This window comes from Thermosporothrix sp. COM3 (assembly GCF_059696735.1).
Genome location: NZ_AP019376.1, coordinates 2,768,239 through 2,883,581, shown reverse-complemented (window position 1 = coordinate 2,883,581; position 115,343 = coordinate 2,768,239). Strand labels below are relative to the sequence as shown.

Genomic DNA, 115,343 nt, shown 5'->3' with positions numbered 1-115,343 from the left:
TGATTCTTACATCCCTGGCTTAATCCCCCTCGCTGAGGAATTAATCCCCCTCGTTGAGGAAATAGAAAAAGTGACATGACCCGAATAGTACTCTTGGGTCTCCGGATTAGCACCCTTCGCTGAGGAATTTACACCCCTCGCTGAGGAATTTCTGATTCTCACTTCCCTGACTTAATCCCCTTCGCTGAGGAATTAATCCCCCTCGTTGAGGAAATAGAAAAAGTGACATGACCCGAATAGTACTCTTGGGTCTCCGGATTAGCACCCTTCGCTGAGGAATTAATCCCCCTCGTTGAGGAAATAAGCCCCTTTTCTGATGCAGTTAGCACCCTTCGTTGAGGAAATAAGCCCCTTTTCTGATGCAGTTAGCACCCTTCGTTGAGGAAATAAGCCCCTTTTCTGATGCAGTTAGCACCCTTCGCTGAGGAATTTACACCCCTCGTTGAGGAAAATGGCTTTTTTTTGCTGAGAAAATAGCACCCTTCGCTGAGGAAATTTCGGATGAGCCGGCTTCCCGGGCCATTTCTACCACAGAGGAGCCAAAAGGGGTGATCGCCTCCCATATACATCGAAATAATTCGATTGAAATCGAGCTTCAGAGGCTGTACAGTGTAGTTGTGACACGGCGAACTGGTAAAAAAAGTGCCCGCCGAAGATGGGCGGGCAGCGCAGTCTGTATACAAACACACACGCAGTCTGTATACAAACTCTGTGTACACAATCTGTGTAACACAAATCAGTCTGTAATCAGTATACAGACTGCGCTCTCCAAAGTCAATAAATATCGGTCTATGAAAAGCAGGAGGGAAAACATGGAAGGGTTCCTGGGGTTGCAGGAGAGTCAGGAATATACAGAGTTACTGAATTATAGTCCGAATATAGAGCGCGTCCATGAATCGGTATTGCAGGTGGTCCTTTACATTTTTTCGGCATCGGATAAGCGAGCGGTAAATGGGCTACAGTTTCTGGCGCATCTGCTCCATCTGGCCACGATTAAGCAGATGAGCTTGTTTTCTGACGAGTTGGAGGATGTTGCGGTTATCCGCGTTCCGAGCATCAGAGCGCTGTGTTACAGTGGAAAATACGACTGGAAATGGTGCTACGACACCACCTGTAAATATTTCTCGCTTTTGTCTCTGGCAGGTGTGCTGTATCGCCCCACCTCTCAGAAGAGAGGGGAAGGCACTACGCTGTACTTTCCGCTTGGCGCGTACAGGCCCCCAGAACATATCAACGTCGAGGTACTTGAGAACAGCCGCCCGAAGCTGAAAAAGAGTGGCGCTCTCAAGCGCATGACGAACGCTGAAAGCGTGTTTGAGCCCGGGCAGCTCAGTAGCGATCAGGCCGAGATTCGACGGAGCATGAAGAAAGTGGTCCAACTGCTCAAGCGCGAAGCCCCGGAGTCTGCTCAGAAGCTCGCGCAGGCAATCGCGAACATTCTGACCGATCATACCGCACGTGTTGTCAAGAAGCTAGCCGGTGAACCAGTGGGGCGAACAGAAGATGCCGCTTCCGAGGCAAATGCACAATCGGATCAGCCACCAATTGTTGAGACGACCATAGCCGAGCCGTGCACAGCAAAGCAAGCCGCACTCCCTGCGCCTGTCAGGCCTACTGATACCGTAGCTGCTGCCGTGCCGACAACCGAGCAAGCGGACGCTGTAGCTGCCATCGCTCCGACGATCAAGCAAGCTGACACTGTAGCGGCTTCCATGCAAACAATCGAGCAAGCGGATGCTGTAGCAGCCATCGCTCCGACAACTGAGCAGGCTACCGAGACGAAAACGCCGTCCCAATGGCAGGAGGATTTCCCTTTCAGCATACCCGAGATTGAGGAACTCACCATCACGCTCACACCGGAAGAAGAGGTCACGTTGAGCAAGGCCCTTTCGCTCTACTTCAATAATGACGAATCGAAGATCGGACACTATCGGAAGCTGCTTCAGGAGGACGCGCAGGCGCTACACCTCGCTATTGTAGATTGCCTGATCCGCAGTCACTTCCCAGACTCAGGACATCAGCGGGAACCGCTCGGCGGAGGATGGGTAACGCGCCAGTACAAGCGCTATCACGAGAAAGTCGGTGCTCTCCGAGAAATCGAGGCATGGGCTGACTGGCTGCTTGAGCGCGAAACAGGGCCGGCATTAATCCATGAATATATGCTGCTGGATGACATTCTCAAGCAGGTCGGACAGTGGCAGGATTCGCAGGGAATGACAGTCCGCAAGCGTCCGATGCCCGAAGAAGTGGTGATAGATCACTCCTACCTGCGCAACTTCTGGCATCAGAACGGGGCCCAGGGACTCCTGCTCTATGGTCATCTCTTTGTCGATGTCGAGGGCGATATTCTGCCAGCCGAAGAGTATGAGCAGCTTCGTCTGAACGCTCTGGAGACCTTTGTCACCGGGGAAAAATCTGAAGAGCTCTCGGAAAGCATGTGTTATGAACTCCAAACCTATGTGGACTGGGTTCAGCAATATGCCTACACGCTTGAAGAAAAAGCGGAACTGATGCAAAGGATCCCCCGCGAGGTATTCGACTGGATCGGTACACTCAGGCAGCAACTGAGCAATCAGCACTACAAGGTTCGGCTCCTCATCGCGCCTATGGACCGCCGTCACATACTTGAGGTACTGGATCTGGAAGACATGCGCCGATCCTGGATACTCCGTTCTGCTGAGGACGTCGCAACCTTTATCGGACAGCGAGAGTGGGAACAAGCTATCACCGAGGAAGAAGAGACCGAAGAGGCTGAAGAAGGACACGAGGGGTAGGAGGTATGCAGCTTCCAGCGCCTCGTAAGGGGTCGCGTATGGTTCCAGGCCGGATTTCAGGCGTCACCCGGCTTGCCATTCAGACCATATCGTGATGTTCCTGCTCTCAGGGGTGAGCAGGTCTCTTGCGAGCGTTAACGGCTCAAAACGCCCGATTTTGGGGCTGTAGTCCTGCGCTTTCTGGCGTGTAGATATCCTCCCTTATACTGCCTGGAGAACGCGTTTCTGCGCCAGCCTTGCCCGGCTAACACACGATCCAGATCTTGCAGTATGCCTTCTGATCGCATCTCTCGTCGCTGAATTGGCTCTCGATCGAGCTGCCACTTCTGGATCTGCTTGATATGTCAGGCCTCGTAGAATGCGTTAAACGTGAGCCTGCACAAGGGCTCGGCGATAGCAAGAACTATCGAAGGGAAAGAGCCCTGCAACCGACAAGCCAGGCGGATCCCCTTTCGCGCCACACCGATAGATTGCGCTTTCTGACTCCATCAGATAATAGTCACAACACGGCTCTCCCTGTTTCTCCATATCCATCTGAGAAAGTAGTAGACTTGATACTGAAGCCGCTTCCCATGCTGCTTCATCTGCTTATGAAGATGGTAGACCCGATGCTCAACCCGCTTCCCACGCTGCTTCACACCTTCCTTCCAATCTCTCATGTTCGGAGGCTCGATAGAGTATCTGTTCTCGCTCCATTGAACTATAATCTGCCTGTGAAGATAGTAGACCCGATGCTCAACCCGCTTCCCACGCTGCTTCACACCTTCCTTCCAATCTCTCATGTTCGGAGGCTCGATAGAGTATCTGTTCTCGCTCCATTGAACTATAATCTGCCTGTGAAGATAGTAGACCCGATGCTCAACCCGCTTCCCACGCTGCTTCACACCTTCCTTCCAATCTCCCAATGATCGGAGGCTCGATAGAGTATCTGTTCTCGCTCCATTGAGCTATAATCTGCCTGTGAAGATAGTAGACCCGATGCTGAAGCCGCCTCTCATGCTGTTTGAGCCACGTCCAGCTTATAGAAAGGGATATCTTCTTGCCTGAAGGGTATACTATTCTCTCTCCATTTCGTATACCTCTCCTTACGCCAGATAGATGAGACAGAGCAGGGCTATGAGGATGGGTCTACCTTCTGGATGAAGAATAGTATACTCTTCAAGTGAGGCCGGCGAGGCAACAGAGAAACAGGTATGCTATTTCTCACCAATTAGCATACCCTTTCTGGATAGGAGGGAGTGTGTGAGTGTTAAGGTATACTATACCGAACAAATTCGTATACTCTTACTCTGGCTGACGAGCAGGGATAGTTGAGAAAGGGTATGCTATCTCGATAATATGGCATACCTTTAACGTGTCTTATAGAAGACATCAGAGAATGGGTATACTTTCTCCGATACAGTTCGTATACCCTTACTCCTCGTAGTATGAAGCGATCTCTGTTGCTACAGGGGGGTAGCCCGTATGGGTCTACCATTTTTCGTAGACCCTGATTCGCTTCTGTTTTAATGAGATTCATAACATAAGTGCAGCTTTCGGGTAGCAATAATAAATAGCTCATATTATTATTGCTTTTATACTTGAGATATATTGATAAGATATGGAGATCTATTCTGCTATTCTGATGCACAGAAGTATTCATTCCATATTTATGGCATTGATCCACCAGTAGAGCAGCAGACTTGTATAGGCTCTTCGCCTTCTGGATAGGTTTCTCTGGTGTATTAGAGATAAAGATCTCCTGTCATGTGTGGCCTTTTCGTCGGGCTTCCCTGGCTCGGAGGGATAGAGGTCTACCAGTAGACACGGGCCTCTTACTCGCACCCAATGATTTGCTTCGGCTCCCGGAGGGATGTCGCCTGCCAGCAGATACGACTATATACAAAGAGCCTTTCCTTCTAAGCAAGCAGTCATGGAAACGTGTGAGGTTTCGGTCTACCAATATGAGAGGCATCTAAACTGGCTGCTCTGGCTCGCGCAGGCTTTGAGTCTACCAATATGAGAATGGGATGTCACCTGCTGGCCAGACTTCCCGGGCTTATGGGGATCTATTTGTGCATATGGGCCTGCAATCTGACTGGAAGCAAGCGAGAAGTGAAGATTGCGCTTCCTTGCTTCCAGCCATTTTCAGAGGAAGATAGTAGACCCGAACTGGAGCCGAAATCGAAGGAGAACCAGGCTATAGAGCATCCCTCTGCAAGATAGTAGACCTGATCTCAGCGTTTTCGTGAGCGAGAGACAAGCGGAAATTCATTGGTAGACCCTTATCCCGCTCCCTGTACGTCTGCTCTCGGTGAGGTCTACCTTTTGGAGCGATCATCCGCTGTAATATCGAGCAGGACCTCAAGGCCGATAAGAAGCTGCTTTAGCCGCTTTGTCGTTTGCTCAGGAACCTCTACAGGCAGAAAGCAGCCTTTGAGGGATTAGCGATCATGCAAACGAGGATTGTTCCTCTCTGTTGACCTTTAAAGGAGAGGGCTACATCCGCCTGTAGAGCTCACTTGTCCAGGCAGCCAGGCCAGGGAATCTAAGGGAGCCACAAGGAAAAGACCGAACCCCTGGCCCGTTGGGTCTACCATTCCGCAGCGAACCGGCAGACCCGCGCAACGCCTTCAGTGAATTCAGTAATTATCACTAATAAACGTTTCCCTAAAAGTTACTGAAGAGGATATAGTGAAACTCACTGAAGGCGTTTAGCAAGCTTCCAAACGAAGCAGATTTTTTCCTCTTTGGGAAGATCTTTCTCTAAATCGCCAAAAGCTCCCTCTGGAAACCCCTTCAAAATGGCCAAAAAAACGGCCTTTCTTCCCTTGCCCTATCCCTTGAATCCTTGAAACGCCAAAAAAGCCAAATAGAGGCCGTAGAAAGCATTTCCCGGTTAGCCGGGATGAAGCAGAGAGAAATGCAGTTCGGATCTACCTTCATGGTTCTACCTGCTTGCTCGCGTGAAAGAGCTCTACACGCAGCCCGGCATGCTGCCTTAAGCGATAGGGTCTACCTTTTTTCTGCCCTCCGCTTTCGGATATACTGGCCCCTGATTTCGGGTCTACCATTTTGACGCAATATTCTGATAGAACCGAGTTGATGGCCGAATAGTTGACAACCCAACACTTTTCGAGTATTTATAGTATAAAACTTTCTTAATAATAAGGAACAGTGTGCAGTTTTTCTGTCGCTCTTCTATACTTGATGCGATAGCAGTGAATCGATGCCGAAAAACGTCGAGGTGGTGAAATGAAGCGCTGCCCTCTTTGTTCTAACAGACGTTTTTCTTGAAAGGAGGGGCGTATGAAGCGAGTAGTGCAGTTTGATTTTGAGCTAGAGTTTACCGACGGCAGAAAAATACAGGGCCAGGGCTTTCGCCTGAATATCAGCGAGGACCGTATCAGCGATGAAGAGCTTGCTCGTCGCCTGGTCCAGAATAAGCATTTGTTGATGGTTGAACAGGTGCATATTCGCAATAAGCTTGTTTTTGAAGCTGAACGGAACAGTGCTTCTCAGGCGGTTTCAGCCAGAGGGAGAAAGCTGATCGATCTCAGCCATACCATCGAACATGGCACCGTGACGTATAAAGGACTGCCTGCACCCATTATTTGCGATTACATGAGTCGTGAGGAATCGCGGGCACACTACGCTCCCGGCACCGAATTCCAGATTGGAAAGATTGAAATGGTGGCGAATACCGGAACCTACATTGATTGCCCCTTTCATCGTTATGAGCATGGGAAAGACCTCTCTGAAGTCGCTCTGGAGCGGTTGGCAGACCTGGAAGGCATCGTCATTCGTGCTGACTATCGCAAGTCCCTGGCGATCGGTGTAGACTATTTCCGGGATAAAGATGTGAGCGGGCGTGCCGTGCTCGTGCATACTGGTTGGGATACTTACTGGAACACGGAACAGTACTTTGAAAATCATCCGTACCTCACGGCGGATGCCGCGACCTATCTTGTGGAAGCCGGGGCCTTGCTGGTTGGTATCGATTCTGTGAATATTGATGATACCAGCGGCGGTGAGCGGCCTGTTCATTCTACCTTGCTCAGGGCCGAAATCCTGATTGTTGAGCATATGTGTCATCTGGATCAGCTACCGGATGAGGGATTTACTTTCAGCGCGATTCCACCTAAGTTCAAGGGAGTTGGAACATTCCCGGTCAGGGCGCTGGCAATGCTCTACCCTGAGTAGAAGCAGGCATTATAGAGATCCTTGAGTCCTGACAGCGCTACTGGTATACTCTGTTCGGCAACTGGTTAATAGTTCTCTTTTGAGAACACGGGGGATTTTTGAGGATCTGGGAGTGCGTGTTGCTATCGCTTCCTACGCGGGGCCAATCCTTCCCTCGCGTTTCTGCGATCACAATGGCGTTGTTTTGCAGGATATACCCCCTTCTACTGCACCGCCAAAACTCACCGCACCATATCCCGGGATGTCGATTGTCAGCCAGGAATATACAGAAAAGGGGCCTACAGGAGCACCTCGCTTCGTGTTGTGGCTCTTTCGATGGCTCTACAGCTTCTCCGGGACGGATGTCAGCGGGAGCGAGAACCAGAAAGAGGCCCCTTTGCCTTCCTCGCTTTCCACACCAACCATGCCATGATGACGCTGGATAAGCGACTGACAGATGTAGAGACCCAGACCCAGGTCTCCGCCCAGTCTGCCCTGTGTTTTCAGATCCGTCGAGCGCTGGAAGCGGCTCCAGATCTTCTGCCTGGCTTCTTCGGAGAGGCCGGGGCCGTGGTCATGTACCCAGACACGCGCCTCATTGTCTGTGGCGGTAATCTCTATAGTCACAGGCTCCTCTGGCGGCGAATATTTCAGCGCGTTCGTAATATAATTGCTGAGTACCTGAGCAATACGGGCCGCATCTATATATACTGGTAGCGGCTTCCCGAGCAGTCGGAGTTCAAGCGGACGATCTGCAGCAGTGGAGCGCAGGTCTTCTACTGTGCTGCCTACCAGCTCATCCAGATTGACTGGTGCAAGCATCAATTCCAGTTTATCGATGGCAAGTCGAGAAGCATCAAGCAAATCTTCAATCAAACGATTCTGAACCCGGGTCTGCCTCAAGGACTGATCGAGTAGATGATCTGTACTGTGCAGAATAGCTGCAATATTGTCTGTGACTGGCTGCTGCGTACCAAAGCGTTGGAGACGACGGCGAGCCAGTTGCAGGCTTCCCGCGATGGCTGTCAGCGGCGTGCGAAGCTCATGACCGATAATACCAAGAAACACTTCTCGCTGCTTCTCAAGCTCTTTCTGTTTGGTAATATCCATTATCAGAGCAATATAATGCTGTGAACGATCCATATAAGCGGCTGCAACCAGGATCGGAACCCGATGACCTCGTTTATGATAGTATTCTTTTTCGTATGGCGGACAGACACCGGTCGCCCGACAGAGTGCATGCTTTTCCCGGTCCAGCGATCGATACTCAATGGGGGTCAGCGCGCGGAAATTGAGCTTGCCCGCTTGTAGCTCTTCGCGCGTCGCACCAATTAATGAGAGAAACGCATCATTTGCGTCAAGAATGTCATCTGCCTCTGTGCTGGAAGCGATACAGATAAGGTTTGCATCCGAGAGACGGCGTAGCATCTCGTCGCGCTCCCTGTAGAGCGACTCTATGTTCTTGAGTTCAGTGATGTCACGGTAATACAGCGCAAGATAGTTATCTTCTGGCAACACATAAACTTCAAACCATTGCTGTGTACGCTCGAAAAACATCTCGTAATTGACCGGCTGGCGCGTTTCCTGGGCCAGCCTCAGATACTGTTCCACCTCAGTGTGACGCAGCTCAGGGAGTGTCTCCCAGATACTTTTATGCAGGAGATTCTGCCTCAAGAGCCCGGTAATCTCCTCTGCACGCTTGCTTGCATACGTGCAGCGCCATTCGTTATCGATATGGATACAGCCATCTGCTACATGCTCTAAAATAGAGGTGACACGTCTGTTCGCCTGCTGTAAAGCAGCCTCCATCTGTTTTTGCGTGGTAATGTCAAGGGCGATGCCGACGGCATAGAGCGGTGTTCCCTGCTGGTCAGTAACGAGGCTGCCTCGGGAAGCGATCCAACGTTCTCCCTGAGCCTCGTCGAGCAGGCGATAGGTCGCCTGGTAGTCCTCTCCTGTCCTCAGTGTATGCTCGATTGCCTGTTCGACAGCGGGCCGATCATCAGGGTGAATAAAGGCAAAAAACTGTTCTTCGCTGAGATGCGTATGTGCAGGTACATGAAGTAGATGCGCCATTCTGCTATTGACAACGCCATCGCGGTGTAGATGGCCCTGTTCGTCTCTGCGAAACTCCCACCGCCAGACACCGATATCAATCGCCTTGCGGACACGCCGATAGTATTCCTCAAGCACCTGCTCTCGTTGCCGCTGTGAGGTAATATCGTGATGCGCTTCCAGCAAAAAGAGATGCTCATTTCCCGAGATGAGCGAGGAGCGACAGGCCACAATGATGTGCTCACCACTTTTTGTACGGTGGAAGAGTTCCGCTTCCCAGGTGCTGTGATCGCGAAAGAGACACTGTTCCTCGTCTTTGTCCGCGTGGATCAGTTGGCGGTGAAGGAGCTCCCGCACATCCTGCCCAAGCGCCTCTTCAGCCGTCCAGCCATAGAGCGCTTCTGCCTGTTTGCTCCAAAAAGAAAGGCGGTACTGCGCGTCACAGACAAGCACGGCGTCCTGAAGGGTCTCAAAAAGAGCAGCCTCGGCTTTTGCCTGCCCGCTTTGCTCAGTCGTGAAAAGTGAAAAGAACCCGCTTTGCTCTACCATAGACCATACCTTATTCAAAGGGGACAACAGCATGCTTGATTCTCTCATACAGATTTCTTGAGTGTCAAGTATACATTCTCTTATTTATAGATGAGCTATTGCGCAAAGCTTCTTTCTCGCCTGATTTTGTAGAGTATTTGTAGAGCGGCGAGAGCACGGCTTTCCGTTCAGTCTGCTTCTTTGAGGAACGCTTCGACAATCTCCACGCCTCGGAGTGAGGCCTGTTCCTGAAGGAAGCGCTGACGCATCCGCTCCAGGTTTGTACGATAGCTGCTGTTCTCTAGAAGAAGATCGACCTTCTGTGCAATCTCTTCACTGCTCTCTTTCCGAATATTGCCGCGCAGCCCCAGGCCATGATAGACCACGCGGGCGGCGTTCCCGGGCTGATCCGCCTGTCGGGGATAGATGAGCATCGGAACGCCAAGCAGAATGCATTCCTTCACCGAGTTGGCGCCGCCATGACTGATCATCAGATCGGCCCTCCGCAAGAGCTGTAATTGAGGCACAAACGGAGCAATGAACACATTCTCGGGAAGTGGCCCGGGAAGCTCGATAGTGCTGGATAGCACAAGCGTGTAGCTCTTGCGAAGGCGAAATGCATCGAGCACGCGGCGCAGAAAGTCGGCTTCCAGGCCGCCTCGCCACGGGGGCAGCGTGCCGATAGAGCAGTAAATCAGCTTGTTGCCGGGGGGCAGCGAGTCCCAGGGGAAGGCCGGTTCTTCCCGTTCGAGATGGACGCATGGGCCCAGATAGAAGACGTTTTGCCTGAGCGCTCGCTTGCGGGGGAAGTCAAAGGCCTCGCTGTTCAGCACGAGTTCAGGAATGCTCTTCAGAGAGAAATCGAGCGAGACGCCGCGTAGAGCCAGCTCCTGCCGTAAGGGGAAGCCGGTCGCATGGGCAAGGCGGCGAGCGAGGTCATAGGGTGATGTGCCGATCAGAATCGTACGAAGCCACATTTGAAGCCGATAGAGCAGGAATTTGGTGTGACAGTGAAGCCAGACAAGCTGAAGCAGGAACGGGGAGAAGGCCGAGCGATGGGGAATAAGGGATGAGGTGTAGGGTGGCACGGCGGGATCGCGGTCGAGCAGCGGCTTGGTGCTGAGCACCGTGGTCGGGATGTGGTAGGGATAGAAGGCGATGGCATCTATCAGGTAGAATGGATCGAATATCAGCAAGTCGGGTTTCAGGCGTGATACCAGTGCATCGGTGATGGAGCGAATACTGTGCAGATCGTGCAGGATACGGGCGCTCTCCTCGCGTAACATGCGGTACTGCCTGTATGCTTCCGGGAGCTGCTGCCTGAACGGAAGCCGGCCCGCACGGTTTGGCCGGGGAAGCTTGCTGATCCGCATCAGGCTATGGAGAAAGGGGGCCTCTTCAAACGCGAAACCCTGCTTTCGCACCTGTTGTCCGGTTTTTGGCGTGCCCAGGTAGATGACGGTGTGCCCGCGCTGGCAGAGATCATGGGCCAGCTTGAAGGTAGCGTGAATGTGCCCGGTGAACTCATCAATAAAGAAGAGGATCGTTGCCACAAGTTCCCTCCTGAGGCTTTAGCTGGCCTTATCTTTGATGGCCTTTTCCGACTCGCGCAGGAAGCGGTCCGCTGCTTCCGGGATGGATTGCATATGGAACTTGACCCCGTCGGCCATGCGTTGCAGTATTTGCTCAATCTCGCCCGCTGCCGGGGGATCGAGCAGGCTTTTCGGCGTTGAATGGGGTGGATTGGCAACCTGTCGGATATAGTCCAGCGCCTTGCGTTGCACCGCGTTCATGGTCGGGAAGAGCGCGTCTCGTGCCTGCTGCGTGCCCGGGAGCCCGCGGTCCATCCCGAGCACCCTGGCTGTTTCCGTGTCGTGGATCACAAAATTGAGAAAGCGTACCACATCCTCTGGATGCGCTGTTCTGGCCGCGCCGCTGAGCAGCATTGTCGCTTTAAAATACAGGCCGGGATGCTGCCCGAGCGGGGGAATGGCCAGAGCAAGCGTGTGCTTCGTTAGCTTTTGCAGCGACTCCAGGAAGTTGGTGCTGACGAAATCGATGGCGACCTGTCCGGCAATCAGCGCGGATTGGCCGGGATCATAGGCACGCGAGAAGGCCAGTTGTGCATCTGCTGAGATACAGCCACCTGAGCGCCGGAGCTCTTCCCAGTAGCTCCACCAATCAATCAGGTCTTGCGCTTCGAGATTCAGCGAGCCCGTTTCTGTAAACATCTCTTTGCCGCGCTGTCGGATGAACATCTCAAAGATAGGGATGGAGCCGCTCGGGTCGTTCGTGCCGAAGACCTTGCCCTTGAGCGCCCGGGTGAGCTGGCGGGTATATGTGGCGAAGCGATCCCAGGTAAGCGCGGCGGCTGGCGGCTCGATTCCAGCCTGCTCAAGCAGCGTGTGGTCGTAGATCAGCGAGACAAAGTGGCCGCCAAGCGGGACGCCATAGAGGCGCTGCTGAAAAAAGTTGCCGGTCAGCAGCCGCTGATCAAAGTCGGTAAGAGAGAGTAGATTCGATGTATAGTTCGATATATCGAGGAGAATACCTTTTTGGATGTATAGAGCAAGATAGCGTGTATCCATCTGGATAAGGTCGGGAACGCTGCCGCCTGCGATGCGTGTTGCCAGCTTATCCCAATAACCTTGCCAGGCCATCGCTTGAGCGCTAATGCTGATTGTGGGATATTTCCGGGTGAACAGCGTGATCGCCTGATTGGTGCGGCGCATGCGCTCGATCCCGCCCCAGTAGGTCAGTTGAAGCGGAGCCCCTTTCCCGCTGGCCTGTGGCTCGCCGCAACCGCCAAGCAGGACAAGCGTAAGAAGTCCCGCCTGAAGCGCTTCTCTTCTTGAAATATGTCCTGTCATCGGTCACCTTTCTTTTTCTCTACTGCTTCTCTTCTATTTCAGTATACCATTTCTTTTGCTCGAATACAGAGGGTACTCGCCCTTTTTCAGGGTACGGTCTGCTTCCAAATGGCTCTGTTTCTCCTGAAATGGTGCTTTTGCTAATAAACAAATACGATAGCTGCTATGAGCATAAAATTGCAAGTTTCTATTTTATATGATATTACTATATTTGTTGTATCGAAAAGGGGTGAATTGTAGAACGTTCCTGGCCTCATTTTTGATTGAGAAGGAGAAAAGCCATGCGCGAGGGCGAAAAAGAGGAGCGCACGCAACCTTTTTCGAGCCCCGAATTCGCGCCTGTGAAGCTTGGCGGCGGGATTTCGCCACAGCTTATCGCAGGACGAAAAGCAGGGAAAGCAGAAAAGGTACATCTCGTTATCAGAAGATTACTCAGACAACGTGCTATACAGGAAGGAAAAGCATTTCTCGATCTGGGAACTGATTCTTTCTACCCGTTCTTTCAACAGTATAGCGCGACACAACAGGCGCTACAGGCTCTGGGTGACTATGCGTATACTGCCCGCTGGTATCCCTCATCGTTTGGTCTGCTTCAGCTTCGGGAGGAGGCGCAGCGCTTCCTGCGCACCCGTTTTAACGTCCATATCGACATGGAAAAGGAGTTGATGATTACAGCAGGGGCATCCCAGGCCTTTGATGCGCTTTCACGCACCTTTCAGGGAGAGTGCTTCCTGTTACCCGATCTGGCAATTAGCACCATTCATACGATCGCGATTGCCAATGGGGCCAGGCCGCTCCGTATCCCGCTTCATCCCGTTTCAGGACTGGTGAACCTTCAAGAGGCTGCTCGTTTGCTGGAGCGAGAGGGCCGGCCGACAATTCGCTTTCTCTACCTGAATTACCCGCATAACCCGACTGGCGTGTGTGCCACTCGGGCTTTTTTTGAAGAAGTGGTTGCGTTCGCAAAACAATTTCAGGTGCTCGTCGTGCATGACATGGATAGCTGGTATCAGGCGCATATTTCTGGCATTTCCTTGCCGAATATTCTTGAGATAGATGGGGCAAAAGAGGTGGCGATCACGCTTCTCTCATTCAGCAAGGAGTTTGGCCTACCGGGCCTGCGCATCGCACTGGTGGCGGGCAACGCCGAGGTGATCAATGCGTTACGTATCCACAATTCTGAATACAGCGTGATGTTGCCTGAGCCCTGCCAGTATGCGGCTCTCGCGGCGCTACAGGCCTTCCGCGAGGACGAGGAATGACGGGCACTCAGTCGCTCGATTACGGAGACTCTCCATTTCAGTCTTGAGGCCTGGAAAGCGCTTGGTTGGCCCGAAGCGTCGATTTATCCTCCGGCAAGCGGGTATAAGTATCTGCTGGCAGTGCCGCCCGGCTTTCAGGCGGTGGACGGGATCAGCGGCGCGGAACTGTTCGATTTCTATGTTGCCAGTCGTGCCTTTGTCAAGCTTTCCACCTCTCGGGCCTTTAATGAAGAGAATGCAAAATTTCTGCGTATTATTTTGATGCAGGATATGGAAACTATGCAGGAGGTCTTTCGGCGACTGCATGAGATCAATGTGCACTATGCTATGCCTATGCCTGCCGGTCTGCTCGACGAGTACCATCAGACTCTTGATGGTATCGACCTTGCTCATCTCTAGCTTGATCGCTTTCTTATCTCTCAATGCTGAAAGGATAACAGCCAGTTATGGAAACAGCGCTTCCTGAAAGCTTGCTTGATCTCTTTCAACGTCCGATACTCGGTCACCTGGCTACAGTGATGCCCGATGGCAGGCCGCAGGCCACACCTGTCTGGGTTGATTATGATGGCACGTACATTCTCATTAATACCACCGAACAGCGGCAGAAAGCGAAGAACATGCGTGCTCGTCCACGCGTGGCGCTTGAACTGGTCGATCCCGACGATGACTATCGCTGGCTTGCGATTCGCGGGCGCGTCGTTGAGGCGACCACTGAAGGAGCTGTAGAGCAGCTTGAGCGGCTCGTAGAGCGCTATCGGGGAACATCGCATTTCCCCCATACAGAGCCGGGAGAGGTCCGGGTTCTGTTTAAGATTGTGCCAGAACATGTGACTGCCTGGTATGGTGCGCATGAGCTTCCGGCGCGGCGGCAGAAGGCAATAGAGCGCTATCAGCGGCGGATGACCCGGCAATGATTGAAGAGCCGAATGAGCAGCGCTTACAGGAGATAGCTCACCTGTACGGCCTGACGCTGGATGAGGAAGACCTTGCGTTCTTCCGTCAGATGATTCGGCGCTCGCTGGCCACCTATCACCGGTTTGACGCGCTGACGCAATCACCGCCAGTTACCCCGGGGCCCAGGGCCTTTACGCGCCCTTCTGAGGCCGAGAATCCATACAATGCCTGGTACTGTACCTGCGCTGTGCGGCGAGCGAGCGAGGGACCACTGATCGGGAAACGGATCGCGCTGAAAGATACAATCGCTCTGGCCGGGGTGCCGATGATGGTCGGCGCGGCGCTCCTGGGCGACTATGTGCCGGATGAGGATGCGACCGTTGTGTCACGGGTGCTCGATGCCGGGGGCGAGATCTGCGGAAAGGCCGTCTGTGAGCAGTTCTGTTTCTCGGCAGGGAGCCATACGACCGATACGGGGGCGGTGCGAAATCCGCGTCAGCCTGCCTGTTCTGCTGGAGGCTCTTCCAGCGGGTGCGCGGCGCTCGTTGCGGCCGGGGCCTGTGATATGGCGCTTGGAGGCGATCAAGGGGGCTCAATTCGGGTGCCGAGCGCGTGGTGTGGCGTCTATGGCCTGAAGCCGACCTTTGGTCTGGTTCCCTATACAGGTGTTTTTCCGCTAGAGCCGACCCTGGATCATGTGGGACCTATGGCGGCTTCAGTGGCTGATGTTGCGCTGTTACTCGATGTGATCGCGGGCGCGGACGGGCTTGACCCCCGACAGTCAGGAGTCTCCTTTGCGCCCTGCCTGCCAGGTCTGACGGAGCCGATTGATGGCTTGCGTGTGGGGTTGCTGCGTGAAGGGTTTGGCTGGCCCGGGCTCTCGGAGGAGGCGGTTGATGTGTGCGTCGAACAGGCGGCGCTCAGCCTGCGGGAGGTTGGTGCCACAGTAGAGGCCGTCTCACTGCCTCTGCATCGCGATGGGGTGACGCTGCTTGCACCACTCTATTTTGAGGGTGGTTGGATGACTGTCTTTGTGCAGCGCGGGCGGGCGGCAACAAGCAAGGGATACACTCCGCTTGCACTGCTTGCCGCAATGGATCGGGGGCAGCGCGAGCGCATACACACCCTGTCGGATGTCGCGAAGCTGCATCTTTTGCTCGGACATTACCTGCATGAAGACTATCATGGTGCATACTACGCGAGGGCACAGAATGGTGTTCCGGCGCTCACCCGGGCCTACGATGCGCTTTTTCAGCAGGTCGATCTGCTGGTGCTGCCCACAACCCCGATGCGAGCATGCAGGCTGCCCGAGGCCGGAGCAACGCGAGAAGAGCGCTTTACACAGGTCAATTCCGTGACGGTCAATACCTGTCCGTTTAATGCGACCGGCCACCCGGCGCTCAGCGTGCCCTGTGGCGTAATTGATGGATTGCCTGTGGGCATGATGCTGGTCGGGCGGCGCGGTGAGGATGCGTTAGTGTTGCGAGCAGCGGCGGCCTTTGAGCACCTCACTGAGCGATCACACGTTCGGGCTCAATTTTGACAATCAGCCGTGTTTCGCCCGGAACCCGTGAGGGATAGGTTGGCACGCCGAGATAGCGCTGTGAGAGCCGGTCTATATGCTCTTCAGCGCCATCGGCGGTGGCCTCGATGACGCGCCCCATGATCATCAGCTTGCGTGAGGCGTTGTCGGGGTCAACAATGTCGAGCGCCACCGAGGGCCGCTCACGCATATTTCGCTCCTTCTTTCGCCCCGCAGCCGTGTTAACAAGCAATAGAGAGCCGTCGTAATCGATCCAGACGGGGGTGATCTGTGGGCTTCCATCCTCCATAATGGTTGCTAGATGTGCGAGAATGGGCCTCTGAACAAGGTCGAGGTGGCTTTCCGGTATCATAACTACCATCCTTTCTTGCATCTAATGCTGTTCGTCCTGATAGAAAACCCAGTGACGTGAGGTCAGGAAGGCAATTCCGGTAAAGAGGGCGATAAGCAGCAGGAGAATCCAGGCCATCGCAGAGGCGTAGCCCATACGGAAGTTTCCAAAGCCCTCAAGGTAGATGTAGAGCGTGTAGAAGAGCGATGAGTCGAGCACGCCGCCGGTTCCTCCGCTCAGGATAAAGGCGGGTGTGAATGCCTGAAAGGCTGCTATCATCTGCAAGATCATATTGAAAAAGATTAACGGTGTGAGCATTGGCAGGGTGATGTGAAAGAAGGTCCTGAGCGGTCCCGCACCGTCAACGGCTGCCGCCTCATAGAGCTCACGCGGGATCTGTCGCAAGCCCGCCAGAAAGATAATCATGGGTGAGCCGAACTGCCAGAGTGCCAGCGCAACCAGCGTCAGCAGCGCCTGCCGTGGGTGTAAGATCCAGGTCCCGGCATGCTGTACGCCAAACAGGCTGGCGAGCTGCTCGGCAATGCTGCCCGGGCCAAACATCTGCCGCCACAGGATCGCGATGGCGACGCTGCCACCAAGCAAGGAGGGAATGTAGAAGATAGCGCGATACATGGCGAGTCCGCGCACCCCCTTGTTCAGCACCAGCGCCAGGAGCAGCGCAAAAACCAGCTTGAGCGGCACCGAGAGAAAAACATAGGAAAAGGTGACTTGAAGGGCCGTCAGAAAGCGGGGATCCCCTGGCAGGGTGAGGTAATTCTGTAGTCCGATCCACTGCGGCGCGGACAGCAGGTCGAAGCGCGTAAAGGAGAGATAGAGTGATGCAAGGATCGGGCCAATGGTCAGCAGGAAGAGCCCGAGCAGCCAGGGAAGCAGGAACAGATAGCCGCTGACGTTCTCTCTTTTTGCCGCTGCGCTCTTCTTCTGTGCCTGCCTGACAGCTTTCTCCTGGCTCTCAATGCTCTTTTGTTGTGAAATGGGTAATGTCATCCTCGTATTCCTGTCGTTGCAATACCACTTATCAAGAAGCGCTGGAAGAGGAAAAAGAAGGCGATAATCGGGATAAGCGAAAGCACCGACATCGCGAAGAGTGCCCCATATTCCGTATTGCCACTGTTATCAAGAAAAGCCCGAAGTGCTATAGAAACGGTATAGGTATTCTGGTCATTTAAGAAGATAAGCTGCGTGAAGAAATCGCTCCATGTCCAGATAAAGGTGAGAATGGCTGTGGTTGCCAGCGCGGGTAGAGAGAGAGGCAGGATGATGCGCCAGTAGAGTTGAAAAGCGTTACATCCATCAATACGGGCTGCGGAGTCCAGTTCACGCGGGATCGTGCGAATAAACTGAACCAGAAGAAAGATAAAGAAGGTATCGGTGGCCAGAAACTTCGGGACAATCAGTGGAAGAAATGTATTGATCCAACCAAGATGTAGAAAAAGGATATATTGCGGTACAACAAGCACATGATAGGGTAACATAACGGTAACCAGCATCAGCGCGAACCAGACGCGTTTGAGCCGAAAGCGAAGACGTGCAAACACGTATGCCGCCATTGAGCAGGCAAGCACGTTCCCTGCAACAGCCCCGATGCAGACAAACAGAGAGTTCCCGAGAAAGAGCCCAAAGGGATACTGGAGCGCGTTCCAGCCCGTCCGGTAGTTGTCCAGGGTAAGCGAGCGGGGAAGCAAGCTCATATCCTGGATAGAGGCCGCTGGCTTGAACGAAGAGGAGAACAGCCAGAGCAGCGGATAGAGCATAATAAACGAGCCGAGAATAAGCAGGATATGCCAGATAAAACGGGTGGATACCCTGTAGAGCGTTGTATGACGCACTTCTTCCTCCTTTCGACTGGAAGGGGTGCAGGGCTTTGTCGCTTGTAAGCAATGAAGCGAAGCTATGAACAATTATACGTGTTCAGCCAATTTTTCCCGGCTGTGCATCTCTGGTACGACTCGGGAATAGTGCCCATAGACACCAGTCTCTGCCAGAGTTCTCTTTAGTATACCGTATTTGATGAGCAAAAGATATGTCCATCCCAGTTAAGCAGTATGAACGCGCTTCTCGGCCTCTTGTATAGCTGAACTTGATTGCTGGCTTGCTCTGCCGATTAAGAGATAGAGAGAGGGCTGAGGTGTGGTGGTGTGCTTCGCGTTTCCTCTCCGGGTATGCCTCATTCATGTTATTGAAAGAATTCACACTTTTTTCTGTGCAATTGAACTGCTCAGTACAATATATAGTATTGCTCTTTTCATAAAGTACTGACAGAAAGGATTGTATGATTTTCGTTCGTACGTTGAAGAAGCCTGTGCTTGCCCTGCTGTGGAGCGGTCAGACGCTTTCAGCCTTCGGCAGTCAGTTTTCGGGCATGGCGCTCCTCTGGCTGACAACACAGAAGCTAGGCGGCGTGGCGGGCTTCATCTTCGGGATAACGACGCTTGTCGCTTTGCTGTTTGGCCCTCTTGGTGGGATTATTGCGGATCGTGTGGATAGGGGAAAACTGCTCATCTGGACTGATATTGCTCGTGCTCTCTTGCTTGGTATCCTTGTGATTATGACGGTGCTGACCGGCGTTCAGATAGGCTTGCTTGTTTGTGTGGTGCTGGCTATAGAGCTGCTTGGCACTATCTTTGATCCCGCGCTGACGGCAAGTCTGCCAATGCTGGCAGGAGACACCAGGACACTGTATGAAACAAACTGGGTCATGGAGACAACGAAGCGGCTCGCAAGGACGATTTGCCCGGCAATCTCCGGGGTGATCCTCGCGGTTCTTCCTTTCTTCGCCTTCTTCTCGCTCGATGCGCTGAGCTTTGTGGTATCAGCGGGCTCGCTGCTGTTGATCTGGAAGCGTCTGCTCTCGCCTCCGCAGGTGCATGAGGAGCAGCCGCCGAAAAAGCAGGCCTTCTTTCTCGACCTCTGGCGCGATATCGCAACCGGCTATACGCTTGCGCGAAAGAACACGGTCTTCTTCTGGTCACTGATCGTGCTTGGCATCACCAATATTGCATGGAGTGCGGCGTATATGATCGGGTTGCCGCTGTGGGTGCAGCATACGTTTCATGAGAACGCTGCGCTGTGGGGCATGATCGCCAGCGCGTATGGCCTGGGCAACATTTGCAGCGTCTTTCTGGGCGTGTTGAAGAAGCGTCTGCTGTTGTTGATGTACCTGGGAAAGATGCTTCAGGGTGCCAGTTTCCTGCTTCTTGTGCTGGCTGGAACGGGATATATGGCTGTAGGAAGTATGTTTCTTGGTGCAATTGGTGGCTCGCTGGCAGAACTGATTCTGGTGATGGTGCTACAAACTCAATTCCCCTCTGAACACCTCGGCAAACTCTACAGCCTGCAACGGACCATCAGCAATGTAGGGATCTCGCTTGGCAGCATGGGTGCAAGCCTGCTGTATGCGCACCTCTCGCCCGCCGCTGGCATTGCGCTGTGTGGCGTGGTCATTCTGCTGTGTGGCGGGTCCAGCCTCTTCTTGCTTGCTCCACGATTTCAGGAGCGGGAAATACAGGCGGCTAGCGTACTATAGCTGTCTGCCTGCTCCTCTGGGGAATTCAATTTATCTTTTGAAATTTTGCCCATTTTATGGTGGTATTGCTTGTGAGAATAAAGACATGCAAAAAGATAGATTGTATGTCCAGGTGTTTCTTGCTGTATTTCTAGAGAATGCCTGACAAAGAAAGGACGTGATGGCATGTTGACAGAAGCACAACGCTCACAGTACCAGGAGCAGGGATATCTCATTCTGCCTCATCTCTTTACTCGCGAGGAGATGGAAGCGGCGAGCGCTGAATGTGAGCGCTTTCAGGCGATGGTGGCCGATTGGGAGGAGAGTTCTGGCGACTTCAACCTTGAAGCGCCTGGAGGCGGCTTTTTCGGGATGCAGGGTGGTGTGAAGAGCTATAAGGGTGTACTGCGAAAAGTCCATAACGTGATTGCGCATTCTGCTCTTTTTAAAAGCTTTTCCGAAGATCCCCGTATTACCGAGCTGATGCAAGCGATCATTGGCCCGCGTTTGCAGGTGACGACTACGGTGCTCTGGTTCAAGCCGTCACGCGTTGGATCGGCCAAGCCGTGGCATCAGGAACTTGCCTATTTTACGGAGCGTGGCCTGATAGAAACAAGTATCTGGATCGCGATTGATCCTGCAACAAAAGAGAATGGATGTATGCAGTTTATCCCCGGTTCACATAAGCTCGGGTTGATTCCTCATGACGGAGATGAGTTACAGCTTGATGAGCAACGCGTTGATGTCTCGAAGGCCATCTACTGCGAGCTTGAGCCTGGTTCGGCGGTGATGTTCCATAGCCTGATTCTCCATAAGACCGCCGAGAACCTGTCAGATAAGCCCCGCCGCTCATGTACATTCCAGTATAACCGTCCTGCCTGATTTCTCGCTTCAAGACGTGTTGTGAGAGAAGCGCACGCGTTGTTCGCATTGAGAAAGGAACCGGAGAGCTATGGTACAGCGGATCGCTCCTGATGATCCACGGCTTACCTATGAGGGAAGCATCTCGTTGCTGAAGACACCGCAATGGGTCGCCCCGTGGCGTATCCCCTATCAGGAAGCGCCTCTTTTCTTCCCCAACGGCTATGGAAAGACCGGCATCCCTTCGGGTGTGGGGCGGGCGGCGATGCCTTCAGGAGTACGCATCGTCTTAAAGAGTGATACGACGCTGCTTGCGGGCACCTTTGAAGCCGACCCGCCACCCTCGACGCTCCGCGAACCGGCGGAAATTCCCCGGCTTGATCTCTCTATCAATGGGACATTGTGGGAGACAATCGAGCAGGGGGATACCGGTTCCTTTCAATTTCTCAACCTGCCAGCCGGAGAAAAGACGCTGGCGCTCTGGCTGCCACACTACAATCAATTTCGGCTCTGCTCGCTTCAGATCAGCGACGGGGCCACGCTGGAACCTGTTCACGATACGCGGCCACGCTGGCTGATCTTTGGCGATTCGACCACTCAGGGGCGCGGTGCTGCCTCTCCATCGCAGATCTGGCCTGCGCTGTTTGCTCGAAGCTGCGGCTTTCATCTGGTCTCGCTTGCGATGGGTGATGGCTGCCATTTGCAGGTGATGTTTGCTCGCCTGATGCGCGATCTGGATGCGGACCTGCTGACGATCTGTGTGGGAGGCAACATCTACGAGCGGGGGAGCCTGAATGCCTATTCCTTCCGCTCGGCGCTGATCGGCTTTATTCAGATTGTGCGAGAAAAGCATCCAGAAACGCCTTTTGTGGTTATATCCCCTATTTATACCCCCTCGTTGGAACAGCGCCCCGGTCCCGGCGGGCTCTCATTCCAGGGCATCCGGGAGGAGATTCAGACGGCGCTGGCGATCCTGCGCGAGGCTGGCGATCGGCATGTGTACTACCTGGATGGGCGCGCGCTGTTCGGGCCCGAGCATGTTCACCTGTTTTTGCCGGAGAAGGGTGACCTGTTGCACCCCGGCGCTGAGGGCTATCGTGCCTGCGCCTTGAATTTCGAGGAATGGTATTGCACGCATATTGCTCCTTTCTACGCCTTTCCCTCTCGAAAAGTATAATGCTGGCTGGAAAGGAGCCTCTGTATGTGTGGATTGGTTGGCATCTACTCGCGTGCCTGCTCACCCGAACAGAAACAGATTCTACTTGCTCGGATGCTTGCGGCTATCGAGCATCGCGGCCCTGATGGCGTGGCGATGTATAGCGATGAGGAGGCAGGCATTGCGCTCTGTCGCCTGGCAATTGTGGATAGGGCCTGTGCGAGCCCGCTGCACTGGAACGAGGACGACACCTGTGTGCTGGCGCTCAATGGCGAGATCTACAATCACCGGGAGCTCCGTAAGCAGTTGAGCAAGCATCGTTTCCGCTCGCAGACGGATGCGGAAGTGCTCTTGCATGCGTTTGAGGAGTGGGGTATACAAAGCGTTCAGACGCTTGATGGAGATTTCGCCTTTGTGTTCTGGGATCGGCTGGCGAAGCGTGGCGTGCTGGTTCGCGATCGAAGCGGGGTCAAGCCGCTCTATTACGCACGCATCGGGGACGGGCTGGTGTTTGCCTCAGAGCTGAAGGCGCTTCTGGCGGGCTTTCCGGAGCTTGCGCAGCTCTCCTTGCAGGCGCTTGCTCGCTATCTGACGCACCGCTTTGTGCCGGGCCCGCGGACGATCTTTCAGAAGATCATGAAGCTACAGCCCGGTTGTTATCTCACCTTTTCGGCTGTAGATGAGCCTGAGCAGCGGCGTTACTGGGATTATCCTCGAGAAGAGGTGATAGCCTATGACGAAGAAGCGCAGATTGTCAGGGGACGCGCCCTGTTAGAGGCGGCGGTGACTGCTCGCTTGGCTGATGAGGTGACATATGGCGTGCTGCTCAGTGGTGGACTGGATTCGAGCCTGTTGACTGCGATGGCTGCCCGAGCCAGTCAGGATCCCTTGCAGACGTTCTCGGTTGTCTTTTTTGGGAATGCGTTGCTTGAGGAGAGCGTCTCGGAGCACCGCTATAGCCGGCTGGTTGCCCGAACAACGGGCACACGGCACGCAGAATTACCGGTTGACGCGGAGCTCTTTATGCATGCCTGTACGAAAGCGCTATATCAGCTTGAGGAGCCGATTGCGGACCCGCCTGCTGTGTTGTTGCACCTGCTCTGTGATTGGATCAAGCAGGCAGGGGTGACGGTTCTGTTATCGGGTGAGGGCGCCGACGAACTCTTTGCGGGCTATCCAGTCTATGCGCAGCCGCGTCCCGGTTATATGGGGATGGGCGTGCTGTTCACCGAGGAAGAGAAGGCGCAGCTTCTCTCATTCGAGGCACTCCCGGAGCCGCTTCAATTGCCTGCGACCGTGCGTTCGTGGGATTGGCTGCATCAGATGCTCTATGTCGATTGTACCTGCTGGTTGGTGGACGATCTGCTTCTGAAGGCGGATAAGATGGGCATGCTATCCGCTGTTGAGATTCGCGTCCCGTTTCTGGATCATCGTGTTGCTGAATATGCCTTTTCGCTGCCTCCACAGGCCAAACGGAACGGTTCGATGAACAAGTATCTGCTACGCAAGATCGCCGAGCCCTATTTGCCCGAGACCATCATTCACCAGCACAAGCGTGGCTTCCCTTTGCCGCTTGGTATCTGGTTGAAGGGGGAACTGCGCTCGTGGGTTGAGGCGCTGCTGCTGGACGGGCTGAGGCGGCGCGGATACTTTGAGCCTGTGGCGCTTGAGCGTCTGCTACAGGGCTATTTCGAGGAAGAGATCCCTCACGATGCGTACCGCCCTCACCATATGATCTGGGCGCTTGTGACGCTGGAACTGTTTCTTCAATCGCTGCAATCGGGCAATGTGCAGACAAAGCCTCAGTCATGAGGATCGAGAGGAAATGAGCATGCTTACACCGCTATTTGAGCTGCTTCGTTGTAGCTGGCCGCGTCCAGGCGAACAGCCGGAGTGGGATGCGCCACTGATGCCGACGCTTCCACAGCCAGACTGGCAAGAGATACAAGACGAGATTGCCTATGTGATCGACTGGAACCGCTTCTTTGCGGGCTCGCTGCGCTACTGGGGCTCCTATCCTCATCGGGGAGAGATGCGCGGTTTTCATGTTGTTTTTCAGCTTCGGCTTTGTGTGAGTGGAACCCTGCATGTGAAGGCATCTCATGCGTGTACGATCAGGCGCGATGGGGCCGTACTGGCTACGGGCGCTTCCTGTACGCTTGAGGTGCGGCCCGGGGACTGTCTGGAAGTCGCGGACTGGCAGCGCTCTGGCCGCTGGCAGTGGAGTGCAGCACTGCAGGTGGGGCAGGATGATACATGGATCGACGAAGCGCGGAGACGGGTTGAGCGGCGTCTGCAACAGCCCAATGGCCCGACGTTGAAGATGTATTTTGATGGCAGGACGCCGCTTCGGACGGCGCTGGCACTCTATAGCATGGTGCTGAATGGCTATCAGCCAGCGCAGGTGCTTGTCTTTGGAGAGTATCAATGGAGCGAGCAGAGTCGCAGGCGCTTCGCCGAACTGTTCCCCTTTGCCCGGATCGTGCCGACCGATGAGGTGCTTGAGCATGTTCGTCTGCTTGCCGGGACGCGGCTTGTAGAGCTGGCTTTGCGTCACTGGTTCGTGATGAAGGGCTGTATCGGGCCACTCTATCCGCCTGCTGACTACTGTTTTATGGATGACGATATCTTTGTGCTACAGCCGGTTCAGGACGCGCTTACGGCGTTTCAACGTCATCAGTTGGTCTACATTCCCGATCAGGACCATAGCGCGGAATATGAGGCATTCTGGGGGCGTCCCGCACATGGGACGGGGGAGATGAACACAGGGCTGTACTGGTTGCGACGTCGGCGGGAGGCGCGCGCGCTTGCGGAGACAATGGTACAGGTTGCGCCACGGATCGCGGAGATGGGAATTCCGATTCGCTATATCTGGGATCAGGGGCTGATCGCAACGCATTGCGTGCAGGGGAAGGCGTATCAGCTTCCCTCAACGCGCTACTTTTATCCCTATCTGGATGGCCTGCCGGGCGGCATCATGGGATATGACTATGCGCTGAATCCGTGTGGGTTTACCTGTGTGCACTATGGGGCAATGGATAAGCCATCGGACCGCGTGGCGAGCCTGCTTGCGCGTGATGTGCTGCACCTCGATCGACCGGACTAAAAAAAGAGCCCGCGATTCCAGCCTGTGAGGCCGGGCGGGCTCTTTCATAGCGTTTCTAATTCGTGGTTTCTGCTTCTAAGGCTTTCTCGGCACGGAGCTCGGTTTCGTAGCTGTAAAGCATATAGCCAAATGAACCTACGAAAATAAGCAGGAGCAAGAAGAGAAGAATAAAGGTGAACATATGCACTTCCTTTCCGTGGGAGAACAAAACAACATCCTATTTTGAACATACAACATTTTTTACATTACATAACGATGATACATATTGACGCTATAAAAGGCCGAAAAAGCATAGATATCTGTTTTTCGTTCGCCTGTCGCACTATGGCCACCGATCCGAACGAAGACAGCGGATCACGCATTCAGAAAATGCTACATACTTGCTCTCGGTTGCTTCAGGGTTGAAGAACCGACTCATACATAAAGAGCGTCTACAGAGGAGACAAACAACAAGATGAGTAGATGGTCATGTGCTCTGAGGAGGGAACGGGTATCTCCCTCAGAAGACATGCCGAGGGCTGTGCATACATGTAGCATATGTCGAGAGAACGTACATGCACAGCTTTCGTGAGAACCCTACTAGCAGTATACAGCATTTTTCATTTTTAATCAATACGCAGTTGTTTTCAGGAGTGGCGAAGCTAAGAGAGATATGATACAATGGCAACATGAAGAATCCCCCCTGTCCTTCTTGTCAGCAGGAACAGTATGTCATCAAGAGTGGCCTCAATCACACCCGGTCACAACGCTATCGCTGTCAGCATTGCCAGCACTATTTCACGCTGGATCGTAAGCCTCATGGCTATGGCGATTCTCTGCGCAAACAGGCTCTCCAACTGTATCTGGAAGGCACCAGTTTTCGTGCCATTGGCCGCCTTTTGGGGATTCATCATCAAACCGTGAGCAACTGGATCAGCCAAGCTGCTCAGGCTCTCCCTCGCGCAGACGCTCCTGCTGGCCCCATCGAGACGCTCGAACTCGATGAACTGTATACCTATCTTCAGCAGAAAAAAAAGATGTCTACGTGATCTTGGCGGTCGAGCGTGGCAGTGGCTTGATTGTAGGCCACCTGGTCAGCCAGACTCGCAGTCTCGCCTGTTTGCAAAGCTTCATCGATTCGCTCCCTCCTGCTCACCGCTACGCCAGTGATGGACACGCCGCCTATCAAGAAGCGATTTGGCCTGAAGGCGGCCAACACGTCCTTTCGGTAGGGAAGGAAGAGACGTTCACCGTCGAAAGCGTGAATGCGAACCTGCGTACCTATCTGAAGCGACTTGCCCGCCGCAGTCGGTGTTTTAGCCGCTCGCTGCGCGCCTTACGTGAGGCCGTGCGGCTCTTTGTCTATTACTATAACCACCGGCAACACATCTATCTCACCCATCCTTCCTATCGGGGACGTTTACCTCTCCTGAATTAGCCACTCCCTTGTTTTCTCGCTGTGAGCAAGCAAACGCTACCCCGTCTATACAGGGTAGCGCTGAATCACCGTTCTCTGTTTCGTTCGGAAATGGTGGTGATTGGAGAAAAGAAACTGATAAAAGGTCAATTACCTCCTCCTTCAGGGGGAGGCTTGTGCCTGGACTTCACCGCAGTTCAGCCTTCTTCACAGAGGGCTGCTTTGGCTTCCTTGTCCGACACATCAGGGACAAGTGACACCTGCCCCGTTCTCGTCCGGCAGGACCGGGCGAGAAGCGTTCTCCATTCGCCACGTATAACAGTTCACGGCGCAATCGGCCTTTGCTGTATACTACTTCATATTGACACTCCCCAGGCCTGACGGCCGGGGATTCTTCCTTCATCCAGCCTGCTTGCGCGGCGCCGCAGTGCGACGACGCGTAGCGGCAGGCTGTCCAGAAGCGTTCGACGAGACACCCTCGTCGGTTCCCGTCTGCCCGACGGTACCCTGTAGAGCCTTCTGCAAGATATTCAAGGCGGCATTGTGATCTCGGTCGAGGAGCAGACCACAGCCAGGACACAGATGGGTACGCACACTCAAGCTCTTCTTGACCCGCTGCCCACAACGAGAACAGTCCTGGGTTGTAAAGGCCGGTTCCACCCCGATCACCGGAACACGATGCAGCGTGCCGTAGTATCTCACCCACCAGAGGAAGCGACCCCACGCCGCGTCAGCGATACTCTTGGCCAGATGACGGTTCTTGACGAGATGGCGGATCTGCAAGGCTTCGTAGGCAATCACGTCGTGAGACGAGACAAGCGCGTTCGCCTGCTTTCTGGCGACATCCTCGCGCTGCCGTTGCACCTTGAGATACGCTTTGCTGAGGGCTTGACGGGCTTTGCGCCGATTGGCGGAGCGCTTCTGCGTCTTCGAGAGCCGACGATGTAGCCGCTTGAGCCGCCGTTCCGCCTTGCAGAGATACTGAGGAGGAGCCACGGTGTTGCCTTCGGAGTCAGTGAAGAAGGCACGCAGCCCCAGATCAATGCCCACCTGCTTGCCAGAGGGCTGATGCTCGACGCGTCGAGTGGCCGCCACCGCGAATTGGCAAGAATACCCATCAGCCCGCCGGAGCAGTCGTACCCGCTTGATCTGTGAGAGGGGAAAGGCCATGATATCACGCGAGCCGATGAGGCGCAGCCGACCAATGCCACAGCCATCTGTGAACCGAATGTGTACCCCATCAGGATCCAGCTTCCAGCCCGTCTGCTTGTCCTCGACACTGCGACAATCGTGCTGGAACTGAGGAGAGCCCTTCTTTCCTGGTTTCTTCTTCTTGCAATGCTCATAGAAGCGGGAGATGGCAGCCCACGCCCGATCAGCGGCAGCTTGCCGGGCCTGCGAGTTGAGGGAGAGCGCAAAGGGAAATTGTTTGGCGAGCACAGCGCAATACCGCTGCAGGTCATTCCTGGAGACGCCGCGTGCATCCATCCAGAGGCGCAGGCACGTGTTGCGAATGAACTGGGTGGTGCGGATGGCTTCCTCGATGGCGGCGAATTGCGCCTTCGACCCATCGAGCTTGTATTCGTAGATCAGCATCCCTTGCTCCTTGTTCGTCCTCACTATCTTCGCGTATTCTCGCACAACGATTGCCTTCTGTCAAGCGAAGGGGAACGTTCTGCCTCTGATGGCTTCCTGCGCCATCCATCCCCTTGGCTGAAGCCAGGGGCCTTCTGCCGCTTTTTGGTAACATCATCGGAAGAGCTTGTCAAGCATTCTGATGTAAATACCATTTTTGAAGGGAAGACTTTGCTGTTCTCTCTTTGGCACGCTTCTGGAGCTGTTGCAGCAGGCCCATTCCTCTCCCTCTGAAGACGGGAGCTTTCGGGGCCGTCTCCTTGATGTCGCTATTGTAGCAGCGAAAGTCTGAAGCTGCATAAAGAATATAGAAAGATTTTGCTTCCATCGACGAAAAAAACAATAGTGCTTAATGGGCAAGAGTGAGCGAAAGCAGCGCATGAAACAGGCGAACAGGAAAAGCGCGATCCTCCCGAAGAGAAAGAAGCCGCCCGGAACACCCGAGCGACTTCTAACAAAGCAACAATTGCATTTTCCGGATGGGAGGTAATACCAGATGAAGTATAGCAGATGTGAGCGTATTTATATATTAAAATCTTGTTAAGATATTGCTTGACCGGAAAATTGGCTTATCTGACGAAACAGGAGCAGGTGTGAGATCGCATAAACAGGGTGTTCCCTGCCTCGTGGCTTGCTGGATGCGGTATCAATCCGGAGCATGCTGCTGCACGAAACAGGGACAATGCCTTACTTGTTTTTCTGGCGTTCAAGCAGAAATACGGGAATGACACGCGTCGTTTTCTGCTGATATTCTGCATAGGGCGCAAAAATGCTTGCCGCGTGGGCATAGGCCTTGCCGCGCTCCTCACCTGTCAGCAGACGTGCTTTTGCAGGAAATGTTTCGGCGCCGGTTTCAACGGTGACATCGGGATGGGCCAGCAGGTTGTAGTACCAGTGCGGGTTGCTCGGGGCTCCGCCTTTGGAGGCAACAGCAAGATAGTTTTCCCCATATGGAACGGACATCAGCGGGTAGGTGCGAGGCTGACCGGTTTTCGCGCCCTTTGTGTTGAGCAGGATGAGGTCGCCGCCCTCCGGGCCTTTCACCTTGCCATGCTTTGCGCGAAACTCCTCGATCACACGGTTGTTAAATTCGTTCCAGGATGTACTGCTCATACGATTTCACCTTTACCTTTTGTGGAGGATGACTCTCTTCTGAATAGAATCAGGAAGAAATTTTCTCTCCTTTTATAATAACAAGCGAGGAAAGACTTTTATTCCTGGAGACGGCCCGTGCGGGCTTGTTTCAGCCAGCACAGGCCGTGATGACCGGTGAGTTGCTATCGCCTCTTTTCGAGATTTGCTGTCCGCTATGCCTTCAAGATTGCCACACCTCGCGGAGCCAGTTGAAGCTGCTCAACTGGCTCTGCTGGCGGCTCTCCGGGTGCAAGAAGCTGGACGTATAGCGGTGCTGGCAACGAGATAGAGACGGGCTCTTCCGTATGGTTGAGCACAAAGAAGAGGGGCCCATTCTTCCCTGCACGGCAGGTGACCTCGACACCAGCGGGCACGGGAAGCGGAGCGCTTATACCGAGTTCGGCAAGCAACTGTGTGAAGAAGCTGGAAAGCGCGCGCTTCTCGGGACGAGTCGCGATATAAATGGCGCGTCCGCGCCAAATTCGATGCTCGGTGATGGCCGGGTGACCTGCGTAGAAGTCGCTTCCGAAGCGGGCGAGCGCAGTCGCTCCCTCCAGGTGCACAATGTCGCACCACGTTGAGCAGTCGTACACGCCCTCGGGAAGCAGCCCCCCTGGTTCCGCGATGAGCTGGTTGCGCATGTCGGGTTCCAGCGGGTCGCATTCCTCAACCCAGATTCCAAGCGTGCGGCGCAAGGGGCCCGGGTAGCCGCCCAACCAGGCCCGAGTATCCTCGTCAACGATGCTGCTGAAGTAGCCCGTGATAAAGGTGCCGCCCTGCTCAACGTAGCGCTCTATTGCCTCAGCCTGCCGCTTGCTGACCATGTTCAGGAGCGGCGCGATGACCAGATCATAGCCGCTGAACTCGTGATCTGGCGAGATAACGTCAACGGCAATGTTCTGTTCCCAGAGCGCCTGATAGTGGTGAAGCACCTCTTCGAGATAGTTGAGCGCCTGGCTGAGGCTTGGCCGGTATTCGAGATTCCACCAGTTGGGCCAGCTAAACAGGAGCGCAACCCGCGCCGGGACACGGGTTCCGAGCGTTTGTTTTTCGAGCGTGGCAAGCTGCTTGCCGATCTCAGCGACATCGCGGAAGACGCGTGTATGCTCATGGCCCGCGTGACTGACAATTGCGCCGTGGAACATCTCGGCCGCGCCCTGTGACTGTCTCCACTGGAAATACATCACGGCGTCCGAGCCGTGCGCAACCGCCTGATAGCTATGCAGCCGCAGCATGCCAGGGCGCTTGAGCGAGTTATAGGCCATCCATTGCGCCTGGCTTGGCGTCTGCTCCATCAGCAACCACGGTTGGCCATGCTTGAGCCCTCGCATCAGATCATGCCAGAAGGCCAGATGAGCCGGTGGCGTTGTGCGTGTCGGGTAGGAGTCCCAGGCGATGATATCCATATGCGGAGCCCAGGAGAAGTAGTCCAGCGGCTGAAAGAAGCCCATCAGGTTGGTGGTGACGGGGATCTCTGGCGTTAACTCGCGCAGCACCTCGGCCTCGTTCAGGTAGCATTCCAGGTTCATGTCAGATGTAAAGCGCCGCCAGTCCAGCGAGAGCCCTTGAAAGCTCGTCTCTCCCCGCTTGTTCGGAGGGTTAATCTGTTCCCAATTGGTGTAGGTGTGACCCCAGAAGCGTGTGTTCCAGTGCCGGTTCAGCGCGTCGAGCGTCTGATAGCGTGCTTGCAGCCAGCTTCGGAAACGAGCGCGGCACCGCTCACAATAGCAGGGAGAGCCGTAATATTCGTTGCTCACATGCCAGATGGCAAGGGCTGGATGCCTGCCATAACGTAGCGCCAGTTGCCGTGCCAGATTTCGTGCCAGCCGTCGAAAGTCGGGGCTGGTCGGGCAATAGTTTTGCCGGTTGCCGTGTTCATGTCGGAGCCCCTGCTCGTCGACAGGGAGCGCATCCGGATACGCCTGAGAGAGCCAGGCAGGCTGTGCCGCGGTGCCTGTGCCCAGACAGACGAAGATCTGATGTTGAGCTAGCAGATCCATGATGGAATCAAGCCAGTCAAACGTGAATGTCTGCTCGTCTGGCTGTAGCGAGCCCCAACTGAAGACGCCAACCGTTGCGATATTGACCCCGGCAAGCTGCATCAGGCGCAGATCTTCCGACCAGACCTCAGGGTCCCATTGCTCGGGATTATAATCTGCTCCATAGCAGATGGCCTGCACGCGCTCTAGAAGCGTTTGGACGCGGCGGGATTCCTCGGTATGCAAACGGGTCTGTCCTTTCTCTCTACATCCATGTTACCAGTATTGAACCATCAGCCTGCCTGTTCCAGCGAGGCCCGGTTGTGCTTCCCTGCACAATGTTCTGGCCGTTCACCGTGACAGCTTCGACTGGCGTTGTTCCCTCCAGTGGAAGCAGGCGGAGCGCCCCTTCACGTTTGGCTCCTGTCACCTGAATATGGAGCTCTTTGCCCGCCCGTGTGGCTGAAAGAGCGGTGATACCATCGGTGTCATGCAACGCATATGAGCCGCTCTCAAACAGGTAGGCGTTGAAGGTCACATTGGTGAATGGCTCATCGGTGGTAAAGGCTTGCGGCTCGATGGTCGGGAGAAGCGAGTTCGCTCGCACGTAGAGCGGCATCGTTTCCAGGGGCGCTTGTACCGTGATGAAGCGTGAACCGGTCAGCACGTTTCCTGTCCAGTAATCAACCCAGTTGCCCGCGGGAAGATAGACGGTGCGCTCTCCGCTCTCGTTGAAGATAGGAGCGACAAGCAGCGCCTCACCGAACATATATTGTAAGTCCAGCGTGTGGGTTGCCGGGTCTTCGGGATATTCCAGTACCATCGGGCGCAGCAAGGGCAGGCCGGTTTCAGCAGCGATGCAGGCGTAGCTATAGATATAGGGCAACAGCCGATAGCGTAGCCGAGCGTACTCACGGAAAACGTGCAGCGCGGTTTCGCCATAATCCCAGGGAAGGCGCGTCGTGTTGCCGTGAGCCCGCGTCATGGGCGAGAGCAGGCCAAATTGTGACCAGCGCGTGTAGAGTTCGTTTGTTGGCTGGATGGTGAAGCCGCCTACATCGTGGCTCCAGAAGGCATGCCCGCACATCGCCATACTCAGGCCGCCGCGCAGCGTAGAGGCCATTGCCGGGAAGGTGCAGTTCGCGTCGCCGCCCCATTGTGCCGCGTGGCGCTGTCCTCCGGCATAGGATGCCCGCGCCCAGACCAGCCCCGTATGACCGGTCTCTTCGGCAGTAACCTCGGCGACTGCATCGTTGTAGAGCAGCGCATACAGGTTATGCAGCTCTTCCCCATGAATGCCGCTGTGCGCGACCGCATCGGCGGGAATGCCTTCACCAAAGTCAGTCTTAAAGACATCGACACCAAGACGCAGATGTTCGCGCAGAAGCTCCTTGAACCAGGCAATCGCTGCCGGGTTGGTAACGTCAAGGATGCCAACGGGCGGGTGAAAGCCTCCCCAGATATCGACAACGTAGGTTTCGCCTGCGGGATTCTTCAGGAAATAGCCCTTCTCGCTGGCCTCATGGAAGCGCTGGCTCTCGATCCCGATGTAGGGATTGATCCAGAGGCAGACCTTGAAATGGAGCGCTTTCAATTGTGCCAGCATGCCCGCAGGATCGGGGAACATTTCAGTATCCCAGAGCAGTTCAGACCAGCGTCCGAAGCGCTGCCAGTAGCAGTCAAGATGCAGCACATCACAGGGTATCTGCTGTTCACGAATCATACGCGCTCTACTCAGCACCGCCTCGGCGCTATCTCGTTGAAAGCCCGAAGACATCCAGACGCCAAGCGACCATTTCGGAGGCAGGATCGGAAAGCTGACGAGCTCACAATAGCGGGTGACGATCGTCTTAAGATCGGGACCGGTAATCACATAGTAATCCAGCTCATCGCCCGGGTTGGTGATGCTGAACGACGCGGTGTTGCTGGCGACCATATCGAAAGCAACCGCACGGGCGCTATCAACGAAGATCCCATACTTGCGCGAACTGACGAAGAAGGGTACGTTTTTATAGGCCCGCTCGCTCCAGACGCCGCCGCAATCCATGTTCCATGTCTGGATACGCTGCCCACGTTTGTCGAAATCGGTGAATTTCTCACCCAGGCCATAGAAATGCTCGTCAGGTTCCGCGGTAAAGCTATCGTGGAAGGCGACACGCTTGCCCTCGACCGTGCTGAAGCCGAACGGCAGAACTGTCAGTTTCATCCGCACATTGGTGCGCTCGCTGTAGTTTTGTGAGAGCAGCAGGCGATCGTCCGCATCATAGAAGGCCATATGGAAGGGGTCAAGCGAGAGTTCAACCCGCAGCTCATCGGTGCGGAGGCTTATACCTGTGCTATGAGATACTCTCTTGACCGGGACGGGTGAGAGCTCGCGTGCGAATTTGACCGTATCACTCTGGCTGTCGCACGCCTGAAGGCGCACCCGGACGATGCCCGACGCGACAAAGGTGAGTGTTATATCAACCTCGACGTTGCTGGTGGTGATGCCGCGCAGGGTGATGCCATGCTCATACTGCTGGCGTGGTTTGGCCTGCCGCACATATTCGGGATCAGCCGGGTCGCCGGGCTGGCGCACGGGCAACGCCGGGGCGGGCGTGTAGAAATAATTATAGGGCAGGAGGGGGGCATTTTCCGCCATTGACTCTGGTTCTCCTTATCTAGGATTTGATCGCGCCTGCGACGCCATTGATAAAATAGCTTTGCAGCAGCACGAAAATGAAAATGATCGGTGCCAGCGTAATCACGGAACCGGCACACAGGTAGGTCCACTGCGTTGAGTTCTGGCCGACAAAGGCGAACATCCCGACCGCCAGTGTGCGCAGCTCTGGCACGCCGAGCGTAAAAACCAGCGGCACGAAGAAACTGTTCCAGGTGCCGATGAAGGTAAAAAGGGCAACAGTAGCGATCATCGGCCCTGACAACGGAAGCATCACCCGCCAGAAAAGCTGGTGAAAGCTGGCTCCATCCACGCGTGCAGCATCTTCCAGTTCACGTTGCATGGAGGAGAAATATCCCATAAAGAGAAAGGTGTTAAAAACCATTCCCCCCGCGGTTTGCACCAGGATAACCGACCAGAGCGTGTCAAGCAAGCCCAGGCGCTGCACAATGTCGAAAACCGGGATAATGGTATAGCCATGCGGGAGAAACATGGTCAGCGCCACCAGACCGAGAAACAGCTTTTTCCCGGGAAATTCCTTGCGAGCCAGCACATAGCCTGCCATTGCGGTAAAGATCACGGTCAGGATGACGGTGAAGACCGTGACGAAAATGGTGTTGAAGAAATACTGGCTGAATGACGCTTCATTCCATGCGTTCACGTAGTTGGTCCATTCAAATTCCCGGGGAAAGATGCTCAGCCCTTCGTCAAAGAAGCCGTCCACGCTCTTGAACGAGCTTCCCAATGTCCACAGAAAGGGGTACATCCAGAGGATGCCACCAACGAAGAGCACCAGATGTGTGAGCAAACGCCCGAATTTGAGCCGGATACGTGGCCTTCGAGTGTGTAGAGATACTGCCATTTGTCTCCCCTTTCCTTTACTGCGTGTTGGCACGCCGACGAGCGATCTGACGGAAGGCGATGACCTGAAGGATCGAGAGGCCGAGCAGGATGATCCCATAGAAGAAGGAGGCAGCCGACGCAAAGCCAATATCTGGATCGACATATGTGGCTGAATAGCCGCCGAAAGCCTGATGATAGATGTAGGTGTTCACAACCTCACTGGCAAAGTATGGACCTCCCGCGGTCAACACCTGAACCAGATCAAAGACCTGCAAGCTTCCCAGAACCGCAAGAATCACGATAACCAGACCGACGCCGCGTAGCATGGGGATAGTGATAAAGAAGAAGCGGGCAAAAGCTCCGGCTCCGTCGATGCGCGCTGCCTCATAGAGCTCTGTCGGGATTGTTTGCAGGCCTGCCAGAAAATACACCAGATTGTACCCGAGGGTGTTCCAGATGCCGACGATAATCACGATCCAGAGGGCAAAGCGTGGGTCCGCCAGCCAGTCGATATGCTCATGAGACAGATGCAAAAACTGTAAAAGGTTGCTGATCGCATCTCCAAAATTGGAAAGGATCAGGCGAATGACGATGCCAACAACTGCCGCCGAGGTGACCACCGGGATGAAGTAAACGACCCGGTAGAAGGTGGCAAAGCGCAGCTTCGGATTGTTGAGCACGAGCGCCAGTGCCAGCGCCAGCGCCAGTTGCACCGGCACCAGAACGGCCATATAGATAAAGGTGTGAAGGAAGGATTGCCAGAAAATCGAATCCTGCATCACCCGTTGAAAGTTCTCCAGGCCGACAAAGTCGCTCGGGTCGCCAATGCCATTCCAGTTGTAGAGCGTATAGCCCAGAGAGGCAAAAAGCGGATAAACGATAAAGACAATCAGCAGGATTGCCATAGGGGCCAGATAGATATAGGACCAGCCCTGCGCGAGGATTTGTCGCCAGAGTGGTTGCTGTTTGCGCTCGGTTTTTCGGGCGGCTGGCTTCGGGTTGGCTTGAGCGGGTGGGCTCTGCATCCCTGACATACTGGACATGCACACGATCTCCCTTCGATGGATTGGTGAAAAGCAGCGCTATCCAGAGGAGGGCATGAGACGACCTCTGGACAGCATGACGGGCGTTATGAAGCCGGTTTGGTGATATAATCTTTTCCTGCCGCCGGGTCCCAATCCGGGAAGGCATAATCGGCAGCGCCCACCTTGTGACCTTTCTGCTGTGCCTGCTTGATCCCATCATCGAGAGATTTCTGCATGCGGGCTGCCAGCTCAGAGAGCGCGGCTTTGACGTCGCCGATCTGGCCGGTGTAGATTCCGGTCATAACATCGCTGATATCGGGCTTTACCGAGTTCTGGATAACTTGAGAGACTGCCGGGTTGCGTACCTCTGGAATTGGCGCTAGCAGCGAGAGTTTGGCGGTAGCGACATATTGAGCGAACTGCTTATCCTTGACGTTTGCGGGATCGTTATTTTCGGGATAGACCGAGAGATCCTCACCCATCTCAACCCATCGCTTCCCTGCTTCCTTGCTGTAGAGCCAATCCATCCAGGCCCAGGCTTCGTCAGCGTGTTTTGTTTTTGCCGACATGCCCCAGAGCGTTCCGCCGATACCATGATAGAAGTAGCCCTTAGGCTTTTCATCGGGCGTGGGCAGCGTCATCAAACTGAAGTCAGTGAATTTGTGCTGTTTCCATTCGGGCTGATTCCAGACGCCGCCAACGGTCATCCCGAACTTGCCGCGCTCGAACAGGGCGCGTGCCTGCTCGTCTGAAATGCTCATCGAGTTGGGATAGAAATAGTTTTTCTTCTTCCATTCAAGCAGAAGCTCGATAAAATCTGTGTAGGCGCGATCGGTGCCGAAGGTATATTTCCCGGTTCGGAGATCTTTGTCATACGCGCCGCCCACAGCGCCCGCTCCGCGCACAAACATTTCAAGCCACCAGGGGAGAATAAAGGCCTGCCCATTGCCAAACCCGAAGGGGAAGACGTCATTGTCGCCTTTCTTCTTGATCGCATCGGCGGCGCGCGAAATATCATCCCACGTTTGCGGAATCTTGACTGAGCCATCGGGATTGGTGATGCCCGCGGCCTTAAATACAGCATTATTGATGTAGAACTGAATCCAGGGAGCACTTCCAACAAGGGGGGCAGAATAAAGCTTCCCGTTGAAAATGTTGTTGCCCTCAAAAAAGGAGCCTTGCGGAAACTTTGAGCGCCATTCCTCCGTAGCCCACTTATCAAGCGGCATCAGCCAGCCTCTGGCAACCTGATCGTTGATTTTGGGAGTTGATGCGAGCATGAAGACATCAGGTTGTTTGTTACTTTTGATGGCAAGATCGAACAGGTTCGGGTACTGGTCAGTGACATTGGTGGTTTTCTTGATTTTGATGCTGGGGTGTTTCTGCTGGAACAGCTTAATTTCGTTATCCACCCACGGGGCCTGGGTGACCCAGTAATCCCAGAAGTTGAGCGTGACTGTGGAGGAGGAGGATGAGGGACCGCCACAGGCGACAAGAGCGCTGCCAAGCGTGGTCGCAGCAGCAGACATGAGAAAATACCGACGGTTTATGCGTGATCCTTGCATAACGTCATAACTCCTTTGTTGAAATAGAACACATACCAGAGTGTGTCAATGAGTGCCAATATATCAGAAGCAAAATAAGGCCATCTGCACGACTGGACATATTGTCGTACAGGCGTAAACTCTATTGCTTCAAGCGACAGATGCGCTCAGGTATGTCGGAGTGTTATCAATGCCTGCAAAATACCAGCTCGTCTGATGCGCTGTCGTTCAGCTTCGAACGAGCAGGCCATGAGAGATGGGTCATTGGGAACGTTCCTGGGATCGCTCCCAAGAAGAAGCGTACCATAGGAGTGGTAGATGTGTCAAGAGGGAAGCTTGCTGTTTTTCAGCTTCTAGCTGCCTGGCTTGTCCATGAAGGAGCGAGCGTATTTCCTTGCGCGAGCGGCAAAAGTTCCTTGACATGGTCCAATAGAATTCTGTATGCTAATTGAGAACGCTTCCAGGCAGAACACACAACGGGAGAACAGGAATGGCGCAATTAACCATTGAAGATATTGCCCGGCTGGCAGGTGTATCGCGCTCCACTGTATCGAGGGTGCTTAATAATCATCCGAACGTACGATCCGGGGTACGCGAGCATGTGCTGAACATTATTAATGAGAACGGATATACTCCACAGGCGGCGGCTCGGCATCTGGTAACGCAACGAACGCGTATTATTGGTGTGGTTTTTCCGCGTAGCGACTCTTTTATGCTGGCGAACCCAATTTTTGCATCGATCGGGCAGGGTATCGGACAGGTGTGCGCTCAACGAGGATATATGGCGATGCTCTCTCTGAGCTTGCGCGATATGGATCAGCAGATGATGCTGAATATGTTGCGGAGCCGTCATTTTGATGGGATTGTGTTGATAACCAGCGCGCAACACGATCATATCCCCGGCTTTTTAAAACAGGCAGAAATTCCTTACACCCGTATCGGCTATGATCCCTCACAGGATGACCCATATTATGTGGCGATCGATGAGGTTGAGGGGGCTTATAAAGCGGTGAAACACCTGATCTCGCTTGGTCACCGGCGCATCGCCATGATTACCGGTCCTTCATGGGAAAGCGTGTCTCCTGCTCGTCATCGTGGCTATCAAAATGCGCTGGCAGAGGCTGGAATCCCCTATGATCCTGAGCTGGTTCGTGAGGGTGATTGGTTGCACACCAGTGGCTACGATGCGACGCTTCAGTTCCTCTGTATGAAAGAGGTGCCAACTGCTCTCTTCTGTTCAAGCGATATGATGGCTGCCGGAGCGCTTCAGGCCTTATATGAGCAGGGAATAAAGGTGCCACAGGAGATGGCTGTTGTGGGTTTTGATGATGTCCCGCAAACGCGCATTATCATTCCACCATTGACAACCATTCGTCAGCCGACCGTTGAAATGGGGCGTATCGCGACTGAAATGCTGATCGATCAGCTTGAGGGGAAGAAATGCGAGCAGTCTCATGTTATTTTGCCAACCACACTGGTCGTACGTCAATCATGTGGCGCATTGCTTCAACAGCGACGCAAAGCACATGAGAGCTAAAAAGTGGCATATGCCTCGCGTCTCCTGGCAGATCTTCATGCAAAAAGGGGATATATTTTCGAGCCGTTCTAGAAAAATGTGGTATTATCTAGAAAGGCAGGAATGGCAGATAGAAGAATATCCCCTATTCTTCCTATACTGTCTCCTTTGACCTTCTTATTTCGACAAAACAAGTATGAAGAGGTTCTTGTATTTCCCCTGACACAGCGGGATAGGTGAAGACGTTGGTTGTGTGGACAGTCAAAACACGTGAAGCCAGTTATGATTTTAGCGAAGAACAGTCACCGTCATTTGGCTGGCGCTCCCTTATTGCCTGATTGAGGAGGGTGACTGTCAGCAGGGATAGGAGCCAACAGGAAGCATGAGTCAGGGAAAAGAAAAGGAGGAAGTATCATGGAGATCACATTTCTTGGAGGGGCATCGGAAGTCGGAGCATCATGTCACCTGTTGCGGATTGCGGGACGAACCTTATTGATTGATGGAGGAATGCGTCCGGCGGCGCGGGAAGGGCAATCACGCCTGCCTGATCTCTCACTCCTTGACCGACACCCACCCGAAGCGATCCTGATCACGCACGCCCATATTGACCATACTGGTGCAATGCCGTTGATTGCCTCCCTGTTTCCGCATCTGCCAATTTACGCGACCGAGGCGACGAAAGTGTTGACTGAGATTCTGCTGCGTGACTCGGTGCGCATTATGGAGATGGAGGGACTGAAACCGGATGGGGAAACGCCACTCTACACTGCTGATCAGGTGGATGCTTTTTTAGGGCGGATCACGCCTGTTGGGTTGGATCAGTCGATTCAGCCGCTTGCTGATGCACCGGATCTGCTGGTAACGTTCCTGCGGGCCGGGCATATTCTGGGAGCGGCCATGCTCTATATTACGTCACCGGAGGGAACGGTGCTGCATACCGGGGATATCAGCGTCACCGATCAGCGCACAATCAAGGGGCTTGATTTGACGTCATTGCCGCAGGCTGATGTGATGATTTGTGAAGGAACCTATGGCAATCGGTCGCATACCAACCGGAAAGAAGAAGAGCGCAAACTGGCCGAGACGGTACAGGCGACGCTTGAGCAGGGAGGACGCGTCTTGTGTCCTGCTTTCGCGGTTGGGCGAGCGCAAGAGATCGTCCTGATTTTGAAATCGTATCGGGCCAGCGGGCATGTCTCGCCTGTGCCGATCTTTCTGGATGGAATGGTGCGCAGTGTCTGTCAGGCATATCAAAGTCAGGTGCATGACTTGCATCCCTCATTACAGCGCTATTTGACGAATGCGCGGCGTCCGCTCTTTACAGATCCAGATCTGCACCTGTATGCGGTGCGAGCGCATCAGCGACAGGCGTTGATTGCCTCAAAGAAGCCTGCCATTGTCATCAGTAGCTCGGGGATGCTCTCCGGGGGGGCGTCACCGCTCTATGCGGCAGAAGTGGCTACCCGTGAGAAGGACTGCCTGCTCTTTACGGGATATCAGGATGAGGAAGCGCCGGGAGCGGCATTTCTGGCGGCAAAACGGGGTGATACAGTGAAGATGGGGGACAAGTGGGTACAACTGGCGTGCCGGGTTGAGCGCTACAATCTCTCGGGTCATGCGGATGCGGAACAAATTGTGCATACTGTGACAAAGGTTCGTCCGCGCACGCTGATCCTGGTGCATGGCGCTCCTGAGGCGTTGGAAGCGCTGGCGAATCGTTTTTCGCGCATCGAGATTGAGATTCCGGTACCGGGCGAAACCCTGTTGCTGACGCCGACACGCGTCGAGCTGCCTCCTCTGATTGAGCCACCAGTGCTTTCAGAGAAGAGTGACGTGGTTCCTCTGCCCGTGACGGTGGACCTACCTGATCCAACAGTTCGGGATCTGTGGGAACGAGCGCGGATGCAAGGCCCACAGCGGCCCTGGACCGTCGTTGAGCTCGGGAAAGCCTATTACGGTGCGTCCTATATGCCGACCTTGCGTTCACGTGTTGAAGTGGCGCTTAAGGGAGCTGCACCTTATTTCAAGCTGCGGACGATGGGGGCACAGATGATTTATCTGCCGCGTCCACAGGAGGAGGTGGAGGAGTTGCAACCGCTAACCACGCTCACACCAGGGGAACTGGTGATTGTGCAGGGAGGCAAAGGAACGCCTCATCTGGGCCTTGTTCTGGCTGTGCCGAGCAATGGACAAGTGGCACTGGTATCGGAGCAGTGGAAAGCCGGTGAGAAGCCGCTACAGATGGTACAATTGGTGCCGGGCATCGAGCGAAAGCAGTGGTTGGTGCTGGAACACAGTGAGATCAAGCAGCGGTTACAGCAGTGGCACAAAGTGATTGAGCGGGCGTGGGTGGATCTCTTCGTGCTCTGGACGAGACGGCAGGGGCAACCGTTGACGTATGAGCAGCTCTGCCAGCAGACGGCAGATGAGACAGAGCTGCTGGCCTATGGGATCGAGTTGCTGGCGAAAGGGGCACAGCTCTTCAAACGACAAGGGGGGCGCTGGTACCCGATTGAGGAAGAGGTCGTGCGAAAGAATGTTGGCTTTGTCCAGCACCTGGAGTTGTTGCAAGCCGGAGCGGGGGCTGCGGTCTGGCTCAATGGGGAGCGCTGGACACTGACAGGGCAGAGCAACTGGAAACTCTTCGAGATTCGCAATCATGACGGAGAGGTGCGTCATGTTCGTGCCAATCTCCTCTCATTGTATCCTTCGGTTGAGGCTTCCTGATTTCTGCCTGGAAGCCTCGTCAGACCGTGGTGAAGCTTGAAGAGAAATGCGTGCTCTCCGGGCGCACAATCTCCTGTTTATTGAGGGAAAGCGCCTCTACTGTTCATATGATACGGAGGGGGCACGAAGAATGGAGGGTATGGAGAGTGAGGAGAGTACTAAGAGTACAGATAGTATGGAGGATATGAATTGTCTGGATAGTGAGGAGTGAATAGGTGATAGAAAAGCAAAAAGGGCAGGGAGAGTAGAACACTATGGAAAGTACGAGAGTATAGAGAGCAAGGAGGCTTGCATCAGGATAGTAAGGAACTGAGGATAGTAAGGAACTGAGGATAGCATTGTCTCACGCGGCTGGCAGGTTGCGAGAGTTGGCAGGGCAGAAGAGACACTTGTTCCACAGATACATGTTTCACAAATACGGGGAATGTGTTAGTTATCAATCAAAAGGGAGAGAGCTGAAGTGGTCGGGGAGAGAAAATGCTTCTGCTAGCTCATCGCTGCCTGTCTGTCTGGCTTTTAGAATAGAGTTTTTTTGGCGCGTACGCGCCATTTTGGACGCTCTTTCTTGGCTCTATCCTGCCAGGAGTTGACCTTATTCGTATCTTCTTCTCATTTCACGCAGGTCACGGTTCTGGTCCTTGCAAGAGAACGTCACGAAAATGTCTTTAACAAGAGAACGTCACGAAAACGTCTTTAAATAGAGGCGCGCAAGTTGTCATAAAAGAGTGTCGCTTGCGCTTGTCTCCTGTGCCTCCTGTGCCTTTTTTTGTGAGAGTGGGTCAGGTAGAGGGTAGCTCTGTCCCTTTTAGAATAGTCTGGGTGATAAGGTGTGCCATTTCTTCCGCTGAAATTTTGGCTTCTTCCTGGCTCCATTGGACTGCCGGGCCGAAAATAGCCCAACTGATGATTCTCGCTCTTGTTTCCAGAGGCGCATAGATGCGTTCTGAATGTGCAGCTTTGAGCCAGGCTACAAGCAGTGATGTGAGTTCCTCATGAGCTGTACGTTCTAGCAGCGGAAGGAGGACAGTGGATGTCTGATATTCATGCTGGTATTTCTGCTCAAAGGTTTGGAGAACGGTCAGCGCTACCAAATGGAGCGATTGATAGTCCCATTGAGGAATAGCTGGAAACGTATCTGTTAGTACCTGACGAAATTGCTCACGTGTAACGGCTTCGACCAGCATATACTTATCGGGAAAATGAAGGTAGAAGGTGCCTCGATTGACATTCGCTCGTTCTGCAATCTCCTGAATAGTTGTCGCAAGAAAACATCTTTCTGCATCCCGTATGGTTTTTGAAGTAAGTTTCTCTCGCACAATTTCCAGGTAAGCACGCTGTAATGTCTGGCGTGTTCGTTGGACACGGCGATCATGATGGCTTTTCTGGCTGACCATACTTTTTACTCCTGTAGGTGTTTCTCAACAATTCCATTGCTATGTTCAATATTCAACAGAAGCACGGGTTTTGCTTATTGTCTGGCGCTCCATTGGACTCTACTATTATAAGCAGCAGATTTTCAAACCTGCAAAGAATGCATCTGTTTCTAGCTCTGGAAAAGGAGAATAAGGAAATGTTGTCAGGTACATCGGATATTGCGAAGCGCTATACCACCGCTCTGGAAGCCATCAATGAGATTGCCTGTACCTACTTTTTTGCTGGTAGATTTAAGGATGCGGTACAGACACTTCGTCTATCCCTGGAATTGACGGAGGCTCAGGAAGTAACGCCTCAGAGCCGCCTCATACTTTTGTTACTGTATGGTAAGGTCTTGCTTGTTGAGCACCTGATTCGGAGGAACAATCCTGAATTGATGTTTTCGGTTATCCGACAGGCGAAGGCGCTGGCCGAAAAGATACAGGTTCCTGAATACGTCGCCGATGCTGTGAGCTTACTTGGAGAGGCATGTTGCAATGCGACAACCATGAGTATCCTGGAGAGCGGGAATATGCCATTCGGACGGCAGGACAAATATCATGATGCGCTTGCATATCAGCAAGAAGCATTAAAGCTCCGAGAAACACTGCACGATAGCAAGGGATGTAGCGAATCACATTTTCTTCTCGGATTGATTTATCAGTTCTGGCAACAGAATGAGCTAGCACGAGAGCATTTTATGACAGCAATCCAGATAGCTGAGGACAACGGACTTGTTTTAGAACAGGCTGAACCGAATCGTCATCTGATGTTTGATGCCAGACTCCAGGGTGATCTGGACCAAGCCTTGCTATATGGGGAACGTGCGCTGTTCTTTCGCGAGGCAGGTGGTTTCAAACCTTATCAACCATTAGATCATTTAGCTCTCAGAGACGTCTACAGGCAAAAAGGTGATGCTGAGAAGGCACAGTTCCATGAGCGGCAGGCAATGATTCTCGCTGAAGAAATGGGTGTTGCCGAGCATATGACATTTGTTTCCGCTTCGTCCGAACGTCTGTAACCGCGAAGGAGAAGCCGGATCTAAAAAGGGAGAAGGTTTCAGGAGATATACCGAAGGCTTCTCCTTTTTTAGCGGCGCTGCCCGGATAGTTCGTTGTATCTCCTGCCGTGAAGAAAGGAAAAAAGTTTTAAATGCAACTACTCTGGTATATGAAAGGAACAAGAAAATTAATATTATTTTAACGGCTTCTCCTGCTTTATCTGTTATACTGTTTCTATCTTTTGGGAAAAGAGGGCATACAAAGCCTTCTGCATAACAGCTTGAGGCCGCTTGGATTTCTTCTGAGCGGCCTTTTTCTGCTCTACACTGTTGTTTTTAGCTCCCATTGCTATTCAGTGCGTATAGCATGTCTGCTTTTGTGAAAGGGAATTGTTCGCTGAGAGGATATTGCCAGAGAATGAAGGCACATACATGTTCTAATTGTGCTGGCTCATAAACTGGTCTATCTGTTTGCTGTACAACAGCCAGAAAAGCCAGTGCAAACGTGTAAAGTGCTCGGAGTGGCGTTACTTCATCAGAGGACAATTGTTGGAGAATGGTAATAGTGATTTGTTCCGCATGCTGTAACTGAGTGAACGTTTCCTGCTGTTTGTTTTGTTCGTTCATATTCTCACTATCCTTCCATCATAAACCTCCCTGCTTCGCTGTTCCTCTTCTGCTAACACGTTTGGGTGACCGTTCTCGGGACACTGAAATGTAATAGTAGAGAAGGCCAACTTTCTCTTTTTCGGAGAATACAGGCCGTTTTTCTGGCAAAAGAAAAAGAGAAGAAGCCAGAGGGCTCTTCTCTTCTCAAAGGGGAACAGTCTATTTTACGGCAACTTTTGCAGCAAGCCTTCGGCTCGGTCTGCTATTTCCTGAAGCAGAAAATGAATCTCCTCGGAAATGGTGCTTCCCTGTTCCACGCGTTTGAGAATGCGCTGCTCTATGGTTTTGAGCTGTCGACTGATAGTACGTAATCTGCTTTGATCCAGCTGATCTTCACTTTTATTTCGCGATTCTGCAACAATAGAGATCTCACTACCAGAAGAAGAGTGAGAGGCATAAGCTCTACTTTCGATAGAGGCATGTTCAGTAAGGTCCTCTTCTTCTATATCTTCGAACTCCGGCTCTGAAGAGAGGTTATGCAGGGTATATACTTCGGATGTAGCGGTTTGGGTCGCAGATTCGGTTGACACCACTGTTTTCAATTGCTTTTCCTGTTCCAGTGTCTCAATGTAGGCGCGAACCTGAGAACCGCTAATTTCGCCAGCAAGTAAGCTTGCAATTACCTGAGCTCGAATCTCTTTGTCCTCGACCTTCCGCAGCTCCCGTGCAGCTCGTACGGTATCATGGCGGGCCTCGACAAGTGACTGAATATCTGGATCATCTTCTGTGAGTGCAACCAGATCGCGTAATGTGCCGCGCGAGATCTGATAGGCTGCGGCGGCTTCTTCCTGTGTCATGCCAGATTCGAGAAGCCCTTTAAGCAGGTAGCCTTCCTCAAGCGGAGTTAGGTCTTCTCGATAGCGGTTTTCACCAATCAATAGCCAGCGCATATCCCAATCGCTGAGATCCTTCAACAGGATCGGGTACCCTGTAAAGGTACCGACATGTTTTGCCGCTTCTATGCGCCTGTGGCCGTATGCGATCTGGATCCGTTCCGGGTTTGTGGGATTCCGACGACCGATCAACAGCGTGGTAATACCGTGTGCTCGCATATCGTTGCGCAGTTCTTCAAGCTTGTCTTCATCCATTTTCCGCCTTTTTTGAAAGGGGTTAGGGTCTATGAGCTCGAAGGGGACCAGAGGAACAGCACTGACATCTGTAATGGATGCAGCTTCTTGCTGAATTTTTTCCAGCTTCTCTTTTTCTGCGGAGGAAATAGCAAAGTCTTCTGTGCGTTTCTTCCTTCCAACCTCTCGCCCTGCCAAAAAACTTGGAGCTTTATGTCTTGCCATGTTTACCTACTCCTTTCCAACCTTCTTCTCACGGCGTTCTTTTTTCAATTGCTCGTCTTCATCGATTTTGCGTACGATCTCAGCAACATCTTCCCGCGCTGGACCTCCGATAATTTCCAGCATCTCGTGAAGGAGTCTCCAATAAGATCGGGCTATTGTGCTATCAGGCTTATTAAGCACGATGAGAGAGCGCATACTTAAAGCGGAGGCTACCTGCGCGCTTTGTTTAATTTCCGTATTGAAGACGCGTACTCCCTGTTCCCACTGCCGGATATCCTGGGACATTTCCTGATGAACGTTCCAGTTGCTATGTACCTTATTGAGTTGAATGCCAGCGATCTGGAGATTCTCATTTGCCCGCTCCTGCGCTTGCTCAATGACACCGAGAAGACCGAGCATGCCTTCCATTGGTAGTGTTTCTGGGGTCAGTGGAATACAGACATAATCGGCGGCATTTAATGCGTTTTTGGTCAGGACGCCAATTGAGGGAGGACAATCGATGAAAACATAGTCATAAGCAGGCAGAAGGGGCGCTAATGCATGACGCAGTTGCTCACCCCAATACTCGTGCTTCCCTTTCAGGGTATAATCTGCATCTGATGCCTCAGCGGTAATCGGAATAATATCAGGCCCGCGGCGCGCTTTTTCGATGCGCTCCTGCAAGAGTTCCTGGGCTCTCTTTTCGATTTGGGTCTGAAGCTCCTGGAAGCTAGAGAGCGTATATTTTTCTGCACTGGTCTCCCGTATAGCTTTGTCTAGCTGTTCCTGATCTTCAATAGTGTTGGTGAGCGTTTCCAGGGCTTCCCATTGCTCTATGGATACTTGCCCTTGAGCGATCTCCCGAATCGCCTGGACCCGTTGTTCCAGGGATGGAGTGCGGGGATCAAAGATCTGCGCTTCCCCTTCTGCGTCGTAGTACGTAGGAAGCACGATTTTCTCAATGGGACGCTTTTCTCGCAACTCCTTTGAGGAATACTTCAGAAGAATGTCATAGATTCCCTCATCAAGCGAATCCCGTAGATATCCCCACACCATACCGAGATGGCCTTGTGGGTCGCAATCTACGCCCACAACTTCGTAGCCTAGCATCGATAGCATCGCAAGGAGGGTAGCGGTAAAAACGGTTTTTCCCACCCCTCCTTTTTCGTTGGCTTCCGCAATGATGATGGCTTTTTTGTCTGCTGTTCTGATCTGCTTCATGGACCTAAGAAGAATAAGAGGATTAAAGAACGGATCTTCTCTTATTCGGACTCCTTTCTCTTCATGTTTTCAACCTCTTCGCTGCTCATCGCTTTGGAAGAGATATCACCGAAGGTTACCGCATGGGATGATGACAATGTTGAAGTCCCGGCTCTGATTGATGTATGTGAGGCAGCTCTTTCACCCAAGCAGCCTGGTGTCGACCTTATTTTAAGGGTAAGACGCTTCCCGCTGAAATGCTTCTGGACTATTACAATGGTGTGCACCGTCTGGGCTTTTGTTGATCCTCTTCTCGTGGGTTCTCTATAAGTATCAAGGGAGATAACCACAATGTCAAGAGGGGCAATGATGATTTAGGACATGCCAGTCCTTATTTTGAGTATGTCGCGCGTCATTTTCTTCCTACTGCTCTCCAAAAAAAGCGCGCAAATCGTAGGGTACTTGTGGTGGTAACATGCTCTCTGTGGGACATTGTTTGCGGAGAATACATCGTCTATCTCCTTCGAGTTTGGCGCGTACGCGCCAAAGTATTACGCTTATAAATAGATATTAGAAGTACGAAGATATAAATATGCGATGTACACAGGTAAATTCAGGGTGAATCTGGTTTGGACTGGTCTCCATTTCACGCATGTTGTCAGGCCATACCTCTTACAATTCCTTGATTTTTTGAGCTGATTCTTCGTTCCCTGAAGGGAGATAGATGCGTGGGTAATAGGGTGAGAAGCTTGTGAAAGATAGCGGAGAGATGATAAGTAGGGAAGAGAAATTGATAAGAAGATGATAAGTAAGTAATGGTGAGATGATGGAGAGACAATGATATGTTGTATGATGTCCACTTGTCAGAAAGCGCCTGCTGGCTGAACGTTTGGGATACTTGTGATATTAAGCACTATTATCTATTGGGAATGTTTGATAGCCAGGGGTGTGGTTTCGAAGAGGGTGGTTAAACAAGACGAGCCATATCTTGATAGACATTGGTTTAGTATTGAGAAGGTATGCAAACAAGCAGAGCAAGTGCTTGATAGCCAGGGGGTTGGTACCTGGGGTCGGAGAAGGTAAGCGAAAAAATGGCGCGTACGCGCCATTTCTGTAACTCTCTGGATAGCTGGTATCTATAGCTAGTATCTATATCTGCTATTTTATGTAGCGATGTTGACAAATGGGTCGGGTCATCTCTGAAAACCCTAATAGGCTGATTCTCTCGGATAGAGATATTTGGTCGCTGAGATACGTGCCCGGGGATTCTGCTTGAACCAATCTGGATCAGGGTAGCCATAAAACACGTTCTTTTCGGGCGGCCACTTCCAAATGTCATAAAGCCGCTTGATTGCGGGGAGAGAACGAAAGTAGTTCCAGTGCCTGTGAATTTGCTCATCAATAGGAGCCAGCTGTTGATCAAGCAAATCATAGAGATCGTCATCCTTGTAAGATGTGATACCCCGATTCCCCCGGATCGTGCGGTAGCGGCTACTGAAATCGACAAGCTGTAGCTCGGTGATACTGAGCTGAACACTCCCTAACCCCATAGGTTTTCCATAACCAAGCTTGTGACGCATATCCGGCTGCAACTGAATCGCATACAGAAGCGCCGCGAATTCGTCTGCTGTCAAATTGGCAAAGTCAATCCGGGCACCGAAATCTGTACCCGTATCTAGCGGTTCAATATATCGATTACGATATCGTGTCTCTTGTGACTTCCCTGATTTGGATAAGACGGGAATCAGGCGATTCTCAGTCAGCAGTTCCTGATTATGGAAGTAAAACTTTCTGCCTGCGATGTAGCGTTCCTGTTCATCCAGGTAGAATGCTTTATGCCGCGGCTTCGGTACGTCCAGCACAATGGTGTAGATGGGATCATGGAACTCAGGCATGTCGTCATATGCCAGGGCGTCCCCGATATTGACTTTACCCATAAACACAGCCGATTCTCTCTTCTTGCTATGCATCATCCCGAAGAGACGGCATGCAATGCAGAGCGATCTGTTGTGATTGCATGCCTCAAAGCCAGCAGGAAGTGTATTACGGCTGTGTTCCCGGGGGGGACTGAACTTCGTCATACAACCATTACAGACTGTTTCAACAACTGTCCGTAGCAAGCCTTTGATTGATGTGCCCGGGATAATATATTCATCCCACTTGTTCTGTATATGCTGTTGGGGCTCTCGTGGGTCTTGAGATGCTTGATGGGGAATGGATGTGCCAATAAAAATTGGCGTTTCAGCCTTGATATAAAGATAGAGATATCCTGTATACAGCTTAGTCCCCAGGCGCTTATCTGGCACAAGCACATTGTGCCAGACAGGTGTACAGCGCACGGGAGGATGCTGGATATCAAGAGGCACAAAATCAAATGGATTCATTGTCTGACACGCTCCTGACCTTTATCTCTGCTTCTGGAATGGTACGAGGCTACGAAAGCGATAGGCATAATTGTGACCGGTAGCGGGGTCTACATACTCGCATACAACCAGTTGCACGCGTTCTGCCTCTTTCGTCGCAGGCAATTGCGGATAGCGCAGCAGGCGGGGAATACGAATTTCAGCGAAATCTCCCGGGTGCGCGTTGATTCGCTTTTGCTGCTCATCAGTGAGCCTTTTCCCGAGGAGAATATAGGTTCTGTTATAAGCCACTGGTAATGTTCGTTGAGAGGGGTCCTGCAATGCCGGTTTGTATGCTCTATCGCCTGTATAGACACACCGAACTATATCGTCTTGCTGCTCCCACCGAATCTCTCCCTGAGCATGGAAAATGCGACCCGAGGTATAGGAAGAGAAGTCGAAATCAGGGTCGAAAATGGCAAAGTAGAGCATATCCTGTCTCTCTTCAGGCGTAATGACTCGGTGCGGGTGGGTTTCCATGAGCATCAGCACTGTCTCATCAGGTGGAAGCGGACAGCCCTGAAGGAAGGTGTTGAGAGCTTCCTTCTGGACTGTTCCGGCAAGCAAGATTTCCGTCCCCTCTACTTCCGACGTTGTTTGCATTATCTCTGACTCCTTTGTGCGGATGCTCCCTCTTCTGTAGGGAATGACCATTCCTGCATGCGAGCGATAAAGGCTTCAATGCACTGCTCTTTAAGGCTCTTGAGCGCCTTGCCTTTGAAAACGCGATTGTTGCGCACCCCGTGTTTCTCATGGGTTACTGGCACTTCCAGACGAAGCAGATCATTCTTCTCTGCTCCATAGATGGCCGCCTGCTCATTAAGCCAGTGTCCCAGACCCCATAGTTCATTATCGGGCTCTGATGCTGTACTTCTCCGAATGGTAGAGAGGACTACCCCTCCCGGATGAAGCTTGTCTGGCTCGTTATAGATGCTGGCCTTGATTTTGCCCAGACCGCGAGAGCGCCCGGATCCGATGCGGATAAGCTGATCTTCCAGGTCCTGAATAATCACGAAGAGCATACCCAGTTGCCAGATCTCGAAATTTCGGAGGTGGATATCAGAGAGGAAAATCTGTCCATATGCAACCACGTCCATATCAAACTTCGCGTTCCCGCTGACGCCGCCGGTTAGCCTGTCTATGGCAATGCCGTCACGGCGTTCAATCTCTGTCTCCAGCCCTGTGTTCTCTTCGCTTAGATAGGCATCGCCAATTGCAATCCGACTGCTGAAGGCTGTTGAGCCAAAAAGACGACAGGTAGGGCATGAACGCGCATATACTTCGTGTGACGGCTGCTTATCATCGAGCCGACTACCACAGGAGATGCGGTAGAGTTGCTCGCCATTTTTGCCCTGGTTCTCTGTTTTCTGATCACCTGGTCGTGAAAGAGGGTTACAGGCGACCTGCGGATGAATGCTATTCGCGACCTTTTCGATATGGCTGCGAAAAATACCCTTGAGCGAACTTCCCGGGATATACACTTCTTTTTTCCCGTGACGATATGTGATAACTGGAGACATATCTGCGCCGATCACCGTGGCATAGCCTGTTTTAATCAGTAGTGGTCCTTCGGTCTTAATTTCCAGTCGCAGGCGTGCTTCATTGACGAGTGCTTTTAACATCTGCTCATTCCCCCTTCTCGCTTGTGAGTTTAAACAATGACTTGATATGTGCTGCAAGGAAGGCATCCGCATCCGCAACCTGTGTAAGCCCTTCGTCTCGGTGCAGGAGGTAGTGCTGTAAACGACGCATTTTTTCTTTCTGGTCAGCAATATCTAGTTCGAGATAGCGAATCTCAAGGTTTTCAAGGATACAGGCTCCCAGACCACGTGAGCGTAGGCCACCAATGCCGCCAAAGCCGCTGGTAAATTCACCCAGTCCAATGCTGATCAGTTGAAGATCCTGGAATGTGGCGTTCTCTATCACGATTTCAAGCTTGAAAGAGGTGGTAGCCGGAACGACTTCAAAATCATACTTTGCGTTCCTTTTCGCGGTGTCACGATCACGCTCGATCGCGACACCATCACGAATCTGGGGAGGGCCGCTCCAATCATCTTCGGCCAGGTAAAGGTCATTGATGATAATGCGGGCAGCAGCGAAGGGAGAACCGAAAAGCTGGCAGGTGTGGCAGAGATCCTTGCGCTTTTGCTGCATATAGGCTTCCTGATCCCTTCGATTCTTGTCCCGTCGCTCGTTGCGGATATGATTTTGTTGCGCTGTGGGGCAGGTTTCCCCTTCTACGTCGTCAACGGGGAGCCCGCAGGTATGCAATCCGAGCTCTGCTGGCAGAGAGGCGACCAGCTTTTCGGTTGTACTGCGCAACGCGCCTTTGAAGCTGGAACCCGGGATGAATGGCAGGCCGTCCGGTGTCAGAACGACAGGGCTGTCTGAGTTGCTAAGCGTCTCTCTTCCCCCGCCAATATGCAGGCCTGTGCGCATGGTGAGTTGCCCACGAAAAACATAACGATTGCGTAATTGAAAGGCCTGTTGCTGATTGTTTTGCTGCGTCATCTGCGCTTGCCTCCACGTTGGTACATACTCTGTTGGTTCTCTTCTTGCTTCTTCTTGCACTCTATCTGGTACGCCATATAGCCGTTTTCTGCCAGCAGGTGCTGAATGAATTCCTGCGCGATCAGCTTTTTCAACTCTTCTTGCTCTTCCGGAGATAGTTTCCCTTCAGGTGCAATGCTTGATATGCTGTCTACCGTGAGCCGCTGAAGTTTGATTTGCAGCTTTCTGTAAAATCCGGGAACATGAGCCTCCTGCTTCTTCCAGGTCGTGCGGGCTTGCTGATGTTGTAAAAATTTCAGAAGCTCGCTATAGGGGTTGCCAAGCGCGATATTGAGCAGGCCGTTCATTTGCGAACCTGAGAGACTGTTTGCTTCACCAATGCTATGCATAAAGTTGACAGCGTCTCTGTACAGAACATCATCGCTCAGGAGATAGAGACGCTCTAGCAGCTTCTCTGTGATCATGCGCTGTTCTTTCTTCCTAAATCGCTGATAGAATACTCGTACTGAATGACCATCTGTCTCACAAACTGCCGAATGAGATGGAGGCGGATCTGTTGCCTGTCGCGTCTATCCTGTTCAGTATTGCCTGTGATGCCGACCTCACGGCAAATTTCATCAATAGGCCCGGTCAGTCCATCCTCAAGGAATGCCTTCAGCTTTTCGCCGTATTGTAGCTCTGTAACCCAACCGCTTTGCTTACGGGCTATTTGTTTCTTGATGTAATCCAGCACATCTGTTGATTTTCGTGTTGTTTCTGCGATATTTTCGAGCCCTTTCATTTGTGAGCGATGTCGTTCGCGATTTGCCTGCGAGGTTTGTCCGCTCTGAAGAAAAGCCGAGGCAGCAAGCGTTCCCAGTTCTTTTGACTTTTCATAGAGCTTTTCTGCCTGTATATTGACATGCAGAATAATCTTCATCCGTTTGTTCACGTGTGCCTCCTCTAAACACTAGCAATCAGCCTCTAGATGAAATGGATCGGAGATGCAAACGCGTCCGAAGCCCTCGTTACGGCGTTTCCCGATACCCGTTTGTTCCAGTGTTGCAAGTGCCTGTATCAGCTCTTCATCCAGCGGTGCAGAGCTGGCAAACAGGAATACTGATCCCATCTCGATTGCATATTCGGTGGTGCGTGGCGTTCCCCAGACCTCATACCAGCCGGTGATGCGCTGTACGCCTGTGCTTTGATAGATACACTGAAACTGATGTGCAGGGAGTCCAGTTCGTTCGGCCAGCGCCTGGGGAGTGATTGTTTTCAGATAGCACAAAAATGGATCGCAGAGTATGGCCGGTGAATGCAGCGTGATCGCGAAATAAAAAGGCGCTCTTTGCTGTATGCCCGCCTCCTGTGTGCGTTTCTGAAAGGCCTCATTAAAGAGGGTCAGTTTCCGCTTAAATGGCTCTGGCTCCCAGGTTGGTGCTTCTTCAGCCTGAATAGAAACCGCACCCAGACCTCGCGTACGCCCGGTTCCGAGCCGAATAACGTCTTCGGTGCTTGCTTCATTGAGAAACTGCTTGAAGCTGCGTTCAAGCTCAGCAGGAATCCATAGCTCTCCCCAGAACTGCATAGTTTCGTCAATCACTTCGCGGTTGTATAAGACGCCTTCCTGCACTGTTCCCCATTCACGATTGATGCCGGTATGGGTTTGGAGCCGCGTCTTGACCTCTGCCTGCTTCCGCTGTCCAGCCTGGTTCCGTCGATAGAAGCCGCTGAAGTGATCCATCGGGTGATTACATCCTTTGCCTGTCTTTTCGTTGATATATGGACAGGTGACATGGCTTCTCAAAGGGGTGAGCAGCTCCGGAATGCTGGATGCTTCATTGTTCAACATGGCGAAAATGCCCCAATCCAGCAGGCTATCACGGACGCCATGATATTCTTCAACCTTTTCCTCATCCTCAAGCAGAGGGAAGCCGGAAAAGCGTTTGCAGCTTTGTGCGGTTTTCGGCACCGGCATAATCGGCGATTGGTATGTTTGGAAACGAGGGTGCTGGAAGCTGGCCGGATAAAGATACGGGAATGAAATACTCTCCCGAAGGAAAAGGGCCGCAAATTCTTCCTCTTGCTCCGGTCGCAACATGCGATGACTGGCCGCAAGCGCTCCTGACAGCGTCATCCCTGGAACATAATGCGTCGTTTTGACTCCCTGGGGAGCGTGGTCAGAGCGAATTGCCAGCGGCGAGAGTGCTGTAACCCGAAGATGGAGCCGCTTCATTGGTGCCCTCCTGTCCCTGGATACGTTTGCAGCACATCGAGATTTTCAAGCCATGCTTCCCAGGATTCTCGATAGTACGAGCGCTTTTCCAGGATCACCCTGTTTATTTCACAGCAGCATTGTCCTTTTCCCACCGATTTATTGGCTCCCAGTTGATCGAGAAGCCGCAGACCGGCCAGCAGGAGCAGTAGCGAATAGGTCGGAGTTGGCTGCCCGGGCTGTGCCAGTTGCTCTACAGGCGTGCAGTTGAGCAGACCCTTGATCTTTCCTTCAAAGGTGAGACTGCGGTTCCCAAACTCACTGGTATAGAGGGCCCCGTTCACGGCAGTTCGTGTAATGCGGTTTATTCTCACCTGGGTTAAGATGCTTCTTTGCATACCTCGTCGTACCTGTTTCTTGATTTCATCTACCTCGCTAATGGCCTGCATATCGTCTGTATCGGCGAGAATGGCGTTTGCAAAATGCAATGTCCCGGGATAGAGGGACGTGCCAAATATCCGACCGACAGGTGTGGGAGGGCTGCCGAACTGCTCCAATGCTGCATAGGCGTTATGGGGACTGGCAAGCGGGATATCTGGCAGGTAGAGGCGGCTGAGCTTCTCGCAGCATTCCCGAAGCGCGCCTTTCAATGTGGAGGCAGGCACATACAGATCTCCCTTCCCATTGCGGCTGATCGTACGGTCGATCAGGCTCCCGGAGATACCTGTTCCGAGATGAAATGGGGCAGTGAAGCGAAGGGTATATTCGATGCAAATGAGCATTACCTGATAGTCCCTTTCTAGAAGGCGACAAAGTCATACAATTCGATGAAATCAAGCAGCGGCGTCTGATAAATGGAATGCTTGTCTTTATTTGAGCGCCTGATACTGAACCAGGGAAAGGAAATCTCAACCTGCTTGCGAGGCAATTTGTACAACTCATTGATTTTCTGAACCATGTTCATGATAAAGGTGCGCTCGTTCTCCTGCCAGTTGCGCATGGTTGCCAGCGTTTCAAGCACTGTTATGGTATTATTCAGTCTTAGAATGGCCTCTCGGAGCTGATGCAGCTTGGTACGGCCTAACCTTAGTTTGTTACCCGCTTCCAGCCGTTTGAGCAGCCAGTCCAGCCCGTCGAGTGTGTAGGGACGAAGGGTGGCCTGAAACTTCGTGATGATAGCTTCTTTTGATGAGATCCATTGTTTTTGAGTGCGCTGAAGCTCCTGGTTTCGGCTTTTTTCGTCCATGCTGATATTGCCTGTCACGACCACGAAATTGACCAGTGATGGAGCAATCCTGTAAGGCGCTCCGGCTTTCTTCGCGGCTTTGAGCGTTGCATCAGAGAGCTCGCGCTGCAAGCTGAAGGGGTATTTGATCGGTGCAAGCACAACGCTAACCGAGAGCGTACACTGAAGCGCTTCATTGTTAGGATAGTGCTCTACCAGCTTTGTAGAGAATGTCTTTGCAAGTGTGAACGCGATCTGCATGGCTTTTTCGGCTGGAACGAGGATGATGACATCATCGCCACCCACAAGCAAGACATCGAACGGAAGCTGATTTCGATTCAGAGGCAGATGTACGCTGATCGCATGTCCCAGTGCGGCAAATAGAGCGTCATCGATTGTCCGGGCGAAATCCTGGTACTCCTGAAGCGTTCGCAGCGTTTTGAGCCTTTCACCCATCTGATTACCATCGGCATAGATCAGGCCGATATATTCCTTGTTTTTGGAGAAATCTTGGAACGAACCGAACTTCTTTGGGCGCTGAAGGGTGCGTCCCTGGAGATCGCCTGGCTGGAGATGTTCAAGAATGCGTTCCCACAGTGGCTGATACTCCGAGAAATCGCGAGCCGAATGATGCCTTTTCTGCATATTCTCAAGCTGTTTCTTGACGTCCTGATCTTCCTGATGCTTGCCCGTGCAGATCCGGCAGTATCGCCCTTCATCGTCCTCATCATCGGGTTCAGAGAGGACATTCTGTGCATACTCCATGCCACACGAGTCACAGGTGCTGAAAAAGGGGTGAGAAGGGTAGGCAATCGTATGCAATGTGTCCTCTTGCTGCATCGTGTCCATATGCAGGCTTTCCTTTGCCATGCGTTGCCGGAAACGAAGCAGTTCAAGAAGGTCAGCAATAGCTGTATCCCCGAGATATGCTGTATTCATGATGTCAATGCGAGGATCGTAGTCGGGAAGAGGCTGAATGGCGTAGGTAATGGATGCACCGCCTCTGGTCTCCCGCTGGTAGCATCTCTGGACCTCCTTGCCTAGCGCCTCCGCAGAGCGAGCGTCAACCAGAAAGAGGGCCGAGCCGCCATTTGCGTAGATCGTTCGGGCTCCATATTTCTGTGCGATGTGCACCGTCTCCTTGCGGTTCAGCCTGTCCAGAATGGAACTTGCACCGCGAATCTCCTTCAATTTGTTGGTGTTGAAGACGTAGCGTTTGATGTGATCTGTATCGAATGCTATTAGCGCCTGGGTCACCACTTCCTCCCTTTCGCTTGTATGAGGCTCGATGTAATCGTGTTTTTCTAAGTGTAATAGCATTCATGCATGAAATGTATACCAGAAAGATTTGAACGCTACTGGTGTGAAGTCTAGTGTCTTTTGCGAAGAGCCAGAATATGCTTTCTAGTGTTCAGCAAAGTAATCAGCGAATTCTTTTTGCAAAAAGAAATAAGTCAAGCGCTTGCTTGCGGGTAGGTTCCAGACATTTCGACACTCGTCATAGATCCTGGTGGTATGGAAGCTGACGGTTGACTCGGTGATGCAGAGTTTTTTAGCTACCTCGGCAGGAGACAGACCCTGCGCATACGCTCGTAGCACATCACGGGCGCGCTCAGAGAGATTGTCGACGACCTGCTTGCAACGCCAATGCGCTTCTCGTATTTGCTGTATTTGCTGGGTCATGATGGTGCCGGACGATGAAAGATGAGACATGGTGGCAAGCAACGATTGAGAGGCCCGCGTAAATGGCACTTCGATCAGGCGGCGACCATCGTCCGGTGTGCTATGCATCGAGCCTTCTTTGTCTGCTTGCTCTTTGATATGCTCGGGCGTGTAGAGGTGCAAAAGCTTGTCATGAGCATCGAAGTACAGAAGGGCAGTTGAGAACGCGAGGAAACTCATCAGGCGTCGTCCGCCGGAAATTGAGAAATAGATGATGCGCTGTTGTTGCTTCAGAGAGCGAATGAGTTCGCCAATGGTATCAAGTGCACCGTTGACCGTTTGATCATCGACCATATCATCGATCAGAGTGTTGTAATGAGCAAGAACCTGTTGTCGAAAATGGATTGTTCGGATCTGTCCTTCAAAAGTGTAGTGATCACCGACAAATTCGGCATTGAGGCGTTTCAGCGACTGCCGAATTCGGGGAGAAGCCGCCGGGTGGACAACAATCACTTCGTAGATTGGAATACCCTGCCTCAGCAGCAGATCCAACGTGCAGGTGACAATCTGGGGATTCCCTCCCAATGTTGCTACCAGGGTGTGCTTGTAGGGTGTGGTTCCTTTTATCACTGTTTTCTTGCCTCCTTGATCTAATTGTACGATATCATTTTTCAGGAGTAAAGAATATGTTTGACCCTGAATACACAAACAATAACATAATTACTACATGGTCCCTTCCTGCAATCTTGATCGGTGGGCCTCCGAAGGCCGGTAAGTCCGTATTGACCTACAATCTGACACAGGAGTTGCGCCGTCTGGATATTCAGCATTATGTCCTTCGTGCAAATCCAGATATTGAGGGCGATTGGTTCTATAACAACACGCATATCAGTACGGTAAACCAGATTGTCGGCGAGGTCAGGGAATATCGGCGCTGGACTGATCCTTTTAGAGATGGCGTCTGTCGCGATATCAGGCGCCGTCACCTGCCTTTGATTGTCGATCTTGGCGGTAGACCCCGGGTTGAAGACAATTGTATTTTTAGCGCCTGCACCCATGCTATCTTGCTCTTGAAAGAAGGAGACGAGCAGGAAACGCAGAAATGGCATGATTTTGTTGCTCTCAATGGCCTGCCGCTGCTGGCAGTACTCTATTCTCAACGAGAGGGAATAGCATCATATACCGAGCAGGATTCCGTCATTACCGGGACGATCACAGGATTGGAGCCGTATGCGAAGCTGTATAACGCGACATTCGATGCCGTACGTGACCGTGTAATACAGCTTTTTAATACGTTTAGTCTTGAAGAGCTAGAAGAGCACCACATGCGTACCGCGCCCATTGAGTATGTGATCAATCCGGAAAATCAGCTCCATGAACTGGACAGGTATGCCTGTAGTTGGACAACCAATTTGCTCCCCTTGCTGCTTGAACAGGTTCCGAAAGGGACGGCAATTGCGGTCTATGATCGGGCGACGAACTGGGTGTATGCTGCTCTGGCGCTGCATGCAGGGACCGAGCCATTTGCACAGTTCGATGCACGTATTGGCTGGATCACGCCGCCGGTGTTGCGTGCCGGGGAACTCCAAAAAAAGGATGTCCTTTCAATAGCGACCCATACGACTGTAGATGGTATCTTCCACATCAAAATTCACCCATATCACAACTATCTCGATTATCGGAGAACTGACGAACTCGCTTTCCCAGAGCCACCACCCGAACATAGCATTGTCATCAGTGGGGAGCTTCCGCTCTGGCTCTACACAGCCCTGGCGCGTTTCTATGCTCAATGGGACGTTCCCTGGATTGCGCTTGAGGATGCAAACATCGGGAGATACGTTGTTATTGCCTCTCGGACGGCCTCGCATCCAATCGGAAAAACGCTGCCCAGTTTTGCATAATCTACATCTCTATGAGAGTATAACATGTAGAGCTTATGTATATCTCGTAAAGGGTACTTATGGGCGAAAATATACCGTGAAACGACTTAATAGAGCCCGTCAGGGCTGTGCTTCTATTGCCCTCTCGCGGCTATGAAAGCAGCCTGGAAGATGCTGAGTGTGTTTTTGCCGCTTGAAAGGTGAATGCTTATGCTGCCTGGATGCTGGCCGGAGCCGTTGCATACAATCTTTACTGATGGTGACGTCACTGCTCGGTTGACAGCTTGCTTTCAACTGATCTATGACACGCTTGTCCTTTTCCCCTTTGAATATAACGCTGCATCCGCTTTGCGGGCAGTTCGAGAGAGTCTGAGTTTTCTCTGAGCTGCCCTGATTTTCCCCTGTTGTTCATCAAGCATACACGGAGGCAGGGAGGGGTTGAGCGCACCAAAATACACTCAACCCCGTTCTATGCTCTGTTCAGGTTCAAAGCACGCGAATTCACTGTAAGAGGCGGGAAGCGCAGGTTCTATGCTGAGGAGTATAGCGCCCGTAGAGTTGCCCACAGGCGGCGTCAATCTCTTCCCCGAAAGACTGTCGCACTGTCACGTGGATGCCTGCCGAGCGCAGTTGATGATAGAACCGATCAATGGTCTGCTGATCTGAACGCATGAACTCCATCGGGGCTCCTTGCGCAGGATTATACCGAATCAGGTTGACATGGTAGCGATTGGCCCAGGTTCCTCGCTCTTTGAGCAGCCTGATAAGCGCTCTGGCATGGTTCGGAGTGTCATTGACGCCCTGTAGCATGATATAGGCGAGATAGACCTTCCGCCGCGTGGTCGCAATATGCTCATCCAGTGTCTGAAGTACGTCGTGAAGAGCGTACGTCTGGTTGAGAGGAACGAGCAAGCTCCGTTGTTCCGGGAAGGGCGAATGCAGGGAGAAGGTGAGATTGACCTGTGGAAATTCCCGGGTTATTCTCCTGATGAGCGGGATCACGCCAATAGTTGAAACGGTAATGCGCCTGGGACTGAGAGCAAACAAGTGAGGGTTCGTCAGGATATGCAGCGCTTGTAGCGTGTGAGGATTTGCCAGAGCCTCACCCATACCCATAAAAGACACGCTATCAATACTGCGTTTTTGAAGGTGGAAGTACAGCACCTGATCGGTGATTTCATCTGCGGTAAGACTTCTTTTCAGGCCGATCGCGCCCGTTGCACAAAAAGCACAGCCGAAATGACAGCCTACCTGAGAGGAAATGCAAAACGATTGCCAGCCTGCCCGATACGTCATCTCTACTGCCTCTACGCGGTTTCCATCGGGCAACTCGAAAAGAAGCTTCCTGGCCTGCTGAGATGGGCTTTCATGCAGCGGACGAAGCATCAGTATGCTTTCGCCGAATGTGGCGCGGAGTTCATTCCGCAATGCCTTCGGTAGCGCTTCCATACGCGCAAAATCGCCGACTCGCTGCTTGAAAATGGCATGTAAAATCTGTGTGAGGCGATATCCTGGCTGCTTCCTTTCAGCAAGGAAGGATTGGAGCCGTTCATATTTTGTTTGCTTGTTTGCCGAGTGGAATTTCGCCAATTCTGGTTTCGCGATAGTAGAGCGGAAGAATGCCATAGAGAGAACCTCGCTTTCCATACTGTATCTGCCGACTGAGGTTGTTGAGAAGCTGATATCTGTTAGAGGATTCTCCGGTACCTGCCATTGTCCTTTTTCTCCTTTATTGCGTGAAATGAACGAAATTTGTGACATAGAAAGACGGTGAAAGCTAGATGTCGGCTTTTGCCGCAGGAAAGGAATTGTGTGAAAGTGAGGCGTCGCGTGAGTCAGTGAGGCAAATGGAAAAGTGTTGTTATGAAGTGAGTGACAACAAACAGCCTGCTAGCCTGATGCTGCTACAGTAGTGCGACCTCTGTAGCAATACGACGCCATTGCACACATAAACGGGCAATGCCTCGGCATCTATCTAGTGGCTGCTTATCATCGTCGCTCCTCTACGTCATGTGGTGTTATTGAATAACTATACCATAGAGCAGAAAAAAAGTAAAGCAGGTGGGATAAGTATATGCTTATCCCACATATGCTGGTTTAGCGACCTGTTCCTGTACCCAATCGACAGCCGTTTGAATGAAGAGGCGGGTGCTTCGTGAGGTTGTTTCCTGGGAGCGTGTTGCCAGACCAATCTTGATCATGCCAGGAGGATTGAGGGGCAACATAACGACGCCATCAAGCTTTTTGGGTACCAGCGTACGCGGCATAATAGTGATGCCGAGCCGCTCTCGCACCATTGCCAGGATTGTTGCCTTATCGCGTGCCTGATAGCGGAGCTTGACTTTGTTCGGTTCAATGCCTGCCTTCTTGACATAATTCAGAGTGCATTGCGTCTTTTCCAGCACAAAATTCTCTCCTTGAAGCTCATGGGGAGCGATGGCATTGCGCCTGCTCAGCGGATGGCTTTGAGGCAGAAGGATGCACAATTCGTCGGTGGACAGGAAGGTTTCGTTGACGCCTGTCGCGGGTAGCATCACAAAACCGACATCAATCACGCTGTTCTCGATCCACTCACCAACTTCGTGGAGTGAGCCTTCAAACAGCACAATCTCGATCTCAGGGTACTGGCTCTGGAAACGGGTCAGGATGCTGGTAAGCAGGCCGGGCGCGATAATCGATTCGATGTTCCCAACGCGTACCTTCCCTGTTGATTGGCCTCGTGCTGCCCGGCATTCCTGCTCGATAGCCTCGGCCTGCGCCAGAAGCTCGCGTACATGCGGGAGAATCTTCTTCCCTATATCGGTGAGGGTAACCACGCCTTTCCGGTTACGCTCAAAAATGGTCACACCCAATTCTCGTTCAAGTGTTGCCAGCGCATGACTTACCGCCGATTGGGTGAGATCGATGGCGAAGGCTGCTTCTGTAAAACTACCTGTTTCGGCCAGTGCAACCACGCTTTGAAGTTGCGAGAAATTCATATGAACATCCTTCATAAAATTAGAAACGCTATGATTTGCATTCATTGTACCAGGTGAAGTATACTGCTGACAAGCAAAACGAGAAAGGACAACGAACATGGCAAATATCCCTGAAGCATTTCTTGACCTCTTACAAAACAGGACCGTAGCCCATTTTTCCACGATCGGGCCATCGGGCGGGCCGCAGGTAAGCCCGGTCATTTTCGATTGGGATGGAACATATATCTCCCTTACGATGACGAAAGCGCGCCAGAAGTACAGGAATGTGCTGCGTGAGCCGCGCGTCTCGCTCTCGATCGTTGACCCAGGCAACCCATTTCGCTCAATCGAGATCCGTGGGCGTGTAGAGCGTGTAGAGGATGACCCGGACTTTCGCTTTGCGCATAGCATCTCGCACAAGTACTTCAATATTGATGCGACAATCCAGCCGGGAGAAGAGCGAGCTGTAGTAGTGATCAAGCCAGAGAAGGCATTTGTTTTTCCGCCTGTCGAGAAAAATGACCGCTAGCTCAAGCAGCGAGCCAGGGCCATCAGGACAACGAGCGAAATGGGTGCTATGAGCGCTCAAGAGAGAGAGGCACTGGATGAAGGGCGTTGCAGGGTAAGTGCAATCACGGGAATGCTCTGTTGACGCTTTATCGGCCAATCGGGCAGATCAGGATAGTAGGCTTTTGCTTCGGCCCACGCTTTGGGAGAGTCTGCGATAAAGCGTTCTCGTTCGGCTCCCTCAAGCACGGTTGCGATGGCTGGCAAGTGCTCTTCTCCAATCTCAACGGTAACTTCGGGATGAGCCAGAATGTTATAGTACCAGTCGGGATTTTTGGATGAGCCAACATTTGCGCCGATCAAGATGATACGCTCGCCATCCTGTGTATAGGCCAGTGGCGTGATGCGCGTCTGGCCGCTCTTTCGGCCTTTTGTATGAAGCAAGAGAAGCGGTTGTCCCTCGTAATAGCCGCCGACCTTCCCCTTGTTTTGCCGAAACTCTTGAATGATTTCGTGGTTTGTACTGCCGAGGTCACTCATAAAAACATACATCCTTTCCTCTTTTTTGTAACAAAGATGATAGCATCTATTCCTGACATCTTCTGTCACCGACTCTGCCTGATTTCCTTCCCATTGTATTCCCCAACAAATGACAATCAGGCAATGTCCTGCTATACTTACCCGATAATCGATGTTGGGGAATATAAACGTTCATTGGGGAAGAAACAAGTATGCCTAAACAGGCTCGCTATATGTTGGTTGCTCGTGGGGAGCGTTCTGCTAAAGGACGCTATGAGCTCTTTGAACAGGGTGCATTGCTCTATACATTCCAGCACGAAGAGGATGCTGATTGGTTTCGCTGGCTGGATGAGCACATCTCGTTTTCTTTTCGCGGGTTGCAGGGAACGGTGACGCTCTTGAAAGAAGCGCGTGTCAGGGGATCTGCTTACTGGTATGCTTATCGCAGCCAGGATCGCCGCACGGTCAAGAGATATGCAGGCAAAACATCAGATTTGACCTTTGCACGGTTGGAGGCGCTGGCGAAAAGCCTTATCGAAAATGCGATTCATGAACAGCCCCGTACTGAACCGGCTTCACCGCTCCTGAACGCGAAGTTCCAGCCTCCGCACCTGCCCTCACCATTGATTGACAGAGAGAGCCTGCTTCAAAAGCTGGATGCAATTTTAACCAGCCGCTTGACGCTGATTACCGCACCGGCTGGTTTCGGAAAGACAACCATCGTCTGTCAGTGGATACAGCGTTCGCCGGGGTTACCTGTCGCCTGGCTTTCGCTCGATACAGATGACAATGATCCGCTCCGTTTCTGGCGCTACCTTATCACTGCTTTGCAAACATTCCATCCCGCGGTTGGCAAGAGTGCACTTGCCAGTCTATCCCCTTTTGAAATGCCTTCATTTGAAGCAATCCTCACGCTTTTGTTAAACGATATCACGCGCTTTGCCTGTAGTGGCGTGCTCATTCTGGAAGATTACCACCGTATCACATCACCGCTCATTCAAAAAACAATGGGTTTTTTTCTGGAACATCTCCCTGCTTCCTTGCACATCGTCATCTTGAGTCGTAGTGAGCCGCCACTTGCGCTGGCTAGTTTTCGGGCCAGAGGAGAGCTGTGTGAACTCCATGATCTGCGTTTTTCGCGCCAGGAGATCGCGGCCTTTTTGCATCAGATACCAATCTCTGAAGAAGGATTACGCCTTGTTGAAACGCGTTTAGAGGGGTGGGCCGCTGGCCTGCGCTTGCTGGTGCTCTGGTTTCAGAAGGGTGGGGATGTTGAGCGCCTGGTGCGCTTCGCAGGAGATCAGCGCCCATTCCTGGATTACTTTGTTTCGGAGGTTCTGCTGACGCAATCAGTGGAGCAGCAGGATTTTCTGCTTCGTACCAGTATGCTTGCTTCCCTGACGGGCTCGCTGTGTGATGCGATCACAGGACGACATGATAGCAAGCACTTTCTGGAAGAACTGGCCCGTGCAGGCCTCTTTCTAGAGAAACTTGGACAGCCTGAGTATCGTCCGCCTCTTCTAGAAGGACGGGAAATGCTCGATGAGCAGAGCCGCTCTACCCCACTCCTCCCGGAAAGATGGGAAATGCCCGGGGGACAGCCTGAGTATCGTCCGCCTCTTCTAGAAAGACGGGAAATATCTGAGAGATGGTATCGGTATCACCCCCTCTTTGCGGAAGCGATGCAGGCTGAGGCTCGGCGGCGCCTGGGATTGGAAGAGCAACGCGCGTTGCTTCGCAAAGCGAGCGACTGGTATGAGCAGCAGGGAATGCTTGTAGAGGCTATCGAGACAGCTTTTCAAGCACAGGATATAGACCATGCTGCTGACATGATTGCCCGAATTCTTGATAGGCTTCTTCATCATTTTGTTGATCCCTGGATGCTACAGCAGGTAGATGGAGGACGTACACTCTGTCGTTGGCTAGAACGACTGCCGGAAGAAATGGCGCGTACGCGCCAAATTTTCTCGCTAGGATATGTTGTCGCGTTACTCTTAGTGTTTGTTATCGCGCCTGTTTCTTCTCAAGGGCTTGAAAATCAGGGTCTTGAAAATCAGGGTCTTGAAAATCAGGGTCTTGAAAATCGGGACTTTCTACCCCAGAAATTTGCCGGTCAAGATCTTATCAGTCAAGCTCCTGTCACTCAGCAATTGGCTACCCGAGAACTTGTTACTGAGAGTCCCGTTACTCAGGGGCTTATTATCCAGAATCCCGGTTTGCATGAATATAGACGACAAAACTCAGCCACTCAGGAGATTATCACACCCGGTGGGAAGCGCTTTCCCAATCTACAGGCGCTGCGAATAGAGATTGAAGAGACACTCCAGAGAGCTGAAGCAGGGTTTCGGGCTACCGGTGATACCCTCAATCTCGGAAGAGCGCTCGCCCTGCATGCACTTTTCAGCAGAGAATATGGAGCGCTTGAGCAAGCGATCAAATATGCTGAGCACGCCCTTGCCTGTTTCTCTGAAAGAGAACCAGAGAGCGAATTGGCATGGCAGAATCTCAGTCTGAATATCATTGGCAAAGGCAAGCTGGCGTATGGCTTCTTGCGGGAGGCTCAGGAAATTTTCTTAAAACTCTACGCAGTTTGTGAAGCACAAGGAAATAGAGCGATGTTGCGGGCTCAAGCGGTGCTGCTGCATGAGACAATCTATGAACAGGGGAAACTTCGTCAGGTAGCCGAAATGAGCTGGCGATTGCTTGTTGAAGCCCGAGAGGAGAATGATAGTGATGACATTGCGCACGCCTTGCTGTTTCTGGCACGACTGGCATATGAATGGAATGATACAGCGGCAGCGGAAAAGCAGGCTCAGGAAGCTTTGCACCTCGCTCTACGGCTTGAAAACGAGGAATTTCAGGTACAGGCAGAACTCATACTGGCCTGGATTGAGCAGGCTCGGGGAGAGAACGAACGGGCGCAGCATCGTTGCACATGGTTGCTTGCTCGTATCCCGATGAATTCACCCCTTCGTTTGCGTCTGGGTCGGGAAATTGAGATGTGGCTTGCTCGTTTCTCGTTGCTGGCAGGCAATCATGTGATTGTTGAGCAATGGAGGCAGAAGCATCGGCCTGACCTTCCGCGCACATTGTATGAAGAGGAAGCTTTGCTAGCGGCTCGTTTGCTCCTTGTGAAGGGGCAGTCGGAAGAAGCGCTTGCTCTGCTTTCGCGTCTGGCAAATGAAGCGCAACGGATGGAACGTGCTCGCGTCCTTCTGGCTATTCAGGCGGTGCAGGCGCAAGCCCTGTATGTGCATGGTGAGCTGGAAAAGGCAAAGGAAGTGACGCGGGCATTGCTGGAACAGGCGCAGGCTGAAAGGTATCTACGGCTCTTTCTTGATGAAGGTGATGTTCTATTGACGCTTGTTCGAGCATTGTTGCCTCAATTGCAACAACGTGCGCTTGTCAGCTATGCCCGCACCATTCTGGAGGCTGCTCAGAACGCTGGTAGTACAGTACACAATCTGCTCATTGAGCCGTTGAGCCCACAAGAGGAACGTGTGCTTCGTTTGCTGCTGAAGGGATACACAAATCCCGCTATTGCGAATGAGCTGATCATCTCTATCAACACGGTGAAGGCACATCTCAAGAGTCTGTACCGCAAGCTGAATGTCAGTAATCGAACACAGGCATGCGAAGCGGCGCATCGTTTGGATCTTCTCTAAAAATAACCCGGCACACTACCCACCTGGATGATGTTGCTTGCCCTGGTTTGCTTCTATACTCAATGCAGTTGTGGTGAGCGCTTCTGACAACAAGAGGCGCGTAGTAATGAAGAAGCAAAGGAAGAAAAACGATATGGCTCAGGAACAGACTCCCGTATTGATTGTTGGTGGCGGCATTGTTGGTCTCTCCGCCTCGCTTTTTCTCTCATATCAGGGCATCTCATCAATTCTGGTTGAGCGACACTCTGGGACCTCAATTCATCCCCGAGCTCGTGGCGTCAATGCACGTACGATGGAACTGTATCAGGAACTGGGTATTCGTGAGGCTGTTGAAGCGGCTGGCGCTGAACTGGCTCCAAGCATGGGGATCTTTCAGGGCACATCATTGGTTGAGGTAATTGAAGGCCATCAACGTGGCGGTGAGAAGCCGAAATTTCCCGGAGCGGAGCGCCTGGAAGCCGTAAGCCCGGTGTCAGCAAGTCGCGGTACCCAGGACAAAGTAGAACCTGTTCTACTACAAGCTGCCCGCGAGCGTGGCGGAGATCTCCGTTTTTCTACGGAACTGGTGTCTTTTGTGCAGGATGAGGATGGCGTCACGGCAACGATTCGCAATCGGATTTCTGAAGAGACCTCAACAATACGGGCGGCATATATGATCGCTGCTGATGGCGCGGGGAGCCCGGTTCGACAGATGCTGGGTGCATCGGTCAGCGGGCGTGGCGTGCTTGGCCATTTACTGAATATTCTGTTTGAAGCTGACTTGCGTGAGCTGGTGCGCGGACGGGAATTCAGCATGTGTCGGATTGATCGCCCGGAACTGGTGGGTCTGTTTACCTCGATCAATAACAGTGATCGTTGGGTGTTTCACCTGTGCTATGATCCGACAAAAGGTGAGAAGCCCGAAGATTTCACACATGAGCGCTGTAAGGAGCTGTTGCGTATCGCGCTTGGTCTGCCAGATATCGCTATCGAGATCAAGAGTATTCTTCCCTGGGAGTCGGCAATGCGAGTTGCAGATAGCTTCCAGCATGGACGTGTCTTCCTGGCCGGTGACGCAGCCCACCAGATGCCACCCTGGGGCGGACAGGGTGCGAATACAGGCATTGCTGATGTACATAATCTGGCCTGGAAACTGGCCGCAGTGCTGCGAGCACAGGCAGGACCGGAACTGCTCCATACCTATACTGTGGAACGTTACCCCATTGGCTGGCTTGCCGCTGATGAATCGGCACAGGCTGCGGACGAAAGAGGCCTGGTGTCGCTGAATGGCCAGCATCCCGGCGTAAAGAATTTCATGCAACGGCTTCCCAGAATTCTCGGCTTTGGCTATACCTATGCCTCTCAGGCGATTATCCCCGAAAAGGAGTCAACTCCTGAACAATGGGAGGTGCTCGGGTTGGATGGCAGGCCGGGAACGCGAGCTCCTCACCTCTGGGTCCAGTATCAGGGACAGCGTATCTCAACGCTGTATCTGTTCGGCAGGCACTTTGTACTGCTCACAGGGCAGGATGGAGAGGTCTGGCAAAAGGCCGCGGCCTCCGTTTCAAGCCGCCTGGGAGTTGACATCTCCGCTTTTCGGATTGGTTCCGCTGGTGAGTTGCTTGATACGTCAAACCAGTGGCCTGCTCGGGCTGGAATCAGTGAACAGGGAGCACTCCTTGTTCGCCCAGATGGCTTTGTGGCATGGCGAGTGCAGCAGCCACCCGTGAACCCAACCGAAGCACTTGAGCAGGCCATAACACAGGTGCTGTGTCGCTAAAGATATTGGCGCTGGAAGGGTATCCCTTCTCGTTGGTTCGTCCAGGTAGCTTTCTTGCTTGTGTTGAACGCGTAGTATAATGAGTGTCCTATCTGTTTTTGTCTACCTTGAAAGGCATTCATATGACATCTACGACAGTCGGGCCGCAGCGCTTGTATCTGATGCAGGTTGCAACCATGCTTGCCGGCCCACTGATGTTACCGGTTCCCTGCTACCTGGTGCAGATGGGGGACGGGAAAAATATACTGATTGATACCGGTCTGGCTCTCGCGCCTGCTGGAACGGAGATCATACAGGAAGACAGCTTAGGACGAGGCCTCGGCCTGCGATATGGCCAAAGCGTGATTGAACAACTGGCTACGCTTGGTGTTCAGCCTGAGGATGTTGATCTGCTTATCAGCACACACTATGATGAGGATCATGCAGGCAACCTGGGCGCCTTCCCTCGGGCTCAAATCGTGGTACAACGATTGCAGCATGAGGTTGCTATAGCAGGTCACCCTCGTTTTGAGAAGACCCGCTCCCAATGGGATCAGCCAGCTTCACGGTTTCGGTTTGTTGAGGGGGATACAGAACTGCTTCCAGGCCTGGAGTTGATCGAAACCAGCGGCCATGTTCCCGGTCATCAGTCGGTGATCGTTTCGCTTCCGCAAACCGGGCCGGTGCTGCTGGCGATTGATGCGGTAGCGTTGCAGGCTCATTTCACCAGGGAACGACCCGTCGGGCCGACTGATGCTGACGGCGAGCAGACAATTGCCAGTACACTGAAACTCCTTGAGCTGAACCGGAAACGGGCGTTCTCCCTGACAGTGTTCGGGCACGATCAGGAGCAATGGAATACTCTCAAGCAGCTTCCAGCGTTTTATGACTAAGCCGAGGAATGCAGGATGCGGCAACCGAGGTATGTCGTACCCTGCAAGCCTCTTGTTAGCAGTTCGATAAACGAAGTCGTTTGGCCTGTATCTGTGAAAGTGTGTCCTGATGAATCAGGCGAATACCGGTGCCGGGCACGCCGTGAATGCGTCCGGAATGGAGCAGGAGTGCGATTTCATCAGGTGTCGCGAAACGGGCAGGAAGTTGCCGTTCAGAAATCATCCTTCGTATACTGCTGGCTGCCAGTTGTAGCTTGTGCGCGGCTTCGTAAATAGTACACCACTGAGTGAGCGAATCCATATGCTTTGTTCTCCCGAAAAAGGGTTTCTCTTTCATAAAGAACGCGCATATACTCCGCTTTTTGCTGTGAGCTTTGGAAAGGGTGGCCCCCCCTTCAGAGAGGGTCCACAGCATACGCTCAGGCTTATGAACGAAGCGTCTCGTCAAGCCAATCGAAGACACGCTGGTTTAGCAGCAGGGTTGCTCCCTCATGACAGTGTTCTTCAGCGGCATCCTCTGCCGTGAAGAGCATATACGTTTTCGGGCAGGTCAGAGCCTCGTAGAGTTTCATAGGCTGGCCAGCAAAGAAGTGGTCCTTTTCGGCGTCACAGACCAGGGTGGGACAGGTAATCTGATCCGCGATTCCTTCCAGGGTGTAATGCTGCATTTTCTGGCCAAATTCAAAAGGAGAGCTTGCCTGCATCGTCCACATGCCCTGGCTGACAGCCCAACGCATATTCAAGCTTGTCTGCATAAGCTGTGTCAAGACGGTGTTTGCCTCTTCTTCTGTCGCATGAAGCTCTTCTTCCGCTGCTGTGGGGAGAAACGCGAAAAGGCCATCAATAGCAATACAGGCGGCAAGGCGATGCTCGAAAGCGGCTGCGCGTGGTGCCAGATAGCCGCCCAGACTGCGACCTTCAAGCACAAGTCGGGCTGGATCGACACCCGGCAGTGTTAATGCATAGTCTACCACAGGGGTCACGACTTGTTCCCAGTCAGGACGGAAGGGCAGATGTTGCAGGCGAATCATTTCTCCCTGTCCCGGGCCTTCAAAGATGAGACAGTTATAGCCCCGTTGTAATGCGGCCGGAACGGTGCTGAAGTACAATTCCTCGCCAATAGAGTCATAACCTCCATGTAAGAGCAGCGTTGGGCGTGTTCTGTTCGTAGCATCAGGGCGAAAGAAGTAGCCTGGCAAGGTGGTTTCCTCATACGGAATACGGACGATATCGCAGGGAAATGCGAAAAGCCGGGTTGCCTGCTGAAAGCAATGAACGCTCTGCTTATAGGTGTCGAGCGCTTTGGAGGCGTTCTTTTTCTGATCGATATGCAGAAAGAATTCGGCGCAACGATAATAATTGGAGGCCCGCAGATATGCGTCGCGTGCACTGACCGTGTGACCTCTTTCCAGACAACGATCTGCGATGGAGTGAATCCGTTCTGCGGTTCTATGCCATTCACGATACCAGCTTTCAAGATCATCTTCTTGAATCCGTGAGGCCGTCAGGAAGCATTCATTGATATCGGAGCCGCCATAGATGCCCTCGCTAAGTACGCGCAGGAATTCAAACGCTAATGTTGTATCGTGAAACATCAGTTTCATGTGCTTTTCTCCTTATAGAGTTAGTGGTAACTAACTAAAACAATGCTAAAAAGAACCGCTATAGTTAGTTAGCGGTAACTTTATTGTAAATATAGCAGTGAGTGGAGTGAGCTGTCAAGGGTTTGGTCGCAGCCAGAAAAAGAAAGATCCAGGGAATGAGGGAGAAAAAACCGAACTCCTCGTCGGGAAATGGGTACTAATAATAGTGATACTGGAAATCTTGAAGGGGATGCCACTGTATGGATGTTTGGCATATCAAGAACAGATGAAGCTTGCAGATACCCAACTGATACAACAGATCGCGAAAGGAAACCAACGGGCAATGGAGCAACTCTATGCACGCTATCGGCTCGCTATCTGGCGGTATCTCTGGTATCGACTGGGAGAAAATGCGGCGCTGGTCGAGGAGACGCTACAGGAGGTTTTCCTTGCAGTATGGCGTTCGGCTGCTCGCTATCGAGGGGAGGCGCAGGTTGAGACCTGGATTCTGCGTATCGCACAGCATATTGTGCTGAATACGCGGCGTAATCTTTCTCGTACGATTGAAGGTTCTCAGCAACAAGATCATACTGAGGCATACTATAACGAAATGGATACCTATCATCCACAGCGCTCGTATGAGGAGCAGATTCTTGAGCGTTTGCACCTGGGGGAAGCGCTCAGCAGGCTTTCAGATAAATATCGTGTTGTGCTGGAACTCACATTTTACTGTGGCTTCTCCTGTGAGGAGGTCGCTCATATTCTGAATATCCCGACCGGAACCGTCAAAAGCCGTATTCATAGCGCGAGACAAAAGCTGCTTGCGGAACTGGCGGAAACGAAACAGAAAAGAGGGCAACACATATGATCGAGCCGTATTCATGTGAGCAGTCTCAGGGGTTGTTACCCTGGTTCATCACTGGCAAGTTGACCGAGGGTGAACGGCAGCGCCTGATGAGCCATCTGAAATCTTGCTCGGTCTGTCAGGAGGAACTGAAGCTGTGGCGTGGTTTTGCGGCAGATGTTACCGAGCTCTATCAGCGGACACAGCCCGAAGTTGTACAGCCGTTTACACCTTCGTGGAATAGCTTCTCGCAACGTCTCAGTGGAGAGGTCCAGCAGACGTCACTGTTGGCTCATTGGATGCAGAAGCTGCACTCTATAGGAGAGCGGGGTGTTGCTCTGGTTACGTTCCAGCTCTTACTGACACCTGGAGAAGTCTGGATCGTACAGGGAGCCGCGTTTTTCCTCATGCTTCTGCTCACTGTCGTTCCTCTGCCACTGACAGTGAACACGCAGCTTCTTCAATTCTTGATGGTCTTGCAGGCGGTGATTTGTTTCCCCTTGCTCTTTCGCGAGCGCGAACATATGGAGATCGAGCTGCTACCAACAACGGTGACATCGCCGCGCCTCTTGCTGCTTTGCCGTTTGCTTGTGTATGGCATTATTCAGCTCGGGTTGAACGGGGGAGTGACGCTGCTCTTCTCGATGACCCATGTTCTCTCGCTGTCGGGCTTCCTGATGCAGTGGCTTGGCCCGCTGTGTTTCATGGTTGCGGTCGCGTTTTTCCTGTCAACGGTGGTTCGTCCGCTGATCGCACTGCCGATATTGATTGTCCTCTGGAGTGCGCGTATGCTAGCCTGGTTTTCTGCGTTTCGGTACAGTACTGTCAGCCTGGCCATTGAACACTTCTGGTCTTCCGGGCCGCTTCTGGCGATAGGAACGTTGTGCTTGTTGCTTGGTACCCTCTTTCTGGCCCGACGAGAGCGCTTTATGTAAGGGGGGATACATGGAAATTACGATCTCACATCTGTACAAACGCTATCGAGGAGAAAACCTGCTGCATGACATAACAATGCATATCCCGGGTGGCATATTTGGCCTGCTTGGGTCCAATGGAGCGGGAAAAAGTACCCTGCTTCGTATACTGGCAACGCGCTTACGTCCTACGGCTGGAACGGTGACGGTCGGTCCCTATGACCTGGCTTCTCCCCGGGCTCGGCAGGCGCTACGGGCTCATCTGGGATATGCACCACAACTGCTTGCTTTGCCACCAAAATTGACAGGACGCCAGTTTCTGGAATATGTGGCTCTGCTGAAAGGGATGAGCGGGCCGAAGCTGCGCCACAACGAGGTTTGCCTGCTGCTTGAAGAGCTACGTTTCGAGCAGATAGCCGATCAGAAGATAGGAAGTTACTCGCTCGGCTCCTGTCGTCGTTTGAGTGTGGCGCAGGCCTTGCTTGGTGATCCAGAACTCTTGATACTGGATGATCCCTTTACCAATCTGGATAGTGAAGCGCTGCTGAATGTGAAGATGGCGCTTTTGAGACGGGCTCATCGCTGTACAATTGTGCTTGCGCTCAATCATATAGAACATGTTGAACAGTTCTGTCAACGCACAGCGTTCCTGGATAAGGGAGCTGTGGTGTAGTCGTTCTTACTTTGAGGAGAAAACATCTCAATGCAGACAACAAGTCAACCAGAATTGAAGACGTCAAATCTACCTATTCATATCCAGGGAGTCAGCAAGCGCTATGGCTCTCCTAAGAAGGGGCGTCTGGCCTTGGATAATGTTGACCTGAGTATCCAGCCGGGCGTTTTTGGTCTGCTCGGTCGCAATGGAGCAGGCAAGAGTACTCTGCTTCAGATTCTTGCGACGCTGCTTGTGCCAACGAAAGGGCGCGTTCAGATAGGACCATATGACGCCGTGAAGCAGCGTGAACAGGTACGTGAACTGGTGGGTTTCCTGCCGCAGGATCAGGGCTTTTATGCAACGTTGACGGTCCTGGAAACCTTGCGTTACCTTGCGGCGCTTCAGGGGCTTGAGCGCCCTGATATCCATATAGCAGAGGTGCTTGATGCCGTCAATTTGCGCGACCGTGCCCGCACCCGCGTCGGTGCTCTGAGTGGAGGCATGCGCCGTCGTCTGGGCCTGGCACAGGCATTGCTTGGTAACCCGCCTGTTTTGATCGTGGATGAGCCAACAGCCGGGCTTGATCCGGTCGAACAACAGCGCTTTCGGACCTTGCTTGCTCGTCTGGCTGCACAGGGAAATCGGACGATCCTGCTTTCAACGCACATCATTGGCGATGTGGCAACGATAGCGAGTCACCTTGCCGTCCTGGATCAGGGCAAAATGCTCTTTCAGGGCACAGTTCCGGCTCTAACCGAGATTGCCCGAGAGCGCTGCTGGAGCTGGCGGACAACCATTGCACGGATCGAAGCGCTGCGTGAGCGCAGGGAATTGCTGATCTCTTCATTGCACCCGATCACGGATGATCCGGAAGCTTCACCTGATCAGGTAATAGCCCGGGTTATTGGTGAACAGCCAGATGCTGAAGCGGTTCCTGTTGCGCCTACACTGGAAGATGGCTACTTCTCTTTGATCGGTGTCAGTGAGGCTGATAGCCTGAACTCAGTGAGTGACAGGAAAAACGCATGATGGTGACAATGAAGAGCATACAGTGGAAGGCAACACGGCGGAACTGGCCTCTCAGGCTCTTTCTGTTTGAACTCCGTCGATGTATCTCCTGGACATGGGGCCTGCCTCCTCTGCTGATCGGGATGGTGTTTGTCTTGCCACGGTATATCTCGCTGTACGATTCCGATGATCCTCTGCGTTACGCGTTGATGTTACGCTATTGTCTGGAACTGATGCTACCATTCATCACGCTGACGCTCACCGTCCCATTGCTTGCGCGAGAGTGGCAGGAAGGGACGTTGACTCAGGTTGCTCTACGCAAGCCCGTTTTTGCCCTGCTGGTGCTGCGTTTGCTGTATGTCATGGGGTATCTGACCATCTGGGTGATTGTCGGATCGCTCATTGTTCTGGCAAGCACAAGGCCGCATCCGGAGCCACACGGCAATAGCTGGCTCTGGATAGGTCAGAATCTTGGGATAGCGCTTGCTCCTTCGCTCTGTCTGGCAATGCTTGCGCAAACGCTGCTGTTGATTCCGGGAAATAGTGTGGTGGGCTATATGCTTGGTCTGGGAGTATGGTTAGTGAATATGGTGGTAGCCCCTTTTCTTCAGGGAGGGAATTACAGAAATATACTGCTGTACCTGCTTTTTAGCTGGACACAGCGCGGTTTTACTGACAGACCGGATGACTGGTGGCAGGGAAAATGGCTCTTACTCGTGATAGCCCTCCTGCTTATGCTTGTTCAATGGAAGTTGCTGACTGATGAAGGCCGCTTTATTCGGCAGAGTGAAGAATAGGAAGAGAAAAAGATGACGGTTTCAGAAAAGACGCTCGCATTGCATCAGACGAAGAATCAGCGGGTGAATGCCTGGAAACAATTGATAGAAATTATACGTATAGAGATCTTGCTGCAACTGCGTTCCTATGGGTTCTGGGTCTTGCTTGCAGTTGTTCTGCTTATCAGTCTGTTCTTCTCGTGGATTCTGGCGCAGCGTTTTCCTGATGACATACTGAAGACGGGATTAACCAGTACCGGGCAAGCAAGAGATACCCTGGTCTTTCTCATGTATATCTCTATACCGCTGCATACGCTGACATCGTTTCTTTGTAGTGGTACGCTGACCCGTGATGCCAGAAGAAAGACGGCCTCGCTTCTCTGGCTTCGCCCTGTTCCGTCAACGCTGTACACCTTTGGGAAAGGGATAGCCTGCTTCCTGCTTCTCTGCTGTATCGGATTGATAAACCTGGGGGTCAGCTTGCTCTTTTCCTTTGCTGTAATACACTATTCGCTTTTGCTGGAAGTTCTGCTATACCCGCTCTTGCTCTACTTTGGTAGCCTGCTCTTGCTTGTCGGGATAACGCTTTTCTGTACCAGTCTTATCAGGAATCCACTACTTGTGGCCCTGCTTGTTTGTGGGTTGGCGCTCTATCTTGATATCATGGCAACAGATACCTTACGCGAGCCTTTTTTGCTGCGTATAGAATCCGCGATCTACTTTCCGGGGCTTGGTTTTGGGCAGGACGCCATTTTGATGCTCTATCGGGTGCTCGTTGTGTGGCTTGTCGGCCTGCTCTTCTTTGTACTGGTGCCGCTGGTGAGGCAATGGCGCAGTCCGATTGAGAGCGTAAAGAGCTGGCAGACTCTCCCATTTTTCCTTCTGACGCTGCTTCTGGGTGGCTCACTCCTCCCTCTCCTTTTCTCATATCAGCAGATACTGCCTGCTTTTCAGCGTGGAAAGGATATTCAGCCGATCCCGGTGACAGCAAGCACCGAGGCATATACGCTCAATGTGAGTGTTGATCCAGCCAGTGGGCATATAAAAGGGAATGCCTCTTTCCGGTTGATACCAAAGGCAAGTGGAGCAAAAAAGCTCTTTGTAGATCTCAACGCAGGGCTGAAATTCCAGAACATCACTGTTGATGGTCAATCGGTTCCCTTTCGGATGGGGTGGCAGCGAACGCAAATTGAGCTTGCACAGACACCTTTCGCGAGTGGTAAGCCTGTTCAAATGATGCTTCAGTACGAGGGAACAGCGCAGCTTGTGCGTGAGGAGTATGCTTATGCCACCGGTCTGTTCTCACATGAGTACTGGGGTACCAGCATCAATACCAGTTTTATCGGGCAGCATATCGCCCTTCTTCAGGGAAAAGCAGGAAGCTGGTATCCGCTTCCCTGGACCACTCAAAGCCTTCAGCAAAGCTTCAGACCCCATATTGATGTAATTCGCCTTCAAATTCCTGCTGGCTATCAGGTCACCGCTTCTCCTGGCAAGCTCACGCAGAGAGGCGCATATCAGGGGCTTGTAGCCCAACCGCATGCGAGCCTCCCCGATGCCTTTGCCGTCGCGTTCAAACAGCCACAACAGCGGCGCTTTATCCCTGAGGTGACCGTGCAAAGCATGGGCAGTTTTGAGCCTGAGCGCCAGGAGTTCTATACTGTTATCAGCAAGTACCTTGTTGGACTCAAGCAGTGGCAGCCTGCTGATCATCAGCCTGCGCATCAGATAATCGTTATGGTCCCGTTTCTACAAGTCCCAATTATGGGGGATGGAGTGCTGTTCTATCCTGAAACATACTATCAGGCCTTTTGGGGTAAACTCTCTCAAGAGGCGCTCTATCACTTGATTGGAGAAGACATTGCGGAGGCGTGGTTGCTCAATATGTTTCAGACAAAAGAACCAGTACAAGCAGATGGGATGCCCGGGCTTGTCGGCGCATTTGTGTTACCGGGAAATGAGCTTCCGCGTATGCTTGCGCCTTCGGTTTCGGTTCAGCTTACCGGCCAGATCCTTCATACCGATTTTCCGCAGCGCGCCGAGCGAACCTGCGAGCAGCTCGTGAAAAGCAAGTCCGGGGTTGTGAGCTCAGATTCACCAGAAATGCTACAATATGGTCTATCAAAACTGGACTGCAATTACCTGCTTGTTGCATTTCACTTACAAGATAAGATAGGAGAGGGTCAGTTTATTCGCTTTATCCAACACTTTGCAGATGCACACTTTATGCAACCGGCCAATATGCGCGATTTCGTTGCCGCCGTTAAGCAGTCGCTGCATGTTGACATGTCCGCTGATATCGGCACCTACATCTGTCAGGATAAGGCAAAGCCATTGGATTGTTTGCTTTCATAGATGTTACTATCGCGACAAGGGAAGGATAGAGTGCACTGCCTTCCCTTGTCTTGCTGAACAGGTGCAATGGTTCCCGGAGTAAACCGTAAAAGCTGTAGAGAGCGTTTTGAGATAATGGCTTGCTGTTATCTCTCCCTTGCTGCACAGAAATTGCGTCCATTTCTTATAGCTTTATTGTTGAAAACTGTCACAGAAGTGAAAGAGAAGGAAGTGCTTTTGCGAACGTGATATGGGTGGATGAGAGAAAAACAAGAAGGGTAAAAGAAGAGGAAATGAAAAGATTATGAATCGAGTGGACCGCTTAACCGCGATTCTTCTCTATTTGCAGGGAGGGAAACGGACCGCGAATGAGATTGCACAACGGTTTGAGATTTCCAGGCGTACCGTGTTACGTGATATTCAGGCGTTGAGCGAGATGGGCATCCCGATTGTAGCGGATCTGGGCGCGACAGGCGGCTATAGCCTGATGCCTGATTACACACTGGCGCCGCTTGCCCTGCGCCTGAATGAAGCACTGCTGCTGCGTATTGCGCTTGCCAGTCTTTCACAGATGGATGGGACCCCTTTCAAACAAGATAGGGCATCCCTGCTTGCCAAAGTGGAAGCGCTGTTACCGCGCCGAAACAGCGAAGAGCTGGACAGCCTCGTGCAGGTAATGTCACTGGAGCTTCCCGAGCGGCCCTATGCAACCCCGTTCCTTGAACGGCTACTGGAGAGCGCTCGTGAAGAACGCTGGCTTGAAGTGACCTATCGTTCGGTGCGGGGTGTTTCTCAACAGACGATTCTGCCGGTCCAGGTGAGTGTTTCAGCCGGTCTCTGGTACTGCAAGGCATATTCTTGCGAGCGTCAGGAGTTGCGTCACTATCGTGTTGATCGCTTTCTGGAGGTGCGACTTGCCGAAGTGGCTCCCGAAGTGGATCGAGAGAAGCTGACACGCATATACCTTGACCCTTCATTCCCGGAGGTTCGCATTCAGTTAACGTCCAGTGGGGTGTTGAGATTGGAGCGTAATCCATATCTGAGTGCACAGGTTCAGCGATTGGAGAACGGAGAAGGTTTGCTTATCACGCGCTTGAACCCGAAAGAATATGATTGGCTGATTCGGGTTCTACTGCTTCTAGGTACTGATGCGCAGGTGATCGAGCCTGATACATTGCGCCAGCAGGTTGCCCGGGCTGCTGAAGAAATTGTGCGTCATCACTCCCAAAAGTGACATAAGGGTGTCCCCATTCCTCCTGTATACTTTCCTCACACGTTCAAAAGAAAGTTCCTGAGAGAATTGAAAGAGAAGTGTAATATGAGCATTGAACAGATAGATGTGCAGCCGTTGCGTGAACAGCTTCAGGGTAGTGTTTTTGTGCCGGGAGATGATGGCTATGAGCGGGCTTCTCGTGTCTGGGATAGCGATGCGTTTGAGCAGGTTCCAGCAGTTGTGGTGATGCCCGAGACAGTGGCCGATGTGTGCCATGCGGTGCGCTTCGCTCGGCAACATAGGCTTCCGATTGGCGTGCAGGGTGGGGGTCATGGTCATCCCGCTCCGGCAAACGGAGCACTTCTGATTAATTTCGCTCGCATGACCGAGGTCAAGGTGAATTCAGAGGCGGCGATTGCTAGCGTGTCGGCGGGCGCACTTGCGAAAGATGTGGTTGAGGCGGTGACTCCTTACGGGTTGGCTCCTCTCGGTGGTTTTGCGTCTACGGTTGGAGTGGTGGGCTACATGCTTGGTGGTGGGGTCGGCTGGTTGACGCGACGCTATGGGCCCGGAGCCGCCAGCATTCGTGCTGCCGAAGTGGTGACAGCAGACGGTCACTTGTTGCATGTTGACGAGAACAACCACGCTGAACTCTTATGGGGCTTGCGCGGTGGGGGCGGCAATTTTGGTATTGTGACCTCGCTTGAAATCGCGCTCTATCCAGTTCGTACGGTTTTTGGTGGGCAGCTAGCCTATCCTATTGAGCTCAGCCGGGAGGTGTTGAATGCGTACCTGCAATGGGTCAAGACAACTCCCACGACTCTGACTTCGGCCCTCCGCATTATGCATTTCCCCGATAGGCCGACGCTTCCTCCGTTGTTGCGTGGTCGCTCAGCTATCGTTGTGATGGCCTGCTATAGTGGTTCAGAAGCTGATCCAGAAACACAAAGAGAGCAAGGCGAGCGCCTGATGCAGCCGCTCCGGGCATTAACGGTTGAGGGTGAGATCAGAACGCCTTTCATTGATACGCTCGCAAGCCTGCCCTTCGCTCAAATTGCGTCTATCGCTCAAGACCCGGTCAAAGCACCTCCCGTGCTTTCTGCCTCTGACGCGTGTGCATTTGAAGACATGACGCCCGATGTTGTTGAGGCCTTATTACGGGTTGCGGCCCGCCCCGAATCACAAATGATGGTTGAATTGCGCCATTTCGGCGACGCTCTGGCGGCCTATCCAGAACAGATAATGCCCTTCGGGATGCGCCGAGCAACGCTCTATATGGGGTTCATGGTATCGGCTCCCTCTTCATCTCTCCTCGAAGAGAAGAAGCGGAATTTAGAGATGTTGATGCAGGATTTGCGTCCTCATACAACCGGGGAAGCCATACTCAATCTCGCCGGGACGATCACCCCCGAGAAGATAAATGGCGCGTACGCGCCAAAAGATTATCAGCGTCTCGTTGCGTTGAAGAAACAGTACGACCCGGAGAATGTTTTCCGCTTCAACTATAATATTCAGCCTGCAAGCTAAGTGAACGGGCATGGTTTCGCTCAAGAGCCAGTCGATCCGCTCAAGAGGTTATAGCTACTGAGAAGCGGGAGAGGGCGAGCGTGCGGCCTATCAAGAGCCAGTCGATCTGCTCAAGAGGTTATAGCTACTGAGAAGCGGGAGAGAGCGAGCGTGCAGCCTATCAAGAGCCAGTCGATCCGCTCAAGAGGTTATAGCTACTGAGAAGCGGGAGAGAGCGAGCGTGCAGCCTATCAAGAGCCAGTCGATCCGCTCAAGAGGTTATAGCTACTGAGAAGCGGGAGAGAGCGAGCGTGCAGCCTATCAAGAGCCAGTCGATCCGCTCAAGAGGTTATAGCTACTGAGAAGCGGGAGAGGGCGAGCATAGTTTCGCGCAAAAGCCTGTTGACTTGCTTAAGTGCTAAGCGACCCGGTGGCCCGATAACAACAATCGTTTTGCCAGCATATGAAGATCCTGTATCCCTGAATGGGGACGGAAGCTTCGCGTAGCGTGAGGCTTCCGTTTTTTTGTCAGTTACTTCGCGATGTTGTATAATCTCTAAATACGAACTATGAGCGCAAATCGTGCTCATGTTCTAAATTGGTAGGGAAGCCTGCAAACAGAGAAAAACCGGTGAAAGTATGCTGAAACTGTTCTACTCGCCTCACATGACCAGTATCGATAACGAGGCAAAGCGCGCTTCCGGGCATGCCGATGTGCCACTTTCGGAGGCGGGACGACAGCAAGCGAGGCAGCTCGGAGAGCACTATGCAGCCGAAAAGCTGGACGCCGTTTTTTGCTCGGACCTTCAGCGCGCCTTGCATACCGCGCAACTGGCTTTTGCTGATCGCGGCGTGCCAATTCTTCCTGATGCCCGGCTACGCGAATACGACTATGGAGATATGACCCGCGACCCGGTTGCTCTGGTTGAAAAGGAGTTCCCATATCGTGTGATAGTTCCGTTTCCCAATGGCGAAAGCTTGCAGATGGTCATCGAGCGTGTAGGCGCGTTTCTTCACGATGTTCGCGCCAAGTATGATGGCAAAACGGTTGTTATCATCGGGCATCGGGCTACCAGATACGGGCTGGAATACTGGTGCAGAAGGATAGATCTTGAAACGATTGTCAACACGCCCTGGCCCTGGCTTGAGGTTCCTATCTGGCGCTACGAGATATGAGCAAAGGAGGCTCTATGGCTCGTTTTCATCGTCGGAAACTTCCGGACCATTCTACCCTGTTAGCAGGTCCCGTTCCTCGCGATGAGGTCGGCTTTCAGTCGGATCGCCTGCAAATCTGGTACAACCACACCAACAAAGCATGGGCTGATGCACGCCCACATGCCCATCAGGAGAGCGATGAGTGCTTTATTGTGTTACAGGGAAGCATCGTTGTGGAGGTCGAGGGCGAGCGCTTTACGATTGGGCCACGCGAGTTCTGCTGCTTCCCTCGCGGGCTCTATCATCGGGTGATCGAGGTACGCCCGCCAGTTGAAACGCTGATGCTGCGGGCCCCTGCTGGAAACGATAAGATCTATCAGTAGCTGTTCCATGCATCTATGTGTTGAGATGAACGGAACAGCTATCTCTGTTTTTTAAGCTCCAACTATCTGTCAAGCTCTGACTACCTGGCCTGTTGGTTTGCTCTGGCCGGGGTGGGTCAGATGCTCTACCAGTTGTGCCACGAAAGGACGCGGCAACAGGCGACTAACAATCTGTGACGTCAGGAAGATGCGCCATCCCGGAATAATCAAGCTGCGCCGCCGCTCCAGAGCCCTGAGAGATGCATTCACGATAAACTCGGGTGTGGCTTTTGCTTCAATCCCCCTTCTTGCTCCACCTGCAACGGCAAAGAAATGGGTATCGACCGGACCGGGACAGACTGCCAGCACATGGATGCCCCGTTTGCGGTATTCTGCCCAGAGTGCCTGGCTGAAGGAAAGCACAAACGCTTTGCTGGCTGCATAGACAGACATGAAAGGAGCAGGCTGAAAGGCGCCCCGTGAGGCGATATTGATAATCGAACCAGCCCCTCGCCTGAGCATTCCCGGGAGAAAGGCGTGAGAGAGCGCTACAACGGCATTCACATTGACCATCACCTGTTGATGATCCCGTTCAGGGTCAATCTGCTCAAAATAATCATACGTTGCAAAGCCCGCGTTATTGATGAGAAGGTCGACCGTCAGTGAGCGGCTCTCAACTGCCTCTTTGATTTGCTGGATTGCCTGATGCTGGCTGAGGTCGGCGGCAAGCACATGTGTCTGAATCTGGTAGCGGCTGCTGAGCTCATGGGCAAGCTCGTTGAGGTGCGTTTCTGAACGGGCGACCAGAATAAGATGCATGCCACGGCGAGCCAGTTCGTGGGCGAATGCTTCGCCTATGCCCGATGAGGCCCCTGTAATGAGCGCTGTTTTCCCTTGATACAGATCTGACATGGTGATAAACCCTCTTTCTATCCGAACGTACGGACATTTTTCTGAATAAAAAATTTTATGCTGGAAGAGAAATCGATCCCTGAAAAACAGGATCCTCGGAATACCCTGTTGTAAGCTGTTTTCCCTTCTGTTGGATAACCCAGGAGTATCGATAAGTCGATAGGCCTGAGCTACTCTCTTTTTGATATGTACGATCGTTCGTTCGTTTTTATTGTAAAAGAAATTGCGTTTATTGTCAAGGGGGAAATGGATGGCGGTTCCGGAACGTACCAGAACCGCCATTTGGCACAGAACAGAGGGACGAGGACTGTCTTAGAAATGCCCGTTAAGGGTTGTAGTCGTCCCACCGCTTGTCGCCTTGACTGACCAGGTATCCGCGCTGGTTGCGTGTGGCGTGCCATTGCCGCTGAACTGGGCCGCAAGGGTCACGTTTGAGCTTGCAGGGAGGGTCTGGCCGGATTTCAGCGTATAGGTATAGGTAATGGTCGAGCCATTGTCCTTGTATGAGCCGCTGATGGTACCCGAGGTCGCGTACAGTCCGCTATACGTCACACCTTGCGTCTTCTGTACCGTAATGGTTACCGTCAGATCGGTGAGTGGTGCGGTATTGTGAAGCTGAACCTGCTCCTCTGTAAACCAGGCGCTCGAACTGGTAACGACGCCTTTTGCCGTCACATTGCCGGTGCCACTTGTCGGGCTTGGCGTTGGTGTGTTTGTCGGTGACGGGGTTGGTGAGGGCGTCTTTGTTGGTGTCTGCGTTGGCGTGCTTGTCGGCGTCGTATCGTTCAGGTCGCCATACACGATCCCGAAGCCATTCGTACAGGCATAGACGCGCCCGTAGATACGCGGATCACCCGTTACACAGTTGATAATGCCATACTGGTGCTGCTCATCGTTAATGCGCACCCATGACGCGCCGCCATCATCCGAGCGGAAGAGCCCACGTACCCCGTCAATGGTTGCGCTTGTATAGAGCGCCATATAGTCCTTGCCGGGGGCCGCCTTTCCAAGCCCGAGTGCATCGGCAGCCGTGATCTTTGCCAGCTTCGTGAACGACTTGCCGCCGTCGGTCGAGTGCCAGATACCGGACTTGCTGCCCGTCAGCCAGATGTCACCTTCATGCCCGGGAACGGCCCTGACCTCTACCGACTCATCGCTTGCAGGAAGCCCCGTCGCGCTACTTGCCGTGAAGGTCGCCCCGCCATCTGTGCTGATCCAGAATTTTCCTTCGCCATAGGCATAGAACACCTTCGGGTTGACGCGATCGGAGCCAACTACGGCATTCTTCGGTACGTTCTTTGAGGCTATCCAGCTATTTCCATTATCGGTCGAATAGGAGACCGCCGCGTCTTTGGGAGCCCAGACAACCGAGCTTGCATCGGCGGCCGCTGCGACTGTTCCGCCGTTGCCTGTGATGCCAGGGATATCTTTGTTTCCGGCAAACCAGTTCTTCCCGCCATCATAGCTAAAGGCGCTGCTGGTCACAGGTGGGTTTGCTTTCGGGTCTCCGTAGCCCACGCGTACCAGAAAATCTGGTTTGAGTTCGGCATAGTCGATAGCTGCATAGGAGCCAGCATAGGGCACAGAATACATGGCATCGGGTGATTTTGTCAGATCGTCGTGACGCCAGCCACTCACATCGCCGACAACACTATAGAGATGCGCGTTGGCTGGCGGGCTGATCAGGCCGGAGACGCTGGTCTCCTCGATGCCCCGGGCCATCGTTTTGATCGCTACTTTGCCGCCCGTGTCCCAGGCCGTCAGATTGGTTGTGCCATAGAGTGTCGCGCCGGTTCCGTACATCAGACGGTCTGAGTTGAAGGGGTCAATATTCATGCCCTCAATCATCCAGCCAAGCTTGACGGCAGGCACAGGATCAACGGGGTTCGTGTTGCCAAAATGAAGCCAGGGAGCGTCTGAGACGTCAATAGTATAGTGCAGAGAGCGGCTCGGATAGCTGGCCCATTCCCAGATAGGGGCCCAGGTTTTGCCGCCGTCGGTCGTGCGGAATAACTGTGCGTCAGGCCACCACGAGTTGACGCTTGCCACGACCAGCGTTCCCGGATGCTGCATATCCACCGCCAGCCCGCCATAGCCGAAGTAGTTATTGGAGGTATCGGAGCCGGGAACCGGACTGATTTTGGTCCATATCGCGGTTTTGGGCTCAAATTTCCAGACATCGCCATGACCGCCGTTGTATGGGCCTTCCCAGTCGCTGTAGGTGACGTAGAGCGTGCCCTGAGCATCAAGCTTTCCCTGATGTGGCAGATAGCCCGTTGTCGCGTTGGTGGAGGTGTCCCAGGTCGCACCCCCAGTACAGGTCACCTTTGTGCCGCTGACGTTACAGGTTGGCTGCCCCGGGACCGCTTCCCAGGTCTTGCCAGCATCGGTTGTACGATAAATATTGGTGGCGTCGCTCCGATTATCGGCCACACCGACATAGATTGTTTGTGTGGGGTTGCCGGGCGTGCTGCTCGCGGGATCAAACGTTACCCAGACAACACCGACCTCGTCCCCCAGATAGGGATCACCGGGCGTATCGACGAAGGGGCCTGTATTGGGAAAATTGCTTACCTGGCTCCAGGTCACGCCCGAGTCGGTACTTTTCCACAGGCCGTGACCGCTGCGTGTACCAAGATAGAGAATGGAATTCTTGTTCGGATCAATCGCCAGACGCTCGCCCATGCCGCGTCCGGGCATGTTCCCGCCGAGCTTGAAGGGAAGCGGCGTCTGCTGAAATGTTTTGCCTCGATCGGTCGAACGCAAGATGACACCGTTTTGATCGGTCCATGAGTTGGTATACGTTCCGGCGGCGATGTAGAGCCGGTTGGGATCTACAGGGTCGGTTGCGATGCTCTCAACGCCAGCCATATTCCACTGATCGGGACCAACCCACGCCAGTAGCTGCGTCCAGCTTCCAGTTGCCGGGTCCCACCGATACGCGCCCCCGATATCGGTGCGGGCGTACAGAAGATCTTTCTCTTTCTGATTGAAGAGCACATTGACGACAAAACCACCTCCGCCACCGGTCACAACTTGCTTCCAGCTATAGGACTGGGAGGCTGCACGGGCTTCAGGAGCGGGCCTGATAAAGAGGATGGGTACAATCAGAAGCGCAAGGGATAGCATCAGGAGGTTCCTTCTGCTCCTGCCTGCAAAATCCGTCATGGAACGCACTCCTTCACAACCTGCAATGAAGCGAGCGACGTCATGTCACTCTGCATACGAGACTCTTTTCTTCTTTTCTTTGTACATGATGGTTTTACCGTACGTCAATGAAATGATGAAACTGATGAAAAAGTGAATGTTTTCTCAGCAAAAGATGATGAATCTGGTTCGTTTTTGGTAGAGAAGCCAGGTGCGAGATAGTATCGTGTATATCTTTATGCGTATCTGTCGGTTGACTCTCTCGTATCTGGATGGTATAGTTTCAATGAAATTAAGGTAATTATTCAATGAAACAAGAAAGGAGGGAGTGCCAGCAAAAAAAGTGTTCACGAAGGGAAACATCAGGGAAGTGTAGGTTGTTCTTTACTCGAAGATAAAGGATGAGCTGATGAAAGGATTCTTCAAACCAGTAGCACGATGCATGCTCTTTGTGGTGCTTACAGGAATGACCTTCCTGACTGGCCTGACCGTCTTGTCGTCGCAACAGAAAACAGCTCACGCAGCGGAAAATTTTGTGTACCGCTGTGGTACACACTTCTGCCTGGGTGATCGCTACTTCTACTTTGCGGGCGCCAACACCTACGACGTGTTCACCTACGGAGATGGAAGCAGCTCTTCAACACCTGATGATATCGAGAATAAGTATATGGACAAGGCGAAAATAGACGCCCATATGGCCGCGCTGCAAAGTGACGGTGTTTCCGTATTGCGCCTCTGGATGTTCAGTCATGAGACGTGGCATGGTTTCGAGCCGTCAAAAGGCGTCTATAACGAGGCCGAGTTTGCCCTGTTTGACTACATCATTCAATCCGCGAAGGCGCATAATATCCGCTTACTGCCCACGCTGGAAAACTACTGGACGGCCTATGGCGGTATTGATACGCGTCTACAATGGGAGGGGCTGCCCACGGGCGACGCGAACCGCTGGACGTTCTTCAATAAGACCAAATGCCCCGGCTGCTTCACGCAGTATAAGAACTACGTGTACTATGTGCTGAATCGCGTCAATCACTATAGCGGCGTGGCGTATAAAGATGAGCCGACTATTTTTGCCTGGGAGCTGATGAATGAGCCGCGCTATCAGAACGCTACACCAAACGAGAACTCAACTGGAACCACGCTGCGCGCCTGGGTAGATGAGATGGCGTCGTACATCAAGAGCATCGATTCTCACCATATGGTCGGAACCGGGATTGAAGGGCATCAGGCGAAGTATGGCTTCGGCGGGGATGAAGGGAACCCCTTTGTCTACCTGCAACAATCGCCCTTTATTGACTTCACGTCCGCTCACCCCTATCCTACCGAGGAATGGGCGCATCTCAGCCTTGATCAGACCAAACAGTTGATCGAGGCCTGGGTGAATGATTCGCATAACGTGATTGGAAAGCCCTTCTTCATGGGCGAGTTCAACGTCAAGGGAGTGGATCGCTCGACGTGGTGGCGCGAGATTTACGGGGAATTGGAGCGTCTTGACGTGGCCGGCTCGGCTTTCTGGTGGTATCAGGCGACGAATGTAGACAGCACCTACGGGGTCTCGAAAGGTGCTCCCGAACTGGCCGTATTCCGTCAGCACTCGGCGAACCAGCAGGCCAAGAATGTGCCCATTAACGCGACGCCGACCCCTGGCATCACGCCAACAGTTTCCCCGACCATTACGCCGACAGTTTCCCCGACCATCACGCCGACTCCTGGCGCAACCTGTAGCGTGCGCTATACGATTGAGAGCCAGTGGCCGGACGGCTTTACCGGGAAAATCAAGATCACAAACAATGGCTCAAGCACCATCAATGGATGGACCCTTGCTTTTAGCTTCGCGGCAGGCCAGAAGGTGCAGCAGGGATGGTCGGCGACCTGGTCACAGAGTGGCGCAAACGTCACCGTTACCAATGCTTCATGGAACGGGACGATTGCGCCTTCTGGCTCGGTTGAAATCGGCTTCAATGGCTCCTGGAAGGGGAGTAACCCTGTTCCTGCAACCTTTACGTTGAATGGCACCGTTTGCCAGTAAAGCATCAGGTATACGTTCGCGGCAGGGAGGATCTATCACGCCTCCCTGCCTGCTTATTGCCCTCCCCGCCAGAGAACTTCTGCTGTCGTGCTGTTGGTGCCCTGCGTAAACGTGAAATGCATCGAGCCATGCTGTTGCGAGTAGGGAATATACACGATGACCTGAACTGGCTGGCCGGTTGTGCCTGTGCCTTGTGTGGGATTCAGGCGGGCACCGAAATCGCAAGAGTCAATCACCCACTGGAATTGAACTGGTGATGGTGTGTTCAACTGAAGATTGAGCGTGCAGCGATAGCCAATTGAATCGGGTTCACAAGCTCCGGGTGTAAGTGTCTGGGGTAAGATAAGCGCTTTTGGAAGCGCAGGCGTTGAAGATATACTGTTATTGGCTTGTGCTTTGACGGCTGTGATTGTTGCTGTGGGTGTGCTTTCTAAAGGTGTAGAGACTATTTGTTTACCGAATGCATCGCCCTGTTTCGCGATGAGAGAGAATAGCAGCACTCCTCCGAGACAGAGCAGGAGCAGCAGCAAACCGCCACCTTTGAGCCAGCCTGTAGAGCGCCTTTTTGAAGATGATGGAGGAGATGGCGGTGCGGGGGGAAGCGTCTGTAGCCATGCTCGTACTGTTTGCGCGTTCTCGGTGTTGCCAAGCTGCTCAAAGGTATTCAGACTCATTTCACCCAGTTCTCGCGCGTCCTCATGCTGCCCGCGGAGCGCCTGCACATAGGCGTATTGCCAGAGGGCATGGGCATGATGTGCACTTTCCGCACGTTTGAGCATCGAGGCAAAGAGATCCTGCTGTTCTGGCAGTGGTGGCGGCTCTTCAAGAGAGTTGCCGAGCAGGCCAAGAGCATCGGCGTTGGTTTGAAAGAGCTCGCAGAGCTTCTCGCGAAAGTAGGGGGTTGGTGAAAAAAGTCCTCGTTCCCAACGGCTGACCGTTGCGGCATCTGTACCGATGAGCCGAGCGACCTTTGCCTGTGACCACCCTCGTAGTTCACGCGCTCGCTTCAAGCGGTGATTCGGCGTCGTCATGTGCACGTTCCTCCTGAGACCAGGCAAGAATTGTCCAGACATCCTTGTCTGTCCTCTAGCTGTTCAATGTCTGTCGAGAAAGTGTCGTTGCATCTGCAAAAAGGAAATGGCTATAATTGTCCTTACAGCAGTATTCCAATCATAGCATAACCTGAGTCGAAGTTCACTATCCATAAAGAAAGTGAGGGAAAAAGAAGTGTAACTGGAAGATGATTCTGTAATGGTCACAGGCACAGCAAGAACAGAGGTGACGGGTACTGGACGCTCGTTGGCAGTACAGTTGCATAACAAGGAGGTTCGGAATGATCTCGCGAAAGATCATTCACAGTGTGACCATGATGGTGATAGCCGGTCTGTTGCTTGTTTCCGGCAGCTTCAGTATCTCCTACTGGCACGTTCGACCGGCGCAGGCGGCTCCTCTGGCCGATGATACTTCTCAATATACCGAGCGCTTTCTGACGCTCTACAAGAAGTTGAAAGATCCGGCCAACGGCTACTTCAGCCCCCAGGGTATTCCCTATCACTCCGTTGAAACGCTCATCGTCGAGGCCCCTGACTACGGGCATGAGACCACCTCAGAGGCGTTTAGCTTCTGGATCTGGCTTGAGGCGGTTTATGGCAGGGTCACAGGTGACTGGCAGCCCTTTAACAACGCCTGGGCGACAATGGAGAAATATATCATTCCCTCCACTCAGGATCAGCCAACCAATGGCGGCTACAACGCCAGCAGTCCCGCACAATATGGGCCGGAGTCGCCCGAGATCAGCGACTACCCGGTACAACTGGATTCACAGGTTTCGGTCGGTCAGGACCCCATCGGCAATGAACTGAAGCAGACGTATGGGAACGCCGACGTCTATGGTATGGCCTGGTTGCTTGATGTTGATAACTGGTATGGCTATGGGCGCTGTGGTGATGGCAAGACGACCCCTTCCTATGTCAACTCGTATCAGCGTGGCGCATCGGAATCTGTCTGGGAAACGGTTGTGCACCCTTCCTGTGAAACCTTTACCTGGGGTGGCAACGACGGGCATGGTTTCCTGAGCCTCTTCAATAAACCGGCTTCTGGTGGCAGCTACGCACAACAGTGGCGCTATACCGATGCTCCTGATGCCGACGCTCGTGCTATCCAGGCTGCTTACTGGGCGTACACCTGGGCAAACAGTCAGGGTAAAGGCAGTGCGGTTGCTTCTACAATCGCAAAAGCTGCAAAAATGGGCGATTTCCTGCGCTATGCGACCTACGACAAATACTTCAAGACATTGGGCTGTCAGAGCGTGAGCTGTCCGGCTGGAAGCGGGAAAAATAGCTCTACCTACCTGCTTGGCTGGTATTATGCCTGGGGTGGCTCGCTGCCTTCTGCCGGAAACTGGGCGTGGCGTATTGGATCCAGTACAGCCCATCAGGGCTACCAGAACCCGCTTGCCGCGTGGGCGCTGAGTAACGTGCAGGCATTGAAGCCGCTTTCACCCACCGCTGCTACCGACTGGTCGACCAGCCTGAAGCGCCAGCTTGAGTTCTATCGCTGGCTGCAATCCAGCGAAGGCGCGATCGCAGGTGGAGCAAGCAATAGCTGGGATGGCCACTATGCCACACCGCCCGCCGGAACGCCGACGTTCTATGGTATGGCGTATGACTGGCAGCCTGTCTATCATGATCCTCCAAGCAACAACTGGTTTGGTTTCCAGGCCTGGTCGCTTGAACGTGTGGCAGAATACTACTATGTGACCGGTGACGCGCAGGCAAAGGCGATTCTGGACAAGTGGGTTGCCTGGGTGAAGTCGGTGACAAAGCTCAATGCTGACGGCTCCTATGCGATCCCCTCAACGCTCAAATGGACCGGTCAGCCCGATACCTGGAATGCTGCGAATCCCGGACAGAACGCCAATCTTCACGTCTCGGTGGTTGATACGACGTCCGATGTTGGAGTGACGGCTGCGCTCGCTCGTACGCTGCTCTTCTACGCGGCAAAAGCGAATGATACCGACTCGCGCACGCTCGCACAGCAGTTACTTGATCGGATGTGGACCAGCTATGCAGATCCAAAAGGTGTCTCCAATCCTGAAGTGCGCGCCGATTACAACCGCTTTGATGACCCCGTGTATATCCCGAGCGGTTGGACGGGCAAGAACGCTCAGGGGGCGACGCTGGATTCGTCTCTGACCTTCATCTCGCAGCGCCCGAATTATAAGCAGGATCCCGATTGGCCGAAGGTGCAGGCGTATCTGGATGGTGGCGCGGCCCCGACCTTTACCTACCATCGCTTCTGGGCGCAGGCTGATATCGCGATGGCGATGGCAGATGTGGCGCTGCTCTTTGGCGATAACACAACGCCAACGCCGACACCAACAAACACCCCTACCATAACGCCGACGACGACTCCTACAAGCACTGTCACGCCGTCGCCAACCACGACCGTGACGCCGACACCGACAACGCCACCGAGCGCTGTCTGTAAGGTGAACTATTCCGTGTCGAATCAGTGGCCGGGCGGCTTTACAGCCTCGATCACCATTACGAACACCGGGAAGACGGCTATTAATGGCTGGACGCTCAAGTTCAGTTTCCCGGGAGATCAGAAGGTGCAGCAGGGGTGGAACGCCAAATTCTCGCAGAGCGGGAAGGAGGTGACCGTTACCAATGAAAGCTATAACGGCTCCATCGCGCCGGGAGCTTCGGTGAATCCGGGCTTTAATGGCTCGTGGAGCGGCACGAATACACCTCCAACCTCGTTCACTTTGAATGGTTCTCCTTGTAGCACTTCATGACGCTCGTCATGCATGGGAATACCCCGGGCCTGTTGGTTCCGGGGGTTCCTTTTCTCTTGTTCATGAACGTTCATCGGCTTCTGAGGCGCTCTGATAAAGAGGGTGTCCGTGCATCTTTCCGCGAAAACAGCCCCACTCTTGCTTTTTGTGTGAAGGGATTGAGAATAGAAACGTATAAGGAACAGATAGACCGACTCTATGTACCGGGCACTTGCGGCCTATGGAGCCGGTTCAACGAGAAGATATTGACAGTAGAGAAAGTATATGGTATTACTTTTTCAATGAAACAATGATGAATTTCATTGAAAGAGCGTAGTGAGAGTAGGCGAGGATGAAACAAAAAGCAGGCAGCTCTGTTACAGTGAAAGATATCGCACGTGAGGCTGATGTATCGGTAGGAACGGTCTCAAGGGTGTTCAATAACCACAGCAATGTAACCGATGAGATTCGCGAGCGCGTCTTGCGTGCAGCGGCACGACTCGGCTATACACGCGCCGTTGGTCAGCGGGGCGCAGGCCGTGGGGACAGTAGCGCTTTGAAAGAGATCGGCTTTCTGTATTGCTCCTATCTTGATACCAATGCGGCAACGAATAATCCCTTCTGGTCGCATATTCTCGATGGCGTGGAGAACACGGCGCGGCAGCTCAATATGAAAGTAACCTATCGAGCAATCGGAGAACTGACTTCCGATCCCGACGCGCTACTTGAGACGATCAGCAAGATGAAGCTCGGCGGAATCCTGCTGGTTGGCCCTGCCGAGCCGGAGACCGTTCAGCAGATCCAGCGCCTGAATATTCCGCTGGTCCTGGTAGATAACCATGTGACAGGCATTTCGGTTGATTCGGTCCTGTGCGATAACTTCGAGGGAGCTCGGGCTGCTGTTGAGTATTTGATAGAGGAGGGGCACAAAGAGATTGCCTTTATTGGTGGCCCTGTGCTTCCCGGGCCCCGACCCAGAAACCGAATCTATACGCTGGAACGGCGCGCGGCGGGCTATCGTGCGGCCCTCCTGGATGCCGGGATTCCTGTTGATTATGCGCTTTTTGAGGAGAGCGAGCTTCACCCCGATAGCGCCTATGCTGCCTGCAAGCGCTTGCTTGAGCGAGGGGTGCACTTTACCGCCCTCTTCGGAGCAAATGACAATGTCGCGATCGGGGCAATGAAGGCCTTGCGCGAGGCCGGGCTGCGTGTTCCCGAAGATGTTTCATTGATTGGGTTCGATGATATCGACATGGTGGAGCATCTGACCCCGGCGCTGACAACCGTCCATATCGATAAGGAGGCGATGGGCAATGTTGCTGTGAGGCGGCTTCAAGATCGAAGTATGGAACCGAACATGACAGCCATTACCTGCATTGTAGCGGTAAAGCTTGTCAAGCGTGACTCTGTACGTTCCTGTAAGCAATAAGTGTTCTGAAGCGAGATACCTGTCTTCTCGCTTCAACACAGCTCTCATGTTCTACGAAGGAGTGAACAAGCAATGGTATTTTCGATGTCACGACGACGTTTCCTCATGAACAGTGGTAAAGCGGCACTCAGTATGAGCGTTGCCGGTTCAGTGCTTGCTGCTTGTGGCTCGGATGACTCGTCATCTGGTGGTGAGTCGGTCACTTTGACGTATGGTTGGTGGAGTAATGGACCGGTCAAAGACAACGCTATGCTTGCCTGGATCAAGGAGTTCGAGAAGACGCATCCCAACATCAAGATCAAAGCGGAGATCCTTCCCTGGGGCAACTATTGGAGCAAACTTCAGACCACGGTAGCCGGTGGCAACGCCTATGATATTATTGGCATGGCAGGCAGCCAGGCAGCTCCCTACTATGAACAGGAAGCCCTGTATGATCTGAGCACGCTCCCGGGCTATCAGGATGTGGTGAAGGCGCTCAAACCTGAGGCGATGAGTCTTTGTAGCTGGAACGGTAAACAGTTCACCTTGCCTGTGGGGATGTATGTTCCACTGCTCGGGTATAACAAAGACCTGCTGAAAAAGGCCGGTGTCCCCTTCCCTGATCCTGTGAAACCGATGAGCTTTGATGAATTTAAAGCGATTGCGAAGAAGCTTGTCAAGCAAGAGAACGGGAAATATACGCAATACGCCATCAACATCAACAATCTTGACCCGCTCTGGACTATGCTTATCGAATTAGAGGGCGGGCAGGTCTATGACAACCCGGTGAATCCGAAGAAGCTGTTGCTCAACTCTCCTCAGGGGATAAAGGGCCTGGCAGATTGGCAGAGCCTCTATACGGAGCACCTGGCTGTCCCCTTTACTGAACAGGTGAATGGTCCCTGGGGCACAGGTGATATTGATAGCCTGCTGACGGAAAAGGTCGCTTTTGCGCGTGTCGGTGCTTTTACCTTTGCCCAGATCGAGCAGCAGAAGCTACAGGACAAGATCGGAGCAACGCCAATCTTTGGGATCAATGGCAAACAGGTGACATTAGGAAATGCCAATAGCTTCGGTATCTATCAGGGGAGCCAGCACGTCAACGAGGCCTGGGAGTTCATCAAATGGGTGACGCAGACAGAGCCGAACAAGACCTACGCCAAATTGAGCGATGTGCCAACAAACGTCACCGCCTTCAATCAGATGTCCGACTACTTGACACCGAAGCAGTATGTTCCCACGCTGACGGAGGCCGCGAAATATTTCAAGCCAATCGTCATGACTCCTCATCAGAAGCTCCTCGATGAGTACACGAATATCTTACCTGATCTGGCGAGTGGAAAGCTTTCTCCTGAACAGGCTGCGCAACAGATGGAGCAAAAGGGAAATGCGGCCCTCTCTTCGGCCTCATAAGATCTGAGGGAGATGCAGGATGCATTCTCTGCTGTTCCTTGACAAAGGAGTCTTTGTATGGCGATAACCGAGCATGCCAGGGATGCGGTTGCTCTCAAAGCGAAGCGCTCGAAGCAAACCAGGAAGCGCTTTTTTGGAAGGGAGGCTGTCGCTGGCTATCTCTTCATCTCTCCCTGGATTATTGGCTTCTTACTCTTTTACCTGTATCCGCTGCTGAACACGATCTATAACAGCTTTACTCGCTACAAATTGTTTGGCAAGCCGCAATGGATCGGGTTTCAGAACTACGAGCAATTGCTGTTTCATGATCCTGTCTTCGCCGCAACATGCTGGCATATGTTGCTGTATGTGACTGCCTCGACAGTCATCTATATCGTGGGAGGGCTTGCGTTGGCGCTGCTGCTCAGCCGGGCCTTTCCCGGAAACCACTTTTTTCGGACCGTGCTATATCTACCAAGCCTGATGGTCGGGGTCGCGATTGGTTCGATGTTTGTGCAGGTCTTCAATGCGGGCGAGTACGGGCTGTTCAATACGATTCTGGGGCTTTTCGGTATTGCTCCGGTGAACTGGCTCAACAACTATAATAATCCCGAGATCGGGCTTGTGGCGCTCATTTTCGTCAACTTCTGGTTTGTGGGCGGTACGATGTTGATCTTCATTGCGGGTCTGAAGGGAATTTCGCAGACCTATTACGAGGCGGCTCGTATTGACGGCGCGGGGGCCTGGCATCGCTTCCGCTATATTACCCTGCCGCTATTAACGCCCGTCATTCTCTTTAACACAATTATGACGCTGATCGGCCATATTCAGGTCTTCGATACGGCGCTGATTTTTGCCGGTGGTGGTTCTGGCTCTGTCGGTGTAAGCGGCCTGGGAAGCGTGTTGGGCTATCATAACAGCCTCTCGACGTTCCTGACCTACCTGTATCAGCAGGCGTTCGTCTCCCGAAACTATGGTTATGGCTCGGCTCTGGCTGTTGTGATCTTCCTGATAACGCTTGTGCTGACTATCGTTGTGCTGTTGATCTTCCGGCGTTCGGGCAATACTGATCGCTGGTAGGGAAGGAGGAAGAGATGAGCTCACAGGCAGAGACGACACGGCATGCGCTGTATCAGCGGGGGCGCACGTTGCAGCGCCTCAGTATCATTCTGACCTATATCATCCTGGTGGTGGTGGCATTCTGTATTCTGCTGCCGTTTATCTGGCTGCTTTCTGCCTCGTTGAAAAACCAGACGCAATATTATGCCGTGCCGATTCAGTGGATTCCGCAGCCGTTTGTCTGGTCGAACTATGTCGAGGCCTTTACCAGATACAACTTCGGGCGCTATGTGTTGAACAGCGTTCTGTTAGCGATCTATGCGATGGTCGTCAATACGCTTTCGTCATCGCTGGTTGCTTTTGGCTTCGCCCGCTTTCGTTTTCCCGGGCGCACGCTCTGGTTTATCCTGATGTTGTCGACGCTGATGCTGCCATCACAGGTATTAACCATTCCGTTGTACGTGATTTTTCGCAACCTGAAATGGATTGATACCTTCTGGCCGATCATCGTGCCGCAGCTTTTTGGTTCGGCCTTTAACATCTTTCTGTTCCGTCAGTTCTTTATGGAATTGCCGAAGGAGCTTGACGAGGCGGCGCGAATCGATGGCTGTAGCAACCTGCGGATCTGGTGGAATATCATCCTGCCGCAGTCGAAACCGGTCATCATTGTGGTGGCGATCTTCTCGTTTCTGGCGAGCTGGCGTGATGCCTGGAACCCGCTGATTTATTTGAGCAGCCAGAATAACCGAACGATCCCGCTTGGTTTGCTCTACTTCACCGATGGGTACACCTCGGTGTATCCGCAGATGATGGCCGCGACGGTCATTGCGCTGGCGGTTCCGGTGCTGCTTTACGCGATAGGGCAGCGGTACATTGATAGCGGTGTGGCGATCGCTGAAATCAAGTGAGGCTATGAGGATCACATGCATTGTCACGTGATCCTCATATGCAAATCCTCTGAGAAAATAGTCCCCCTCGCTGAGGAAATTGGAGGGCGTGACCGATTCCGGGCCTATTCTTTCCACGGACCGGCGCTGCTGTGTGGGCGCACGCTGGAACCCGTCTTGCTCTCTCTGTTTGCGTGGGGCGTTCAGTTTGCCGATGCAGGAGCGCAAAGAATTGGAAGAGCATTTGCACTGTTTGATGTGCTGCTGAAGCAGAACCGTAATAAACAGAAGTGCAATGAAAAGGAGAGCGACCGGAGGATGTGTCACTCTCCCGAATTACTACAGGAAGCGCCGCTGCTTCTATCGCACCATTGCGAGTAAAGGACACTGGCAGTACGAGCCTGCCCCTGTTCGCGGAGTAGAGCAAGCAGACGGAACAAAGGAGGACGATTTATTCTAGCTGTAGCACGATATTCCTGGAGCTGTCCACCGTCACCGGATATAGCGTGAGTGCCGTGCAGGACGGCATTGAGGGGGCTCCTGTCCTTAAATCGAATTGATAGCTATGCAGAGGACAGAGCACAGTGTGCGAGCCCACAAGGCCATCAGCGAGCGGCCCATTTCTGTGAGGACAATGAGCCTGCGTTGCATAGAGGGTATCGTCACGGGTGCGGAAAATGGCAATCTGCCTTCCGGCTACCACATAGACCCGGCCTTCTCCTGGCGGTATCTGTTCGATTGAACCCAGATGATAGGTCGTTGTGGTGCGTGGAGTAGTCGAAACACCTGAAGAAACGCTAATGGTCATAGGTGCAAGCCTCCTATTCTGTGTATGCGAGCACTTCAGCAAACTGATTCGCGGTCACGGGTCGCTCCGCTTCCTGCCAGGGGTCGCGATAGGCGTCAACCGCTTCCTGAATCGCCTGATCGAGCTGTGTGGCGATGCCTTCAACATCTTCAAGCAGAAGCTGGCGTATCCGTTCGATGCCGATGCGCTCTACAAATGCATAGGTTCGTTCCTGATACCTGGCGTGTTCCCGATAATATTGCATAAAGCGCCCGATAAGCTGAAGGGCCTCATCATGAGTGTTGACAGTGCAGAGAAGGTCGCCTTTGCGTACGCGAGAGCCCGCTGCCCCACCGATATAGATTTCCCACTGGCCGCCCTCGATAGCAACAACGCCGATATCCTTTGTTGTTGATTCTGCACAATTGCGGGGACATCCCGAGACGGCAAGCTTCAGTTTATGGGGCGATTCAATCCCTTGAAAGCGTTGTTCGATTTTGACCCCGAGCGCTGTGCTATCGCCCAGGCCGAAGCGACAAAATTCGCTGCCGACGCAGGTTTTACAGGTCCGGAAGGCTTTTGTGTAGGCATGACCTGAGGGCATTCCGAGTTCGCGCCAGACGGCGGGCAGGTGCTCCTTACGCACGCCTAGCAGATCGATGCGCTGCCCTCCGGTGAGCTTGACCATCGGCACCTGATACTTTTCTGCGACATCCGCGATCCGACGAAGTTCTTGCGGAGAGGTGATGCCTCCATAGATACGCGGTACGACGCTGAACGTGCCATTGTTCTGGATATTGGCGTGTACACGGTCATTGATAAAGCGGGCATCTCGTTCATCCTCGTACTCCTTCCCCCAGATAATTTTGAGTAGCGAAGCCAGCCCGGCCTTGCTCTGTGGGTCCTCCTTACCATTGGCGAGCGCCTTGAAGACTGCGGAGACGCTACGTAATTGCTGTTCCTTGATTGCCTGCACCAGTTCTGGCTTGCGCAGGGGAACACCCGGCACGTAGTAGTGAATCGAGGGGTCTTCAATCAACTCGCTGCCTGCGGCAAGCTCCAGCAGTACCTGCACCTGTCCCTTGCAGGAGCCACAACCGGTACCGGCCCGCGTTGCTGCCGTGAGCATAGGAAGGCTGCGCTTGCCCGCCTTAACCGCCGCGATAATCGTGCCTTTCGTCACACCGTTGCAGTTACAGATCTGGGCATCGTCCGGCAGCTCGGCCAGCTCCTGAGCGGGGTCAAGAGAAAGCCCGGAATTGAGTGCCCCGAGGTTGAAGAGGGATATGAGCAACTCGGCGCGATTCTCGGGAAGCGGCTGTTTACGCTCAAAGTAATGTTGCAGGCGAGCCGCACCCGAGCAGTCGCCCAGTAGAATTGCATTTTCTAAACGATTCTCCCGGATGAGTATCTTTTTGTAGATACCCTTCTCAGGCTCAGCATACGAGAGAACCTCGTCTTTGGCGCGTACGCGCCAATCTTCCCCCAGAACAAGAAGTTCGATATCCATGACCTTTAGTCTGGTTGAGAGGCTTGAGCCCTTATAAAGCATGTGAGTGAGAATGTTTGGCGAAGTGCTGTGAAGTGTGTCAGTAGATATGTTAGCAGATGTGTTAGAGAGTGTGTTAGCAGATATGTTAGCAGGTGTGTGTGATGGTGTGTCAGTAGATGTGCTGGTAAGCGTGTTAGCAGATGTGTGAGCAAGAGTGTGTGCATGTGTCAGACGCTCAGCAAGGACGCGAGCCTGCTCCCAGAGAGGTGCGACAATCCCATACGTCTTGCCTCGATGCTGTGCACATTCACCTATCGCAAAGATAGCAGGATCGGACGTGGCAAGCGTATCATCAACGAGAATCCCGCGCTCGACGGTTAATCCGGCCTGTATCGCAAGCTCGGTATTGGGCCGAATTCCGGTTGAGATCACCAGCATATCGCCATCGAGCGTCGAGCCGTCGCGAAACGCCAGGCCGGTGAAGTGTTGCTCACCGAGGGCTGCGATGGTATGTCGTTCCAGGTGGACATGCAGGCCTAGCCGCTGTAACGTGGTCAGCAATATCGCGCTAGCCGACTCATCGAGTTGCGCGTTCATGAGGACCGGAGAAGCATGCACTATATGGACTTCTAATCCACGAGCCAACAGTCCCCGGGCCGTTTCTAGCCCGAGCAGTCCACCACCAAGTACGATTGCTCTCCGAGCACCTGCCGCGAAATCAAGCATGGTGCGACAATCGTCAAGCGTACGAAAGACAAAGATGCCGGGTTTGAATTGGGAGGGAGCGGCATAGAGATTGTCCAGTGGCGGAATGAAAGGGCGGCTTCCCGTTGCAAGAACCAATTGGTCGTAATGTGCCTCATATCCCTGATCTGAACGGACAACGCGACGAACCGGATCAATCATGGTGACGCGCTGTCCGGTGAGCAACTGAATCCCGTTTGCGCTATACCAGTCAAGCGGCTGAATGGAAATGGTGTCGAAGGTATCGACTCCGGCCAGCACATGGGAAAGGAGGATGCGATTATAATTGCCATATGGCTCTTCACCGAACATGGTAATGCTATAGAAATCGTTGCCGTGTCGCCTGACAAGCTCCTCGACAAAGCGCGCTCCAACCATTCCATTGCCAATGACTACAAGCTTCTGCGTCATTGAGGTAGCCTCTCCTTTCTACTCTTCTTTATCTGGTACATCTTTTGCCAGGCCATTGCATGCATCCGCCCTCCTGGATTATCTCCTTTCAGCGTGGTGGAAATAGCAACAGTTCTACCGGTCGAGCGGTTGACAGTGTATATCTTTCAGTGAATTTGTACAAAAAACTGTTCTGTTATAAGGTACCACGAGGAATAGAGAGGAAAAACAGCTAAATTATCTCAATTACAGAACCCGTGATTTGTGCAATCTGTACAGTACTGCAACAGAGACGGCTTCTTATGCGGGAGTGTATCACCGTGATTCGTGAAGCAGGGATGCCGCCCGGAGTAAGTCCACCTGCCCCATCTACAATACTGTTCAGAATGTGGTGGGTCATCTGTTCCGCTGTGCAGGGCTTGCCGTCCTGGAACCACTCAAGGGCAGCACCCAGAATTGACCTGCCCTGAGTAGTCACTCTGATCCTCTATATCCTGAATTGTAGGAACGAGAGTGCCTGATATGAGTGTTTATGTGCTTTTTCTCTGGTTACTCTCTTTTCCTGTTTTTGTGAGGAATGTCAGCAAAATGAGCAAAGAGAAGCGCTATTTTCTTCTGTCTGAGATAAGAAAACAATTGCTTAAGGAATATGCGTTCAGAATTGGAAAATATGTGTGTTTAGAGCAGATGTCGATCAAGACATTGTGGCATTATGACGCATCGGGCTCTGTGACCTGTCAGCATCAATGGAACAAGTAGCTATCGCTTCTATGAGGCAAAGCAATTAAGCGACCTTGCTTGTATTGTGGGCCTGAAAGATTGTGGCGGGATGAGATTGCCGGGTTGCTCCGTCTGCATGATCCATCTGAAATCAAAGAGCTACTGCAACAACTGAGCTGGTATGGCTACAAGCATCATGGCGTGGTTCCATCAGCTTGAGTAGCCTGCAATGAGCGTATCTCTGATGTCGTGCTGAGCCGATTACGATGCTCGGTCCCCGTCAGCCGTTTGATTCTAGGCGCAAACTGGTGATGTTGCGAAGGCCCTGGTATGAGGAGCGCTTTATTACAGCGCTTGGAAGCTAACATACAGAAACTCTGGCGGGAAAGAGAACACCGCCAGAGCCCTGTTTTCAGGCAGGAGATTCTTGTTCCTCCTCGACAATGACACGCTCATCCACTTCCTCAGTTGGGGGCTCCTTTGGCCGATGAGCCGGGGTAAGCAGCGGCTGCAAAATCCAACGCATCGAGAGCCCCTGCACCAGCAAGGTGAAGAGCACCACGGCATAACAGGAGACCAGCAAGACATCACGCCTCGGGAAATCTAGCGGCAATGATTGCACCAGGGCCAGCGACAGCGCGCCACGCAAGCCGCTCCAGAAGATGATGAAGAGCCACGACCGTGGGAGCGGCTGGTGTGTGCAGCGGGAGGTGTTGCGGCGAGGGAATGCAACCCAGTTACGCACTGTCAGAACGCCAACCAGGATCAGACGCGCAAGCAAGACAAAGCCAATTGCCAGGAGTGCTATGATCCAGCTTGGGAGGCCGACACTCGTTGTGGGAAGAAATGCCTGTGGGTTGAGTTGTACTCCGACCAACAGGAAGATCAGCGCATTGGCAAGAAAGGCTATCATCGTCCAGAAGCTGTCAATTGCGGCTTTTGTGCGCTGCGAAAGTGCAACCCGCTGGCCGTAGTTTCCGAGCAACAGGGCAGTAACAATAACCGCGATAATACCGGAACCATGCAGCTCATCGGCAAGTAGATAGGTGCCGTAGGCCGTTACGACAGTGATCGTTGTTTCCAGCAGGGCATCATCGAGCCTCCTGAGAAGCTGGCTGATGCCAAAACCAACAAGCAAACCAACAAGCAGGCCTACCCCTGCTTCCAGCGCAAAGGTGCCGATACTGCTGAACCAGGCCACACCACCGCTTTTCCCCTGAACCGTGAGCAGTGCTACAGCAAGAAACGTCTGATAGAGCGAGCCAGCAACGCCATCATTGAACAGACTCTCGCCCTCAATGATGTTTGATAGGCGCTCGTTCACATGAAGCTGTCGAAAGAGCCCCAGAACAGCTACCGGATCCGTTGGTGAGAGTGCCGCTGCCAGTAGAAGCGCGACAATCCAGTCAAGCCCATCAAAGAAGTGAAAGGTAACGGCCAGGATACCCAGCGAGAGCAGCAGTCCGGGACCGGCGAGAAAAAAGATGGCACGCCAGTTCTCGCGCAACAACGAAAGCTTCACGCTCCATGCGCCCTCAAAGAGAAGGGGAGGAAGTAAGACAAAAAGCACAAGATCAGGATCTAAGCGTAGATCGGGAATCCAGCCACTCAGGCCAAGTCCAACCCCTGCGACTACCAGACCCAGGGTATAGGGAACCGAGAGCTTGCGGGTAATGGCGATCACGAGGCTTGCGATCACCAGCAGGAGCACGAGTTCACGCATCAATACCGGGATATCCATAATAGCGGCCTTTCCTGTGGAATAGTAATGAATTACACGTTTTCTGCCTTCCTGTGCAGGAAGGAGAGCCGACCAGACTTCCCGGCACGCCTGTCTATTTTGAGCGTTTTTCTGATTTTCTTGAGCGAATATTGAGGTAGCTCTATTCAGTGTACCTGAAATGGCCAAAACTGGCAAGAGGAAAGACGGAAGAGGGCAAGCCACCTTTGCAGCTTCAAAGGTGGCCTTGATCTATTGCTGAACGTCGGGGTTCAGCAGGTGAAGCGGTTTTCCTTCTACAAATGCCTGCACCTGATCGAAGGCCGCACCAAAGAGCAGCTCATAGCTGTCCTTCTCAACATAGCCGAGATGCGGCGTACAGAGCGCGTTGGGCAGTGAGAGAAGTGGATCATGAGGGGCAGGTTCTTTCTCATAGACATCAACGGCAGCGAAACCCGGACGCCCGGCCTGAAGTGCTCTCAACAACGCTCCATGCTCTATCAGGCCTGCGCGGCTGGTATTCACGAGTAGCGCAGTTGGCTTCATCAGGGCAAGGTCCGTCGCCGTGACGATACCGCGTGTGCCCTCGGTCAGCTTCAGGTGCAGGCTGAGGACATCGGCCTCTTGAAAGAGTGCCTCTTTACCGGCTGCTGTCTCGAAGCCGTCGCGCTGTGCCCTGCTGAGCGAGCCTTCGCGGCCCCAGATCAGGACTCGCATCCCAAATGCTCGCCCATAGCTGGCAACCAGACTGCCGATATTGCCGTAGCCAAAAATGCCAAGTGTACGCCCGTGAAGCCCGATTCCAAGCGTTGTCTGCCATTTTCCTGCTTTGAGCGCATTGATTTCCTGTGGCAGGCGACGCATTGCGGCGAGAATCAGACCCCATGTCAGCTCAGCGGTTGCGTAGGGTGAGCCACCTCCGGCAGTAACTGCGATGCCGTGGCGGGTGCAGGCTGCGAGATCGATGTGAGCGGCTCCGCGTCCCGTCTGGCTGATAAGGCGTAAGCGTGGCAGGCGTACAAGCAGTGGCTCTGTAATCGGCGTGCGCTCCCGAATCAGTACAAGGGCTTCGGCGTCCTGAAAGCGCTCCGCCAGAGTCTCGATATCTGTTACCGTATCATGGTAGATTTTGACATCATGGCCCTGAAGCTTCTGAAAGCAGTCCAGATGCCGTACTGCGTCCTGATAATCATCGGGAATGACAATCTTCAATGAATGTGTTCCTCGTTTCTTTCTAAGATTGCTTGTTTGTTCTATTGTAGCGTACTCTCAACTGAACGGTTCCGGCCAGCTCCAAGCCCTGCCAGAAGTAATACGATAGAGATCCCGAAAAGCGTGTAGAGCGGCACAAGCCAGCCATTTGTAAGGTCATGCAGTGCGCCAAATAGCGTCGGGCCGATGGCTGCCAGCAAATAGCCGAGCGATTGGGCAAGGCCGGAGAGGCTGGCCGCGGTTGGTGTGGTGGTTGTGCGCAAAATGAAGAAGAGCAGAGCCAGCGTGAGGCAGCCCCCCAGGCTCAGGCCGAGCAGGATAGAGCAGAGCAGAAGCCATGAACCTGTGGTGGTCGCAAAGCCGATAAATGCAAGTGCGGCCGGAGCGACAATGATAACCACAAGGGCGCGTTGATCGGCGTAACGAGCTGCAATAATCGGCACAATAAAGCCAGCGGGTAGGGCCATCAGTTGCAGCAGCGAGAGCATCAGCCCGGCATCGGTAGCGCTAAGCCCTTTATCATGAAGGAGAGCAGGCAACCAGGAGATCGTGACATAGTAGAGGAGTGATTGCAGGCCCATAAAGAGCGTCACCTTCCACACAAGTGGAGAGCGCAGAAGCAGCCCGAAAGGAACAGACGGCGTCTCTGTGAGCTCAGGCTTGTTTGCGTCACGAATACGCGTGAGCCAGAGAAGCGCTGCTATAGCCGCCGGAAGTGCCCAGAACGCGAGAGCTCCATTCCAGCCAAGCCAGCGCGAGAGGGGGACGCTGGTCCCAGAGGCAAGCGCGGCACCGATAGACATAACGGTTGTATAGATTCCGGTAAGCAAGCTGGCCTGCCGTGGGAAGTCCCGTTTGATAAAACCGGGAAGCAACACGTTTCCGGCAGTAATCGCAAGGCCAAGTATGGCAGTTCCAAGAAATAGAAAAGGTATGGCGGGAATAAAGCGCAGAGCAACCCCGATCGTCAGAATAACCAGGCTGAGAAACAGGACGCGTTCAAGTCCCCAAAGCTGCGCCAGACGCGGCGCGAATGGCGAGAAGAAGGCAAAGGCAAGTAGCGGTAAGGTCGTCAGCAGGCCTACCAGGCTGCTCGAAAGTCCTGTATACACTCGAATTTGTTCGATGAGTGGGCCGACGCCGTTGAGAGGCGCCCGCAGATTGAGTGAAAGCAAGAGTATACAGGCAACTATCACGGCCACAGTGAGCGGGGAGCGCCTGGAAGCGCGCTGAACGGGGGTCCGGGTAGGTTCATTCGTTTTCAACACGAATCACTCCTTCACGTTTTGCTTATCGTGTAATACAGGCAGTCAGGCAGAGCAGAAAGCCTTTCTTGTTCGGCTCTCATAGAGAAAGAGAGAAATATGCTGATTGTATCAATGTATGTCATTCTCAAAGCGCGAACATGCCTGTATGGAAGAGGAAAACTGCTAGACGGGAGGTGTTTCATCTTTTATTATATCCTTCATGTAAGAAAATGCACAGGGTCAGCGCTTGCTTCTTGACGATGCTCGCAAGTTCTCTTATCCTGACGGTTCTTTTGAAGAGGGAAAGCGTATGGCGTTATTTGATTCCGGGCTTGCCCGCGAGGTAGTGCGGCGACACTATTTGAAACTTGGTGAAGCATTGGGTGAACTGGCTGCTGAACAGTTGACTGAAGAGGTGAACGAAGAGAGTCCCTTATATCAGGATATGTTGCTGTTGATCGATGTTGCCAATGGCAGATATCATCGATCAGAAGAGCTGATTCAGCAGGTTGAGCAAGCGCTGACAAACCTGATGGAAGTGCTGTTCGGGAATACGCTCCATGCTGGTGTGACCATTCCTGATAGCTTCTGGCAGACCGACATTGGTACGATGGTCTCACAGGTGCGCTGGTGGATCTCGGTTGATGACCTCATTACGATCAGTAGCGCGGCTGCTCTCGCCTTTGGAGCGAACACCCAGGCGAACCGCATGCGAATTTCACGAGCAATCGATAAAGGTCTGCTGGAATGGGTGCCTGATTCCTCAGTCATGAACCCGCAGCAGCGCAAGCGAGTGCTTCGCTCGCAGGTGGAGCGCTTGAGCGAGCTTCGTCGCCTGCCTGAGTAGGGCTATATTTCTTCGCATTGCGCGGAGTGCAGGAGCATGATCGTGCGATTGAGCCATTGCATTTCGGCATTCAGCACCGTCTGCAAGTGATCCTGCATGATTTGAGTGATCAGATCATCATCACTCTGATGCAGTACGAGCTGTTCTTGCAACGATCTGACTAGCTCGCGCCGCTCTACAAGGACAGTCAGAGCCTCATCTTTCGTCAGATAGCGCAGAAAATCGAGGCCTATATCTTGCGCCAGTGGATCACTTCCTCTGGCTTCCAGTGCCTCTTGAAGCCGATTGAGAAATTGGGTGCGCTCGTATGAAGTCTGAGCGGCCAGACAACAGCAGATGAATTGCCACATCATACATCATCCTCTCAAGGGAAAACCGGACCGGAGATCGGCCCGGTTCTCTCCTTTTTAGTCGTGTTGCTCGTTTGCTTCTTTGGGCTGTGGAAGCTTGCCAGGCCACCAGTTCGCGCCGCGTAACAGTAGTACGATGCCCGGAACCAGGAACCCGCGGACCACGAAGGTATCAAGCAGAATGCCAATCGCGACAGTAATGCCAAGCTGATAGAGCTCACGAACCGGCATCGAGCTGAGTACCAGGAAGGTACTGGCAAGAATCAGGCCAGCCGAGGTAATGACGCCGCCTGTATGGCTCAGGGCAATGGGAAGACCTTTTGCCAGGCCGTGGATGCTGCTTTCCTCGCGCACTCGTGACATCAGGAAGATAGTGTAGTCTGCGCCCAATGCGACCAGGAAAATGAAGGTGTAGAGCGGCAGGGCATAGGAAATGCCTTCATCACCACCGATACGGGTGAAGATGAACGCTGAGATGCCCAGGGCCGCGAGATAGTTCAGCGTGACGGTGGCAAGCAGGTACAGCGGCGCGACGATACTACGCAGCAGTAGCCCCAGGACCAGCGCGATCAGCACAAGCACCAGCGGGATAATCAAGAGCTGATCGTGCGTGTTGACGGTACGCGTGTCGGCCTGTTGGGGCGTCACTCCGGTCAGCATGATCGAGTCCACAAGCTCTTGAATACCATTGCGGGCGGCGGCAACCTTTGCAGCATCGCGCACCGGCGAAACCGTATCCAGCGCCTTATCACTGTACGGATCGCTTTTCAGCGTGACCTGCAAGCGAACGACCCGATTATCATTCGAGATAGATGAGATTGTTGCGCCATAGAGGCCGATACTGCGCGGATCTGTGGTGCGCATGGCCTTGCGAATCGTCTCCGAGTCGCCTGAACGCAGTGCCTGCCTGAGTTCCTGCGGCAATTGTGCAATGCTTTGCTGTATCTGGGCGGGAGTCATTGCGGGCTTCTTGCCATCGGGGCGTGTTGGTCCTGTAACCTGAGCAACATTGTCGACCTGTGTGATGGCCTCGGTGATCGCGTCGATGGCGTCGAGATGCTCGTAGGCGTTCTGTTGATCCTTAAAGTGAATCAGGACGCTAAAAGGTGCCAGCGTGCCCGGTGGGAAGTGGCTCGACAGGAGCTTATAACCTTCATTGGAATCGGTGGCGCTCCGAAAACCGGTCAGCGTGTTGAAGACCTGCGGAATGCCGAGGTTCCCGAGAGCTAAGATCACCAGCAGGAAAGCGCTACAGAGTGCGGAGAGCGCTGGACGGCGTGTAACAAGCGATGCGACCCGCTCCCAGAGCCCGGGGCGTGCTTTTTTCGTGTTCGCACCCACCTGTACCGAGGCGCGGAACGGCCAGAATGCAGCCCGTCCGAAGAGGCTCAACAGGGCTGGAACCAGCGTCAGGCCAACCAGTGCCATGACAAAGAGCGCGATTGCCAGCGCTGCCCCCAGAACGTGATAGAGGCCAAGTAGCGTCAGCAGCAGTGTTAGCACGGCCACGATGACGGTTCCTGCACTGGAAAGAATTGCCTCCCCCACAGCGCGAAGCGTCTTCTGGAGCGCTCGTACATGGTCGGCCTCTAGCTGCAACTCCTCACGGTAGCGCGACACGATAAAAATGGTATAGTCGGTGCCCGCTCCAAACAGCAGCACAGTTACAATTGAGGTGGCGTCCTGACTGATGCTGAAGAGGTGCGCCTGAACGCCAAAGCCAAGTAATCCGTTTACCACCACTTGCGCGATGCCAACCCCGATCAGAGGGAGTAATACCAGCAGCGGTGAGCGATAGATAACAATAAGGAATAGCAGAACAATCCCGATAGTCGCGATCGTCAAGGCAAAGTCGGCATGTCCAAACACAATGCTCATATCGCCTGCAATGCCTGCCGGACCCGTTACCTTAACTTTCAGTGAGTCCCGGTCGAACTGGCCCGTATAGGAGCGGATCTGCTTGATGAGCTCCGAGACTTTGACCCCGCTCTCGTTATCCAGCAGAACAATCATGTTCATCGTGGTTTCGTCGGGCGAGACAAGCTGCGATTTTGCCTGTGGTACTGTGTAGATCGAAACGACCGATTTCACCTGTTTGGGACGATCTCCCGAGACGAACCAGTCGTTCACCTTTTTTGTGGTGTTGTAATCGTCCTGACTCAGCCTGGCTGGATCATGGAAAACGATCAGTGCCGGAATACCTCGTTGTCCGGGGAAAGCCTGTTTCAGAAGTTCCTGGGCTCGAACTGACTCCTGATCACCAATAGATGATGTAATGGAGCTGTCATACAGGTTTGCCAGCTTGGGGGCAAGTCCCCCCAGAACACCCGCGAGGACCAACCAGAGGACGATGACGATCCAGCGTCCTCGGCGCCCGGCGGAGGCGTCGGTCAGCCAGTGAAGCGGATTCCACATATATGCATTCTCTTCCTTTTCTATGGTGTGGGAAAGAGGTCTCTTACCCCTTGCCTTATTAAGTCAAATCTGACTTAATAGAGAGATGGAAACCCTATCAGGCAAAAGTATAAGAGGGGGGGATGACAGAACGATGAATTTTCGCCGCAAATTCTGTCATTGTTTTGTCATCTTTCTCCAAAATCGATAAACAACGAGATACAGCAGTAAAAAAGGAGTAGAAAATGCATATCCTGGTCATTGAGGATAATCAGAAGCTGAATCTTTCTTTACGCCAGAACCTGGAAGCGGAGGGATACCGCGTTGATAGCGCATATGATGGGCAGGAGGGACAGGATATGGCGGAATTGCTCTCCTATGATCTGATTATTCTTGATGTACTCCTGCCCAGAAAAGACGGCCTGGAAGTGTGCCGCGAGCTGCGCAGAAGGCGAGTGCAGACGCCAATCTTGCTGTTAACGGCCCGTGATAGTATTGACGATCGTGTCCAGGGCCTGGACAGTGGCGCGGACGATTATCTTGTCAAACCGTTTGCCATGCGTGAATTGCTTGCGCGGTTGCGTGCCTTACAGCGGCGGCGTCATCCTCAGGGACGACTGACGTTTGCTGATCTGGTGGTTGATCCGGCGCTGCATCAGGTGATGCGGGCTGAGACCGTCATTGAGCTGACGCCGAAAGAGTTTGCGCTACTCGAATATTTACTGTTGCATCCCGATCAGGTGGTGACACGCGAGATGATCGAAAGCCGTATCTGGAACGATGAGCTAGAGGGAAGCTCAAACGTTGTTGATGTCTACATCCGGCGTTTGCGGCGCAAGATTGACGATCCTTTTCCCGTCAAGCTGCTTGAAACGGTGCGAGGGATTGGCTATCGTTTGCGCTCTCCACAGCGTCGCCCTGCCAGAGAGTTCGTATGAGATGCCCGGAATCAGGGCGCATCGGGAGATCCGAGAAGAAAGAATTGTTATGGATAAGACATTGAGAGAACCATCAGGGCCTATGACAGCGCTTCTGGTGCGGTGCTGGAACTTTCTCGCTCGTGTTCGGGTGCGGCTGACACTCTGGTACCTGGCGATCGTGATGGTGGTGCTGCTTGTCTTTGGGGGGAGCCTCTATAGTGCACAGGAGCACATGAACGCGACAAAAGTCGATACCGAGCTTGATGGCTTGCTGCGCAGAGATGCCCTGCAATTAACGGATGCATATCGCGAGGCGGCGGTTCGGCGTGTGGCATTTGAGCGTATGCTTGCCAGCAAAAACGTGAGGCTGCCAGAGAGTGAGGTGGTGGTAGTGCTTGACCAGCGCGGAACCATCCTTTATACGGCAGGGCCGTTGAGCAACCGGGCGATCCTGACATTGCAGGCGCTTGCATCCAGGGGTCATATGACATTGAATTGCATGTTGCCCGACGTGCCACGCGCACAGGGCGATTATCATATCTCCATTTCGCCGGTGCCAGAACAGAATGTCACGCTGCTGGTCGGGCTGCCTCGGGAGAAGATTCAGCAGGAGAATCAGGAACTCCTGCTTATTTTGTTGCTGCATGGAAGCGGGATTCTGCTTGTCTCTGCGGCTGGTGGCTACTGGCTTGCGGGAAAAGCTCTGAAGCCGGTGCAGCTCATCACGCGAACCGCGAACACCATCTCCGAGACCGATCTACAGCGTCGTCTCTCCCTGCAAAGCAATGATGAGTTTGGTGAACTGGCTGCCACCTTTAACCGCATGCTGGATAGATTGGAAGAGGGCTTCCAACGCCAGAAACGTTTTACTGCCGACGCCAGCCATGAGCTGCGTACGCCGTTAACGTTGTTGCTCCTTGAGATCCATCGCGGCCTGACAGCTCTTGAGAAGCCGGAAGAATACCGGCAGCTCCTTTATCAACTTCAAGAAGAAGCCGAGCAGATGTCCACGCTGGTAGATGATCTGCTGATGCTGGCCCGTGCCGATGCCGGACAGATCACGCTCCAACGCGAGCCGGTTGATCTGAGCGATGTGTTGGTTACGGCTATCGAGCGCTTGCTTCCTTTTGCCCGCCAGCATGAGATAACGCTTGCTACCGGCTCCCTGCCCGAACTCTATGTGTTGGGTGATCAGCAACATCTGGTGCGTATGTGCCTGAATTTGATGACTAACGGAATCAAATATACTTCGGGAACGGGCTCGCGGGTGATGGTCTCGTTGGAAGAGGGGATGCCGGGAGAAGAGGCCCTGAAAGAGCGATCCTTGCAAGGGAATGCGTTGAAAGGACGGGAAGCGAAAGAGCCGATCCGAGAAGGGGATGTGTTGAAGGAGAGAGAGCTACAAGGGGGTGAGTTGCAAGGGTGGGGAGAAGAAGAAACTGGAAGTTTGTTAAGAGGAGGAATGGCGAATAGAAGTCTCTTGAGTGGATGCAGCGATGAGAATGCGACACGAGATAGAGAAGCTCAGCAGCCTGTCGGATGGGCCTGTATTTGCATTCAGGACGACGGGCCTGGCATCGCTCCGGAACATCTCCCCTCACTTTTTGAGCGATTCTACCGAGCAGACGTGGCGCGTACGCGCCACTCGAAAGCAGGAGGGATAGGGCTTGGCCTGTCAATTGTCCGCTGGATTGTTCAAGAACATCGGGGCTGTATTGAGATAGAGAGTCAGCCCGGGTGCGGCTCAACGTTTCGTGTCTGGCTGCCCGTCGTTGCCTCTCATCAGGACTTATAGATCCCCGGGGCTGATAGGGGATTTTTTCTTTAAAAGATAATATCAAAAGAGAAGCTATCAAACGGGAAGCTATCGAGCAAGCAGGGCGCGTACGCGCCAATAGAGAGCGAGGATGAGGCTTCCGGGTTTCTGTCTTTCCATCATTTCCAATCGGCCCTTTGCAAAAGGGAAGCCGCACTGATCTCGTTCCGGACTTGTTTGGTGCTTGCTCAGTGCTCTTGTGTATGAGCTTCTGTTCAGCACTTCTTCTGATCTCGAAACAGGAACCAGTGCGGCTTATGAGCGTCGCTAGCGATGATATGAAGAGGCAAGCAGCTCAGTGCATCGCGAATCGGCTCTGCTGTTCTCGTGGAACCACGCGCATCGCTAGCGAGCCACCTGGAAGGCGGCGGCGCTCTGTGGGGCAAGCGTGATGCGGGTTTCCTGTCCGTCGCAATGCAACTTTGGAGTCTCTGCCGTGGCAAGCAGGCAACGCAATTGAGCGATAGGGACCGGAATTTCCCGGGGACTGTCGCTCAGATTGAAGACCGTCAGCACATCGCCTTCTGCCGGCTGCTCTTCCCCGCTTCTCAGGTAGGCGTAGCACGCGTCGCTCAGGTGGAGCAGGCGGCGTTTCCCGTGCGCAAGAATCGGCGTCGTGCGGCGGATTTGGATCAATGCCTGATAGAAAGCGAGCAGATCAAGGTTCCACTCATCGCGCTTCCACGGCATATTGCGGCGGGCCTCAGCATCTCCGACCTGCTCAATGGCGGCACGTTGCGTCAACCCGATTTCGGTTCCATAGTAAAGAATCGGGGTGCCTGCGAGCGTGAACTGACAGAGGGCGGCCATTTTTAAGCGTTCGATGGAGTTCCCTGCAAGAAACAGGAAACGGTTCATATCATGATTATCAAGGAACGTGGCGCGTCCCGGGCCGTCAGCCATGAAGTGTTCATAGGCAAAGAGAAATTGTTCAAATTGATGCACGCTCCAATCCTGAAGCGCGAAGGTATGACGTAGCGCCGAGGTCAGGGGGAAATCAAGGATGCCGTCCAGCTTGCCGCGATAGTTGCGCAGCGTCTCGGGGGTATCGGTGGCCTCTCCCAGTAAAAAGGCGTCAGGTGAGGTTGCGTGGGTGGCGTGGCGTAGATCTGTCCAGTAATCCATGCTGTGACCAATGGCGTGATCGAGGCGAAAACCATCAATGCCAAACTCGCGCATCCAGTATAGAGCGCTCTCGATAATGTGCTGACGGGCCCCTTTGCTATCGGAGCGCAGCGAGGGAAGCGTGGGAACAAGATCCAGGAAACTACGATACTGGTCGGGCCACTGCTCGAAGGTATACCAGTCATAGGTTTCGGCATCACGCTGCTGCTGTGCCGCGAGGAAGGCGGGATGATGCCATGAAGTATGACTGGGCACATAATCGAGCATGACACGCATTCCTAACGCATGCGCCCGCTCAACAAGCTCCTTGAGATCCTCTTTGCTGCCTAATCGTGGGTCAACGTCAAAGTAATCGAGCACATCGTAGCGATGATAGGTCTCGGCGGGATGCAGCGGAGAGAGCCAGAGACACGTGATTCCCAGTTCTTGCAGATAGGGCAGAGCCTCCGTTACGCCACGCAGCGTACCGCCGTGCAGGGCTTGCGGATCGTCGTTTTCATCAAAGGAACCATCTGGCTTGCTGGTGCGAAAACGGTCAAGAAAAATGTGGTAGATGACAGCGTTCTGCACCCATGCGGGCAGGCTTGCTTCTTCGACCGTAAAGGCAAAGGTGGTTGTTGCCTGCGTGCCGGTGCGGCGAAAGGCGTAGCCCTGGCCATCTTGAGCCCAGACATCGGGCGTCTCTGATGATGCAGTGCCGTGCGTCCAGCCGCCGATACGGTAGCGCACAATGCCCGGGGTGGGTTGGGCCGGGATCAGTGCTCGCCAATAGGTAAGGTAGCCCGCTTGTACATCCCAGCTCATATGATGACGCTCCATCGGGATGACGGCTGCATTGCTCTCCGGTTGGCTGCCATCAGTTGTGTAAAAAAGGGCGGCCCGCTCCAATGGCAGGGCTTCGCCACTCACAGCCAGCACCTCAACTTCCTGTCCGGGACGAGGCGCGAGAGGCACGATGGTATTATCATGACGAAATTGATGGCGAAGGGCAAGAAGGCGCTCTGCGATGGCCGGTACAGGGAGATCACCCGGCGCAGAGGCGATATTCAGCGTTTCCACTTCTATTGTCGTCTGCTCAGAAATGTCTGGCATGGTCGTCTCCTTTTCACACCCAGGCTGAAGGTTGTTTGTTGCCGGTGCAACAGTGGTGTATTCATTTGTTGCATCTGCAACAAAGTGTACACGCCGCGGTTGCCAGTTGTCAAGCCTCTCTATGAAGCAGATAAGAGTGGCATGCCGTTCTTTCTGACTGAAAGCTTGACAAAGCGCCTTTTTATAGCCATACTTTGTTGTAGACGCAACAGTTAAGCTACATATTTGTTGCCAGCGCAACAGTCAGGGGCAGGAGGAGCATGTATAGCTATCAGGATTACCGCATATTTCAGGATCTATGTGTATTGCTTGATCATGGCGATAGGCTGGTACTTCGCGCGTTTCATTTAAGCCCGTTGCAGTACCATCTGCTTCTGCTACTCGATAGGGAGGAAGGGTGGCGACTGATTGATCTCAGCGAACGCCTGCTGTGCGAGCGGAGCACCGTAACACGGCTTGTTGACGCACTGGAGCGGGAAGGGCTGGTGTGTCGCGTTGCCAATCAGGAGGATCGCCGTTCACAGCGGGTCACATTGACTGAGGAGGGCTTGCGACGGCGTGATCTGGCTCGGGCCGCGCTCGAAAAGACCATTCAACAGCGCCTGGATGCCTTCAGTCCCGCCGAACAGCGACAGCTTATCGAGATGCATCGCCGCTTACGAGCGGTGCTGCTGGCCGAGATCGAGCGCTCGCAGGAATAATCCCTTTTTGGGGAATAAGGCCCTTTTGGTTTTGCTACACTGTGTTAAAAGAGCCCGAAAAAGCCAGGAATCGCGGTTGTTTCTTTTGACAACCGAGCAGACGTGGCGCGTACGCGCCACACGAAACAATGCAGTGTGCAACCAGAAGGAGGAAAATAGCTGATGCGCCGTCTCATCTCGCATGTTCTGCCAATTCTGCTTGTCGTGATGTTGTTTTGCCCGGCTCCAGTCAGAGCAGCGCCCGCACAGGCACAAACGACTGTGAGCGGGAATACTGCGAATTTCAAACCCGATGTCATCTATCAGGTGCTGCTTGATCGCTTCTTTGATGGCAATCCCGCGAATAATGATCCACCTGAGGCGCGAGGTCTCTATGATGGCTCTCACAAAAACTGGCGGCTGTATTGGGGCGGCGATCTGGCCGGGCTGACTCAGAAGCTCTCCTACCTTGCCGACATGGGCATCACGGCCCTCTGGATCTCTCCGCCCGTTGAGAATATTCACCGTCTCACCGATCACAATGAGGCAGGGTATCACGGTTACTGGGCTCGCGACTTCTACCGCATCGATCCGCATGTCGGAACATGGGATGACTTTGCGACCCTTGTCAGGACGGCGCATAGCAAAGGAATCAAGGTGATTCTCGATTTCGCGCCCAACCACACCAGCCCACGCGAGACCGCCGAACAGGGGAGCCTCTATCGCGATGGGGCCTTTCAGGCAGCATATAACAACGATCCGCAGAACTGGTTTCACCATTTGCCTGCCATTATGGACTACAACGACCCCTATCAGAACGTCTATTATAGCCTGTTCAACCTCGCGGATCTGGCACAGGAGAATAACGGCGTCGATAGCTACCTCAAAGGCGCAATCGCGAAGTTCCTGCAATATGGTATTGATGGCATTCGGCTTGACGCGGCGAAACATCTCTCGGAGCCGGGCGGCGGCTGGTCACGTACCCTCAGCGACGCAGTGAATGCCAATGCGCCTCATTATCTGGTCGGGGAATGGCTCATGTCCGGCATCGACGACCCGACCTACCCGGCGGCTGCCTCGTTCGCCAATCACAGCGGGATCAACCTGCTGAATTTTCCGCTGACCACCGCCCTGCGGAATGTCTATGGCGCCGGGAAGAATGCAACCGAGCTGGACGCCGTGTTGACGCGTGAGGGGCGTGATTTGCTCTGGCTCAACGATCAGGCAGTCTCCATCGATAATCATGACATGCCCCGTTTCCTTTCGCTCAACGGGAGCCATGATCGCCTGCATCAGGCACTTGCGGTTACGATGACGTTGCCAGGTATTCCAATCATTTATTATGGAACCGAGCAGTACTTGCACAATGATACCGATGGCGGCGGTGATCCGTATAGCCGCCCGATGATGACGAACTTTGACACCACAACAACGGCCTATCGCGAGATCAAGCTGCTGGCGCAATTGCGGCATAGCAACCCGGCGCTCGCCTATGGCTCCTATCAACAGCGCTGGCTCAATAACGATGTATTCATCTTTGAACGGCACTTCAATCAAAACGTGATTGTGGTGGCTGTGAACAAGAGCGCAACCCCTTATACCATCTCCAATATG

The 115,343-nt window shown here is 53.1% G+C and carries 86 protein-coding genes and 1 pseudogene (1 of these 87 running past the window's edge); 42 read left to right on the top strand and 45 right to left on the bottom strand.

Annotation, left to right across the window (positions count from 1 at the left end; translation table 11 throughout):
* The first annotated feature begins 812 nt into the window (after nt 1-812).
* Nucleotides 813-2,774, top strand: coding sequence for a hypothetical protein (locus KTH_RS12415; RefSeq protein ID WP_497618960.1), 1,962 nt, complete (start codon nt 813-815; stop codon nt 2,772-2,774).
* 363 nt (nt 2,775-3,137) lie between these two features.
* Here the strand turns inward: KTH_RS12415 and KTH_RS12410 are convergent, their stop codons facing one another.
* Both KTH_RS12410 and KTH_RS12405 read right to left on the bottom strand, forming a co-directional pair.
* Entirely contained in the window at nt 3,138-3,263 is a 126-nt protein-coding gene (locus tag KTH_RS12410; protein WP_497618958.1) for a hypothetical protein, read from the bottom strand.
* Complete coding sequence (locus KTH_RS12405; RefSeq protein WP_497618956.1) at nt 3,263-3,556, bottom strand: hypothetical protein; 294 nt, start codon at nt 3,554-3,556, stop codon at nt 3,263-3,265. Before KTH_RS12405 ends, KTH_RS12410 begins: the two co-directional genes overlap by 1 nt.
* Before the next feature lie 2,506 nt (nt 3,557-6,062).
* On the opposite strand from KTH_RS12405, the gene KTH_RS12400 reads away from it, so the two are divergent.
* Complete coding sequence (locus KTH_RS12400) at nt 6,063-6,956, top strand: cyclase family protein (protein ID WP_111325667.1); 894 nt, start codon at nt 6,063-6,065, stop codon at nt 6,954-6,956.
* Nucleotides 6,957-7,277: 321 nt separating this feature from the next.
* On the opposite strand, the gene KTH_RS12395 is transcribed toward KTH_RS12400, so the two are convergent.
* From KTH_RS12395 to KTH_RS12385, 3 genes are all read right to left on the bottom strand, one after another.
* The gene (locus KTH_RS12395) at nt 7,278-9,539 is read right to left on the bottom strand and encodes a sensor histidine kinase (RefSeq protein ID WP_497618954.1); all 2,262 of its coding nucleotides are present in this window, start codon (nt 9,537-9,539) and stop codon (nt 7,278-7,280) included.
* A gap of 167 nt (nt 9,540-9,706) precedes the next feature.
* Nucleotides 9,707-11,071, bottom strand: a complete 1,365-nt coding sequence (locus KTH_RS12390; RefSeq protein ID WP_497618952.1) for a nucleotide disphospho-sugar-binding domain-containing protein — start codon at nt 11,069-11,071, stop codon at nt 9,707-9,709.
* A gap of 18 nt (nt 11,072-11,089) precedes the next feature.
* Complete coding sequence (locus KTH_RS12385) at nt 11,090-12,388, bottom strand: ABC transporter substrate-binding protein (protein WP_497618950.1); 1,299 nt, start codon at nt 12,386-12,388, stop codon at nt 11,090-11,092.
* A 281-nt stretch (nt 12,389-12,669) separates the two neighbouring features.
* On the opposite strand from KTH_RS12385, the gene KTH_RS12380 reads away from it, so the two are divergent.
* The 4 genes from KTH_RS12380 (at nt 12,670) to KTH_RS12365 (ending at nt 16,087) form a co-directional block, all read left to right on the top strand.
* Complete coding sequence (locus KTH_RS12380) at nt 12,670-13,650, top strand: aminotransferase class I/II-fold pyridoxal phosphate-dependent enzyme (protein ID WP_111325663.1); 981 nt, start codon at nt 12,670-12,672, stop codon at nt 13,648-13,650.
* Nucleotides 13,651-13,770: 120 nt separating this feature from the next.
* Complete coding sequence (locus tag KTH_RS12375; protein ID WP_111325662.1) at nt 13,771-14,049, top strand: hypothetical protein; 279 nt, start codon at nt 13,771-13,773, stop codon at nt 14,047-14,049.
* A 47-nt stretch (nt 14,050-14,096) separates the two neighbouring features.
* The gene (locus KTH_RS12370; RefSeq protein ID WP_111325661.1) at nt 14,097-14,564 is read left to right on the top strand and encodes a PPOX class F420-dependent oxidoreductase; all 468 of its coding nucleotides are present in this window, start codon (nt 14,097-14,099) and stop codon (nt 14,562-14,564) included.
* Nucleotides 14,561-16,087 carry an amidase gene (locus KTH_RS12365; RefSeq protein ID WP_497618946.1) on the top strand — a complete coding sequence of 509 codons (1,527 nt, stop codon included), beginning with the start codon at nt 14,561-14,563 and terminating at the stop codon, nt 16,085-16,087. The genes KTH_RS12370 and KTH_RS12365 overlap by 4 nt, the downstream gene beginning before the upstream one ends.
* Here the strand turns inward: KTH_RS12365 and KTH_RS12360 are convergent.
* The 3 genes from KTH_RS12360 to KTH_RS12350 are packed head-to-tail and all read right to left on the bottom strand — an operon-like array spanning nt 16,053 to nt 18,268.
* Nucleotides 16,053-16,448, bottom strand: coding sequence for a PPOX class F420-dependent oxidoreductase (locus KTH_RS12360; protein ID WP_497618944.1), 396 nt, complete (start codon nt 16,446-16,448; stop codon nt 16,053-16,055). The genes KTH_RS12365 and KTH_RS12360 overlap by 35 nt on opposite strands.
* 12 nt (nt 16,449-16,460) lie before the next feature.
* Nucleotides 16,461-17,426, bottom strand: a complete 966-nt coding sequence (locus KTH_RS12355; RefSeq protein WP_497618942.1) for a carbohydrate ABC transporter permease — start codon at nt 17,424-17,426, stop codon at nt 16,461-16,463.
* Nucleotides 17,423-18,268, bottom strand: coding sequence for a carbohydrate ABC transporter permease (locus tag KTH_RS12350; protein ID WP_497618940.1), 846 nt, complete (start codon nt 18,266-18,268; stop codon nt 17,423-17,425). The genes KTH_RS12355 and KTH_RS12350 overlap by 4 nt, the downstream gene beginning before the upstream one ends.
* A 443-nt stretch (nt 18,269-18,711) precedes the next feature.
* Between KTH_RS12350 and KTH_RS12345 the strand changes: the two genes are divergently transcribed.
* From KTH_RS12345 to KTH_RS12315, 7 genes are all read left to right on the top strand, one after another.
* Nucleotides 18,712-19,965 carry an MFS transporter gene (locus tag KTH_RS12345; protein WP_497618938.1) on the top strand — a complete coding sequence of 418 codons (1,254 nt, stop codon included), beginning with the start codon at nt 18,712-18,714 and terminating at the stop codon, nt 19,963-19,965.
* 165 nt (nt 19,966-20,130) lie between these two features.
* Nucleotides 20,131-20,826 carry a phytanoyl-CoA dioxygenase family protein gene (locus KTH_RS12340; protein WP_497618936.1) on the top strand — a complete coding sequence of 232 codons (696 nt, stop codon included), beginning with the start codon at nt 20,131-20,133 and terminating at the stop codon, nt 20,824-20,826.
* A 70-nt stretch (nt 20,827-20,896) separates the two neighbouring features.
* Nucleotides 20,897-21,982, top strand: coding sequence for a GDSL-type esterase/lipase family protein (locus tag KTH_RS12335; RefSeq protein ID WP_497618934.1), 1,086 nt, complete (start codon nt 20,897-20,899; stop codon nt 21,980-21,982).
* Nucleotides 21,983-22,006: 24 nt separating this feature from the next.
* Complete coding sequence (asnB, locus tag KTH_RS12330) at nt 22,007-23,773, top strand: asparagine synthase (glutamine-hydrolyzing) (protein WP_497618932.1); 1,767 nt, start codon at nt 22,007-22,009, stop codon at nt 23,771-23,773.
* 19 nt (nt 23,774-23,792) lie between these two features.
* Nucleotides 23,793-25,067 (top strand): hypothetical protein, encoded by a 1,275-nt coding sequence (locus KTH_RS12325; RefSeq protein ID WP_497618930.1) that lies wholly within the window; start codon nt 23,793-23,795, stop codon nt 25,065-25,067.
* Nucleotides 25,068-25,735: 668 nt separating this feature from the next.
* A complete protein-coding gene (locus KTH_RS12320; RefSeq protein ID WP_497618928.1) occupies nt 25,736-26,095 on the top strand; it encodes a helix-turn-helix domain-containing protein in 360 nt (119 codons plus the stop codon).
* Complete coding sequence (locus KTH_RS12315; protein ID WP_497618926.1) at nt 26,092-26,484, top strand: IS1 family transposase; 393 nt, start codon at nt 26,092-26,094, stop codon at nt 26,482-26,484. The genes KTH_RS12320 and KTH_RS12315 overlap by 4 nt, the downstream gene beginning before the upstream one ends.
* Nucleotides 26,485-26,862: 378 nt before the next feature.
* Here the strand turns inward: KTH_RS12315 and KTH_RS12310 are convergent, their stop codons facing one another.
* The 7 genes from KTH_RS12310 to KTH_RS12280 form a co-directional block, all read right to left on the bottom strand.
* Nucleotides 26,863-28,059, bottom strand: coding sequence for an RNA-guided endonuclease InsQ/TnpB family protein (locus tag KTH_RS12310; protein ID WP_497618924.1), 1,197 nt, complete (start codon nt 28,057-28,059; stop codon nt 26,863-26,865).
* 726 nt (nt 28,060-28,785) lie between these two features.
* Nucleotides 28,786-29,211 (bottom strand): nitroreductase family deazaflavin-dependent oxidoreductase, encoded by a 426-nt coding sequence (locus tag KTH_RS12305; RefSeq protein ID WP_497618922.1) that lies wholly within the window; start codon nt 29,209-29,211, stop codon nt 28,786-28,788.
* Nucleotides 29,212-29,405: 194 nt separating this feature from the next.
* Nucleotides 29,406-31,457 (bottom strand): beta-galactosidase, encoded by a 2,052-nt coding sequence (locus tag KTH_RS12300; RefSeq protein WP_497618920.1) that lies wholly within the window; start codon nt 31,455-31,457, stop codon nt 29,406-29,408.
* A gap of 19 nt (nt 31,458-31,476) precedes the next feature.
* Entirely contained in the window at nt 31,477-33,852 is a 2,376-nt protein-coding gene (gene yicI / locus KTH_RS12295; RefSeq protein ID WP_497618918.1) for an alpha-xylosidase, read from the bottom strand.
* Between the two features lie 19 nt (nt 33,853-33,871).
* Nucleotides 33,872-34,732 (bottom strand): carbohydrate ABC transporter permease, encoded by an 861-nt coding sequence (locus KTH_RS12290; RefSeq protein ID WP_111321183.1) that lies wholly within the window; start codon nt 34,730-34,732, stop codon nt 33,872-33,874.
* 16 nt (nt 34,733-34,748) lie between these two features.
* The gene (locus KTH_RS12285) at nt 34,749-35,756 is read right to left on the bottom strand and encodes a carbohydrate ABC transporter permease (RefSeq protein WP_246046457.1); all 1,008 of its coding nucleotides are present in this window, start codon (nt 35,754-35,756) and stop codon (nt 34,749-34,751) included.
* 86 nt (nt 35,757-35,842) lie between these two features.
* The gene (locus tag KTH_RS12280; protein WP_497618916.1) at nt 35,843-37,303 is read right to left on the bottom strand and encodes an ABC transporter substrate-binding protein; all 1,461 of its coding nucleotides are present in this window, start codon (nt 37,301-37,303) and stop codon (nt 35,843-35,845) included.
* 469 nt (nt 37,304-37,772) lie between these two features.
* Between KTH_RS12280 and KTH_RS12275 the strand changes: the two genes are divergently transcribed.
* Nucleotides 37,773-38,819: a LacI family DNA-binding transcriptional regulator gene (locus KTH_RS12275; protein WP_111321179.1), complete on the top strand. Its 1,047-nt coding sequence runs from the start codon at nt 37,773-37,775 to the stop codon at nt 38,817-38,819.
* A gap of 393 nt (nt 38,820-39,212) precedes the next feature.
* Entirely contained in the window at nt 39,213-41,525 is a 2,313-nt protein-coding gene (locus tag KTH_RS12270) for an MBL fold metallo-hydrolase (RefSeq protein ID WP_497618913.1), read from the top strand.
* A gap of 779 nt (nt 41,526-42,304) precedes the next feature.
* On the opposite strand, the gene KTH_RS12265 is transcribed toward KTH_RS12270, so the two are convergent.
* Nucleotides 42,305-42,919: a TetR/AcrR family transcriptional regulator gene (locus KTH_RS12265; protein ID WP_497618911.1), complete on the bottom strand. Its 615-nt coding sequence runs from the start codon at nt 42,917-42,919 to the stop codon at nt 42,305-42,307.
* Between the two features lie 176 nt (nt 42,920-43,095).
* Here KTH_RS12265 and KTH_RS12260 point away from each other — a divergent pair, with 176 nt between their 5' ends.
* On the top strand, nt 43,096-43,959 hold the full coding sequence (locus KTH_RS12260) for a tetratricopeptide repeat protein (protein WP_497618909.1): 864 nt from the start codon (nt 43,096-43,098) through the stop codon (nt 43,957-43,959).
* A 315-nt stretch (nt 43,960-44,274) separates the two neighbouring features.
* Here KTH_RS12260 and KTH_RS12255 read toward each other — a convergent pair whose 3' ends face one another.
* The 13 genes from KTH_RS12255 to KTH_RS12195 all read right to left on the bottom strand — a co-directional run bounded on the left by KTH_RS12255 (nt 44,275) and on the right by KTH_RS12195 (nt 57,702).
* Nucleotides 44,275-44,565: a hypothetical protein gene (locus tag KTH_RS12255; RefSeq protein WP_497618907.1), complete on the bottom strand. Its 291-nt coding sequence runs from the start codon at nt 44,563-44,565 to the stop codon at nt 44,275-44,277.
* A gap of 206 nt (nt 44,566-44,771) precedes the next feature.
* Nucleotides 44,772-45,899, bottom strand: coding sequence for a ParB/RepB/Spo0J family partition protein (locus KTH_RS12250; protein ID WP_497618905.1), 1,128 nt, complete (start codon nt 45,897-45,899; stop codon nt 44,772-44,774).
* 6 nt (nt 45,900-45,905) lie between these two features.
* Nucleotides 45,906-47,099 (bottom strand): ParA family protein, encoded by a 1,194-nt coding sequence (locus tag KTH_RS12245; RefSeq protein WP_497618903.1) that lies wholly within the window; start codon nt 47,097-47,099, stop codon nt 45,906-45,908.
* A 1,187-nt stretch (nt 47,100-48,286) separates the two neighbouring features.
* Entirely contained in the window at nt 48,287-49,462 is a 1,176-nt protein-coding gene (locus tag KTH_RS12240) for an RAMP superfamily CRISPR-associated protein (RefSeq protein WP_497618901.1), read from the bottom strand.
* Nucleotides 49,463-49,483: 21 nt separating this feature from the next.
* The gene (gene csx19, locus KTH_RS12235) at nt 49,484-50,083 is read right to left on the bottom strand and encodes a type III-D CRISPR-associated protein Csx19 (RefSeq protein ID WP_497618899.1); all 600 of its coding nucleotides are present in this window, start codon (nt 50,081-50,083) and stop codon (nt 49,484-49,486) included.
* Nucleotides 50,083-51,102, bottom strand: a complete 1,020-nt coding sequence (csx7, locus tag KTH_RS12230) for a type III CRISPR-associated RAMP protein Csx7 (protein WP_497618897.1) — start codon at nt 51,100-51,102, stop codon at nt 50,083-50,085. The genes csx19 and csx7 (KTH_RS12230) overlap by 1 nt, the downstream gene beginning before the upstream one ends.
* Nucleotides 51,103-51,106: 4 nt before the next feature.
* The gene (csx7, locus tag KTH_RS12225) at nt 51,107-51,991 is read right to left on the bottom strand and encodes a type III CRISPR-associated RAMP protein Csx7 (RefSeq protein WP_111321158.1); all 885 of its coding nucleotides are present in this window, start codon (nt 51,989-51,991) and stop codon (nt 51,107-51,109) included.
* Complete coding sequence (locus KTH_RS12220) at nt 51,988-52,455, bottom strand: hypothetical protein (RefSeq protein ID WP_497618895.1); 468 nt, start codon at nt 52,453-52,455, stop codon at nt 51,988-51,990. Before KTH_RS12220 ends, csx7 (KTH_RS12225) begins: the two co-directional genes overlap by 4 nt.
* Nucleotides 52,452-52,922 (bottom strand): hypothetical protein, encoded by a 471-nt coding sequence (locus tag KTH_RS12215; RefSeq protein ID WP_137686295.1) that lies wholly within the window; start codon nt 52,920-52,922, stop codon nt 52,452-52,454. The genes KTH_RS12220 and KTH_RS12215 overlap by 4 nt, the downstream gene beginning before the upstream one ends.
* Nucleotides 52,923-52,940: 18 nt before the next feature.
* Nucleotides 52,941-54,206, bottom strand: a complete 1,266-nt coding sequence (gene csx10, locus KTH_RS12210; RefSeq protein WP_497618892.1) for a type III-D CRISPR-associated RAMP protein Csx10 — start codon at nt 54,204-54,206, stop codon at nt 52,941-52,943.
* The gene (locus tag KTH_RS12205; RefSeq protein WP_497618890.1) at nt 54,203-54,967 is read right to left on the bottom strand and encodes an RAMP superfamily CRISPR-associated protein; all 765 of its coding nucleotides are present in this window, start codon (nt 54,965-54,967) and stop codon (nt 54,203-54,205) included. Before KTH_RS12205 ends, csx10 begins: the two co-directional genes overlap by 4 nt.
* Nucleotides 54,968-54,984: 17 nt before the next feature.
* Nucleotides 54,985-56,667 (bottom strand): Cas10/Cmr2 second palm domain-containing protein, encoded by a 1,683-nt coding sequence (locus KTH_RS12200; protein WP_497618888.1) that lies wholly within the window; start codon nt 56,665-56,667, stop codon nt 54,985-54,987.
* Between the two features lie 147 nt (nt 56,668-56,814).
* The gene (locus KTH_RS12195) at nt 56,815-57,702 is read right to left on the bottom strand and encodes a CRISPR-associated ring nuclease (RefSeq protein ID WP_497618886.1); all 888 of its coding nucleotides are present in this window, start codon (nt 57,700-57,702) and stop codon (nt 56,815-56,817) included.
* A gap of 56 nt (nt 57,703-57,758) precedes the next feature.
* Here KTH_RS12195 and KTH_RS12190 point away from each other — a divergent pair, with 56 nt between their 5' ends.
* A complete protein-coding gene (locus KTH_RS12190; RefSeq protein WP_497618884.1) occupies nt 57,759-58,973 on the top strand; it encodes a CRISPR-associated protein Csx3 in 1,215 nt (404 codons plus the stop codon).
* Nucleotides 58,974-59,453: 480 nt separating this feature from the next.
* Here the strand turns inward: KTH_RS12190 and KTH_RS12185 are convergent, their stop codons facing one another.
* Complete coding sequence (locus KTH_RS12185; RefSeq protein WP_497618882.1) at nt 59,454-60,578, bottom strand: Cfr family 23S rRNA (adenine(2503)-C(8))-methyltransferase; 1,125 nt, start codon at nt 60,576-60,578, stop codon at nt 59,454-59,456.
* Between the two features lie 452 nt (nt 60,579-61,030).
* The gene (locus tag KTH_RS12180) at nt 61,031-61,930 is read right to left on the bottom strand and encodes a LysR family transcriptional regulator (RefSeq protein ID WP_497618880.1); all 900 of its coding nucleotides are present in this window, start codon (nt 61,928-61,930) and stop codon (nt 61,031-61,033) included.
* A gap of 97 nt (nt 61,931-62,027) precedes the next feature.
* Between KTH_RS12180 and KTH_RS12175 the strand changes: the two genes are divergently transcribed.
* Nucleotides 62,028-62,438: a PPOX class F420-dependent oxidoreductase gene (locus KTH_RS12175; RefSeq protein WP_497618878.1), complete on the top strand. Its 411-nt coding sequence runs from the start codon at nt 62,028-62,030 to the stop codon at nt 62,436-62,438.
* A gap of 56 nt (nt 62,439-62,494) precedes the next feature.
* Here the strand turns inward: KTH_RS12175 and KTH_RS12170 are convergent, their stop codons facing one another.
* Nucleotides 62,495-62,956 (bottom strand): nitroreductase/quinone reductase family protein, encoded by a 462-nt coding sequence (locus KTH_RS12170; protein ID WP_497618876.1) that lies wholly within the window; start codon nt 62,954-62,956, stop codon nt 62,495-62,497.
* A 191-nt stretch (nt 62,957-63,147) separates the two neighbouring features.
* Between KTH_RS12170 and KTH_RS12165 the strand changes: the two genes are divergently transcribed.
* From KTH_RS12165 to KTH_RS12155, 3 genes are all read left to right on the top strand, one after another.
* On the top strand, nt 63,148-66,600 hold the full coding sequence (locus tag KTH_RS12165) for a winged helix-turn-helix domain-containing protein (protein WP_497618874.1): 3,453 nt from the start codon (nt 63,148-63,150) through the stop codon (nt 66,598-66,600).
* A 133-nt stretch (nt 66,601-66,733) separates the two neighbouring features.
* On the top strand, nt 66,734-68,359 hold the full coding sequence (locus KTH_RS12160) for an FAD-dependent monooxygenase (RefSeq protein ID WP_497618872.1): 1,626 nt from the start codon (nt 66,734-66,736) through the stop codon (nt 68,357-68,359).
* A gap of 122 nt (nt 68,360-68,481) precedes the next feature.
* Entirely contained in the window at nt 68,482-69,231 is a 750-nt protein-coding gene (locus tag KTH_RS12155; protein ID WP_497618870.1) for an N-acyl homoserine lactonase family protein, read from the top strand.
* Nucleotides 69,232-69,286: 55 nt separating this feature from the next.
* Here the strand turns inward: KTH_RS12155 and KTH_RS12150 are convergent, their stop codons facing one another.
* Nucleotides 69,287-69,532, bottom strand: a complete 246-nt coding sequence (locus KTH_RS12150; protein WP_111321135.1) for a hypothetical protein — start codon at nt 69,530-69,532, stop codon at nt 69,287-69,289.
* 124 nt (nt 69,533-69,656) lie between these two features.
* Nucleotides 69,657-70,835, bottom strand: coding sequence for an alpha/beta hydrolase family protein (locus KTH_RS12145; protein ID WP_497618867.1), 1,179 nt, complete (start codon nt 70,833-70,835; stop codon nt 69,657-69,659).
* 247 nt (nt 70,836-71,082) lie between these two features.
* Between KTH_RS12145 and KTH_RS12140 the strand changes: the two genes are divergently transcribed.
* The 10 genes from KTH_RS12140 to KTH_RS12095 all read left to right on the top strand — a co-directional run bounded on the left by KTH_RS12140 (nt 71,083) and on the right by KTH_RS12095 (nt 81,602).
* Nucleotides 71,083-71,682, top strand: coding sequence for an RNA polymerase sigma factor (locus KTH_RS12140; RefSeq protein ID WP_497618865.1), 600 nt, complete (start codon nt 71,083-71,085; stop codon nt 71,680-71,682).
* Nucleotides 71,679-72,593 carry a zf-HC2 domain-containing protein gene (locus KTH_RS12135; protein WP_497618863.1) on the top strand — a complete coding sequence of 305 codons (915 nt, stop codon included), beginning with the start codon at nt 71,679-71,681 and terminating at the stop codon, nt 72,591-72,593. Before KTH_RS12140 ends, KTH_RS12135 begins: the two co-directional genes overlap by 4 nt.
* A gap of 10 nt (nt 72,594-72,603) precedes the next feature.
* Nucleotides 72,604-73,245: an ABC transporter ATP-binding protein gene (locus KTH_RS12130; protein ID WP_497618861.1), complete on the top strand. Its 642-nt coding sequence runs from the start codon at nt 72,604-72,606 to the stop codon at nt 73,243-73,245.
* Between the two features lie 30 nt (nt 73,246-73,275).
* Nucleotides 73,276-74,256: an ABC transporter ATP-binding protein gene (locus KTH_RS12125; protein ID WP_497618859.1), complete on the top strand. Its 981-nt coding sequence runs from the start codon at nt 73,276-73,278 to the stop codon at nt 74,254-74,256.
* Nucleotides 74,253-75,032: a hypothetical protein gene (locus KTH_RS12120; RefSeq protein WP_497618857.1), complete on the top strand. Its 780-nt coding sequence runs from the start codon at nt 74,253-74,255 to the stop codon at nt 75,030-75,032. Before KTH_RS12125 ends, KTH_RS12120 begins: the two co-directional genes overlap by 4 nt.
* 12 nt (nt 75,033-75,044) lie before the next feature.
* On the top strand, nt 75,045-77,366 hold the full coding sequence (locus tag KTH_RS12115) for an ABC transporter permease (protein ID WP_497618855.1): 2,322 nt from the start codon (nt 75,045-75,047) through the stop codon (nt 77,364-77,366).
* Between the two features lie 283 nt (nt 77,367-77,649).
* The gene (locus tag KTH_RS12110; protein WP_497618853.1) at nt 77,650-78,579 is read left to right on the top strand and encodes a helix-turn-helix transcriptional regulator; all 930 of its coding nucleotides are present in this window, start codon (nt 77,650-77,652) and stop codon (nt 78,577-78,579) included.
* A gap of 84 nt (nt 78,580-78,663) precedes the next feature.
* Entirely contained in the window at nt 78,664-80,085 is a 1,422-nt protein-coding gene (locus KTH_RS12105; RefSeq protein WP_497618851.1) for an FAD-binding oxidoreductase, read from the top strand.
* Nucleotides 80,086-80,703: 618 nt separating this feature from the next.
* Nucleotides 80,704-81,240 (top strand): histidine phosphatase family protein, encoded by a 537-nt coding sequence (locus tag KTH_RS12100; protein WP_497618849.1) that lies wholly within the window; start codon nt 80,704-80,706, stop codon nt 81,238-81,240.
* A 14-nt stretch (nt 81,241-81,254) separates the two neighbouring features.
* On the top strand, nt 81,255-81,602 hold the full coding sequence (locus KTH_RS12095) for a cupin domain-containing protein (RefSeq protein WP_497618847.1): 348 nt from the start codon (nt 81,255-81,257) through the stop codon (nt 81,600-81,602).
* Nucleotides 81,603-81,671: 69 nt separating this feature from the next.
* Here the strand turns inward: KTH_RS12095 and KTH_RS12090 are convergent, their stop codons facing one another.
* Together KTH_RS12090 and KTH_RS12085 are read right to left on the bottom strand one after the other, a co-directional pair.
* Nucleotides 81,672-82,493 (bottom strand): SDR family NAD(P)-dependent oxidoreductase, encoded by an 822-nt coding sequence (locus KTH_RS12090; protein WP_111321123.1) that lies wholly within the window; start codon nt 82,491-82,493, stop codon nt 81,672-81,674.
* A gap of 312 nt (nt 82,494-82,805) precedes the next feature.
* Nucleotides 82,806-85,622, bottom strand: a complete 2,817-nt coding sequence (locus tag KTH_RS12085) for a xyloglucanase (RefSeq protein ID WP_497618844.1) — start codon at nt 85,620-85,622, stop codon at nt 82,806-82,808.
* 427 nt (nt 85,623-86,049) lie between these two features.
* Here KTH_RS12085 and KTH_RS12080 point away from each other — a divergent pair, with 427 nt between their 5' ends.
* Nucleotides 86,050-87,669, top strand: a complete 1,620-nt coding sequence (locus KTH_RS12080) for a cellulose binding domain-containing protein (RefSeq protein WP_497618842.1) — start codon at nt 86,050-86,052, stop codon at nt 87,667-87,669.
* 53 nt (nt 87,670-87,722) lie between these two features.
* Here the strand turns inward: KTH_RS12080 and KTH_RS12075 are convergent, their stop codons facing one another.
* Entirely contained in the window at nt 87,723-88,700 is a 978-nt protein-coding gene (locus KTH_RS12075) for a helix-turn-helix domain-containing protein (protein WP_497618841.1), read from the bottom strand.
* Between the two features lie 302 nt (nt 88,701-89,002).
* Between KTH_RS12075 and KTH_RS12070 the strand changes: the two genes are divergently transcribed.
* The 5 genes from KTH_RS12070 to KTH_RS12050 all read left to right on the top strand — a co-directional run bounded on the left by KTH_RS12070 (nt 89,003) and on the right by KTH_RS12050 (nt 96,214).
* Nucleotides 89,003-91,468 carry a glycoside hydrolase family 48 protein gene (locus KTH_RS12070; RefSeq protein ID WP_497618839.1) on the top strand — a complete coding sequence of 822 codons (2,466 nt, stop codon included), beginning with the start codon at nt 89,003-89,005 and terminating at the stop codon, nt 91,466-91,468.
* A 361-nt stretch (nt 91,469-91,829) separates the two neighbouring features.
* A complete protein-coding gene (locus KTH_RS12065; protein ID WP_497618837.1) occupies nt 91,830-92,876 on the top strand; it encodes a LacI family DNA-binding transcriptional regulator in 1,047 nt (348 codons plus the stop codon).
* A gap of 72 nt (nt 92,877-92,948) precedes the next feature.
* Nucleotides 92,949-94,268: an ABC transporter substrate-binding protein gene (locus KTH_RS12060; RefSeq protein ID WP_111321111.1), complete on the top strand. Its 1,320-nt coding sequence runs from the start codon at nt 92,949-92,951 to the stop codon at nt 94,266-94,268.
* A 57-nt stretch (nt 94,269-94,325) separates the two neighbouring features.
* Complete coding sequence (locus KTH_RS12055) at nt 94,326-95,327, top strand: carbohydrate ABC transporter permease (protein WP_111321109.1); 1,002 nt, start codon at nt 94,326-94,328, stop codon at nt 95,325-95,327.
* Between the two features lie 14 nt (nt 95,328-95,341).
* The gene (locus KTH_RS12050; RefSeq protein ID WP_111321107.1) at nt 95,342-96,214 is read left to right on the top strand and encodes a carbohydrate ABC transporter permease; all 873 of its coding nucleotides are present in this window, start codon (nt 95,342-95,344) and stop codon (nt 96,212-96,214) included.
* Nucleotides 96,215-96,644: 430 nt separating this feature from the next.
* Here KTH_RS12050 and KTH_RS12045 read toward each other — a convergent pair whose 3' ends face one another.
* The 5 genes from KTH_RS12045 to KTH_RS12025 all read right to left on the bottom strand — a co-directional run bounded on the left by KTH_RS12045 (nt 96,645) and on the right by KTH_RS12025 (nt 104,526).
* Nucleotides 96,645-97,001, bottom strand: coding sequence for a Rieske (2Fe-2S) protein (locus KTH_RS12045; RefSeq protein WP_111321104.1), 357 nt, complete (start codon nt 96,999-97,001; stop codon nt 96,645-96,647).
* A gap of 13 nt (nt 97,002-97,014) precedes the next feature.
* Nucleotides 97,015-99,627, bottom strand: a complete 2,613-nt coding sequence (locus tag KTH_RS12040; RefSeq protein ID WP_111321102.1) for an FAD-dependent oxidoreductase — start codon at nt 99,625-99,627, stop codon at nt 97,015-97,017.
* Between the two features lie 1,111 nt (nt 99,628-100,738).
* Nucleotides 100,739-102,067, bottom strand: a complete 1,329-nt coding sequence (locus KTH_RS12035; RefSeq protein ID WP_111321098.1) for a cation:proton antiporter — start codon at nt 102,065-102,067, stop codon at nt 100,739-100,741.
* A 231-nt stretch (nt 102,068-102,298) separates the two neighbouring features.
* Nucleotides 102,299-103,258 carry a D-2-hydroxyacid dehydrogenase family protein gene (locus KTH_RS12030; RefSeq protein WP_111321096.1) on the bottom strand — a complete coding sequence of 320 codons (960 nt, stop codon included), beginning with the start codon at nt 103,256-103,258 and terminating at the stop codon, nt 102,299-102,301.
* Nucleotides 103,259-103,299: 41 nt separating this feature from the next.
* The gene (locus KTH_RS12025; RefSeq protein ID WP_211326095.1) at nt 103,300-104,526 is read right to left on the bottom strand and encodes a CynX/NimT family MFS transporter; all 1,227 of its coding nucleotides are present in this window, start codon (nt 104,524-104,526) and stop codon (nt 103,300-103,302) included.
* A 289-nt stretch (nt 104,527-104,815) separates the two neighbouring features.
* Here KTH_RS12025 and KTH_RS12020 point away from each other — a divergent pair, with 289 nt between their 5' ends.
* Nucleotides 104,816-105,352, top strand: a complete 537-nt coding sequence (locus KTH_RS12020; protein ID WP_111321199.1) for a hypothetical protein — start codon at nt 104,816-104,818, stop codon at nt 105,350-105,352.
* A 2-nt stretch (nt 105,353-105,354) separates the two neighbouring features.
* Here the strand turns inward: KTH_RS12020 and KTH_RS12015 are convergent, their stop codons facing one another.
* On the bottom strand, nt 105,355-105,705 hold the full coding sequence (locus tag KTH_RS12015) for a DUF4464 domain-containing protein (protein ID WP_137686292.1): 351 nt from the start codon (nt 105,703-105,705) through the stop codon (nt 105,355-105,357).
* A 54-nt stretch (nt 105,706-105,759) separates the two neighbouring features.
* Nucleotides 105,760-108,117, bottom strand: coding sequence for an MMPL family transporter (locus KTH_RS12010; RefSeq protein ID WP_497618832.1), 2,358 nt, complete (start codon nt 108,115-108,117; stop codon nt 105,760-105,762).
* A gap of 224 nt (nt 108,118-108,341) precedes the next feature.
* Here KTH_RS12010 and KTH_RS12005 point away from each other — a divergent pair, with 224 nt between their 5' ends.
* Entirely contained in the window at nt 108,342-109,034 is a 693-nt protein-coding gene (locus KTH_RS12005) for a response regulator transcription factor (protein WP_497618830.1), read from the top strand.
* A gap of 49 nt (nt 109,035-109,083) precedes the next feature.
* Nucleotides 109,084-110,811, top strand: a complete 1,728-nt coding sequence (locus KTH_RS12000) for a sensor histidine kinase (RefSeq protein ID WP_497618828.1) — start codon at nt 109,084-109,086, stop codon at nt 110,809-110,811.
* A gap of 705 nt (nt 110,812-111,516) precedes the next feature.
* On the opposite strand, the pseudogene KTH_RS11995 reads toward KTH_RS12000, so the two are convergent.
* Nucleotides 111,517-112,761: pseudogene (locus KTH_RS11995) on the bottom strand (alpha-amylase family glycosyl hydrolase); the annotation flags it as partial.
* Nucleotides 112,762-113,309: 548 nt separating this feature from the next.
* Here KTH_RS11995 and KTH_RS11990 point away from each other — a divergent pair.
* Together KTH_RS11990 and KTH_RS11985 are read left to right on the top strand one after the other, a co-directional pair.
* Nucleotides 113,310-113,750: a MarR family winged helix-turn-helix transcriptional regulator gene (locus KTH_RS11990; protein ID WP_111321084.1), complete on the top strand. Its 441-nt coding sequence runs from the start codon at nt 113,310-113,312 to the stop codon at nt 113,748-113,750.
* 162 nt (nt 113,751-113,912) lie between these two features.
* Nucleotides 113,913-115,343, top strand: partial view of an alpha-amylase family glycosyl hydrolase gene (locus KTH_RS11985; protein ID WP_111321082.1) — the 5' portion only. 696 nt of this gene lie beyond the right edge of the window; only the first 1,431 of its 2,127 coding nucleotides appear in the window; its start codon is at nt 113,913-113,915; its stop codon lies off the right edge, out of view.

Bases quoted from the DNA above. Each gene is read 5' to 3' on its own strand.
- KTH_RS12055 (WP_111321109.1), top strand. From the start codon at position 94,326: ATGGCGATAACCGAGCATGCCAGGGATGCGGTTGCTCTCAAAGCGAAG.
- csx19 (WP_497618899.1), bottom strand. From the start codon at position 50,083: ATGCAAACAACGTCGGAAGTAGAGGGGACGGAAATCTTGCTTGCCGGA.
- KTH_RS12010 (WP_497618832.1), bottom strand. From the start codon at position 108,117: ATGTGGAATCCGCTTCACTGGCTGACCGACGCCTCCGCCGGGCGCCGA.
- yicI (WP_497618918.1), bottom strand. From the start codon at position 33,852: ATGGCGGAAAATGCCCCCCTCCTGCCCTATAATTATTTCTACACGCCC.
- KTH_RS12335 (WP_497618934.1), top strand. From the start codon at position 20,897: ATGGTACAGCGGATCGCTCCTGATGATCCACGGCTTACCTATGAGGGA.
- KTH_RS12290 (WP_111321183.1), bottom strand. From the start codon at position 34,732: ATGGCAGTATCTCTACACACTCGAAGGCCACGTATCCGGCTCAAATTC.
- KTH_RS12260 (WP_497618909.1), top strand. From the start codon at position 43,096: ATGTTGTCAGGTACATCGGATATTGCGAAGCGCTATACCACCGCTCTG.
- KTH_RS12090 (WP_111321123.1), bottom strand. From the start codon at position 82,493: ATGTCAGATCTGTATCAAGGGAAAACAGCGCTCATTACAGGGGCCTCA.
- KTH_RS12245 (WP_497618903.1), bottom strand. From the start codon at position 47,099: ATGAAGCAGATCAGAACAGCAGACAAAAAAGCCATCATCATTGCGGAA.
- KTH_RS12415 (WP_497618960.1), top strand. From the start codon at position 813: ATGGAAGGGTTCCTGGGGTTGCAGGAGAGTCAGGAATATACAGAGTTA.
- KTH_RS12015 (WP_137686292.1), bottom strand. From the start codon at position 105,705: ATGATGTGGCAATTCATCTGCTGTTGTCTGGCCGCTCAGACTTCATAC.
- KTH_RS12060 (WP_111321111.1), top strand. From the start codon at position 92,949: ATGGTATTTTCGATGTCACGACGACGTTTCCTCATGAACAGTGGTAAA.
- KTH_RS12305 (WP_497618922.1), bottom strand. From the start codon at position 29,211: ATGAGCAGTACATCCTGGAACGAATTTAACAACCGTGTGATCGAGGAG.
- KTH_RS12395 (WP_497618954.1), bottom strand. From the start codon at position 9,539: ATGGTAGAGCAAAGCGGGTTCTTTTCACTTTTCACGACTGAGCAAAGC.
- KTH_RS12135 (WP_497618863.1), top strand. From the start codon at position 71,679: ATGATCGAGCCGTATTCATGTGAGCAGTCTCAGGGGTTGTTACCCTGG.
- KTH_RS12125 (WP_497618859.1), top strand. From the start codon at position 73,276: ATGCAGACAACAAGTCAACCAGAATTGAAGACGTCAAATCTACCTATT.
- KTH_RS12170 (WP_497618876.1), bottom strand. From the start codon at position 62,956: ATGAGTGACCTCGGCAGTACAAACCACGAAATCATTCAAGAGTTTCGG.
- KTH_RS12365 (WP_497618946.1), top strand. From the start codon at position 14,561: ATGATTGAAGAGCCGAATGAGCAGCGCTTACAGGAGATAGCTCACCTG.
- KTH_RS12070 (WP_497618839.1), top strand. From the start codon at position 89,003: ATGATCTCGCGAAAGATCATTCACAGTGTGACCATGATGGTGATAGCC.
- KTH_RS12325 (WP_497618930.1), top strand. From the start codon at position 23,793: ATGCTTACACCGCTATTTGAGCTGCTTCGTTGTAGCTGGCCGCGTCCA.
- KTH_RS12410 (WP_497618958.1), bottom strand. From the start codon at position 3,263: ATGGAGTCAGAAAGCGCAATCTATCGGTGTGGCGCGAAAGGGGATCCG.
- KTH_RS12045 (WP_111321104.1), bottom strand. From the start codon at position 97,001: ATGACCATTAGCGTTTCTTCAGGTGTTTCGACTACTCCACGCACCACA.
- KTH_RS12240 (WP_497618901.1), bottom strand. From the start codon at position 49,462: ATGAATCCATTTGATTTTGTGCCTCTTGATATCCAGCATCCTCCCGTG.
- KTH_RS12255 (WP_497618907.1), bottom strand. From the start codon at position 44,565: ATGAACGAACAAAACAAACAGCAGGAAACGTTCACTCAGTTACAGCAT.
- csx10 (WP_497618892.1), bottom strand. From the start codon at position 54,206: ATGAAGCGGCTCCATCTTCGGGTTACAGCACTCTCGCCGCTGGCAATT.
- KTH_RS12175 (WP_497618878.1), top strand. From the start codon at position 62,028: ATGGCAAATATCCCTGAAGCATTTCTTGACCTCTTACAAAACAGGACC.
- KTH_RS12405 (WP_497618956.1), bottom strand. From the start codon at position 3,556: ATGAGAGATTGGAAGGAAGGTGTGAAGCAGCGTGGGAAGCGGGTTGAG.
- KTH_RS12360 (WP_497618944.1), bottom strand. From the start codon at position 16,448: ATGGTAGTTATGATACCGGAAAGCCACCTCGACCTTGTTCAGAGGCCC.
- KTH_RS12180 (WP_497618880.1), bottom strand. From the start codon at position 61,930: ATGAATTTCTCGCAACTTCAAAGCGTGGTTGCACTGGCCGAAACAGGT.
- KTH_RS12160 (WP_497618872.1), top strand. From the start codon at position 66,734: ATGGCTCAGGAACAGACTCCCGTATTGATTGTTGGTGGCGGCATTGTT.
- asnB (WP_497618932.1), top strand. From the start codon at position 22,007: ATGTGTGGATTGGTTGGCATCTACTCGCGTGCCTGCTCACCCGAACAG.
- KTH_RS12345 (WP_497618938.1), top strand. From the start codon at position 18,712: ATGATTTTCGTTCGTACGTTGAAGAAGCCTGTGCTTGCCCTGCTGTGG.
- KTH_RS12265 (WP_497618911.1), bottom strand. From the start codon at position 42,919: ATGGTCAGCCAGAAAAGCCATCATGATCGCCGTGTCCAACGAACACGC.
- KTH_RS12040 (WP_111321102.1), bottom strand. From the start codon at position 99,627: ATGACGCAGAAGCTTGTAGTCATTGGCAATGGAATGGTTGGAGCGCGC.
- KTH_RS12035 (WP_111321098.1), bottom strand. From the start codon at position 102,067: ATGGATATCCCGGTATTGATGCGTGAACTCGTGCTCCTGCTGGTGATC.
- KTH_RS12385 (WP_497618950.1), bottom strand. From the start codon at position 12,388: ATGACAGGACATATTTCAAGAAGAGAAGCGCTTCAGGCGGGACTTCTT.
- KTH_RS12155 (WP_497618870.1), top strand. From the start codon at position 68,482: ATGACATCTACGACAGTCGGGCCGCAGCGCTTGTATCTGATGCAGGTT.
- KTH_RS12270 (WP_497618913.1), top strand. From the start codon at position 39,213: ATGGAGATCACATTTCTTGGAGGGGCATCGGAAGTCGGAGCATCATGT.
- KTH_RS12080 (WP_497618842.1), top strand. From the start codon at position 86,050: ATGAAAGGATTCTTCAAACCAGTAGCACGATGCATGCTCTTTGTGGTG.
- KTH_RS12105 (WP_497618851.1), top strand. From the start codon at position 78,664: ATGAGCATTGAACAGATAGATGTGCAGCCGTTGCGTGAACAGCTTCAG.
- KTH_RS12145 (WP_497618867.1), bottom strand. From the start codon at position 70,835: ATGAAACTGATGTTTCACGATACAACATTAGCGTTTGAATTCCTGCGC.
- KTH_RS12310 (WP_497618924.1), bottom strand. From the start codon at position 28,059: ATGCTGATCTACGAATACAAGCTCGATGGGTCGAAGGCGCAATTCGCC.
- KTH_RS12150 (WP_111321135.1), bottom strand. From the start codon at position 69,532: ATGGATTCGCTCACTCAGTGGTGTACTATTTACGAAGCCGCGCACAAG.
- KTH_RS12190 (WP_497618884.1), top strand. From the start codon at position 57,759: ATGTTTGACCCTGAATACACAAACAATAACATAATTACTACATGGTCC.
- KTH_RS12165 (WP_497618874.1), top strand. From the start codon at position 63,148: ATGCCTAAACAGGCTCGCTATATGTTGGTTGCTCGTGGGGAGCGTTCT.
- KTH_RS12400 (WP_111325667.1), top strand. From the start codon at position 6,063: ATGAAGCGAGTAGTGCAGTTTGATTTTGAGCTAGAGTTTACCGACGGC.
- KTH_RS12280 (WP_497618916.1), bottom strand. From the start codon at position 37,303: ATGCAAGGATCACGCATAAACCGTCGGTATTTTCTCATGTCTGCTGCT.
- KTH_RS11990 (WP_111321084.1), top strand. From the start codon at position 113,310: ATGTATAGCTATCAGGATTACCGCATATTTCAGGATCTATGTGTATTG.
- KTH_RS12285 (WP_246046457.1), bottom strand. From the start codon at position 35,756: ATGTCCAGTATGTCAGGGATGCAGAGCCCACCCGCTCAAGCCAACCCG.
- KTH_RS12205 (WP_497618890.1), bottom strand. From the start codon at position 54,967: ATGCTCATTTGCATCGAATATACCCTTCGCTTCACTGCCCCATTTCAT.
- KTH_RS12320 (WP_497618928.1), top strand. From the start codon at position 25,736: ATGAAGAATCCCCCCTGTCCTTCTTGTCAGCAGGAACAGTATGTCATC.
- KTH_RS12275 (WP_111321179.1), top strand. From the start codon at position 37,773: ATGGCGCAATTAACCATTGAAGATATTGCCCGGCTGGCAGGTGTATCG.
- csx7 (WP_111321158.1), bottom strand. From the start codon at position 51,991: ATGACGCAGCAAAACAATCAGCAACAGGCCTTTCAATTACGCAATCGT.
- KTH_RS12130 (WP_497618861.1), top strand. From the start codon at position 72,604: ATGGAAATTACGATCTCACATCTGTACAAACGCTATCGAGGAGAAAAC.
- KTH_RS12050 (WP_111321107.1), top strand. From the start codon at position 95,342: ATGAGCTCACAGGCAGAGACGACACGGCATGCGCTGTATCAGCGGGGG.
- KTH_RS12115 (WP_497618855.1), top strand. From the start codon at position 75,045: ATGACGGTTTCAGAAAAGACGCTCGCATTGCATCAGACGAAGAATCAG.
- KTH_RS12085 (WP_497618844.1), bottom strand. From the start codon at position 85,622: ATGCTATCCCTTGCGCTTCTGATTGTACCCATCCTCTTTATCAGGCCC.
- KTH_RS12020 (WP_111321199.1), top strand. From the start codon at position 104,816: ATGGCGTTATTTGATTCCGGGCTTGCCCGCGAGGTAGTGCGGCGACAC.
- KTH_RS12110 (WP_497618853.1), top strand. From the start codon at position 77,650: ATGAATCGAGTGGACCGCTTAACCGCGATTCTTCTCTATTTGCAGGGA.
- KTH_RS12185 (WP_497618882.1), bottom strand. From the start codon at position 60,578: ATGGCATTCTTCCGCTCTACTATCGCGAAACCAGAATTGGCGAAATTC.
- KTH_RS12005 (WP_497618830.1), top strand. From the start codon at position 108,342: ATGCATATCCTGGTCATTGAGGATAATCAGAAGCTGAATCTTTCTTTA.
- KTH_RS12370 (WP_111325661.1), top strand. From the start codon at position 14,097: ATGGAAACAGCGCTTCCTGAAAGCTTGCTTGATCTCTTTCAACGTCCG.
- KTH_RS12100 (WP_497618849.1), top strand. From the start codon at position 80,704: ATGCTGAAACTGTTCTACTCGCCTCACATGACCAGTATCGATAACGAG.
- csx7 (WP_497618897.1), bottom strand. From the start codon at position 51,102: ATGTTAAAAGCACTCGTCAATGAAGCACGCCTGCGACTGGAAATTAAG.
- KTH_RS12120 (WP_497618857.1), top strand. From the start codon at position 74,253: ATGATGGTGACAATGAAGAGCATACAGTGGAAGGCAACACGGCGGAAC.
- KTH_RS12095 (WP_497618847.1), top strand. From the start codon at position 81,255: ATGGCTCGTTTTCATCGTCGGAAACTTCCGGACCATTCTACCCTGTTA.
- KTH_RS12380 (WP_111325663.1), top strand. From the start codon at position 12,670: ATGCGCGAGGGCGAAAAAGAGGAGCGCACGCAACCTTTTTCGAGCCCC.
- KTH_RS12220 (WP_497618895.1), bottom strand. From the start codon at position 52,455: ATGATCACAGAGAAGCTGCTAGAGCGTCTCTATCTCCTGAGCGATGAT.
- KTH_RS12075 (WP_497618841.1), bottom strand. From the start codon at position 88,700: ATGACGACGCCGAATCACCGCTTGAAGCGAGCGCGTGAACTACGAGGG.
- KTH_RS12355 (WP_497618942.1), bottom strand. From the start codon at position 17,426: ATGACATTACCCATTTCACAACAAAAGAGCATTGAGAGCCAGGAGAAA.
- KTH_RS12000 (WP_497618828.1), top strand. From the start codon at position 109,084: ATGGATAAGACATTGAGAGAACCATCAGGGCCTATGACAGCGCTTCTG.
- KTH_RS12250 (WP_497618905.1), bottom strand. From the start codon at position 45,899: ATGGCAAGACATAAAGCTCCAAGTTTTTTGGCAGGGCGAGAGGTTGGA.
- KTH_RS12340 (WP_497618936.1), top strand. From the start codon at position 20,131: ATGTTGACAGAAGCACAACGCTCACAGTACCAGGAGCAGGGATATCTC.